The sequence below is a fragment of the Burkholderia pulmonis genome, assembly GCF_984667975.1.
On record NZ_OZ480188.1, the window covers coordinates 569122 to 684464 of the forward strand.

A 115343-nucleotide genomic window follows, 5' to 3' on the forward strand; every position below is an offset into this window, starting at 1 on the left:
CTTCGCGAGCCCCAGCATGTTGATCGCGCCCATCACGCTGGTCTTGGTGGTCTGCACGGGATCGAATTGATAGTGGATCGGCGACGCCGGACAGGCGAGGTTGTAGATCTCGTCCACCTCCACGTACAGCGGAAAGGTCACGTCGTGGCGCAGCGCCTCGAAGCTCGGATTGCCGAGCAGCGCCGCCACGTTCTGCTTGGTGCCGGTGAAATAGTTGTCGACGCACAAGACGTCATGACCGAGCTCGACCAGACGCTCGCACAGATGCGAACCGAGGAAACCCGCGCCACCGGTTACGAGGATCCGCTTTCGATTACGTTGCACAATTGCACTCCAGGTTTGACGCGTAGGTAAGTGGCGATCTGCCTGCGGGCAGGTTGGACCGGCCCTCGGCTCCGGCCTGACGGCCGACACCGCGCGAGGCGTTTTGCTGCAACGATCGCGGCCCGGGCCGGCACGCTGATCGCGCGATGCCGATCCGGCCGCGTGCGCAGCACGTCATGCCTGCAGGGCGTCCGGCGAAACGTGATTCGCCTGCCGCAGGCGCGTCGCGATGATGCCGGCCATCGCCCGCATTTCGCTCCGGATGAAGAAGTGATCGCCTTCGATCACGTGAAAATCGCAGCGCCCGGTTGTCGCGGCATCCCAGCCTGAAACGGAATCGGCCGGCACCTGTTCATCGGCCAGGCCCGCGAACGCGGTGATGTCGACGGCCAGCCTGCGTCCGGGCGCGGCCCGGTAGTTTTCGATCAGCGTGAAATCCGCACGCAGCGCCGGCATCAGCAACGCCATCATTTCGCGGTTGTCCAGCACCGGCATCGGCGTGCCGCCCATTTCGCGCAGCGCGTCGATGAAGGCGCCGTCTTCCAGCGCGTGCATCCGGCGAACGGGGCGTTCCTTGCCCGGTGCGGCGCGCGCGCTCACAAACAGATGCCGGAGATTCGGTTGCGCGTGGGCGGGGAGCCGCAGCGCCAGTTCGACGGCAATCGCCGCGCCCATGCTGTGGCCGAGCATCGCGAAGGGGCGATCGAAGCAATGGCCCAGGTCGTCCAGCAACGCGTCGATCAGCGTCGGCATGTCCCGCTCGGCAGGCTCCGACAGGCGGCTGCCCCGGCCCGCCAGCTCATGACGGTGCACCTCGATCCCGGGCAACAGCGGTTGCAGGCCGCGATAGACGGCGGCCGAGCCGCCTGCATAAGGGAAGCAGATCAGACGCATGCGAACGGGCACTCGAACGGCTCATTGGCGGCCGGGCTACCGGAGATCGCGCTGCAAGCATTCGCGGGTTCGGCGATGTTCACTGTCAAGGGTCCGGTCGTTGAGTTGATGGCGATGCGTCGGCATCTGCAGCCGGATCGAATCGGGTTCGAGCGACTGGCGCGACGTCGCGATGCGCCCGTTTGCATTGCCGATGCGTGATCGCGGTACAAAGGCCGTGCGGCCGCGAGCGGGAAGTCGCGGAAGCGTCGACTCGCCTCATGGAATCTCACGGTGCCGAACGGAATCGAAATGCACCCGATCCGGCAGGGCATGAGTTAAACATGAGGCCGCGTGGATGTATGTCGTAGAAAAACGGGACGTGGGGCGGGACGGGGATGCGTTCGGTTCGCGCATCGTCGTGCGCGCTTCGCGGGAACGCTGAGGGAGTTGACGCGAGTCCTGGCGACGCCGCGCTCAGTGACCGCTTCGATGCATGACGTGCAATCTCGCGAATTCCCGAAGATTCCGCATTTCCGCGGCTCGCGTGTCGTCTTCGTCGGTCGGGAATCGACGAACCGGTGATCCACCTTCAACACTTTGCTGAAATGGACGATGAACGCGGGCGGAGTCTGCCCGCGCCATTCTGAGACAGCGTCTTCAAGCACGCGTCCGTGACGAGCGCGTCGTCAGCTTGGGCAAGAGCGCCCTGCGTGACTGCCGTATTGCTCAGCCTGCAGTGGCGAGACCAAGCAGCCGGACGAGCCGGTCATCGTCGAAATCCGGAACGGCAACCGCCCCGCGCGTGGTCAGGACGTCCGCCTTGGGCGGCGTGCCGATACCGATGAACTCGAGCCCGAGCGTGTCGGCGACTTCAAGATCCCAAAGCCCGTCGCCGATGGAAACAGTCCGGCAAGACGGCTCGACGCCATAGTATTTCCGGGCACGTTCGACGGCGGCGGCAACGAGATCCGTCCGTGACGGGTACACCGACGACGTCACCAGCAGATCGTCGTCGAACGGGATGCCGACGGCCTGCAGTTTCCGCTCGCTGACGCGCCGTACGCCGCCGGTCGCAAAGACAATGCCCCAGCCCGATGCCGTCGCCTCCCGCAAGAACCTGCCGGCGCCCGGGATCTCCTTCAGCCCCTGGCGGGCAAGCGCCGCCACGAAATGACGATCGATGTCCTGTTCGAAGGCCGCCACAGCCGATGCATTCATCGGGCTCAAGCCGTTGGACGACAGCGCGTGCGCCAGGATGCCCGTGTCGGTGTGATGCGGATAGCGTCCCCAGTTCGTATCGAGCTCGGGCAGCTTCAACGCAAGCATCGCGGCCAGGAACGCGGACTGATGCAGGGCGACCGAATCGGTCAGTGTGCCGTCGATATCCAGTACGAGTATGTGTTCGGTTTTCATGGGGTGACGTGGCGAAAAGGGCGGCGCGCCGGATTTCTTGCACCGGCGAGCCGATTCGATCGGTGGGCAGGCGAGCCGCTATCATAAGCATCCGGGGCGCTGAATGCCAACGCTGCCCTCACGACAAGGAACTCAGGTCGCGCATCGAATCGCGCGGCTCGGGATATTGACGGACGAGCGGATCCGCGCATACGAGGTCGAACCGGATGACGACAGCGGAATGCGGTGGCGGCAGCGTGCCTACGTAGCCGCGACGCGATACGCTCGCCGCAGCAGCGCACGGGCGCGCGCGACGAGCACGCGGGGATCGAGCGGTTTCGCGAGGTAGTCGTCCGCACCCGCATCGAAAGCGGCGACCTGATCACCGACATCGGCACGCGCGGTCAGGACGATCACGGGTACGTTCGAGAACGTGCGGATCTGCCGGCATACTTCCATGCCGTCGGGGTTCGGCAGCATCAGATCGAGCATCACGAGCGCGGGCAGATGCTCGCGCACGGCCGCGACGGCGAGGTCGCCGCGGTGAACGACCGTCACCGCGAACCCGTACCGGTCCAGATATTCGCGCGTCAGCCGCGCGAACCGTTCGTCGTCTTCGATCAGCAGGACACGGTTTGTGCGCGCGCCTTCATTCATTCGGCATGCTCCTGAATGACGGGCCGCCGGCGCGATGCACCTGATTGCCGCCGGCCGCGTCGCGGTGCGCAATGCGCAGAATGCGCCGCCCGTTCGTGTGCCCGCCCGGCGACGCAGGCGGGCCGGCCTTCCTTCGGTCGACGACGAACGAGCCCGTGCGAGGCCGGTGCGTGTCCGTCGTCGACTGCCACGAAGCCGGATCCCCGGTCAGGAAAGCGAACCATCGCTCATTCCCTCGATATATTCACCGTGACGCGGCCACGCGCCCGTGACGGAGGCCGGCAAATCCGGCGACGCTTTTCCGTATGTTGCGCCCGCGCCGAGCGCAGCAGCAACGATCGGCCCGATCTCGGCGAGCGCCGACGCGCTCATCATCGTTTCATGCAGGCATGCGATGTCGTGCACGTCGATTTTCCCTCGCACATACGGTTGCCATGCCCGGACGTCGCGAGGCTCATAAGCCTCCGGCCGGTCGAGTGTCGCCCTGAAGAAGACCACGTCGCCGTGGAATACGTCGGGCGCAAACATGCTGGCCTGCGCAGGCGCCACCTGGAATTGCCGCACGATCGATTCGAAGGTCCGCGCGTTGAACGTGCTGAACATCGGATTGTGTTCGGCAAGGCGCGTCCTGAGCGTGTCGATCGTCAGCGAGCATGCGCTGGCCGGCTGAGGCGCGTCCACGAATGCGCGTATCAGCACGTCGATGACTTCAGTCTCCGTCGGTGCGGGGTATGCGTCGCGTCGCGCTTCCGGATAACCGTCGAGCATCGCGAGCAATGCCACTTTTTCACCGGCGCATTGCAGCTGGGTGGCGATGGCGTGCGCGATATGACACCCCAGCGACCAGCCGAGCAGGTGATAGGGGCCGGTGGGCTGTACGCTGCGAATCTGCCGGACGTAGTCCTGCGCCATCTCCTCGATCGACTGCTCGTCGGTGTCGGCTTCGGTGAGCGCGCGCGCCTGCAGACCGTAGAGCGGCCGGTCCCGCAGATGATGCGTCAGGCTCGCGTACGGCCAGCTGAAGCCGCCGGCCGGATGAATGCAGAAGAGCGGCAGGTGCGTCCCTTGCGGCTGGATCGGCAGCAGGACGGCCAGCGCGTCCGACGCGCCCGTTTCGTGTATCCGGGGCGCCAGCTGTGCAACGGTAGGCGCTTCGAACAGCGTGCGAATCGAGACCTCGTGCCCGAACGTCTCGCGGATGTGCGCGAGCAGGCGGGCAGCGATCAGCGAATGTCCGCCGAGCGCAAAGAAGTTGTCGTGCCGGCCGATGCGCTCGACGCCGAGCAGATCGGACCACAGCGCCGCAACGGTGCGCTCGATCTCGCCTTGCGGGGCCTCGTACTGTGCCTGGGCGAACGCGTCGTCGTCCGGCTCCGGCAACGCGCGGCGGTCGAGCTTGCCGTTCGCGGTCAGCGGCAACGTGTCGAGCACGACGAACGCAGCCGGCACCATGTAGTCGGGCAACCGGGCGGCAAGGTGCTCGCGCAACTGCCGGACAAGTTCGGCACGCGGTGCGGCATCGTCCACCGACACGTACGCCAGCAGACGGGCGTTGCCCGCGGCATCGGGGCGTGCCAGCACGACGGCTTCGCGCACGGCATCGTGCGACGCAAGCTGCGCCTCGATTTCGCCCGGCTCGATGCGGAAGCCCCGGATCTTGACCTGATCGTCGTTGCGCCCGAGGAATACGATGTTGCCGTCCGGCAAGTAGCGCGCAAGGTCACCCGTGCGGTACATGCGTGCATCAGGCTCACCGGCCGCGCGGGCAAACGGATCGGGCAGGAAGCGCTGCGCGGTCAGATCCGGTCGGTTCAGGTAGCCACGCGCGACACCGGCACCGCCGATGTACAGCTCGCCCACGACGCCCAGCGGCACCGGTGCTTGCGACTCGTCGAGCAGGTAGATGCGTGTATTGGCGATCGGCTTGCCGATCGAATGGACTGTCTCGCCGGAGGACGGCACGAGTTCGCCGGAGGTGGCAACCACCGTGGTTTCGGTCGGGCCGTAGTTGTTGACGATGCGCAGCGACGACGGCAGCCCGGCGGGCAGTGTCGTGACGCGATCGCCGCCGATCAGCAGCGACTTCAGCCCCTGCGGCAGGCCCGACTGCATCGCCAGCAACGCCAGCGGCGTGACGAGGAACGCGCAATCCATCGATTGCGGGCGCCACCACGCCAGCAACGCTGCGGCATCGGACGCCAGCCCTGCCGGCGGCAGCAGCAGCGCGGCGCCGGCGCAGAGCGCGGGCCAGATTTCCCATACGCTGGCGTCGAACGCCGGACTGGCGGTGGCCGGTACGCGCGAGCCGGCGTGCAGATCGAAGCGTGAGATATGCCACGTCACGAGATTGGCGAGCTGCCGATGCTCGACCATGACTCCCTTGGGCGTGCCGGTGGAGCCGGACGTGTAAATGACATAAGCAAGATGGCGCGACGTCAATCCGCGTTCGAGCGTGGGGAGGTTGTCCGGCGAGTATGCGGCCCACGGCGGCGACGCGACACTGATATCAATGAGTGTGGTCGCATGCACGTCGGCAAGCGCCCGACGCCCGACCGGATCGACGAGTACGACCGCCGGCTTGGCGTCGTCGAGGATATGGGCCAACCGCGCACCGGAATAGGCGGGATCGATTGGCAGGTACGCCCCGCCGGCCTTGAACACCGCGAGCAGCGCGATGACCATCGCGACGCTGCGCTCGGCGCACACGGCAACGGGTGTATCGGGCCCGACACCGCATTCGACGAGGTAATGCGCGAGCCGGTTGGCACGGGCATTGAGAGCGGCATAGGAGAGCTGCTCGTGATCCGCGACGATTGAGACGGCCTCGGGCGTTTGAAGGACCTGCGCCTCGACGAGTTCGTGAATGCACCGGTGTGCGGGGTAGTCAGCCGCCGTCGCATTCCACGTGTGCAGCTGCTGCTGCCGCTCGTCGGTATCGAGCAGGCCGATCTGTCGGACCGGCTGCGTGTCGTCCCGGGTCATCGCGCGCAACACGGCGATCAGGTACGCGCCATGCCGCGCGATCGAGGTCTCGTCGAACAATGCGGTCGCGTAGCGCAACGCACCGGCCACCGCGCGGCCATCGTCGACCAGATCGAGTTCGAGATCGAACTTCGCCCGGTCGAACGCGCTGGCAACCGGGCTGACATCCAGGTCCGGCAACTCGATCGTCCGCACGTCGGTGTTCTGCCACGAAATCATCACCTGGAAGATCGACGTATGACCGAGCCGTCGAGGCGGCTTCACGATTTCCACGACCTGTTCGAACGGGAGATCCTGGTGATCCTGTGCGGCAACGACCGCCCCCTGGACGCGGTCGAGCAGTTGTGCGACCGACGGTACGCCCGACAGGTCGATGCGCAGCGCCAGCGTGTTCACGAACAGGCCCACGATGGATTCGAACTCGGGCCCGGAGCGATTGGCGACCGGGGTGCCGATCACGACGTCATCCTGGCCGGCGAGGCGCCCCAGCACCGCGGCCCAGGCCGCGGTGACGACCGCGAAGACCGTGACGCCGCGCTGCGCGGCGAGCCGTCTCAGGTCCCGTGCGAGCACCGCGTCGAGTTCGAGCGGCAGCCGCGCCGCGTCGAACTGCTGATGCGCGGGCCGCGGACGATCGGTCGGCAGCGTCAGCAGCGTCGGGATGCCCGCCAGTGTCTTCTTCCAGAAGCCTGCCTCGCGTTCGAGCCGTTCCGCGCCCAGCCATTGCCGCTGCCATGCAACGTAGTCGGGGTACTGGAGCGCCAGCGTCGCCAGCGGGTTCGGGCGTCCTTCCGTGAAGGCCCCGTAAAGCGCGCACAGCTCCTTGACGAGCACGGACAGCGACCAACCGTCGCAGACGATGTGGTGCAGCGTGAGCATGAAGACGTGCGTGTTCTCCGACAGCCTGACGAGGCGTGCGCGCACGAGCGGCCCGCGCGCGAGTTCGAACGGGCGCACGGCCTCTTCCTCGCCCACGCGCAGCCAGTTTTCCGGCGCACCGGGTTTCGACGACAGATCGTCTTCGCGCCAGGGCATGCCGTCGCCGGCCGGAAGCAGCGCCGCACGGGCATCGCCGCTTGCGCCAGCAGTCTCGGGAAACACGGTGCGCAACGCCTCGTGGCGCGCCCACAGCACATCCAGCGCGAGATGCCAGGCATCGGCGTCCAGCCTGCCGTCGAGCCGCAGCACGAGCGGGACGTGATAGATCGTGCCTGCGCCTTCGAATCCGCTCAGGAACATCATGCGCTGCTGCGCGAACGACAACGGCAGCGGGGCGTTGCGATCGACGCGGGCGATCGCCGGCGCATCGTCCCGGTTTCGGGCACCGACCACCTGCGCGACCGCACACACGGTCGGATGATCGAACAGCGACGAAAGCGACAGCCTGACCTCGTGCGTGGCGCTCAGGCGATTCAGCATCCGTACGGCAAGCAGCGAGTGCCCGCCAAGCGCAAAGAAGTTGTCGTGCCGGCCGATGCGTTCGATACCGAGCAGTTCAGCCCACAACGCGGCGATGGCGCATTCGATTTCGCCTTGCGGGGCTTCGTACTGCGCCTGGACGAAGGCGTCGTCGTCCGGCTCCGGCAGCGCACGGCGGTCGAGCTTGCCGTTCGGCGTAAGCGGCAACGTATCGAGCACGACGAACGCCGCCGGCACCATGTACTCGGGCAACCGGGTGGCAAGGTGCTCGCGCAACTGCCGGACGAGTTCTGCACGCGACGCCGTATCGTCCAGCGTCACGTATGCGAGCAGGCGGGTGTTGCCTGCAGTGTCGGGACGCGCCAGCACGATGGCTTCGCGTACGGCATCGTGCAACGCAAGCTGCGCTTCGATTTCGCCCAGTTCGATACGGAAACCCCGGATCTTGACCTGATCGTCGTTGCGCCCGAGGAAGACGATATTGCCGTCTGGCAGGTAGCGCGCCAGATCGCCCGTGCGGTACATGCGGGCATCGGGCTCGCCGGCCGCTCGGGCGAACGGATCGGGCAGGAACCGCTGCGCGGTCAACTCCTCACGGTTGAGGTAGCCACGCGCAACGCCGACACCGCCGATGTACAGCTCGCCCACGGCACCCAGCGGCACCGGCGCCTGCGACGCATCGAGCAGGTAAATCCGCGTATTGGCGATCGGCTTGCCGATCGGCACGGACTGGGCGTCGAAATCCGCCGGGCACGTAAAGGCCGTCACGTCGATGGCGGCTTCGGTCGGACCATACAGATTGTGCAACTGCGCATGGGGCAGACGCTCCAGGCAGCGCCGCGCGGTGGCCACCGGCAACGCCTCGCCGCTGCAGACGATCCGCGAGAGCGTCGTGCAGCGCGCGAGGCCCGGTGCCTCGAGGAAGCCGCCGAGCATCGACGGCACGAAGTGCAGAGTGGTGACCGCGTATTGCTCAATGGCTTCGGTCAGATAGTCGGCGTCACGGTGCGCGCCGGGCGCGGCCATGACGAGCGTGGCCCCGTTGGCCAGCGGCCAGAAGAATTCCCAGACCGATACGTCGAAGCTGAACGGCGTCTTCTGCAACACGACATCCCGGGCGTCCAGACGATAGGCGGACTGCATCCAGGTCAGGCGGTTGATCAGCGCATCGTGTTCGTTCTGCACGCCCTTGGGCAAACCGGTCGAGCCCGACGTGTAAATGACGTAGGCGAGATGACGCGGGGTCAACCCGAGCGCGTGCGGCGACAGATCGTCCGCAGACAGTCCCTCCCACGGCGGCGACGCGACACTCACGTCCACCAGCGCGTGCTTTGCCAGATGCACATCGCCGAGCGCATCGGCCAGCGCCTGACGCCCGACCGGATCAACGAGCACGACGCCCGGTGCGGCATCGGACAGGATATGCGCGAGGCGTGCACCGGGATACGCGGGATCGAGCGGCACATAGGCGCCGCCGGCCTTGAGGATGCCGAGCAATGCGACGACCATCGGCGTACCGCGATCGAGGCAGACAGCAACCGGCGTATCGGGAGCGATGCCGGATTCGACCAGGTAATGCGCGAGCCGATTGGCGCGTGCATTGAGTTCGGCGTAGGAGAGGCGCTCGTCGCCGGAGATCAGCGCGGTGGCCGCGGGCGTGCGCCGGACCTGTGCCTCGAACAGCCCGTGCAGATACTGGTGCCGGTCATAAGGCGCGTCCGTCGCATTCAGCGTGTCGATCAGCAGCGCCTTTTCGTCGCTCGACACGAGATCGATCGCCCATGCCGCCACGCTGTCATCCTCGCACGCGCGCTCGATGAATTCGAGAAGGCGAGCCGCATGGTGCGAGACGGCTACCGGATCGAACACGTTGCGGTTGTACCGGAGTTCGACGTCGATCGGCGCGTTTCTCCCGAATTGCGTAAACAGGAACGACAGGCCGTTCTCCGGCCCGTGCAGCCATTGGACGTGCGTGGGCTGACCGGCCACTTCGACGGGATGCCGCAAAAACAGCGTATTGACGCTCACGTCGATCTGGCGGGGATCGATCCCGTAACGCCTGACCATGTCGCCCAACGGGAATCGTCCGTGGCGCATCACGCCCCGGAACGCGTCGCCGATCTCGCCCAGGACCGCCGACACCGGGGCATCGTCCTGCTCGAGCGACACCGGAAGCGGAACGACCTTGGCGAATTGTCCGGGGATATCGAGCGCTTCGCGCGTCCGGTTCAGGAACGACACGCCGACGACCGAGCGCCGCTGGCCCGCAATACGCATCAGATAGATGCCGGTCAGCGCGGTCAGGCATTCCGACGGCGACAGCGCATGCTTTTGCGCGGTGTGCGCGAGTCGCGCCTGCAAGGCCGGCGAGAACGTCCTGCGCGTCGACGCAACGACGCCGCGCGCATCGACGGGATGAGCATGATCGGCCACCAGCGTCACCAATGCAGGACCGTCCATCTTCGTGCACGCCGACTGCCAGAATGCCGCGTCCCGCTCGTACGTCGACGAGTCGAGATAGCGATCGTCGAGCGCAAGCGTATCGAGAACGATCCGGTCCATGGCGAACGGATGGGCCGGATCCTTTTCGAGCGCGGCATAGTTCCTGCCGATGCGCTCGAACAATCGAATCGCGGCCCAGCCGTCGGTCTGCACATGATGCGAGCGCAACGCGACCAGTACGCTTCCGGGTGATTCGAAGACCGCGACCGCATTGGTCTCGTCGTCGAGACTGTCGTTAAGCTTCTCGTGCCAGTCGACGACCGCCTGTCGCATCTCGGCGTCCGTCCTTGTCGCGTGATCGACGACATGCTCGAAGCGCGCGGTCGGCCTCGGCCCTTCGCATTGCAGGCCGGCGTCGGAGAATTGAAGCCAGAATGTCTGATTCTGCGCAATGAGCGCGCGCGATGCGATGACGAGCCGCGCGCGATCGATTTCCGGCGCGCAGCGCATCGCCGCAATCGCAAAGAACGAGGTTCCGGGCCGCGACGCCTGCTCCTGGAGCCAGATCGCCTGCTGCGCGGGCGACAGCGCGTACCAGGTTCCGGACGGGCTCGCCGGCGCGTCGATCAGCCGCGCGATGTCCGGGCCCGCTGCATCAGCTCGCGTGCGTGCGACACCGGCATCCCAGAGGTCGGTGACCGATGCATCCGGCCGCTGCACGCTTTCCGTCACGAACGCGAGGAACAGCGCGATGATCGCGTCGATGCTCGCCGGATCGAACAGGTCGGCACTGTACGAGACGTCGGCGCTGACGGCTTCGCCCGTATCCAGGAACACGAAGGCGAGATCGGCGCCGCGCCCGACGCGTGCACGCGGCACGGCCTCGAGCGTCAGGCCGGAGATCGTCTCGCGCGCCGCTCCCGGGCCTTGCTGGAATTGGCAGAAGACCTGGAAGATCGGGTCGTACGATGCGCTGCGCGGCGGATTGACGGCCGCGACCACCTCGGCAAAAGGCAGCTCGCCCGCTTCGAGTGCGGACAGGAGCTCCCGCGACGCCGCGAGCAAATGGCTGGCGACGGAAGCGGATCGATCCAGCCGGTGGCGCAGCGGCAGCGTGTTCACGAAGAGGCCGACCATCGCTTCGGTCGCCGCGTGCGTTCTGCCTTCGGTCACCGTACCGATCACGATGTCGCGGCTGCGCGCGAGTTGCGCGCACGTGATGGCGAGTGCCGTTTCGAGCACGACGAACGGCGTGACGTGGTAGACGGCCGCGACTTGCCGGATCTGCTGCACGAGATCCGGCGGGAGCATGCGTTCGATACGCCCCGCGCGATCCGACAACCTCACCGGCCGCGGCCGGTCGGACGGCAGATCCAGACACGCGGGCGCACCGGCGAGGCGTTCCCGCCAGACCTGCCGCAATCGATCGAGGTGCGCGACATCGACGTGCCGCTTCGACCACGCCGCGTAATCCCGGTATTGCAGCGCGAGCGGCGTGAGTGCCGGTGGCTCGTCGGCGGCCAGCGCCGCATACGCGTGCCGGAAGTCGCGCCAGACCGTCGTCCACGACGTGGCGTCCATCGCGATGTGGTGAATCGAGATCATCAGGATCGAGCGCTGCGGCGACTCGACGAACAGCGTCGCGCCGAAGACAGGGCCGCTGAAGCAATCGAGCAGCTTCGCAGCCTCCGATTGCGCGAGTGACATCGCATCTTCCCCGGCCACATCGCGGCGTGCCAGCCGGAAGCTTTCGGCGTGCTCGACGACAGGGACGAACGCGCCGGTGGCGGCATCGCTCGCATAGTGCGTGCGCAGGATTTCGTGACGGTCGACGACCGCGCGCAGCGCGCGATCCAGTCCATCCTCGCAGACATGGCCGGACAGGATGAAGAGGCGCGAGGAATTGAACATCGTGCCGCGTGCCGCGCCCGCTTCGATCGCGAGAATCCGCTCTTCGGCGAAGGACAGCGGCATCGGCGCTTTGCGGTCGATGCGGACGATGTCATGACCGCTTCCGCGCGGCGTGGCATCTGCCAGTGCAAGAGCCAGTTCCGCGACGGTCGGTACTTCGAATACCTTGCGCAGCGGCACGACCTTCCCGGTTTCGCTGGCGATGCGCGAGACCATGCGAATGGCGACAAGCGAATGTCCGCCGAGTGCGAAGAAGTTGTCGTGCCGGCCGATGCGTTCGATACCGAGCAGTTCAGCCCACAACGCGGCGATGGCGCATTCGATTTCGCCTTGCGGGGCTTCGTACTGCGCCTGGACGAAGGCGTCGTCGTCCGGCTCCGGCAGCGCACGGCGGTCGAGCTTGCCGTTCGGCGTAAGCGGCAACGTATCGAGCACGACGAACGCCGCCGGCACCATGTACTCGGGCAACCGGGTGGCAAGGTGCTCGCGCAACTGCCGGACGAGTTCTGCACGCGACGCCGTATCGTCCAGCGTCACGTATGCGAGCAGGCGGGTGTTGCCTGCAGTGTCGGGACGCGCCAGCACGATGGCTTCGCGTACGGCATCGTGCAACGCAAGCTGCGCTTCGATTTCGCCCAGTTCGATACGGAAACCCCGGATCTTGACCTGATCGTCGTTGCGCCCGAGGAAGACGATATTGCCGTCTGGCAGGTAGCGCGCCAGATCGCCCGTGCGGTACATGCGGGCATCGGGCTCGCCGGCCGCTCGGGCGAACGGATCGGGCAGGAACCGCTGCGCGGTCAACTCCTCACGGTTGAGGTAGCCACGCGCAACGCCGACACCGCCGATGTACAGCTCGCCCACGGCACCCAGCGGCACCGGCGCCTGCGACGCATCGAGCAGGTAAATCCGCGTATTGGCGATCGGCTTGCCGATCGGCACGGACTGGGCGTCGAAATCCGCCGGGCACGTAAAGGCCGTCACGTCGATGGCGGCTTCGGTCGGACCATACAGATTGTGCAACTGCGCATGGGGCAGACGCTCCAGGCAGCGCCGCGCGGTGGCCACCGGCAACGCCTCGCCGCTGCAGACGATCCGCGAGAGCGTCGTGCAGCGCGCGAGGCCCGGTGCCTCGAGGAAGCCGCCGAGCATCGACGGCACGAAGTGCAGAGTGGTGACCGCGTATTGCTCAATGGCTTCGGTCAGATAGTCGGCGTCACGGTGCGCGCCGGGCGCGGCCATGACGAGCGTGGCCCCGTTGGCCAGCGGCCAGAAGAATTCCCAGACCGATACGTCGAAGCTGAACGGCGTCTTCTGCAACACGACATCCCGGGCGTCCAGACGATAGGCGGACTGCATCCAGGTCAGGCGGTTGATCAGCGCATCGTGTTCGTTCTGCACGCCCTTGGGCAAACCGGTCGAGCCCGACGTGTAAATGACGTAGGCGAGATGACGCGGGGTCAACCCGAGCGCGTGCGGCGACAGATCGTCCGCAGACAGTCCCTCCCACGGCGGCGACGCGACACTCACGTCCACCAGCGCGTGCTTTGCCAGATGCACATCGCCGAGCGCATCGGCCAGCGCCTGACGCCCGACCGGATCAACGAGCACGACGCCCGGTGCGGCATCGGACAGGATATGCGCAAGGCGTGCACCGGGATACGCGGGATCGAGCGGCACATAGGCGCCGCCGGCCTTGAGGATGCCGAGCAATGCGACGACCATCGGCGTACCGCGATCGAGGCAGACGGCAACCGGCGTATCGGGAACGATGCCGGATTCGACCAGGTAATGCGCGAGCCGGTTGGCGCGTGCATTGAGTTCGGCGTAGGAGAGGCGCTCGTCGCCTGAGATCAGCGCGGTGGCTGCGGGCGTGCGCCGGACCTGTGCCTCGAACAGCCCATGCAGATACTGGTGCCGGTCATACGGCGCGTCCGTCGCGTTCAGCGTGTCGATCAACAGCGCCTGCTCGTCGTCGGGCACGATCCGCAGGTGCTCGAGCGAACCGGATCCCGCCTCGAGCGCGTCCGCAAGCTGCTCCAGCGCACACTGCATGTATGCGCATATCCGTTCCGGCAGCGCCGGCGAGACGACCTGCGCGACGAGCTCGAGCGCATCGCCGTCATCCTCGACGGACAGCGTCACCGGGTAATTGGTCCGCTCGTGCGCAGACAGCAGCTCGACATCGGCCGGCCACTGCGCACGGCCATCGGTGTGGACGTTGTGGCGGTAATTCAGCAGCGCGCTGAAAAGCGGCGCGTTCGCTCCGATGCCGCTGCATCGTTGCGCCAGTGCGAGCGATGCATGCTCATGGGCAAGCAGGCCTGCGAGCCGTATCTGCGTGTCGCGGACTGCCGTGCGTACCTCGGTCGCGTCGATGTCGATGCGCAGCGGCAGCGTATTGATGTAGAGACCCATCGTGCGGTCCGAGCCCGCGCCGGCCGCCATGCGGCCGAACAGGACCGTTCCGAACACGACCTGCCGTTGACCGCTCGTGCGGGCGAGGACGAGCGCCCACGCCAGATGGCACAACGTCGCGAGGCTCACGCCGACCGTTCTCGACAGCGTACGCAGTCGTGCGTCGAGCGTGCCCGGCATCGTTCGACGCGCGTCGTACAGCGGCGCCATGTCGTCGTGCTGGAGCGTGAGGCCGAACGGCAGCGTCGGCGCATCGACGTCATTCAGCATCTCGCTGAAGAACGCTTCGTGTGCACTCGCGGGCATCCCGAGACGCGCATGCGCGACGAGGTTGCGGTAGGGCTGCGGCGCGGGAAGGCGGTGCAGCTGTCCGTCGAGCATCGCCTGGACTTCTTCGTTCAGGATCGCGAGGGTGGAATGGTCGCCGACGAGGTGATGGAGCAACATCATCGCGTGCCAGCGTCCTTCCGTCGCTTCGGCGATCACGAAGCGCAGGAGCGGGGCCTGTGTCAGGTCCATCCTGTAACGCCCCGGATGGACGTGATCCGGCAATTGCGCGGCGGCGCACTCGCCGGGGGCGTCGAGGGTCAGCTCGGTCACGTCGATGTTCGCGCGCCGCAGCACGACCTGCACCGGTGAACCCAGACCTTCCCACAGCACGGCCGTGCGGAGGATGTCGTGCCGCTCGACGAGGCAATCCATCGCCTGCAGATAGCGGTCGAGCGCGGCGCGATCGGCGAAGGCCAGATGCGCGCTCAGCAGATAGGGGTCTCCGTGCGTGCTGAGTACGTGATGGAACAGGATGCCGTCCTGCAGCGGTGAAAGGGCATAGATATCCTGAATGTTCGCGATGCCCCCGGGCACCTGCGTGACGAGGCGATCGATGTCGGCTTGCGACAGATCGGCGAGCGGCAGGAGATCGGGCGTGATGGCCTGCGTACCGGGCCCGAGCCGGTTTTCCGGCACGACCGCTTCGCGCAACTGACCGAGGGTGGCACAGAGTGCGGCGAGGGCCGGCTGCTCGAACAGATCCCGGATCGCAAGCGTCAGGCCGATCCGGCGCAAGCGCTCGATCAGCTGGACGGCGATCAGTGAATGCCCGCCGAGTGCAAAGAAGTTGTCGTGCCGGCCGACGCGCTCGACGCCGAGCAGGTCGGACCACAACGCGGCAACGGTGCGTTCGATCTCGCCTTGCGGGGCTTCGTACTGCGCCTGGACGAACGCGTCGTCGTCCGGCTCCGGCAACGCGCGGCGGTCGAGCTTGCCGTTCGCGGTCAGCGGCAACGTGTCGAGCACGACGAACGCCGCCGGCACCATGTAGTCGGGCAACCGGGCGCCAAGGTGCTCGCGCAACTGCCGGACAAGTTCGGCACGCGGCGCGGCATCGTCCACCGACACGTACGCCAGCAGACGCGCGTTGCCCGCGGCATCGGGGCGTGCCAGCACGACGGCTTCGCGGACGGCATCGTGCGACGCAAGCTGCGCCTCGATTTCGCCCGGCTCGATGCGGAAGCCCCGGATCTTGACCTGATCGTCGTTGCGCCCGAGGAATACGATGTTGCCGTCCGGCAGATAACGCGCCAGATCGCCCGTGCGGTACATGCGTGCATCAGGCTCACCTGCTGCGCGGGCAAACGGATCGGGCAGGAAGCGCTGCGCGGTCAGATCCTCACGGTTGAGATAGCCACGCGCGACACCGGCACCGCCGATGTACAGCTCGCCCACGGTGCCCAGCGGCACCGGTGCCTGCGACTCGTCCAGCAGATAGATGCGTGTATTGGCGATCGGCTTGCCGATCGCATGGACCGTCTCGCCGGAGGACGGCACGAGTTCGCCGGAGGTGGCGACCACCGTGGCTTCGGTCGGGCCATAGTTGTTGACGATGCGCAGCGACGACGGCAGCCCGGCGGGCAGTGTCGTGACCCGATCGCCGCCGATCAGCAGCGATTTCAGCCCCTGCGGCAGGCCCGACTGCATCGCCAGCAGCGCCAGCGGCGTGACGAGGAACGCGCAATCCATCGATTGCCGGCGCCACCATGCCAGCAACGCTGCGGCATCGGACGCCAGCCCTGCCGGAGGCAGCAGCAACGCAGCGCCGGCGCAGAGCGCGGGCCAGATTTCCCATACGCTGGCATCGAACGCCGGACTGGCGGTGGCCGGCACGCGCGAGCCGGCGTGCAGATCGAAGCGTGAGATATGCCACGTCACGAGATTGGCGAGCTGCCGATGCTCGACCATGACTCCCTTGGGCGTGCCGGTGGAGCCGGACGTATAGATGACATAGGCGAGATGATGCGACGTCAGTCCGCGCGCGAGCGGCGCAATGTTCTCCGCCGAGTGCGCGGCCCAGGGCGGCAACGCGACGCCGATGTCGACGAGCGTGGGCGTGAGCGTGGCCAAAGGCACGTCGGCAAGCGCCCGACGCCCGACCGGATCGACGAGTACGACCGCCGGCTTGGCGTCGTCGAGGATATGGGCCAGCCGCGATCCGGAGTATCCGGGATCGATCGGCAAGTAAGCACCGCCGGCCTTGAACACCGCGAGCAGCGCGACGACCATCGCGACGCTTCGCTCAGCGCACACGGCAACGGGTGTATCGGGCCCGACACCGCACTCGACGAGATAATGCGCGAGCCGGTTGGCGCGGGCGTTGAGGGCCGCATAGGAGAGCTGCTCGTGATCCGCGACGATTGCGACGGCCTCGGGCGTTTGAAGGGCCTGCGCCTCGACGAGTTCGTGAATGCACTGGTGTGCGGGGAAGTCAGCCGCCGTCGCATTCCACGTGTGCAGCAGCTGCTGCCGCTCGTCGGCATCGAGCAGGTCGATCTGCCCGATCGGCTGCTCGGGATTGGCGAGCGCCGTCTCGATAAAGTGAAGCAGCCGCTTTCGATGCGCCAGCACACTTGCGTCGTCGTAAAGCTCGGCATTCGCGTCCACGTGCAACGTACACCCGGGATCGCGCGGATCTCCGGTCATGGTCACGGCGAAATCGTTGACGAGCCCATTGGCGAGCGCATGCAGGGTCGCGCGACGCTCGCCGAATTCCCACCGGTTGCCGTATGGAACGATATTGATGCGCGGACCGAACACAGGTGCGGTGACCGCACCGCGCATCTGCTTGATCTCCTTCACGCGAAACTGCTGGTGCTTCATGTGCGAGAAGACTTCGGTACTCACGTGCCGCGTCAGTTCCACCAGCGACACGTGCGGCGCAAGGGGCAGCCGCATCGGCAGGATATTGGCGAACATCCCCGGCAGCGTGCGCGTGTCCTTCGTGCGGGCCGATACCGGGAAGTCGAACACGGTAATCCGGCCGTTGCTCGTTCGGTACAGGTAGGCCGCCACGATGGCCGTGAGAACGAGCGGCCACTTCCCGATCTGCGTCTCGATCCGGTCGAGCTGCCCGGCAAACGCAGCGGGAAGCGGTGCGGATTCCCGTCTGAAAAAGCCGCTCGCGCGCGGCGGCGTACCGACGAGGGTCTCCGGGGCAGGCAGGGTATCGACGTAGTCTTGCCAATACAGGCGATCGTTCACGTAGCGCGACGACGACCGGTACGAACGGTCGCCGTTCGTCATCAGGTCGATCGCCCCGAAGTCTGCGTCGGCGATCGGCTGCTGCCGCGTCAATGCCGTGTAGATCTGGGCCACCCGGTGTGTCACGAGCGGGATGCTCGCGCCATCCATCACGATATGGTGATAGCGCTGGTACCAGATATGGCGCTCGTCGCCGAGCTTGAACAGCATCTGGCTGAACAGCTTGCCGGAGAGCAGGTCGTAGGCGCTGTTCGACTCGAGCTGCATGACGTTCCAGCAAGCGGAACACGGGTCGGCTTCCTTCGACACGTCGATGAAATCCAGCCTGAACGAATCCGGTTCGCATTCAAACTGCTGCGGCCCCGTCGGTGTGTCGACAAAGCGAAAATTCAGGCTCCGGGCGTCCTGGATAACGCGCCTCAATGCCGCCTCGAAGGCAGGGCGATCTATCGCGCCGCCGATATCCACATAACCACGGCTGTCGAACAACGGGTTATCGGGTTCGAGTTTCTGCGAAAACCACATTTCCATCTGCGCAGCAGTCAGCTCCGCGAATTCCTGAGGGTCTTTTGTATTCAAAATTATCCTCGTCATTGTTCAATGCACGCAACTTGATGGCGGAGGGCGCGAATGATGAGCAGTCACGCATCGCGCGTTTCAATAACCTGAAAAATCAAACCCACTCTTGACGGTTGTTCACCGGCAGCCCGCGAGCAGGGTCGCTTTCGCGGTCAAGCAGCCGAAACGGGGAGGTATTGCCTGATTGGATTGGTGAACTGGTGACTCAAAGTATTCGTGCCACATGAATATTTGAAGTGCACTGTAGCATGCTGATTATGAAAATCAGCTTATCAAATACCGGTTATTTTTATTTCGAGCATGATCCGCAACAAATTAATAATTCGTTTCGATCCGATTGATTTAGATTATTTATTAACCCGACCCAATTCAACGAATAATCCATTCATAAAATTGTCGAACGATGACGACGGCCGTGCCGGCGCCTTCTGGACGCGAAACGCCGGGATCGATCATTCACGATCGTCAAACACAAAAAGCCCCGTTACGTCGTGGCTGACGAACGAAGCACCCGGCAAAAGGTTTGTCCGCTGCCGCGAACCGGGAGATATCGACCCGCGTTGCGACGGTTTTGTGTGCGCTCGTCGCGACTGGCCGGTCGAAAGGGTCGATGTTTGGCTCGTGCATCGCGCGGCCGAGCGGCGTCACGCGATTTCCAGCCCTGCGTGGCTTCGTGACGCGGAACACGCGGGCTGTGTCGCTGCGGAACGCCCTCGGCTTATGTCATCTTTCTTGTCGCGAGAGTCGATTTCGTGTCCAGACTGTCCCGCTCGAAAACGCGTCGGGCGCCGATCACGAGAAAGCGCCGACGGCCTGTCGACACCGGAGCAGGGGGCTGAATCGTCGCAACCGGTGTGCACGGTCGACGGGCCGTGCACACCACTGCGTCCTCGACAGCGCTTTTATCGGACTCGATGCATCCGGTGCGGCGCGCGTCACGCTCGCGCCGGTTCGCTCTCGCGCCAGCGTGCCATCAGCGTGTTCGACGGCAGCGTTTCGTCGCGCAGCTTGCGTGCGACGTCGACGCCGGAGACCGGCAATCCTTGTGGATCGAGCAGCCCGAGCTGCACGAGCACGCTCGCCTGATCCCAGTAGATATGTTCGTTGTATAGCCTGGGCCCGCGAAACTCGACGATGACGACCATCGGAATCTCCACGCGCTTGCCGGTCGGCGCGACGCCGGGCAGCAGCCAGTCGATCTCCCGGTCGTGCGTAAACGTCAGGATGAATTCGTCCACCATCCGATCGACGCCGACCACGCGCGAGATCGGCGCCATCGCCATGTCGGCCGGATTGCTGTGGATGAAGTGATGCGTGTAGAAGCGCCTGAGTTCCGTGTACCCGGTGCCACCCGTCATGGTCGGCACGTGGTTCACGTACGGCTCGGACACCATCGTCCGCATCGTCTCGTCGGGATCGCGCGCGGCGAACTCCAGATGGAAGTGATGATCGGCGAGCGCGCCCAGGTCGTAGTCGGGGCCGAGCACCTTGCGAAACACGGCGAGACTGCGCGTATGCGCGGACATCGCGGCTGCTTTGACGAAGGTCGGGCCGCTGCGGCTGAATGCATGACCGGCGCCGTCGTATTCGTAGAGCTTCACGTTCGGCTTGCCGCCCAGCGCCGCGCGTATCGACGCCACGGTTCCGGGCGGATTGAGCGGATCGTCGACGCCGAAATGCAGTGCGAGCGGGCACGTGACGCGCTCGGCCAGATCGAGCGACTGCTCGATGCCGACGCCGTAGTAGCCGACCGCGCAGTCGACGCCGCACTGCGCCGCGGCGAGCCAGGCGAGCTTGCCGCCGAGGCAGAAGCCGAGCACGCCGACCTTGCCGTTCGATTCGGGCAGCGTGCGCGCACGGGCGACCGTCGCGCGGATATCGTCGACGGCGCCGGCCACATCGAGACGCCCGTAATAGTCGAAGGCCTTTGCATGGTCGGCTTCGCCGTAACCGAGCTCGATGTTCGGGCCAAACGGGTGGAACAGGTCCGGCGCGATGACGACATAGCCCTCGGCCGCATAAAGATCCGCCACTTCGCGCATCTCGGCGTTCACGCCGAAAATCTCCTGCAGCAACACGATGACCGGGCCGCTGCCGGCTTCCGGCAGCGCGAGATAGGCGTCGAACGCTGCGTCGCCCCGTTCGATTCTGATTTGCTTCGTCATGGATGAACTCCCGATGGAGTAGGGGGAAAGAATGCGGGCCGCACGGTTCGCTACCGCGATGCCTGCCGCTCGAACCATTCGCGCGGCGAGCGGCCCTGGTCCGGCCCGAGGATCGAAAAACCGCCGTCGACGGGCACGTCGATACCGGTGATCCACGACGCATCGTCCGAACAGAGAAACGCGACGACTCGCCCGATCTCGTCGCCGCGGCCGACCCGGCCGAGCGCATGCAGCGGCCGGCCCACGCTGTCGGCGACCTCGACCGAGCCGCCCGCGAGCCGCTCCAGCGACGGTGACCAGGTCCAGGCCGGCGACACACTGACCGCCCGCAGGTCGCGCGGCGCGAGATCCACGGCAAGGTTGCGCGTGAGCTGCAGCAGCGCGGCCTTCGACGCCGGATACAGCGCGCGTCCCGCCGCACCGAACTTGCCGCCGACGCTGCCGAGGTTGACGATCACGCCGCGTGGCCGCAGATGCGGCGCGGCTTTCTGCGCGAGGATCGCCGCGGAGACGAGATTGACGTCGAGCAGGCGCGACCACTGTTCGCGCGTCGAGGCCAGGCCCGCGTCGTCGTAGCTGCACGCATTGTTCACGACGATGTCGAGGCCGCCGAAGGCCGCAATACCCGCCGCGATCGCGCGGTCGAGCTGCGCGTCGTCGGTGACGTCGGTCGGTACGGAGCGTGCCGCGGCGCCGATCGAAGCGGCCAGCGCATGGCCGGCCTCGACGTCGAGCCCCGCGATCAGCACGCACGCGCCCTCGTTCGCGAGGGTGCGCGCGATGTCGGCGCCGAGCCCTTGCGTCGCACCGGTGACGATCGCGACCTTGCCCGCAAGGCGCGCGCTCGCGCTCTCCGGGCGCGCCTGCAGAGCCGATTCGGAAGGGCGCGAGACGTTCATGCACCCTCCGTATTCGACACAGGGCCGAACAGCTCGGCCACGCTGGAAATCGCCGCAATCAACCGCATCGACTCGAGCGAGGCGTCATGCTGGCGACGATCCGCGCATGCGCATGCATCGGCCGCGACGGTCACGCGATAGCCGAGATCGGCGGCATGGCGGGCCGTCATCTCCACGGTCGAGTGCGTCGCGACGCCCGCGACGATCAGGTGACGTACGTCGAGCGCCGTGAGGATCCGTTCCAGCGGCGTCCCGATGAAACCGCTCGTGCACTGGTGATGCACGACGTGGTCGAGCGCGCGCGCCGGATCGGGTTCGAGCGTCGGGTAGAACTGCGCGCCCCAGCTGCCGTCGCGCAGCGCGCCGAGCTCGGCGGTACGTACGAAGACCGGTGCGTTGCGCGGCAGATCCGCATAGTCTTCGCGGAAGACGATACGGACATGCACGAGCGGCAAACCGCGCGAGCGTGCACCGGCCAGCAGCGCGCCTGCCGCGTCGAGCACCGCCGCGCGCCCGGGCTGGTCGGTGTTGAAGCCGACGCGGATCTTGCCGCGCGGATCGAGCACGTCGTTCTGGTAATGCAGCGCGATCACGGCCGTGCGCGCCAACGGCGTCGAAAGCGATTCGGCGTTCACACGAATACCTCCAGGTTCGCGAGCGCGTCCGTCGAGTTGATGAGATCGACTCGCTTCAGGTAGATCTTCCACTCCGGACCACGTGTATCGAGCTTGTGCGTGACGAGCCCCGCGAGCGTGCGCTGCCCGATCCGCCATTCGTTGACGATCTGCGTCGAGTGAACGACCAGCCGGCCGGCTGCGTCGCGGCCGTCGACGATCACGTTGCCGACCAGGCGCACCGTACGCGTCGCCGGCTGCTGCGACCAGTTGCGTCGGTTCGTCACGCGGGCCGCGCGCACTTCGCGCAGCGTCGCGTCCTCCCAGAACAGCGAGATATGGTCGCGCGGGCTGGCCTGGCTCGGCTCGTGCGGCAGCCAGTACATGCCGTCCGGTGTCCACAGGTCGAGCCACCCGTCGAACGCGCGCGTATCGAGCAGCCGCGCCTCGCGAAACAGGAACTGTGCCGCCTGCGCCTGCAGCGCGGCGTCGGAGGCAAGGGCAGGGGCGTCGACCGCGACGGTCGACAGATCGAAAGCCGGATCGTGCAGCATCAGGCGTCTCCTTCGCGCGTGCGCGCGGGTTGGCCGGCCTCGTCGACCATGAAACGCTTCCACGCGGCGAACTGGTTGCGCATCGGCAATTCGCTGGTGCCGTTGATCGACACGAAGCCGTCGTCCGTCGCGCGATCCGTGCCGGCGTAGCGATGCATGCTCACCCATTCGCCGCCGCGCGTCCGGTTGCCCTCCTGGCAGCGCGCGTAGACTTCGACGTCGTCGGGCATCACGTTCGACGACGGGGAATTGATCACGTTCGCGTAGGTCAACGCGCGCTCGAACACCTCGTCGGGCGCACCTTTCAGGCGAAACAGCTGGATTTCGACCAGCGTCTGGTCCACCGCAACCGGGCGGATCACGCGAAACTGCTGAAATACCGTGTGCGGGGAACCGCTGGCGTAGATCACCGTGTTGTGGCGGTTCATGCCGAGAATCCCGCGCGCGCGCTCGTCGCCGTAGGCCTGCGCAAGCACCGCGAAATGCGCGCTCGACACGGCATCGCGCTCGGCGGCCGCCGGATCGAAAATGCCTTCCATGTAACCGTGGCCGTACGTGTACGCGCGCAGCTCCAGTTTTTCCCAGAATTCGTACGGTTCGCCATTGCCGTCCATGACAAGCAGCTCGAACGGCATCGCCCCCAGTTCCGCGGCCCGCGAGCGGGCCGACACCACCGACGACTCGTGCGTGACCGGCGCGTGCATCGTGTCGTGCAGGTTCTCGTAGAACACTTTCCAGTTCGAACGCTGCAGGACACGGAATACCCCGCCCGTCACCTCGACCTCGCCGACCGGCGAGCGGTCGCACAGATTGTCGATCGACGAGACGACGCCATTCAGGAACGTCCGCAGATCCGGGCCCTCGGCGCTCTGGCTGGCGAACACGAAGCCGCGATAGCTGTCCACGCGCGCCACGCGGCGCATCGAGAAATCCGGATGCTGCGGGTCGAAGCAGGTGTTCTGCAGGCCGTTGCGCAGCGGCGCCGACAGGTGCGTGCCGTCGTGCCTGAAGGTCCACGCGTGATAGGGACACCGGAAGAATTTTCCGACCGAGCCGTCGCCGTCGGGTACGATTTTCGCGCCCTTGTGCGGGCACCGGTTGTAGATCACGTGAATCGCGCCGTCCGATGCACGCACCATCACGACTTCCTGGTCGCCCAGACGCGTCGTGTGATAGTCGCCGGCCGCCTTGACCTGGCTTTCGTGGCCGACGTAGATCCACGCACGGCCGTAGATCCGCTCCATTTCCAGCGCGAAGATCGCCGGGTCGGTGTAGAGGCGTTTGTGCACGCTGTCGGGGCGCACCAGACCCGCGAGGGTCTCGTTGGTAAGGCTCATCGGGTTTCCTCGAAAGGGAGGGTCAAAGGTCCAGGACCAGGTGCGCGCCGTTCGCGCGCGACACGCACGGACAGAACGCGCCGCGCGCGCGATCGTCGTCGGCGAGGCAGATGTCGCGGTGATCGGGATCGCCGTCCAGCAGGCGGACCGCGCACACGCCGCAATCGCCGCGCCGGCAGTCGTAGAGCGGATCGAGGCCGGCTTCGATCATCGCGTCGAGAATCGACGTGCCGGGCGGCACGTGCAGCGTGCGCCCGGACCCCGCGAGGCGGACTTCGACCGCCGCATCCGAGCCGGGCGCGACCGGCGCGGCAAAGCGCTCGCAATGCAGTGCATCGTCGTGCCAGCCGAGACGCCGGGCGACCGCGAGTGTCGCTTCGATGAGGCCGGCGGGGCCGCAAACGTACAGATGCTTGCCGCTTTCAGGCGCGCCGATCGTTTCGGCCAGCGGCATGCCGCGCGACGGTTCGCCGTGGTCGAACCAGCATGTCGCGCCGGGCAACGCGGCGACCTCGTCGCGATAGGCCATCGAGGCGGCATCACGCGCCGCGTAGTGCAGGGCGAACGGGCGTCCGGCATGCGTCAATTCGCGGGCCATCGAGAGAATCGGCGTGATGCCGATGCCGCCCGCCACCAGCAGGTGCCGGTGCGCGTTTGCGGCGAGCGGGAAATCGTTTCTGGGTGGATCGATGTCGAATGCATCGCCGGGCGTGCACGCGTGCATCCACTGCGAACCGCCGCTTCCCGCGGGTTCGCGCAACACCGCGATTTCGTAATGGTCGACCGGTCCGGCACTGTCGCCGGCGTTCACGAGGGAATACGCGCGCCGTTGGGTGCGAGGGGAAAGCGGCACGTGCACGCCGATATGCGCGCCGGCCGCGAACCCCGGCAGCGGGCCGCCGTCTGCGGCGACGAGATGCAATCGGCGGATTACGGGCGTCAGGGCGTCGATACGCTCGACGCGGATTCTGAGCGGGGACATCCAGCGGCTCCGTTGAATTCAGAGGAGCCCACTGTATGCGGGCGATTGAGCCGCGAATATCCGTCGAGCGCAGCGCCTGTCCGGCGCGCGCAGAATTCCGGCTCAGCTGGCGGACTGGCGGGCGCGGCGCAACGTATCCGACGGCGATTCGCCGAACGTTTCACGGTACAGGGCAGCGAAGCGGCCCAGATTCGCGAAGCCGCAACAGAGCGCCACGTCGGCCACGCGGTCGGTCTCGCGGGCCTGCAGCAGCCGGTCGCGCGCATGTTCGAGACGCCGTTCGCGGACCATCTGCATCGGGCTGCCGCGCGAAAAGCGCTGAAAGCTGTCGAGCAGCGTACGCACGGGCACGCCGGCGTCCAGCGCGATGTCGGCCAGCGTGATCGGCCCGCACGCGTGTTCGGCGATATAGGCTTCCGCACGCTTGACCGTGCGCGGCACGAGCGCCGTGCCGCCGGGCCTCGTCCGGCAGTGATGGGGTTGGCCGGCGAGCAGGAGCGAGATCACGAGCCGTTCGAATTCGAGCGCGATGCGGCGGTCGCGCTGCGCGAGCGCGACGGTCTCCGGCGACGAGGCCATCACGCGCAACTGCGCGAGCCACGGCAGGAGTTCGGGGCGGGAGAGGTCGAGCACCGGCTCGATCTGCAGATGCTCGTAACCCGTGTGCGCGAGGATCGCGTGCTTGTCGACGCGCACGAAGAACTGCTCGCAGTCGCGGGAGAACGTGCCGCCGAAACGGGTGGCCGGGCCGACGATGACACCCTGGGCCGGCCCGACGATCACGCGCCGGCCGCCGACGCTCACGTCCGCATAGCCGCCCAGGCTGAGGATGGCGAGATAGTAGTCTTCGATTTCGCCGGCATCGACGCCCATCGCGACGTCGTAACCGATCGTGCCGAACCCGACGCTGTCGATCCGCACGTAGTCCATGTACGCCGAATAGCCGCCGCGCGCGCTGCCCGGCGTGAGTCGATGCTGCTGCAACACCGCGGCGATCCGCTCGCGCGTGTCGTCGATATCGACCGATTCGAAATAGCGGTATCGACGGAGCAGGGTCGGCTCGATCGGCAAGGAAGCATTGGACATGGCGAATCTTCTTTGCGTATGCGGGGAAACCCGGGGTGCGAAATCGATCGATCGCGGTCGTGTTCCGGGGGGTACGCCCACTCTACACGTTTGCGACACCGTCAATAAAACGCGAAAGAACGGCTTCCGGATACTTGCGCGAATCGGACACGCGACCGAATGCGATTGCGTTTACCGGCTAGATCGCGATCGTCGGCCGGCGCCATACTCGTCGACGTCGCCGCGCGCGCAGGCGATCGAAGCCGCGGCAGGCGCGCTGGACGATGCCGGCGGCACTCCCCACGCTCGCCTGGAAATCGATGATCTCCTCACCCCGCGCCCTCGCGGTATCGCCCGCTCACGACGGCTTCGACGCGCGCGACGTCGCCGCGTTGCTCGAGCTTGCGCGCGGCGGCACGCTTGCACAGATCAGCGGCCGCTGCCTGGCCTGCCTCATGACCGGGTTCGATGCATGTGCGGGCGGCTTCTATTTGCTCGCTCCGGATACGCGCCCGATTGCCTGCGAAACCGACGGCGTGCCGATCGACTTTCTCGACGAATACGAAGCCGCCATACGCGAGCGCGATCCGGTGCTGCACGTCGTGTTGCGCTCGCGTCACGCGATGACGGGGGGGGCCCTGCCGGCGGCCGTATGGGGGCATTCGCTGGCATCGCGGCACCTGCGGCGCTGGGGCTTCGGTCCCAATCTCCAGGGGCCGCTCGAAGCGGGCGGCAAGATCGTCGGCACGCTGAACCTTGCACGCGGGGCAGGCGACGAACCGTTCGATGCGCGCGACATCGCGCGGTTCGCCTGGGTATGCCGGGCGGTATCGGTTGCCGTCGGCCAGCCGGGCGCACTGCACGCGGGCGCGTGCTCGCCGCGCTTCACCGATCCGTGCGATCCGCTGCCGCCGCGCGCCGCCGCCGTCGGCCGCCTCGTGCGCGACGGGACGCCGAACAAGGCGATCGCGCGCACGCTCGGCATTTCGGAACACACCGTCAAGGAGCATGTTCGCGCGTTGTGCGGGCGCTTCGGCGCCGCCAACCGTACCGCGCTGAGCGCGATGCTGGCGTTGCGGTCAACCCCCTCGTCCGGCGGGATTGAGACCGCGTGCGCACGTCGCTAGATTGTGCGTTCGCGACCAGCCGGTCGCTTCATCCGGGAGCACGACAACCATGACTCACCCCACGACGAGCGACGCCGTCGGCTCAGCCGACCCGCGGCAACCCGCCCATTGCCGCCTGAACGACGGCGGATTCATCACGCGCTCGAAGCTGATTCCGTGGACGCGGCTCGACAAGCCCGGCCTCGAAGGCATTCAGTACAAGATCCTCAATTTCGATGAAAACCGCGGTTACATGGTCGTGCTGAACACCTTCGATCCCGGTTCGCGATTCGCCCCGCACAAACACATGGGCGCCGTCGAGATCTTCATGCTCTCGGGTTCGTTCTTCTACGACAACGGCCAGGTATTCGCCGACGATTTCATGCTCGAGGCAGGCGGCGTCACGCACGCACCGGGCTCCGACGACGGTGCGTTGATGCTCGCGATATTTCACGGGCCGCTTCAGATCCTGGATCAGGACGGCAGCGTCCTCGTGACAGTCGGCATCGACGAAATGTACGCACTCGCGAAGCGGAATGGCGCCGTCGCCCATCTGAACAAGACCGAGCATCGCGTGGCGCTGACGTCGGGGGCCTGAGCGGGTTGCAATCGTGCGGGACGACCAGTCGCTGGATCTGGCGGCGGCTGGTGTCGAGCGGGTTGGCGGAGCGGAGCGCCGTGACGTGACGTGCGAGACGGCTCGGATACGCCCAATCGACTCGCGAAAATTCAATCCATGGCGCGGCTATGAACGCGGCATCGAACAAGCGAAGCAGGGGATCGATACCGATTGGCAGGTCGGTGCTCAAAGGCCGCGGCGCCTGGCGCGCTGCGCGAGGCCGGCACCTGATCGCTTTCGACGCCAGTGCGGACGGGTTTGAAGCGCTTACCTTCGACTGGATTGTTGAGGAGGCGCATCCCCGTGGCGGGCTGGATTCAACGTGCAGGGGAAACAGGGCGAATGCGTCTCGGCGCGCACTCGAGATCCACGACAGCTACCCCTGATTTAACGACTGCGCAGCGCGATTCAGTCCGACGCGCGGTTCCAACCCGAGGCATGTATGTCCGAAAGCGTGCGCCGGATAGTCGGCCCCGGCTCCAGAACAGGCGTAACGCTCCCGTCGACTGTCGTTCCGACCACCTTTTATGCGTCTTTCAGCCAGGGCATTTCCACGGGCGACACGACCAGCTGCCGGAATTCGCGTTTCAGATCGAAGATGAACCCGACCAGGATCATGGAGTCGGCGTAAGGAATCGGAAAGACATGCGGATTTTCCGGGGTACGCAGGGGGCGCTCAGGCGTGTCCGCTGTCGCCGCGGCGTTCTCGCGAACGCTTTCCAGTTCGTCGGCCATGCCGAGTTCACCGGTTTTCAGTACGCGGCTGCGCAGGTCGCTGAAGGGCTCGATGCGCGCAGCGTCTTCGTGGTATTCGGGCACTTCGTAAATGAACCAGGACATTTTCGTCTCCTGTGAGAAGGGGCGATATTCTAACGCTGCGCGAAGATTCACCGAAAATCGGCCATGCTCGGTCGCAGCAACGCAGGCCCGCCGCGAGTTGCTTCGACGCGGCGGATCGCACCGCGGTCTGGCAGGTCGATCATTGCCGAGTACGTGGGAAATGACGCAGGATCGCGAACGAGACGAGCGATTCGGGTAAGGGGCCACGGGAGCAGCATCGGCATCTTCGCCGGCGAAGGCGAAATCGAAGGCAACACGCTGGTGCGCTTTGGCGTGCGTACGGAGATCACGCCACGCTCGACCGCCCCCGCCGGGTAAGACAGCGTGGCAATGGTGGCCCCATCGGATGGCAGGAGCGACGCAGGCGAGCGAACGACCGGCCGTCATCGCCGCCTGAGCCGGCCAATTCGTCAAGTCACCGGCGGCGCATGCCCGTGATCCCCCAAACCCCGGGCGTCGTCGTATTCCCGCGAAATATCCTTGTTCGTATAGTCCCCGAGCTGCGACGCGGCAAACACGCTCAGCACCGCACACACCAGCACGTACGCCGCGATCGCATACCCCGAGTGGTAGTACGCAAACAGCGCCGTTGCAATCAGCGGTGCCGGCCCCCCTGCAATGACCGAAGCAAGCTGATAACCCATCGACGCGCCGCTATACCGCAACCGCCCGGTGAACGACTCGGCAATCAACGCAGCCTGCGGTCCATACATCATCGAATGCGGAACCAGCGACAACACGATGGCCGCGAAGATCCATACCGGATTCCGGCTATCGACCATCGCGAAGTAGACGAATCCGAACACACCGACGGCAACCGCACCGATCACGTACATCCGCCGCCGCCCGATCAGGTCCGACACGTGCCCGAACAGCGGAATGGTGAAGAACTCGACCACGGATGCGACCAGCACCGCCGCCAGCAGCAGTTCGCGCGTGACGCCCAGCGCCGTGATCCCGTAAGTGAACACGAACGCCGTGTAGATATAGAACGGCGCCTGTTCGGCCATCCGTGCAAACGCCGACAGCACGATGTCCTTCGGGTGCTTGCGCAGCACATCGAGCATCGGCGTCTTCTCGATCCGGCGCTCGGCCAGGAGCTTCGCGAAGATCGGCGTCTCGAGAATGTTCAGGCGGATATAGAGCCCGATCGCAACCAGTACGATGCTGAGGAAAAACGGCACGCGCCAGCCCCACGTGACGAAAGCGCTGCCGGAAATCCAGCTCATGGCCAGCACGGCAAGGTTGGCGAGGAACAATCCCGCCGGCACGCCGAACTGCGGCCACGACGCGACGAAACCGCGATGCGCATTGGTGCGCGCCCACTCCATCGACATCAGGACCGAGCCGCCCCATTCGCCACCGACGCCGACGCCCTGGATGAAGCGCAGCACCGTGAGGATCACGGCGCCCCAGATGCCGATCGCGGCGTAGGTCGGAACGAAGGCCACGGCGAACGTGGCGAGCCCCATCAGCAACAGGGTCACGATCAGCGTGGCCTTGCGTCCGATGCGGTCGCCGTAATGGCCGAAGATCGCCGCGCCGACCGGCCGTGCGACAAAACCGACGGCATAGATCAGGAACGCCTGAAGCGTGCCGACGAGGGGGTGGGATTGCGGGAAATACAGCTTTGCGAAGACCAGGCCGGTGACCGTGCTGTAGAGGAAGAAGTCATACCATTCGATCGTGGTGCCAATCGTGCTGGCGATGACGGCGCGGCGCAACTGGCGCCGGGCTTCCTCGTCGGAGAGGGGCGTGGCCGCGGATTGCATGGCAGCCATTTTGATATCTCCCGGGAAAAGGGCGATAGAGAAATAAACCATACGCCCGGCGACAGGTTCCGGCAATCGGGAACTGCCGCGCGCGAACCTTTCATTCAGCCATCCTTATATATCATCATATGATATAAATGGTCATTCTCCGGCGTATCAATCAGGTTGGTGTGAAATGTGATCTGAGCGCACGCTGATGCCGAACCGCGTATCGCAGCACGTTCGGCGGCCGCATCTGACGCCGTTACGGCTCGCGCCGTGCGACCGTCCGAGCACGATGTCGAACCGGCTGATCTGCGTGTGCGACACGACCTTCAGACGACCCAGCTCCCGCATGCTCATGGTGAGCAGTCCGGGTTGGCACACGATGCGCTCCGGCAGTTCGAACCGCCAAAGCGTGTGCCGAAGCCATCGAGCTACGACATTTTCGCTCTACGCGAGCCGCGGCTACCGCCGATCGCCACGAACATCCGTTGGTACACAAATCATCCCATGCAGATGGGTCTTCTGCATGGGATGGGCTTCGTCGAGCTACCTATCGCCCCGCATGAAACGGACATTGCCTGCCCGGATCCGCTTTCACCTCCTCCGGCAAGGAAACGGGACGCCGCCGATGTTGCTCCTGTATCACCGGAAACACCGATGTGAAGAAGTTCGTCCAGCCGCCGGTGCGAACGCGAAGCAAATCGTATTTCTCAGGCGAGCCGGTTGCATCGGCGAAGGTGTCCGGGTTCGCCACGGTCACGGTCAAAATGTTGGATGCCTTTCCTTGCGCAAATTGACGCAGAACTTGCTTCAATTTCTCGGCCGGGAAATCCTCGGCGATATTGAAGTCGCTCGGTGCGCCATCGGACATCAGGCTCGAGCCGCTCCCTTCAAAGCCTGCCAATGCTTCGGCGAAGCCGGCGTACTGATGCTCGACCGGCAAATCCGCCGGACTCGGCGCCGCGCTCATGTCGGAGGCGACCGTCGTGCCCGTTCGTCTGCCGTCCGCGCTGGCGCCGTTCCAGGCTCCCATCTCCACATGGTTTTCGAATGTGCCGACGCCGGGCTGAATCTGAATTCCGAACGGATGATCGGCCGTCCCGTATTTGCTCGCGAAGCTCTGCAGGGTGTCGCGCAGCTGCGGCCAAGGCTGGGTAAACGTCTCGATCGAAATCTGCGCCACCAGCTCGACGATGGTATTGCCGAAGGCGTCGATTTCCGCATGGCCGCGGCCGTAGCGGGGCAGTGACAACGCCACTTCGCGCAAGCGCTTGAAACGGTCGGCGCGCGCCGTGATCCGGCTTTCCCCTGCGAGCTTGCTGATGAAGGGCTCCGTCATCTTGTAGCCCCAATCGCAGCACAGGCATTCCAGCAACTCGGGCAAGGTGGTGACGGCGGTCTCGTCGTCGAACACCAGGCGCTTGATCGCGTACAGGGAGTTGATCGTGGAGCTCAGCGCAATATAGCAAGGGCCATAGATGTTGTACTTGGCCCCACCGCTGTAGAAATCCAGGCCTTTGGCCAGGCAGTCGTCCATCAACGCATTCAGGATCGGAGACGGGCAATACTGGGTATTGTTGCCGTAGCTCATCAACTGGCCGTTGAACGCCTTGCGGTTGAGCCATTCGAAATGCTGCCGATACAACGCCAGCAACGCGTCGAAGCTTTCGATCTGCTCGGCCGGCCTCGTGGTCAGCGATACCGTTTGGCCGAACAGATAGCTTTGGCCCGCGCTGGAATAGGTCCTGCCTTGATTGAGCGCGCACTCCAGCGGCTGCAACGTGGAAAAGCCGCCTAGCGAGAACCAGTTTTCGCCGGGGAACTGGGGCTCGTAGCAGCCGTCGCACGCATAGTTCTGCGCCGATTTCATCTCCACGGCCGACCGCCACGCCTTGTTGCCTTGCAGCGGCTCGCCGCCGACGTCGTCGCCGCTGCGCCACAGGCCCTCGATGAGCGTCTCGTCGTTCAGCAGGATAGGATGAGCGCCGCCCGACAGTATCGCGTGCGCGGCTTCTTCCAGGATCTCGTCCGGGATGTCCTTGCGGGTGCGCAGCGACAGGCAGGGCGCATTGAGCGGCAAGCGGCCGGATGCGCGGAGGAACAGGCGGGTTACGTCGTTGTAGGCCGGCTTGGTCTTCGCCATATCGGTCTCGCCGTCCGCCACGGTCCCGCCGACGGTGATCTGCTGGATCCATTGACCGAGCGAAGCGCCCTGCGGATAAGGTCCGGAGCTGCCGCCCATCGCCAGATTGCCGAACGGCTGATGGTCTTCCATGAAGATGCGGTTCTGTTGGATCTTTTCGTCGAGCTTGATGTAGAAGGCGTCGATGATCTCTTGCGCTTCCTCGAGCGTGATGGCGTCCCGATCGAGATAGGGTTGCAGCAGTTGGTCCATGCGGCCGAATGCCGTCGGCTCGCCGTTCAAGTGCAGGCAGGTGTGCAACGTGAAAATGAATTGCACCGCTTCGACGAAGCTGCCGGGTTTTTCCGTCGCGAGCTTGCGCATGCGCCGTTCGATGGCCGTCAGATTCTGCTGCTCCCACGCCTGGCCCGGCTGCATGTCCTGCGCCATCTGCTTGGCCAGATCGGCGTAGTTCATGAAGTACTCGGAAATGCCTTGCAGCGCCAATGCCGTCGATTGATAGAGCTCCCGCTGCTGCTGGGTGGCGGCCTTCCTTTCGTATTGCGCGACCTCGTTCAACAGCCCGCCAAGACCAAGGTCGAGGGCTTTCCGGTAATCGGGAATGACGTGGCCGACGCCGGAGGCTTCGCTCAAGTTGGCAAGGAACCCGTTCAAGCGCTCGGCTTCGCTCAGGTATTTCATCACGTAGCGGCCTTCGCCCAGCGTCAGGTTGGGCATGGCGCCGACGATGATTTCCTCGGGGAAGATGCGGAAGGTGTCGGAGCCGTACACCACGGTCCCTTCTTCTTCCTTCGCTGCGGAATACGGGATCAGGCGGCCGTCGCTCAAGCGGATGCGCCGGCCGCGGAAACCGTATTCCGGCGACGTGAACAGGTGAAGGCTCAGGCGGATCGCCCAGCCCTTGCGCAACATGATGGATTCCCGCATGACGTCGGCCGGCTTGCCGGGCAAGTCGAACTGCGCCATGTAATACGCGATGTCGTGCTCGATTTCTTCCTGCTTGCGGTTGAAGTACCAGTTGTCCTGCCACAGCGAGAAAGTATTCTCGAGCAGGCTCAGTATCCGGTTCGACGGCGCCTCGAAATAGTCGCTGCGTTTATTCAGCTTGGTCGCCATGTTGAACAGGTAGTTGCTGTGGTTGTAGTACATCAACCCGTTCTCGGAGGCGACCGTGAAGTGGCGGTCCAGCCTCGACCAGTCGACGCCCGGAAATTTGTCCCACGTGCCGCGATTCAGCGCATCGAAGTTATTGGCATAGGCGTCGTCGTCCAGCAGCCCGAGATCCTGCAGGCTGGGAACGTAGAAGAATCCTCCCAGGTCCGAGCGCAGATGATTGAACAGACGGTCGTTCATGAAGCCATGAACGGCGCCGATCTGGTTTTGCATGACATCCTCGAGGATGCCGATCTCCTTGGCAAAGCCGGCGAAATAGATGCCTTCCTCATCGGCGGCGGTCACGGACTTCGGGTTGCGAAAGGTCGTGCCGGTTTGCGCGTTGCCGAAAGGCAGGCCCAGGCGCAGCACCGGCGTGGTGTTGCCGAACTCGTCCTGCACGCGCGACGCCTTGATGTGCGAGCGGGTATCGCGGTCGGGGATGATGGTGTCGTCCGTTTTTCTGCCAATCAGATCTTCGATTTGATCTTCCGACATCATGTTGATTTGATCCCAGTTGATCAGGAATCGCTGCGACAGAACGAACGACGCGCCGAAGTGCTCGACATCGTCCACGCCGACAATCGAATGTTTCGCGAGCGAGATCGGATCGGACGGATTGTTCAGGTTCTCGGCAAAGCGGCAACCGAGCACTCTGCCGCCGTTCGGCTTGTCGCTGCCGCCCGATTTGCTGGCCGCGCTTTGATGAAACGAATCACGGGTGTTTTCGCGCAGCCAGTTCTCGGTCAATTCCAGCACGATGTCGCACGCTTTAGCGTCGTCGCTCTTGATGTGGAACCAGAGGGTTGCCTCCGAATCCCTGAAGTTGCCGTTGGACGCGTCGAAGACCTTCGAGCGGAGGGGATGATCGTCCTGCGGGTAGCGCAGCCGCATCCCTTTGGGCAGGGGCATCTTCTCCTGCTCGCAAATCAGGGCCCAGTTTTCGAAGGACACGCCGGCAACCAGCGTAGTGTTCTTGCTGCCGAGCCGCGGGTCGGTGTTGATCTTGCGCCGGACCTCCTGCATCAGGATCGCAAGCTCGCTTCGGGTAATCGGATTCTTGAGCCAGAAACTCGAAAAAATCGCGAAAGGCGCGGGGTAAACCAGGCCGCGTTGCGTATGTTTCCAGACCTCGGTGAAACGCTCATTGAATGTCAGTTCGCTCATGATCGTATTTCCTGATTGACGGGAATGCTTGTGGGAACCGTTAGGAGTTGCTGCCGCGCCTGAGACAATGGGTTTTGTCGCTCGGGGCGAGCACGGTCGATATGAGAAGGAATGCATTACGAACGCAGCGGGTAAAACAGTTCAGCGGAAGTTTGTTGGGCGCCATTTTTTTTTCATTTGCCCTTTTCCGAAGAGGAACGAACAACGTGGTTGCACCGAGATCCCAGCACGGGGCTCTTGAAGTATGGAAGAAATATTCCGTTCTGAAACTGGTAGAGATGACAGGCTCAAAGAGGGATGGCCGGGATTCGTGAATACCTGAAGCTTCAGGTATTCACGAATCCCGGCCATCCCTCGGCTGCGGCGTCTCGCCGAACCGGCGGGCGTCGCGGTTGACGGCAGCGCGTCGGAGAATCGGGACGTCGGCACACGGTGCGTTCGATTCGATCGGGAGCGTGCGATCCGGGTGAATGTGCGGCGCATGAAGATGCCGCCCTGCAACTTGTCGCAGGATGGCACCGCGCGCCGGGCGCGGCGCAACGAGCATGTGGTCGGCCCGGAGGATCGTCGTCGCTCGATGCGGATACGGCCGCGTACGCGTCATGCTCCAACGCGTGGGCCGAGCGGCCTCGCGGTTGCATCGGCACCGGCCGTTGCAAGGGGCCGGTTTCGCGCGGCGTTTTGCGCGCGCCACGGAGCATGCGGACGTGCTTGTGAAAGCGCAATCGCGACAGCGCGCCTTCGATACGCGTCAATGCATGTCAGTCGTGTCGCGTTCCCGGACCCTGATCTCGATGCCGGCGTCGAGCAAGTCGATGGCAGCCAGCGAATCCGCTTCAACGGTTCGCCGGCGAACGACCGGGTTCACCATTCGTCCGGAAGGGCGACCGCCGCGGTGCTCTGCGCGTGCGGCAGTCAGGCACTCGCTTGCCGCAGCGCGGCTTCATCGCTCGCAAGCGTCGTCGCGCACCCGCGGAACGTTTCGAAGGATCGAGCCGACGTGCGCGTCAATGCTCGCATGACGACGGGCTCAGATCGATGTCCGGCCAAACCATTCGCGTACGTGTCGGGATCGGGGAGGGCGCGATGGTGCGGCGTCGGCCTCGACCCGGGATCCGACGAGGAGGAAGCCGAGCAGATGGACCGATGGATCGAAATCAAGCGCGTTTCGAAGGTCCGGGTCGTATGCATGGGAGCCGGTTGCCCAGACGCCGCCATAACCCAGCGCATGGATCGCATTCAGCAGGTTCATCGCCGCGGCGCCGAGCGACAGCAGTTGCTCGATTTCCGGTACGTGGGAGCCGGGCACGACTGCAGCGCCGAGCGCGATGATGACCGGCGCAGCATACGCAGCCTGGCTGCGCTGTTCGTGAACTGCGCGGGGCGTATCAGGGTCGCGCGCGACGGCGATGTCGAACAGCACCTGCGCCAGCTCCGCACGCGCTTCGTTGCGGATGACGACGAAACGCCACGGGCGCAGGCCGCCATGATCCGGCGCGCGCAACGCAGCGTCGAACATCAGGTCGAGTTCCGCGTCGCCGGGCCCGGGCGCGGCCAGAGACCAATGCGACTGTCGCGAAAGCAATGTTTCGAAGAACGCTTCTGCAGAAATGTTTGCTGCGGTATCCATGTGCATGGTCCGTGTGAGGGTGACCAGAACATGATGTCCAAAAATCCAATCAGATGCAAATGCTTCTCATTACGTCTCGATTGAGATTGCGGATCACCCTGCACGTGAGCTTCGTGCGCTGCATTCGATGCGTAATGGAATTGAAATATATCTGGAGAACCGCGACAACGTGTGAGCCACGACTCGGTTCATTGCGGCGAGCGCCGGCGTTTGCCGCGACGGCGCCGCCCGGTTGCAGGCGCATGGTCCGCGCTGTCGGCGCCGGTTTCATCTGCGTCAGCTTTGCGTCGCTGCCATTTCAACCTGAGATCCCGCCACGTTTCGCTCGGGTGAAAAATCAGGCCCGCGATCCAGCTCGTCAGGATGAACACAACCGGCGCACACAGACATAGCCCCGCCAGCACGCCGAATGTCGTACCCAGTGTCGGAATGAACCGCGACGGCGAGCTCAAGCGCGGTACGACGAGCTCGATTGCGAAATGCCGGTCGATATAGTTGCCGACGAACCAGGTGGGGATCAGAATCGCAACGCAGAACCCTGCAAGGTTCTTGAAAACGAAGAACCAGCCCAGCCACGGCCGCTTGCCGACGATAGGCCGGTTGACGTCGGTCACGATCGACAGCAGGTAGAAAATGCCGATGCCGCCGCCGAAACCTCCGATAACGAATCCGCCAATAAAGTCGATCATAGGTATCCGTCAAAGGTAGCGGATGTTTCGACACGGGTGCACGGCGCCCGGGAATACTGCCTTCGTCGCCAATCCTGAACAACCCGCTTCGGTGCCGGCGGTTGTCGATGCTCATTTGCGGCACTATCGCGAAAAACGGGAATCATGGTCCATGACAGCCGGTCAAGCTGGCAGCATGTTAGCCGCTGGTGCCGATTCGTCAACCTGGCGAGCGTCGGGCAGGGATCTTTGCGTCACGTTCCAGCCATGCTGTCGTATTGACGGATGAGGGTGATCCGCCGGAGGGGCTGCCGCGTATGTCGCACGGCCGTCATGATCCGTCCATTCAGGCGGGCGCCGGCCATCCGGGAATCCGCGTCGCGAGATATCGCTTCGACGGCGAAAGACGCCGCGCCTATCATCAAGTCAGTTCGACCTTCGATGCGAGCGGCGAACTGCATGATCCATTGCCGGGGTGGCGGTTCATCTCACACCAGTGCGCCGAGGATGACGGAATCGCATGCCGCCTCGGTGTCGCGTGAAATCGAAAGCCGACGGACAGCTCCGCCGCAGGCTATCGGTTGGCTGAACAGGGAGCAGGAAGGAGGCTGCATGAATCGTAGGCGTCCAGCGCGTCTTGCGCACATTGCCGGCATCGGCGTCGACCGGATGGGCTCGTTGGCCGATCGCGCGGATCTCGACCTGTTGCGCCTCGAAAATCTTGACACCGACATCCCGCCCGTGGCCCAAGCGCTCGACATGACGCGAGCGGCCGTTGCGCGTGATTCGGCCAATTCCTATCTGCCGTTCGTCGGCCAGGATCGCTTGCGCGCGACCGCCGCCGCGCACGTCTCGGCCCTCTCGGGCGTGCGTTATACCGCCGACAACGTCGTCATCTCCGCCGGTGGCTTGTCCGGCATCCTGAACGTGCTGCTTGCCACCATCGAAGCCGGGGACGAAGTCATCGTAACCGACCCGACCTATGTCGGACTGTTGAACCGGATTCGGCTCGTGGGCGGGCTGCCGCGACAGGTTCCGTTCGACTTCAATCCGGCGTGCGAATGGAAGCTGAACCGCGACGCGTTGCGGGCAGCCGTCGGGCCTCGAACGCGTGCGATGTTGATGATGTCGCCCTCGATGCCCTCCGGGGGCGTGCTGGACGCGGAAGACTGGACGCTCGTCGCCGAGCTGTGCAGGCGCTACGACCTGTTGCTGATCGTCGATAGCGCGATGGAACGGCTGCTTTTCGATGGCCGCACATTGATCCATCCGGCAAGCCTTCCAGAGATGGAAGCGCGCACGGTGGTGGTCGGCGCCGCGTCGAAAGAACTGAGAATGATCGGCTGGCGCGTCGGCTGGATCGTGGCGCCGGATTGGCTGATGCCCGACCTGATTGCCGTATCGCTCGCGAATGTCGTCGTGCCGGTCGGGATCGCGCAGGAAGCGACGGCGGTCGCACTGGAGCACTCCAGCATGGATTTGCCCGCTTATGTTGGCGAGCTCGAGCGTCGACGCGACGCGGTTGCCGGCGCGCTGACGGGCTTGCCTTTCGGCATGCCGGCGGGAGGCTGGTCGATGTTGTTGCGCGTGTCGGATTACGGCCTGACCGGCGAACAAATGGCGCAGCGCCTCTTTGCTCGCGGCGTCTGCGCGACCGGCATGACGGGATGGGGAAGCGCGCACGGCGAAGACTACATTCGCTTCGTGTTTGCCAACGAGCCGGTCGAACGCTTGCGCAATCTCGGCGACCGCGTTCGCCTCGCGCTTGACGCGGAGCAAGTCGACGGAAAGCGTTGAGGAGGGCGCACACGGCAGCATTCACCAGTCAGTCAGGGAGATTCGCGTCGCCTGACAACTCAAACCGGCCGGAACCCCGTGTTGAGGAATAGACTGGACGCCCCGCAGTCTACTTGTCCGTTACCCGTTAGAGGAGAAGGGGTCCATGAGTTCGTTCGATCCTGTCGATTACGACAATGCCGTACCCGACGTGAAGGCCGTTTACGATGACATCAAGGAGACGCGCGGCGTGCCCGACGTCAACAACTTCTGGAAGGCCATCGCGCATCATCCGCCGACGCTCGCGCGCACGTGGGCGAGCCTGAAGGAAGTGATGGCGCCTGGCGCGCTGGATCCGTTCGTCAAGGAACTGATCTACATCGCGGTGAGCGTGACGAACAATTGCGGGTACTGCGTCGCGAGCCATACGGCCGCCGCGCGGCGGGCCGGGATGACCGACGAGGCATTTGGCGAACTGCTCGCCGTCGTCGGGATGGCGAACGAGACGAACCGGCTCGCCGTCGGCTATCGCGTGCCGATCGATCCGGCGTTCGAATAGGAACAGGCGCTCGGCAGGCCCCGGACGCCTGTCCAGACATTGTCTGGGATGACTTTCGGGGCTTGTGATCCGAACTCGCTCACGTGATCCCGTGACATGAGGCACGGCTGCAGTCAGGCATCGGCATGCGTGACGAGAAACGCCATGCTGCCGGCTTGCTCTGTTTCTCACGCATAGACCAGGAGCCGAAACTCATCCATGTGTACCGGAAGAAAAACAATCAGCACCATGTTGGCAACGCCCATTTAAAGAAATGGCAGGTCATCGCACCGCACGTGCGAACGCTGGGGTAGCACGGGTGGGGCACCGGCGGCAAGCGATCAACGGAAGGCGTGCGTGACGGCTACGCGGCATCGCGCGGCAGCGTGAGAACCGCATCGAGCCCACCGCCGGTGCGATTGCACAGGATCAGCGTGCCGCCGTGCAGCGTCGCGATGCTGCGCGCGATCGTGAGCCCGAGCCCAGTGCCGCCGTCGTCTCGGTTCGCATGCGCGCCGCGCCGGTATGGCTCGAACACGCGTTCGAGCCAGTCGTCCGGCAGGCCGGGGCCGGTATCGCCGACGACAATGCGCACGGCGTCCTTGCCGTCGCGTATGTCGATCGTCACCGGTGCGCCGCGGCTGTAATGCGCGGCGTTGTCGACGAGGTTCTGCAGGCAGCGTTTCAGGTTGCCCGCGAAGCCCGACACCGGCGCCGACGCGTGCCCGCGTATCGTGACCGCCTGGCCCGTATCGCGCGCATCCTCGGCCAGCCCTTCGAGCATCGAGTCGAGATCGATCCCGCAGCGCGGCTCGGTCACTTCCACGCCGCGCACCGCGTCGAGCGCGCCGCGGACCATCGATTCCATTTCGTCGAGATCGCCGCGCAGCCGGTCGCGCCATTCGGGATCGGGAAGCATCTCGGTGCGCAGCCGCAGGCGCGTGAGCGGCGTGCGCAGGTCGTGCGATATCGCGCCGAGAAAGCGCGCGCGTCCGGCAAAGCTGTCGATCAACTGCCGTTGCATCGCGTTGAACGACCCGGCCGCGCGGCGCACCTCCGACGGCCCGTCGACCGCCAGCGGCGGCCGGTGGATGTCCCGGCCGAGCGCCTCGGCAGCACGCGCGAGCTGCGTGAGCGGTTTCAGTGCGAAGCGCACCGCGACGAACGCGACGGCACACACGGCGACGAAGCGGATCAGGTAGAGCCGCAGCAGGTAGTCGACCACGAGCGACGCGGGCATCGCATGCATGCCCGCCTGGCCTTCGTCGGCCTGGATGTCGAGCCAGCCGCCGGACGGCAGGCCGACCTGGACGTGGAATTCGCCCGTCGGCATCCGTGAATCGAACAGGCTCAGCGGGCCTGCATGGCGGCCCGTGTCGTCGTGCAGTTCGGCGTCGACGAGGCGAAACGGCGGATCGGCGCCGAGCCGCTTCGACAGGACGCCGGTGATCAGCCCGGCCGTCGCGTGCTGCGCGAAGGTCAGCGTGCCGACGGGCGAGGGCGGATCGACATGGCGCAGCCGGTAGCGGTCATCGCCGAGCGCGGCGATGACCGCGTCGCGCGCGGCCGCATCCGGCGCGGCGTCGACGAGCCGCAGCGTATCGGCAAGCCGGCTCGCGAACAGGCGCGCCGGAATTTCCAGCATGCGGTTGTCGTGCGTGTCGAACCAGATCGTGCCGGTCAGCATCTGGCCGGCGAACATCCCGGCCGCCAGGATCGCGACGAGCCGCCCGAACAGCGAGTCGGGCCAGAGGCGCAGCGCCAGGCGCCGCGAGCCCATCACGCTTCGTGCACGACCTCCGCAACGAGCATGTAACCCTCGTTGCGGACCGTGCGGATCAGGGCCGCGTTGCGCGCGGCGTCTTTCAGGTGGTGGCGCAGCCGGCTCACGCACACGTCGATCGAGCGGTCGAGCGGCGCCAGCTCCTTGCCGAACACGCGATCGAGCAGGAACTCGCGCGACAGCGGGCGGTTCGGGTGATCGAGCAGCGCACGCAGCGTGCGGTAGTCGGAACCGCCGAGCGACACGATCACGCCGTCGGGCGACATCATCTGCTTCATCCGCGTATCGAGGTGCCAGCCGGCGAAGCTGACGCGCGACGACGCTTCCGTGCGCCGCGCGCCCGGAACCGCACGCGTGCGCCGCAACACCACCTTGATCTTCGCGACGAGCTCGCGCGGATCGAACGGCTTCGGCAGGTAGTCGTCCGCCCCCATCTCGAGGCCGAGGATCCGGTCGAGCAGGCCGCCGCGCGCGCTCAGGATCACGATCGGCACGTCGTGGCGCTGGCGCAGGTCGCGCGTGAGGTCGAGGCCGTCCTCGCCGTCGAGCATCAGGTCGAGCACGACGAGATCGACGGTCGCCGTACCGAGCGCCTGCCTGAGCTGCAAGCCGTTCTCGGCCAGCGTGACGCGGTAGTTCATCGCGCGCAGGTAGTCGCCGAGCAGCGTACGGATGTTCGGATCGTCGTCGACGACAAGGATGTGGTCCATCGGGAGGTGCTTCCGGATCAATCGAAATGAATCTGAAAGGAATGCGGCGCCAACACATTCCATTACAAAAGGCCGCGCTTCCAACACATCGGCATTACACGCGGTGATTACAGTGTCGCCCTTCAAATGGCAATGATTCTCATTCAGAGGCGACATTATGGCAATTTTCAGACAACCGTGGGTGCGGCATGCGGGCTCCGCCGCGATCGCGCTGGCGATCGGCGCGGCTGCCGCACACGCAACGGCAGCGACCACCGAGCCGGTTTCCGCGATGTCGCCCGCGCCGGCGACCGTAACCGACCTCGCGGGCCGCACGGTTCGCGTCCCGGCACAGGCGCCGCGCCGGATCCTGCTTGGCGAGAGCCGGCTGCTGTCGGCCGTCGCACTGCTCGACGGCAAGCAGCCGCTCGCGCGCATCGTCGGCTGGCAGGGCGACCTGCCGCTGATGGACCCGCAAACCTTCGACGCGTACGCCCGGGCATTCCCGCAGATTCGCCGCATTCCGCTGATCGGCCAGGCGACCGAGGACAGCATCAGTGCCGAGAAGGCGCTGAGCCTGAAGCCCGATCTCGCGATCTTCAGCCTCGGTGGGCACGGGCCGAGTCGTTACAACGCGCTCGTGAAGCAGCTCGAGGCGACCGGCACGACGGTCGTGTTCGTCGACTTCCGGCTGCATCCGCTGCAGAACACGCTGCCGAGCATCGCGCTGCTCGGCGCGGTCATGCACCGTACGGAGCAGGCGAGCGCGTATGCGGCGTTCTACCGCGCGCATCTCGCGCACGTCGAGGCGGTCGTGAACCGGATCCCCGATGCACAGCGGCCGAAAGTATTCGTCGACCTGCTCGCGGGCGTATGGGACGCCGGCTGCTGCCACACCGCCGGCAACGGCAACTTCGGCGAGTTCGTGACGGCCGCGGGCGGCCGCAACATCGCGGCGGGCCTGCTGCCCGGCGTGCTCGGCGACATCAGCATGGAGCAGGCGATCGCCGCGCAGCCCGACGTATACATCGCAACCGGCAGCCGCACGAAGCCGGGGCTCGCGTCGCTGCGGGTCGGCGCACGGACGAGTGCGCGCGACGCGGCGGCCAGCCTCGCGCAGCTTGCCGCGCGGCCGGGATTCGATGCGATCAAGGCGATCCGCGACGGCAGCGTGCACGGCATCTCGCACAACTATTACGACTCGCCGTACAACATCCTCGCGATCGAGGCGTTCGCGAAGTGGTTCTATCCGCAGCAGTTCAAGGATCTCGACGTGAAGGCGACGCAGGCCGAACTGCATCGCCGCTTCCTCGCGATCGCGCCGCAGGGCGCCGAGTGGGTCGACGCGCCGCTGCCGGCCGCTTCGTCGCAGGCCGCACGATGAGCGACGCCATGCTTCGGGACGCCGCACCCGGCCACGCAGCCGGACGCGTGCATGCGGCGAGCCTGCGCGACTACCTCCGGCTCACGCGGCGGCGGGCGGCCGCGCTTGTCGTCGTCGCGCTGTTGATCGTCGTGTCGGTGCTGTTCGACCTGTCGTCCGGGCCGTCGGGCATGCCCGTCGCGACGCTGCTGCGCACGCTCGTCGAGCGCGCGGGCGCCGATCCGGCCGTGCGCGTGATCGTCTGGCAGATCCGTCTGCCGTATGCGGCGATGGCCGTGCTCGTCGGCGCGGCGCTCGGCCTGTCCGGCGCCGAGATGCAGACGATCCTCGCCAATCCGCTCGCGAGCCCGTACACGCTCGGCGTGTCGGCCGCTGCCGCATTCGGCGCGTCGCTCGCGATCGTGCTCGACGTGACGATTCCGGGTATCGCACAGACCTGGGTCGTATCGGCGAACGCGTTCGTCTTCGCGTTCCTGTCCGCGCTGCTGCTCGACGCGGTCGCGCGCTGGCGCGGGATGAATACCACGGGCGTCGTGCTGATGGGCATCGCGCTGGTGTTCGCGTTCCATGCGCTCGTGTCGCTGATGCAGTTCATCGCGTCGGCCGACGCGCTGCAGGGGCTCGTGTTCTGGACGCTCGGTTCGCTCGCACGCGCCGACTGGCCGAAACTCGCGGTGCTCGCCGCGGCGCTGGCCATTGCGCTGCCGCTGTCGATGCGCAACGCGTGGACGCTTACCGCGCTGAGGCTCGGCGAAGATCGCGCGGCCAGCTTCGGCATCGACGTGAAGCGCGTGCGGCTCGCGACGCTGCTGCGCGTGTCGGTGCTGTCGGCGCTCGCGGTGTCGTTCGTCGGCACGATCGGCTTCGTCGGGCTGATCGCACCGCATCTTGCCCGCACGCTGTTCGGCGAGGACCACCGGTTCTATCTGCCCGGCAGCCTGCTGCTCGGCGCGCTGATGCTGTCGCTCGCGTCGATCGCATCGAAGCTGATCGTGCCGGGCGTGCTGATCCCGGTCGGGATCGTCACCGCGCTCGTCGGCATTCCGCTGTTCCTCGGCATCGTCGTGCGTTCGCAGGGAGGTCACGCATGAGCGGGCTGACGATCGACGGACTGACCGTGCATTACGGGCGGCGCAACGTGCTCGTGTCCCTGGCCGCGGGACCGCTGCCGCGCGGTTGCATCACCGCGCTGCTCGGCCCGAACGGCAGCGGCAAGTCGACGCTGTTGCGCACGCTGGCGGGGCTGACGCGTGCGGCATCGGGCTCGCTTGCGCTCGACGGCGCGGCGTTCGTGCCGGGGCTGCGCGATGCGCGCTCGCACGGTGTCGTGTACCTGCCGCAGGCGTTGCCGGCCGGCGTGCGCCTGCAGGTGCTCGAATCGGTCGTCGTCGCGCGCCGCGCGACGCGACACGGGTTCATGCCGGTCGCCCGCCACGCGGGCGGTGACGATGACGGCACGGCGGCGCTCGCGGTGCTCGCCCGGCTCGGCATCGAGGCGCTCGCGCCACGCACGCTCGACGAACTGTCCGGCGGACAGCGTCAGCTTGTTGGCCTCGCCCAGGCGCTCGCCCGCGATCCGCAGGTGCTGCTGCTCGACGAGCCGCTGTCCGCGCTCGACCTCAATCACCAGCACCAGGTGATGGCCGCGCTGCGCGACATCACGCACGAGCGACAGCTCGTGACGGTCGTCGTGCTGCACGACATTAGCGCCGCATTGCGCGGTTGCGACCGCGCGATGCTGCTGCACCGTGGCCGCATCGTGCGCTTCGGGGTGCCGGAAGACGTCGTGACGCCCGTCAGCCTTGCCGACGTGTTCGACGTCGCCGCGCGCATCGAACGCTGCTCGCGCGGCCAGCTCCAGGTGCTGATCGACGGGCTTGCATCGAACGATCCGCTGGCCGCCGCAACGCGCTGACCCAACGCTTCATCACTCTCATCACCGGAAGGATTCATGTCGTCGTCTCTTCAACGGGCCGGCCGATCGCCGTCGGCCCTGCTGTCGAACCTGATGGGCGCCACGCTCGGGCTGGCCATGCTGTCGGCCGCGCATGCGCAGTCGAACGTATCGGCCGCCGCGCCGGACGCGTCGTCGTCGCCGGGCGCCACGCTGCCCGCGATCGACATCCACGCGCATTCGTCGCCGTACCGCACCGAATTCCTGCAATCGGACCAGTTCACCGCGCCGCTGCTGGACATCGCGCAGAGTGTCGCGGTCATCCCGAAGAAAGTGCTCGACGAGCAGCAGGCCCAGAGCCTGCAGGACATCCTGAAGAACGTGCCCGGCATCACGTTCACGTCGGGCGAGGGCAACCTCGGCTGGGGTGACATGTTTACGATCCGCGGCTTTTCGGGCGAGCAGAGCATCACCGTCGACGGCATACGCGACGCGGGCCTCGCCGGGCGCACGGATACGTTCAATGTCGAGCGCGTCGAGGTGTTCAAGGGCACCGGCACGATCGAGTCCGGCGTTGCCGCGCCCGGCGGCAGCGTGAACCTCGTCAGCAAGGAGGCGCATGCCGGCGACGCGTACCACTTGTCGACGACGCTCGGCACCGCCAGCTACCGCCGCGTGACCGCCGACCTCAACAAGCAGCTGACGCCGACGTCGGCGTTCCGGCTCAACCTGATGCGTCACTACAACGCGGTCGACGGTCGCGCGGTGACCGACTACGACCGCTGGGGCGTGGCCGGCTCGCTGGCGCTCGGCCTCGGCACGCAGACGCGAGTGACAATCGACTATCTGCACCAGAACGACGTGAACACGCCCGACACCGGCGTGCCGATCGCGCGCGGCACCGGCGGCGCGCGGATGCCGGGCGTGCCGCGCAACGGCTGGTACGGCGACCCGAACCTGTTCACCGATCGCGAAGTGACGGACCGCGCGACGGTCAAGATCGAGCACGACTTCAACGACAACGTGAGGATTTCCAACCTCAGCCGCTTCGAGCAGACCGACCGCATCACGGTGCTGTCGCCCGCGCGCTTCAACTCGACCGGCGGCACGTCGTACGGCTATGGCGGTACCGGGCCGCTCGTCACGAGCGGTGCGGGGGTAGCGTCGTACAGCGGCTATGCGCCGATCGCGAACGCGTCGCCGCTGGCGGTGCTGCGCGGTAGCAACTTCGGCACGTCGAAGCGCTACGACATCGTGGCGAACGAAACCAACCTGAATCTCTCGTTCGACACGGGCGGCCTGCATCACGACGTCGTCACGGGGGCGGAGGTGTATCACGAGCGCTACGGCGATCTCGCGCGCACGATTCTCGCGCCGTCGGCGAATCCGGTGATGAACCTGACGAACGCCTACGGCACGAACATGGGCGGCATGCCGACGCTCGAAGGCGGCGCGGGCGACTATGCGTCGCTCACCGATGCGGGTGTGTACCTGCGCGACACCGTGACCGTCACGCCGCAATGGCTCGTCGAAGGCGCGGTGCGCTACGACCGCTTCTCGTTGAAGCAGGTCAACGGCGCGGCGAACGCGCACACGGTCGCGCGCAGCAACGACGGCGCGTTGAGCGGCCGGATCGGCATCACGTACAAGCCGGTGCCGTTCGGCAGCCTCTATGCGACCTACAGCCGGGCCGCGCAACCGTCCGCGGTGGGCGCGACGACCAACAACGTGATCTACGGCAACACGTCGAGCCAGGATCTGCAGGCGGCCGTCGCGCAGACGTGGGAAGTGGGCTCGAAATGGGATCTGTTCGATCACCGGCTGTCGGTGACGGGTGCGTTGTTTCGTACCGAGCTGTCCGATTCGTGGGATTACGGCGACGGCACGACGACGGTCGTGCGTGCGCTGCCGCCGCGCCGGGTGGACGGCCTCGAGCTCGGCGTGTCCGGCAACCTGACGGACCGGTGGTCCGCATTCGCGGGATTCGCCGCGATGCGCGGCCGCATCACGAAGGGCGCGAATGCCGGGCTGCGGCCTGCCAACGTGCCCAACGCGACGTTCAACCTGTGGACGACGTATGCCGTCACGCCGAAGCTGTCGGTCAGCTACGGCGCCCAGTACGTCGGCACGCGGCGCTACACCGACAACGGCTACGTCGGCGGCCAGAACAACAACAGCAGCACCGTGAACGGCGCGAACGGCAAGCATCCCGTGTACGTAGCGGACAACGAAAAGGCGCCTTCGTTCTGGCTGCATTCGATCGCTGCGCGCTACGAGGTCGACAAGCACCTGACGGTGGGACTCAACGTGCAGAACCTGTTCGACACGTTCTATTACTCGGCGATCGGCGCGTCGCTCGACGGTTTCCAGTTGTACGGCGTGCCGGGAGCAGGGCGCACCGTGATGGCGACTGCCGATATCCGATTCTGACGCGCACCGGCGCACCGTATCCGCTTCAAAGGAAACCACACAATGATGATCGAGATTCCGGGCGTGTTCAGCCCGGCAGAGGCGGCCCGGCTCGTCGAGCAGCTGCGCGCCGCGCAATGGGTCGACGGCCGCGCGACGGCCGGCGCGCAATCTCGGCGCGTGAAGGAGAACCGGCAGCTCGACGGCGACGATCCGCTCGCGCGCGAGATCGGCGATGAGATCATTCGCCGTCTTGCACAGAATGCTGTGTTCATGTCGGCGGCGCTGCCCAAGCGGATTTATCCGCCGCTGTTCAATCGCTACGCGGGCGGGGAGTCGTTCGGGTATCACATCGACAACGCGGTGCGCGGCGTTCGTGCGTCGCGCGAACGTGTGCGCACGGACCTGTCGGCGACGCTGTTCCTGAACGATCCGGCGAGCTATGACGGCGGAGAGCTCGTCGTGCGCGACACGTACGGCGAGCACCGCGCGAAACTCGCGGCCGGCAGCATGATCCTGTATCCCGGATCGAGCGTGCACAAGGTCGAGGCCGTGACGCGCGGCGAGCGGCTGGCGTCGTTTTTCTGGATCGAGAGCCTCGTGCGCGACGATGCGCAGCGCAGCTTGTTGCTGGACATGGATGTCGCGATCCAGCGCTTGACGCAGCAGGACGCGGATGGCGAATCGTTGTTGCAGCTGACCGGCGCGTATCACAACCTGTTGAGGATGTGGGCGGATGTTTGAACCGGGTGCGGCCGGATGAAATCCCGGGGCCGGTACTCGCCGGGACCGGACTCCATTCCACCGGGACGGTGTGGAGGCGAAGTCAAAGAAGGCGAGCACGGTGCATGTCGGTTCATGAGAACCCACCCCGTCTCCAGGCACGCCGGATCCTTCTCCACTGGTCCAATCCGCTTGACGCGTTCGATCCGCTAACAGGTCGTTGAATTGCTGTTCTGCCCGGCGCAACTTGCCCTCTACCGTTCGCGGCAATCGCCGCGAAGCGTTCAATTTCGGCTCACTCGCCCGATTTCAATGCGAAGGGGAAAACGTCGCGGGCTTCCTGGTGCCCACTCCGGTACCTCGGGTGCTCCGCGGACGCAACGCGGCCAGTGATCTCAACCGAGTCAGTTGTGGGCTGCCATCGTCAGCGTCAGCAGTTAGGAATGCCGTCGACGTCGTCACGATCGGCCTGATTCGCGAGGAATCCCCTGATCCGGGCGCTCGTTGAGGGCGGACGAACAGTACAGTCGTGTCGGCTGTGTCACGGCACAGACATGCATTCATCCAGCAGGGGCAACTCGTGTCATTCAGGTGTCGTAGTATATGAGCAAATATAACGTGTTGAGGAAGGTCATGTTGCGCAAGCTGATGATGTGCTGCCTGCTGCTGGCGGGTCTATCGATCGCGGGCCCCGGCCATGCCGATGAGGGCACGGTCGATGTGCTTTACGCGGGATCGCTCGTCAACCTGATGGAGCGCAGCGTCGGTCCCGCGTTCGAACAGGAAACCGGCCTGCGATTTCGCGGCTACGCAGCCGGGTCGAACAAGATCGCCAACGAGATCAAGGGCAGGCTGCGGCGCGGGGACGTGTTCATCAGCGCTAGCCCGAAGGTCAACGAGGCGCTGATGGGGCCGGCCAACGGCGATCATGTCGCGTGGTACGTCAGCTTCGCGGAGTCGCCGCTGCTAATCGGCTATAGCCCGCGCAGTCGTTTCGCGCAAGCGTTCAGGACGCAGCGGTGGGAGCAGGTCCTGCAGGCGCCGGGAATCCGCATCGGCCGCACCGATCCGAAGCTCGACCCGAAGGGTGCGTTCACCGTCGACATGATGCAGAAGGCCGCAACGCTCTACCATCAGCCCGATCTCGTCGAGAAGACGCTCGGCGCGCCGGAGAATCCCGACCAGGTGCTGCCGGAGGAGACGCTGGTCGGCCGGCTGCAGTCGGGCCAGCTCGATGCGGGATTCTTTTATTCGACGGAGACCACCGACCTGAAGATTCCGGCGGTGCGGCCGGCGCCTGAACTGCAGGCCAAGGCGGGCTACACGCTGACGATTCTCGGTGATGCGCCCGATCCGGCCGGCGCGTCGAAGTTCGTCGCGTTCCTGCTGGGCGCGAAGGGGCGTGCGCTGCTCGAGCAGCACGGCGTCGACGTAATCAAGCCGAAAGTTTTCGGCAATTCCCAGGCCGTGCCCGCGGCATTGCAGGGCGTGATCGACAACGCGCGATGAAGCGCGCTTCAGCGCGGCCGGTGGTCGCGCTTGCCGTCCTGCTGGCCGTCTATCTGTGCGCGCCGTTCGTCGCCAGCGTTCCGCAGATCGGGCAGGGCGACTGGGCGGGCGTCGACTGGCGTGCGACCGGGTCGGCCGTTGCCGTGTCGGCCGGCAGTGCCAGCGTCGCCACGCTGCTGATCCTCGCGTGCGGCGTGCCGCTGGGCTACTGGCTCGCGCGCTCGTCGTCGCGCGTGATGGCGCTGCTCGCCTTCGTCGTGCAGTTGCCGCTGGCGTTACCGCCGCTGACCAGCGGCGTGCTGCTGCTGTTCCTGTTCGGCCCGTATAGCGGGTTCGGCCGGTTGACGGGCGGCGCGCTGACCGATTCGTTCGCGGGCATTGTGCTGGCGGAGACGTTCGTGGCCGCGCCGTTCTTGATCGTCGCCGCACGTTCAGCCTTCGCGTCGGTCGACCCGGTGCTCGAGGATGTCGCCGCGACCCTTGGCTATCCGGCGCGCGACCGGTTCTTTCGGGTCGCGCTGCCCGCTGCGTGGCCCGGAATCCGGGCCGGTCTCGCACTCGCGTGGTTGCGCGCGTTCGGCGAGTTCGGCGCAACCGTGATGGTCGCCTATCACCCGTATTCGCTGCCGGTCTACACCTATGTCGTGTTCGGCGGGCAGGGGTTGCCGGCGATGATGCCGTTGTTGCTGCCCACGCTCGCGATCGCGGTGACGTGCGCGATGCTGTCCGTGTACGGCCGGGGCGCGCGGCACGAGGCGGTGGCGATGCCGGCGGAGAACGTGGACGAACTGCCGCTGCCGCCGTCGCATCCGGCCGCGGCGGCGACGGCCCGGAATCCGCGTCTTGCCGTGCGGTTGACGAAGCGCCTGGGCACCTTCAGCCTCGATGTTCGCTGGGAGCCCACCACCCGTCGGCTCGCGATCATCGGGCCGTCCGGCTCGGGCAAGTCGCTCGCGCTGCGGCTGATCGCCGGGCTCGAGCAAAACGAGTCGGGCACGGTGACGCTCGGTGCGCTGGATCTCGGCGCGCTGCCGCCCGAACGGCGGCAGATCGGTTATACGCCGCAGGATTATGGCCTGTTCCCGCACATGACGGTGGCGCGGCAACTGGCCTTTCCGGTCGACGCAGACGGGCCAGCTGCGCGTTACTGGGTCGATCAGCTCGGCCTCGGCACGCTCCTGGGCCGGCTGCCGCACCAGCTGTCGCTGGGGCAGCGGCAACGCGTTGCGGTCGCGCGAGCGCTGACCCGTCATAGCCACCTGCTGCTGTTCGACGAGCCGTTCTCCGCACTCGATACGCCGCGTCGCCGCGCGCTGCAGCGCTCGCTCAAGGCCATGCAGCGCGAGATTTCCGCCGTGACCCTGATCGTCACGCACGATCCGGACGAGGCGGCGCTGCTCGCCGACGAGGTACTCGTTATCGATCAAGGGCGCGCGCTTCAGTCGGGCACGATCGACCACGTGTTCGAACGACCGGTGAACCTGCGCGTCGCGGCATTGCTCGGGCTGAGAAACGTCGGCGCCGGCGTGATCGATGCGCCAGGCGTCGTCGGCGTGAACGACGCGCTGTCGATCGCCACATCGGACCAGTCGTTCGACGCAGGACGGCGGGTCATGTGGCGCGTGGCCGCGCGCGCGCTGCGCATCGCACCCGCGACCGGCGCGTTCGAAGGGCGAGTCGATGTCGTCGAGCGACGCGACGGCGAGCGATTCGCCCGGGTCGAGATCGCGGGGGCGCACTTCGATTTCGCGATCGGCGACTTCGATCTGGTCGAGCGCGACACCTGCCGGTTCGACATCGCGCCGGACGGGGTATCCGTCTGGGCGGCCGAATCTGTCCCGGCTTGAACGGCCCGCATCCGACAGATCGTCCAGTAAGCCTGCACGATGACGGTTCTCGTCGCGACACTCGGCATCTGCATCTATGTTCGGCAGTTCGAACCGCCTCCAGCTACGACATTTCAACTTTGCTTTTACAAAAAACATCGATCATACATATTATGTAAAATTTAATATCAGATAACCGATTGATAATGGCTACGCGATTTTCATAGAAATCTTAGTCGCTTAACAAGACACGGGACGCTGCCTTTATTTAGCCACCTGCTCAGCGGGAGGGTCGCCGACCGACTTGACTGTTTCGATCTCTGCCCGTTGAGCCTCGCTCAGCTTGTACCCACACTTGATGTCACGGGCGAGACTCCGAGCGGCTTTAGACGTTCGCGAGATCATGGGCGTCTTCGGCCGGGATCCTCCCTTGAGTGTCGGCGATCTTCTGATCGAGCCGGCGATCCACCCAGTTCAGAATGTCTGCCTGAAACGTCTTGAGGGGTAATCGTCCTTTTCGTGCAAAATCTGGCGGCGTATCTAAAAATACGTAGAAAAATCATAAACCTATGAAGCCATCGATTTCGCGGAATTGCGTCCTTCAGGTGCAAAATCTGGCGCTTTAACATGGCGCTCCGTGGCCTGCCGCTCATTTCCGCACGGCAAACGCCTGATCGAACTGCCGAGCCCGCTGCACTTCATCGCTGTGTAGATAGGTCGACGTCGTCGAGATCGATGCGTGCCGCAGGTTGTCGCGTACCATGATCAGTTCGGCGCCCCGCGCCAACGCATGTGACGCGTGCGTATGGCGCATCCAGTGCGGACTCGCGCGGCGCAGCTTCTCCGCCGTCGCGGGCCGCTCGTCCTGGATCGCATCGGCGACCAGCACGAAGAAGCGCCTCAGCACACGCCAAAGCCGCGTGCTTTCGATGCGTGCGCCGTCCTCCCCGAGACTCGGGACGAGCGACGTTGCTGGGTTCCAGCGCGCGGGCGTGACAGGCAGCCGCCGCTGCACGAGATACTGGTCGAGCGCCGTCCGGGCCAGCGCCGGCAACGTCACCTTCCCACGTTTTCCGCCCTTACCGAGCACGTGCAGCCAGTGATCGCCGTGTTCGTCCCGGCGAACGTCGGCGAGCGTCGCCCCGACCAGTTCGCTCGCACGCAAGCCGGTTGCATAACCGAAATCCAGCAGGAACCGTAAGCGCTGAGCGGCCGGCACACTCCAGCCATAGGACCATTCCAGGCCGTCGGCCAGCGTGCGGATCAGCAACCACTCGCCCTCGGAGAAGCCGCGCGAAACGTCCAATCCGGCGCGCGGCGCATGGCTCTTGACCTTCACTCCCGCGAACGGATTCGCGAGCACGTAGCGCTGCTCGATCAGCCAGCGAAACAGCGCCGACAGCACGTTCAATGCGTAGGCCGCCGATCGGGGCGCGAGCGCGCCGGTGAACGGTCGCCATTCGACACTGTGCCGCGGCCGTGACGGCCCGACCCAACGCTCGCGCGGTGTCGGTCGCCGCAGGAATGCCCGGTACGCGATCGCGTCGTCGGTGGTGAGCGACGACAGCGCGCGGCCGCGCTCGACGATTGCCCACAGGATCAGGCGTTCCGCTTCCTTGCGGTAGGCGCGCTGCGTAGCAGCCGACTCATGCAGCGACAGCCAGGACTGGATCGCCTCGTAGTCGTTGGACGCATTCAGCAGACAGGCGGCCAGCGGTGCGCGGAACTGTCCATGCGAGCCGTCGACGTCGTGCGGCACGCGCAGTTGTTCCCACGGCACGATGTCCCCGGCCGGCGCCTCGACGAGCAATGCCCGCGCCCGTTCGGTCAATGCTGAATGGGCGGCAAAAAACGCCTCCACGCGACGCGCGCCGGCGGCACCGAGTCCGTCGATTGCAATCCACCAGCGGCGCCGGCGCGGAATTCGCACGGTCAGATCGGCCAGCGTCCGGATGCCATGCTTCTGCAGAGCGGCCATCACCCGCGGCGGCAGCCACTGGTCGATCGTGTCGGCAATGTGTGGCACCGGGGCTGGCAGGTTGCGCAACAACTCGATCGCGCGCGCCACGGTGTCGGCCGATGCCGAGGACCGCTCGCCGAATGCCTCCGCCAGATCGTCCCGGTGGCGGCTTGCCGCGTATGCGATCAGGGTCCGCCGGATGCGGCCGAGCACACCGCGCGCGGATGCGCCTGGCGCCTTGCGGTCGCCCAGATAGCGCGCGACGCTTGCGCGAGCGTCGAGCCCGGCGGACCACGCACGCAGCGCGGCCAGTTCGGCGTCGTCGGGGAAGGTGATGGGTTCAGTCTGACGCGTTTTCATGATTGCCAGTTTAAATCGAAAATAGTCATGGACTGATAATGCGGTTTATCGGTCCATCTTCAATCTACCCAGTATCGGGATCCACTTGATTCTCGTGCGTTTTATCGGTGTTGCACGCGCTAGGCCTGACAAGGGCCTGCGGCCTGGCCCGAAAATAATGCTCAACTCATTCAAAGGCTTCCTGACTGGTCGTTTCGTCGATTCGTCACGGGCTCCCTGCATCTGCGCTGTAAGCCTTCCCACCTTCTCGCCTCCAGTTGCGGCAAGTCGTGGGCGGCTTTTTCACTCGCCCCTCAAGCTGGAAGGATTGATCCGCCCACACGCGTTTGGGCCGAAGGCGGGGCCGGAAATACTGCCCTTTGACGAACGACTCACGGTGGAGATTCTGACGCCGTTCGGACGCGCCAGAAGTGTTCGACCGATACGACAGCAATAACGCCATCTTCACCAGACTGCTCTCTCGCGATGTCGATGATTGCCTTCGCCAGGCCAGCGACATTGTCGGCCGTTGTGAAAATTTCAATCTTGATGTGTTCGGTGGTCGGGTCGTTGGCGTAGGGATTCGGGTGTACGCCAAATCCCATGACGTTGGTCACCGTCAACCCGTGGATATGTAGCGCGGCCAGTCGCCTTTCGAGCGCAGTCAATACTTCGGGACGCACCACCGCGATTACACACTTCAGTTCCATAGCATCCTCCTTTGCCGGGATAGCGACGGCACTCGCTCATCCCTTGGGGGCCCATTTCGCGTCGACGGCCGCCTGAATCTTGCTCGCATCATGAATCCCGGCTTGCGTCATCCGATAGGCGATCTCGGCGGTTCCCTGGCAGACGGGACACGACACCGCCATCTGGTCCTCGAAGCATTGAAGGTTCGAGCGGTGTTCGCCCCGGTTCTCACAACCGCACCAGCAGTAAAGCTTGTTGAGCGTCGCGGGGATCTGAGTTGCCACCCAGTACGCGTGCTGTACCGCCTTGTCGTGGAACTGCTTCGGGGCAAGCACATGCGACGCGTCGTTTCGACCGGTCGGCATGATGCGCAGGCCGTCTGGTAGCAGCATGCCGACTCTCCACCCGGGAATCTGCTGAATCGGATTCGATGCGTCGATGGCAACCGCGGTTGAGCCCGTCAGTCGATGGACAAGCGAGGGCCCCCAAACCAACACCGTGGGTATCGCAATGACCAGAGCCAGCAGGAACAACAGATGCCACATTGGTTTGCCAGACGGTCCAGAACGCTTGGTCGCAGGCGAGCCGCGCGTACCTTGAGACGTATCTCGTTTCACTTCGACTCTCCAACGCTTGAGGTCTAAATTCCGCGGGACAGGTGCATGGCGTTACCGCACGACCACGTCCCATGCATCATTCCCGCGTGCATTGCCACCATCGCGACCGCGCCCAGCACGACGATCAGACCGATTACGGCAAGCAGACCGATGATGAAATTGACTATTGGTTTTCCAGTAAACATCGTTCTCTCCGCGTCGCGCGAGGAACCGGTGCGGTCGCAACTGCACCGGGCTCGCGCGACTCCATTCAGACTCTGTTGGCGTTACGGCTTCGTTTCGTCCGCTGTCCGAGTCGCCGTGTCGTCACGGTTCACGCGCGCAGGCATGTTGCGCATCATGAGCATCATTGCCAGCGGACAGACGAACGCGCTCGCGACGATAGCGATCGTCGAAATCGCGCCGCGCAACTGGGGCAGCGCCCAGTATCCGAGAGCGATCACGACGGCCAACGTGAGTGCGATGGGTACCATCACTTTCAAGCTGCATTTCATGGTCGCGTTTTCCTTTCAGGCTGTATGAGGTACGAGTTGTCGGTTTGGACTCCATTACTTTGATGGAGCCGATCCAGCCTGGTCGGAATACTTGAGCATGATGTCGCTCATGGCCCGCATCATTTCCGCATGCATTCGCATTGCGGTTTTCGGGTCCATGCCGGCGCTTGCGCCCATCATCGGGCAACTGCCCATCATTCCACCCATACCCATCATCATCGAGCCTTGACCCTGTTGTGGGTCTTGCTTGGAATGGCCTGGGTTGGACCCCGCGGCCGCGAAACTCACAGCGCTAGCGGTGACGAGCAATGCGGAAACGACGACGGTCCGTACGAGACTTGCGTTCATGTGACTCTCCATGTTCGATTCAACGATTCAAGCGAGAAATGCGAGACCATTCGAGTCGCGTACATCGGCCGCGAGCATGCGCGATCCGTGGCGCGAGACCACTCGAAAGGTGTCAACGAGGGGAGTTACAGCGAACGCGGCGGAGGCGCCGGAAGCTCAGGGATGAACTGCTCGCCAAAGGTGGGAGTGATGGCCCGATAGATAGGGGCAGCAGGAACGAAGGCGGTGAGGTGCGAGACGGGTATGGCCGGCATGCCGCATGCAGCGCTGGCCATATTTCCATGACAAGCGGGCGACTGGGCGCTGGCAGCATCATGCTTGGCGACCGTCATGCATCCCATCGGCCTCGACGACTCTTCAGCTTTCACGTGATGCAGCTGGACAGACATCGTAGACATCTCGGGACACACCACCGCCTGCGCCGGGTACCCGAGCATCGGTAGCCACGCGATCAGGAAACAGGCGATGATTCTGACCCAGAATTTCATGATTTCCAGTATAGGCGTCGCTCAGCCCGACTGCTACCGACGACACATGAACGATTGCGTCGCGTCACGTTATTGTCCCCACCGCTGCAAGTGAGCCAGGAACCCGTCGGCGCCGATGAAGCCCGCCAGCTGCGCGTCGGGCTGCTGCCGGCCACTTCTGTCGTAGAAAATCAGCGCAGGCGGTCCGAACAGGCCGAATCGTCGCAACATGGCGGTATCCTCGGCAGTGTTGTGTGTCACGTCGATGCGCAGCAATTTCCACCGAGTAAGCTCATTCGCGACCCGCGGGTCACTGAACGTGAAGCGCTCGAGTTCCTTGCAGGTGATGCACCAGTCCGCATAAAAATCCACCATCACAGGCTGGCCGTTCGCCGAAGCCAGCGCTTCGTCCAACTCGGCATTGGAGTGCACCGGCTGGAACCGGACAGCGGATTCGCTTCGTTTGGTCGACGATGTCTGCATGACGCCGCCAAGTGGCGCGATCACGTCGAAGTTCCCCGACGCGATGCCGATGAACTCCGCGACGCCAGCGACCAGCAGCAAGATGCCGACCGCCTTCCCGACGCGCGAAATGCCGGGCGCGTCATGAGGCAGCGGGTCGATGGCCCGAAGCATCATCCCACAGCTGGCCAGCAGCAGGCCGACGAGAACCATTAGCAGCCAGGTTGGCATCAGCGAGTAGACGAACCACAAGGCGGCGATGAGCAGCATGACGCCGAGCCCATTGCGCACCGCAAGCATCCAGCGCCCCGACTTCGGCAGCACGTGCGCGCCGAAGGTCCCCACTGCCAGCAGCGGCAGGCCGATGCCGAATCCCATCACATACAGCGCCAGTGCGCCGCCGACGATATCCTGGCTGTTTGCGATGTAGAGGAGCGCGCCCGCCAGGACCGGTGTCGAGCACGGGCCAACAATCAGTGCCGAGAGTGCGCCCATCGCGAAAACAGGCCCGACGCGGCCGCCGGGCAGCCGATTGCTCCAGGTCGCGACATGGCTTTGCCACCAAGTCGGCAGTTGCAGGCGGAATAGACCGAACATGCCGAACGCCATTAGAACCAGAAGCAAGCCGAACGCCGCGAGCACCCAAGGCCGCTGCGTCAGTGCGACCAGCGGAATGCCGGCCAGTGCGGCGAGCGTTCCCGCTGCCGCGTAGGTCAGCGCCAGGCCCTGGACGTAGGCAAATGACAATGCGAACCCGCGCCACAGCGTGGTCGCCTGCCGGCCGCTGATGACGCTCGTGACGATCGGTATCAACGGGTACATGCATACCGTGCCCGCCATGAGCAATCCGGCAAGCAGAAATCCGCCGAGCTCGAGCCAGGAAATTCCGTTTGCGGGCCGCAGTGGCATGCCGAACACCGTAGGCTCCGACACGTTCCCGGTATCCGCGATGCCGGTTTCCGCCTTCGGCGCCTTGTCGCCGGCCGAAACGGGCGTAATGACGCCATTCGCGGTGATCCGAAAGTGCCTTGTCTGCGGTGGGTAGCAGACGCCAACGTCCGCGCAACCCTGCGATGTCACGGAAAGAACGATGCTTGTGGTGATAGTGTGCGGTAGCGCAATCGGAATGCTGACCGGCTGATGATAGACCGTCACCTTGCCAAACGTCGGATCGTCTTTCAATTCGCCGGGCGGCATCTGGCGAGGCTTGACCGGCACACCGTCGACAGCAAAATCGAAGCGGTCTCGATAGAGGTAATAGCCGGGATGCGTCTTGAATTCGAGGTCGACTCGCTGTGGGGCGCCGAGCGATACAGCCAGCGGAAAAGCGCGCTCAGGCGGCAGCAGGTCCGCGTCGACAACTGCATGTGCCGCAAGTGAAATCAGGGCGAACAAGAAGGCAACGGTACCACGCAGCACATGCTGGAGTACGTCGGCAATTCGTCCCACGCGTGCCGAAGGCTGGCGTCTTGTGGTTCGCATCGTTGTCCTCCTTTGCTCCGATCGCGCAGGTCGCCCAGGAGGGTGAGCCCGCGCGCGTTTCATTACATCGTCAGGATTGCTTCACCAGCTTCACGATCGTTAGCGTGCCGTTGACGTCCTCGACGCGCACCTTCACCTTGTCACCTTCGTGAGCCTGCTTGACCATCGCTGCATCCTTGGCCTTGTAGGCCATCGTCATCGCGGCCATGCCGATATTGGCGAATTCGCCGTGCTTGAGCGTGATCATCCCCGTGGCGGGATCGACTTTCTTCACTTCCGCGGCGGTCAGTGCCGCATTCGACGACGTAGCGGACGGTTTCATCGACATGCTCTTGCCGGACATGTCGTCGCCGGCGAAAGCCGGGGCGGCAAATGCGCCGATTGCACAGACAGCGATAGTGGTAACAAACAGCTTCTTCATTGCGTTTCTCCAGGTTGGGTAGAAGGCACTTGCATGCCGCATGGAACTGCATGGTAGGTCCGAGACAGGTCCAGCTGTCGCGCGCGACGGCGCTGCAGCAGAAACCAGGCCGCGGGAATAACGAACATCGAAAGCAACGGTGCGGTGATCATGCCGCCCACCATCGGCGCGGCAATGCGTTGCATGACTTCGGAGCCGGCGCCATGCCCGACCATGATGGGAATGAGGCCCGCGAGCACGACGGCAACTGTCATTGCCTTGGGCCGCACGCGCAGCACGGCGCCCTCGCGAATCGCATCGAACAGCAATGCCTCGGTCAATGGCTCGCCGGCCTCCAGCCGGCGGTTCAACGCACCTTTCAGGTACAGCAGCATCACGACGCCGAATTCGGCCGCCACGCCGGCGAGTGCGATGAAGCCGACCGACGTCGCGACGGAAACCGCGTGCCCCAGCACCCAGATGAGCCAGAACCCGCCGACGAGCGCGAACGGCACGGTCGACATCAGCAGCAGCGCGTCCGCTGCGGAATTGAACGTCAGGAACAACAGCACGAAGATGACGACGAGCGTGACCGGAATGACCGTGCGCAGCTTGGCCGCAGCCCGCTCCAGGTACTCGAACTGTCCCGACCAGGCAATCGAATAACCGGGCGGCAGCGTGACCTGTTGCGCAACGGCCTTCTTCATCGCCTGAACGGCCGACTGAAGATCCGTATTGCGGATATCGACGTACACATAGCCTGACAGCCGTGCGTTCTCGCTGCGGATCATCGGCGGCCCGTCGGCGATCGTCACATGCGCGACGTCGCCGAGCTGGATTTGCGCGCCGCGATCCGTGACGACCGGCAACTGCCGCAGCTTCTCGAGCGAATCGCGAACTTCGCGCGGATATCGGATGTTGATCGGGAAGCGCTCGCGCCCCGCGATGACCTCGCCGACATTCTCTCCGCCAACGGCTGACGACACGACGGACTGAATGTCCGCGACCGACAGGCCGTATCGCGCAGCCGCGAGCCGGTCGATGTCGACGTCGATGTACCGGCCGCCGTTCAGACGCTCCGCCAGTGCGGAGGTCACGCCCGGAACAGGCTTCACGGCGGCTTCGACCTGCGTCGCGATCGTGTCGATCTGCATCAGGTCCGGGCCGGAGATCTTGACCCCGACCGGCGTCTTGATGCCGGTGGACAGCATGTCGAGCCGGTTGCGGATCGGCGGCACCCACACATTCGACAGGCCCGGCACCTTGACAGTCCGGTCCAGCTCGTCGACCAGCTTCTCCGGCGTCATGCCGGGCCGCCACTGGCTGCGGGGCTTGAACTGGATCGTCGTCTCGAACATCTCCAGCGGCGCCGGGTCGGTGGCCGTGTCGGCGCGGCCGGACTTGCCGAATACGGTTGCCACCTCGGGCACCGTCTTGATGAGACGGTCGGTCTGCTGCAGCAGCTCGGAAGCCTTTTGAGCCGAAATGCCCGGTAGTGCAGTCGGCATGTACAGCAAATCGCCTTCGTCGAGCGGCGGCATGAATTCGCCACCAAGACGCGAAACCGGGATCGCGGTCAACAGCAGTGCCACGGCTGCCAGGCCAATGGCGAGCCAGGGGCGTCTCAGTGTTCCGTCGAGTAGCGGCCGGTACAGCCGGATCAGCACGCGGTTGATGGGATTCGCGTTCTCATGCGGAATGCGTCCGCGGATCAGGTACCCCATCAGCACCGGCACCAGCGTCACCGACAGCCCCGCAGCAGCGGCAATCGTGTAGGTTTTCGTGAAGGCGAGCGGCGAGAACAGCTTGCCCTCTTGGCCCTCGAGCGAGAACACTGGAATGAACGACAGCGTGATGATCAGCAGCGAGAAGAACAGCGCCGGCCCGACTTCCGCCGCGGACGTCGCGATGAGTTCCCAGCGGGGCGCGGCCGAGATCGGCATGCCGGGATGCGCGTGCTCATATGCCTCCAGGTGCTTGTGCGCGTTCTCGATCATCACGATGGCCGCGTCGATCATCGCGCCGATGGCGATCGCGATCCCGCCCAGCGACATCAGGTTCGCGTTCACGCCCTGGTAGCGCATCACGATGAATGCGGCCAGCACCCCGAGCGGCAGCGACAGGATCGCAACGAACGCGCTGCGCAGATGGAACAGGAACACCGCGCAGACGAGCCCGACGATGATGAATTCCTCGATCAGCTTGTCCTTCAGGTTGTCCACGGCGCGTTCAATGAGCTGCGAGCGGTCGTAAGTCGTGACGACTTCGACGCCAGGCGGCAACGAGCGTTTCAGGTCCGCAAGTTTGGCTTTGACCGCGTCGATGGTCGTCAACGCGTTCTTGCCCGAGCGCATGACGATGACGCCCCCCGCGACTTCTCCCTCGCCATTGAGTTCGGCAATGCCGCGCCGCATCTCCGGGCCGATCTGGATACGTGCGACGTCGCTGAGCAGCACCGGGGTGCCCGCGTCGTTCGTGCGCAGCACGACGTTGCGGAAGTCGTCGAGCGTGCGCAGGTAGCCGGACGAGCGCACCATGTATTCCGACTCGGCGAGTTCGACCACCGAGCCGCCCGACGCCTGATTGGCCTTGCCGAGCGCATCGGCCACCATCGCCTGTGTTATGCCGTACGCGCGCAGCTTGTCCGGATCCAGCACCACTTGATACTGACGCACCATCCCGCCGATGCTGGCAACCTCGGACACATCCGGCACGGCCTTGAGCTCGAACTTCAGGAACCAGTCGTTGAGCGCGCGCAACTGCCCAAGATCATGCTGTCCGGTGCGATCGACGAGCGCATACTCGTACACCCAGCCGACACCGGTCGCATCCGGGCCGAGCGACACGGTCGCTCCCTGCGGGAGGCCGCTTTGCACCTGATTCAAGTACTCCAGCACGCGCGAGCGCGCCCAATATTGATCGGTCTTGTCATCGAACAGCACGTAGACGAACGCGTCACCGAACGACGAGTACGCGCGGATGGTCTTCGCGCCCGGTACGCCGAGCAAGGTCGTCGTGAGCGGATACGTGACCTGATCCTCGATCACCTGCGGTGCCTTGCCCGGATACGACGCCTTGATGATCACCTGCGTGTCCGACAGGTCGGGCAACGCATCGAGTGGCGTCTCCTTGAGCGAGTAGACGCCCCACGCCGCAACGAGCAGCGTCGCGAGCAACACCATGAACCGGTTGCGAATAGACCAGCGTATGAGGTGCGCGATCATTGGGTACCCCCGGCCGGGTCAACCTGGGTCAACTGGTAGCCGTCATCCGTCTGCTTGAAGACGAAATGCACGGTCTGTCCGGCCTTTACGTCCGGAAAGGCATTCGGCGTCGGCTTGTTGAACGTCATCGTCATCGCGCCCCAGCCAAGTGCGGGCACGGGCTGGTGCGAGAACGTGATGTCCGCCGCGGTCACCTTTTCGACCTTGCCGTTGGTCTCGTAGGTTCGCGTAGCCGCGGCAGGCGCGGACGCCGATGCGGCCGCAGTCACTCCGCTGCCGTCTTGCAGGCGTGGTAGCACGGACTTCAGGCTGGCCTCGGAATCGATCAGGAACTGGCCGGACGCGACGACGGTATCGCCGTCGTTCAGACCGCTCAGCACTTCGGTCTCGTTGCCGATGTCGTTGCCGACCGTTACCGATGCGGGCTGCAGGCGACCGTCGCCGTTCTTCACGATGACGATCGAGCGCTTGCCGGTCGTGATGACCGCTTCGGACGGCACGAGCAGCCGCGACACGGCCTTCTGACCGCCGACGCGCACGCGCATCAGCATGCCCGGCGTCAGCCTGAGCGCACTGTTGTCGATTTCCAGGCGCGCCTGGAGTGTACGGCTGCTGGTGCTGATGCCCGGCAGGATCTCGCGAATGCGCCCGGTGAAATGCTGCGTCGGGTCGCCCGAGAACGTCGCGTCGACCGTCATGCCGGCCTGCACGCTCGTTGCGAGCGCTTCCGGGATTTCGACGATGAGCCAGAGCTTCGACAAGCCGGAGACTTTCGCGAGCGTCTGCCCCGGCGCCACCATCGCGCCGTCCCTGACGTTCAGCTCACTCACGACGCCCGTTTCGGGGGACGTCAGTACAACATGCGTCTGCGCTTTGCCGGTCCGGTCGAGGCTGGCGATCAAGCCGTTGGGAATCGACAGCGCACGCATGCGCGCACGTGACGCGTCGAGCAGGCTGCCGTCCATTCCGCCGCGTTTGAGCGCGAGGTACTCCTCTTGCGGCGCGAGCCAGTCCGGCACGAACAGCGACGCGATCGGCGCGCCCCTGGCGATGCGCTGCATCGGTGCGCCGGCATACAGGCGGTCGATATAGCCGGTCACGCGAGATTGAACGACGTCCGAGCGCGACTCGTCGAACTGCGTCGTGCCGACGGCGTCGAATCCGCCCGTCGTGTCCTGCCGGCGAACGGTCGCGTAGCGGATACCGAAGTTCTGCTGCAGACCCGGGTCGATCCTGATGCCGGACGAACCGCCACCGTCATCCGCGTAAACCGGTTCGAGCTGCATGTCCATGAAGGGCGATTTGCCCGGCTTGTCGAAATGCTGGTTCGGCACCATCGGGTCGTGCCAGTACAGCACCTTCCTGCCGGTCTTCGGGTCGATCTTGTCGCCGGTCGCGGCGGTGGCCGTGGGTGCAGCCACGGCGCCGCTCGACGCGTGGCGTGTGCCGATGACGTAGCCTGCCCCGAGCAGGGCGGCGCCGGCGAACACGATCAGAACGGCGCGCACCAGTGGTTTGTTGGTCATGTTGTTCTTCCTCACTGAGCAGCGGCCATCGTGGACGGCACGACTTGATATTCGAGTTGAGCCCACGTTTGCGAGACCTCGCGTTTGAGGTCGAGCACCTGCAATTGCGCCTCCAGCTGCGCGCGCCGGGCGGCGAACGTGTCCGCGAGCGACCCCGTGCCTGCGCGATAGGCTGCGTTCGCGAGCCCGACGCGTTGATCGGCCGCCGGCAGCAGCGATTGACTCAGGCCGGCAATGCGTTCACGGCCGCTGGCCAGGATGGCGGACTGGCTGCGAATGTCGGCCTGCACCTGTCGCAGCGTGTCCTCGTACGTCAGGCGCGCTTTGGTTGCGAGTTCGGCTTTTTCGGCGACGTCGCGGTTCTGGCGGTTCTTGCGGTTCAGCGGCAACGGGATGCTCACACCCACTGACGCCATGTTAGAGTTGCCACCGCCGCGTTGCTGGTATGCGACCTCCCATGTCCAGTTTGGTCTGCGGTCGCTGCTGGCGACTGCGGCATCCGCTTCTGCGACCGCGATATCATCGGCTGCGGCCACTAGCGCCGGCTGGGAAAGACGCAGTTCGTCCGGCGGCAACGACGACACGAATGATTCCGGTGCTGGCGGCGCACCCGTCACGTCGGAAGCAGGCACTGCCGTCCAGCGAGACAGGCCGATCAGTGCAATCCGATAGGTCTGCTGCGCCTTCAATACTTGGTCCCGGGTCTGCGCCAGCATGGCTTGGGCTTGAATCACGTCAGCCGCGCTCGCCTTCGCGCCACGGTAGGACGCCTTCGTGGCCGACAGTTCGTGCGTCATGTGGTCCAGCAATTCCTGCTGAAGCGCGATCGCTTGCTTTGCGTAGACAGCGCTCAGCCACGCCGTCGCGGTTTGCTGCCGGACATTTGCGAGCTGGATCAGATAGCTGGCATGCTCACGACCGACCATTTCGCTCGCGAGTGTCGAGCGCAGCCGCCGCTTGTCGCCGGACACCCATTCCTGTTCGATGCCGATGCGCCGCATCGTCATGAAATCCTGTCCGATGGTGAAGCGCTGGGCACCGTTAATCGGCAGGTTGTCGATGCCGACCTTGAGCATCGGGTCGGGCAACTGGCCGGCTTTGACGGCCGCTTCCGAGCTGGCGCGCACGGACGCCTGCGCCGCCTGCATCGAGGCGGAATGATCGCTCGCCGATTGCAATGCAGCGTCGAGCGTGAAAGGTGTTTGCTGGGCGTGAGCAACGCCCGTAATTAGCAGCGCGGCAAAAAGCGTATGCGCGCGCCAAGGAACACGCCGACCCAGCGGCGTGCCGAAAATGAATGGCATGTTCTAACCCCAACGGCGAAATCCCATAGGGATTCCACGTCCTGGCATAGGACGAACCTCACCGCGCGTGCGGTGAACCTGTCAGCTTGGGATTAGACGAGACGCGGAGGTCGCCACAACCCATTCGGGTCGCGAACCTGAAGAGAATCTGCGTAGTGGAAGGTAACCGGACGGACGAGCGCTGCCGGGCGGGTGACATCGGCGCGAGCGGCCGGATGGTACAGGCTCCCGAACTGGCATTGGGCGGTGATCTTGCAGAACATGCCCTTGGCCTTGGCTTTGCCGGTCGACGTCAACTGCATTGAGTCACAGCCGGGCATGTCCGCGGACATGCTCGAGTCTGTGTTCATTGACATGGTTTGCTGCATCGGACACTCGCCAGTCAAGCCGCTGGCTGCCAGCCCACTGATGGGCAGCACCGCGCAGAGCAGCAAGAGGATGACGGTCCGAAGCAGTTTCATGGCGTGAATTATAGCGTGGCAATCTCCAGACGATGGGCTGCTTCCAACTGGGATTTTTACGTAGGCTTGCGCGCGCCTCTTTCAGGTTTTCACATCTGGCGTCGACATGAGGTGGAACACCGTCGCGTGGTGAGCCATTCTCCGTCGCCTCGCTCGTACCACGTCCGTCCGGGCGCAATAGTGCCTCCACCGCCTGAGTGTGTGAGTCAAGGCGTCCACGTCGAGCAGTCGGGCCGCGATCTTGGCCCGGCTCGCGCGCACCACCACCTTCCCTCCTCGGGCGCATTCAGCACGCGCAGCGTGCGGAGCAATACGATTTGGCGGAAGTGGGTACCGCTGGCCGGCGTCGGCAAGGCATCGCAAGGATGGTGGAGCGGAACCGTTTGACTGACTCGACGACAGGACGGGACGCTTGTATCGAGGCAAGCTTTGCGAATTATTCTATGCATTTCAAACCTTATAAAACCGCATTTGCTATGGCTGAAAATTTGCAATCGAAGATAATTTAAATTATCGAGACAACACGGGCTGCTGAAGACCGGTGAGTGCGCGAGACCGCCGGTCGTGGCTCGACAAAGAAGTGTTGAGGAAGAAATAAGACCCGTCAGGAAGTGACTGACCTGATTAAATATTGTTTGGGGGGCGGAGCGCTAGCCGTTGTCGTGGCTAGCCCCGTCTATGCCGGTAAAACGTAGCGATAGAGGCCCCCAACTATCCGAATAGTTGGATCCCGGGGAGCGTTGCCACGCTCATCTCCCGCATCAGCTCAATGAATTCGGCGATGAAAGGCGTTCTATCGTGACGCGGGAGCGTCGCCGACCAGAGCTCGGCCGTCAGCCCCGTAGCTGTAATCGGCCGAGCAGTAACGTACTGCCTGTCGAGATAGGTGCTGACCGCCCATCGCGGTAGAACGGCTATCCCCCGTCGCGTTGCGACAAGCATCAGGATGGCTACCGTCAATTCTGTTGTTCGACGCGACGGGTAGATGCCGGCCGGCTTCAGCAATTGTTGGAAGATGTCCAGCACGTCATCCGCCAGCGGATACGTAATTAACGTCTCGTTCCGGAAGTCCTCGGCATCGAGATACGCCTTCTTTGCGAGCGGGTGCTCGTTGGCCACGAGCGCGACCAACGGAAAGCGGAAAAGCGGATGGTAGCGAACGGACTCCTCGGCTTCGTTGCACGAGACGATCGCCAGATCTGCCTTGTCCTGGTGCAGCAATCCGATCGGATCAGACTGGTAGCCTGACACCAGATCAAGATCGATCTCAGGCCATCGGACCCGGAACGCATCGAGTGCCGGCATAAGCCAATCGAAGCACGTGTGACATTCGATCGCGATCCTTAATGTACCGACCGCGCCCGATGCCATCCGATGCAGATCTCTCGTGGTCTGATTCAGGATCGGGACGACCTGATCAGCCGCCTCGAGCAATCGCTTGCCCGCTGGGGTAAAGACGACGGGCGATGATTTACGCACAAACAGCGGGACACCGTAAAAATCCTCCAGCGCCTTGATCTGGTGCGATAGCGCGCCTTGCGTCAGGCGCAACGACACTGCTGCGCGCGACACGCTACCACTGTCGCGCAGCGCCATCAGCGTCTGCAAATGCCGGACATCGATTGGAATGCGATCCATTATAAAAATTCAAGTTTGATGAGAACGGCGTCGATTGATTAATAGAGTATAGCTGGTGATATTGCAATCACCGCTGCTCGCCTCCCTCCCTTCCGCGCAAGACTTGCCCCGCTACGCTCAGCCACATGCGTCACAAAGCGCGAACGGCGGGAAGGAAGTACCGACACACGGGCGCACAACGCACCGCGTCTATTAAAAATACTGTCGCTTACACGAAAATTATTCGTTCGATTAATGATCAAGCGATCCTCATACTTCCCCGCAACCCTCGCCCATGCCGTCGGACCAGCAGAGCCGACACGAGTGCCGGCTCCCGCCCGGCGCCGCTGGGTGCTCATTGCACGAACACTCTCCAAAGGATGGCCGATGACCGGCAGACCCATGCACCGTCAGGTGTTTCTTCTCGCGACTGCACAGGCGCTGTTTCAAACGGCGTCGGTCCTCGTCATGACGGTCGGTGGCCTGGCCGGCAGCCAGATCGCGGGACGTCCCGAGTTGGCGACCACGCCGATCGCGGCCATGTTCCTCGGAACGGCGACCGCCATGTTCCCTGCTTCCGCGTGGATGGCGAAGGTCGGACGCCGCGCGGGCTTCGTACTTGGCGCCATCCTTGGCATCGCGGGTGGGCTGGTCGCTGCATTCGGCGTCTGGCTGGCGTCTCTTCCGGTGCTGGCGCTCGGGACCTTTCTCGTCGGGTCGTATCAGGCATTCGCGCAGTTCTACCGCTTCGCCGCCAGCGAGGTCGCCGACGATGCCTTCCGGCCTCGCGCGATCTCACTGGTGCTCGGCGGCGGCATCGTTGCGGCCCTGCTCGGACCGTCACTCGGCCGCTTTGGTGGACCATTGCTGCAGCCGCTCTATGTCGGCTCTTTCCTGATCCTGTCGCTGGTGTCCTTGATCGCCGCCGGCGTGTTGCTTTGCCTGCGCATGCCCGATGCGCGCACGGATCATGTCGATATCAGAGAAGGTCGCCGCTGGCGGCACATCGTCTCCCAACCCGCCTACCTGGTCGCACTGTTCGGCGCGGCGACCGGCTACGGCGTGATGATCCTGGCGATGACGGCCACGCCGATCGCGATGGTTCACCACCATCACGCGTTGTCTACGGCCGCGACCGTCATCCAGTTTCACGTCCTCGGCATGTTCCTGCCGTCCTTCGTTACCGGATCGCTGATCGCGCGTTTTGGTGCGCTGCGCATCATGTTCATGGGTGTTGTGCTGTTGACGGGCCATGTACTGATGACGTGGACCGGAACGGGCTTCAGTTCGTTCGCGAGCGCACTCGTCTTGCTGGGCGTCGGCTGGAATTTTCTTTTCATCGGCGGCACGGCGCTGCTCACGACAACCTACAGCGCGGCCGAAAAAAGCCGCGCCCAGGCGACGAACGACATGACGATCTTCGCGGTCGGCCTTGCCTGTTCGTTCAGCGCCGGCGGCCTGCTGCAGACGTTCGGATGGCAAACGCTCAATGGATTGCTGTTGCCATGGCTCGGGATCGCCGCGCTCGCGCTGGTGTGGTTCGGCATTCAGTCCCGGCGCCGCAATCGTGAAGTCGAAACCCTCGAAAGGACGTCGACGTGACAGGCGATACGAATGCAGAGCCGTTGGCCCACGTCGCGCGGGGCCGGCTATTCAACCGCTTTGCCGAACTGGGAATCGACGCGCCCACTGTTCCCTATCCTGCACACCGAACGGTCGAGGAAGGCAAGGCGTTGCGAGGTGCCATGGCCGGCACGTTCACCAAGAACCTGCTGCTCAAGGACAAGAAAAGCCGCCACTTCCTGCTTTCGATTCACGAAGATCGCGCCATCGATCTCAAGACGCTTCACAAGCGGCTGGGTGCCCGGGGGCAACTCGGTTTCGCGTCGAGCGAACGCGTGATCGAATACCTGGGCGTAATGCCCGGTGCGCTGACGCCGCTCGGCCTCATCAACGATGTGGCGCAAGCCGTCACCGCAGTAATCGACGCGTCACTGCTGGGTGCCGACCTCGTCAATTTTCACCCGCTCGTCAACACGGAGAGCACGGGGTTGCGCCCCGATCATCTCATGCGCTTTATTCGCTCGTGCGGTCACGAGCCGATCGTCGTCGACTTCGACCTGGCCGCGTCCGCCTGAACGCGGCTTCTGCACTTACGTCACGTCGTCCGCGGCAGCATCGCCTTCAAGCCAACCGCGCAATCCACCGCTCAGCGCGGCCGCATTGCCAAAGCCGAGGTCACGCAGTTGCTCGGCCGCGCGGCAGGATCGTGAGCCGCCCAGATTGCAGGCGGTCACGATGTTCGCGTCGGACGGAAAGTCGCCGGCTAGAGCCGACAGTTGATCCTCAGGGATGTTGATGGCGCCCTCGACGTGCGCTGCTGCGAACTCTTCCGGCGACCGGACGTCGACGATGACAATCGCCTCGCCGCTGCTGACGCGATCGCGCAGCGCCTGCGGATCGATTGCCGGCGTGTGTTGCTTCGATTCAGCCATGATTTTCCGTTCCCCGTCTATCAACAGGTGCTCAGGCGCGGGCCCCGGCCTCGACCGTGAGCCCTGCGGCTTTCCATTCGGGAAATCCATCTTCGAGGCGCACTGCCCTGAAGCCTCTTGAGCGCAACGCGGCGACCGCCTCGAACGCCAGTACGCAATACGGACCGCGGCAATACGCGACGATTTCCGTACCGGCGGGTAATTCGCTCAGACGCGCTTCCAGTTCGGCCAGTGGAATATTGAGTGCGCCCGGCAGATGCCCCTGCGCAAACTCGTCCTCCGGCCGAACATCCAGCACCGTTACGAGATCGGCCGCGATCCGCTCCGCCAATTCACCTCGTGTCACGGCCTCCATCGAATCCCTGGCGTGGAAATAGTCGCCAAACACGCGATTGATCTCGGCGACGTTGCGCTCGCCCACTCGACCGAGCGCCTTCATCAACCCCACCACCTCGTTGTTGCCGGCAAGGCGATACACGACATGTTTGCCTCGCCGCTCCGCGTCGACCAGGCGTGCTCGCCGAAGAATCTGAAGGTGCCGCGAGGTGTTCGCGAAGTTCATGCCCGACAACGCAGTCAGTTCCTCGACAAATCGTTCGCGTTGCGCCAGATGCTCCAGCAACTCGAGCCGGTTCGGATGGCCGATCGCCTGCGCCACGGCGGCGAGGCTTTCATAGATTGCTTGCTTCGGTCCCGGACTTGACATGACGCTCTCTTCGGTAAATCATTCTCGACATTGATTGAATGTTATCACCCACATCCATCTGGAGCAATCCGATGATCCTTCGCCAATTCCTTCATTCCGACCCGGTCGGCATTTCGTACTTGCTGGGCTGCGTCGGCCATGCCGCGGGTGCCGTGGTCGATCCTGTCGCCGGGCCCGACACCTATCTGCACGCTGCCGAAGCGTCCGGAATGAAAATCCGGTACGTGATCGACACCCACTTGCATGCGGATCATCTGTCCACCGGCCGCGCACTTGCTGACGCAGCCGGCGCCGAATACGTGTTGTTCGCCGGAGCTGATGTCTTGCTGCCCTTCAAGGGCGTCGAGGATGGCGACGAACTCCGGCTCGGCAATGTCGTGATCGAGGTACTTCATACGCCCGGTCATACGCCGGAGCACATCTGCCTGTTGGTGACGGATCGCACACGCGCCGATGAGCCGTGGCTCCTTCTGTCCGGGCATACGCTGATGATCGGCGACCTCGGGCGAACCGAATTGGCCGCGAACGCCGAAGATGGTGCGAAAGACCTGTACCGCAGCGTGCAGAAGCTGAGGGCGCTCCCCGACTACCTGGAAATTTTGCCCGGCGCTTATGCCGGCTCGGCGTGCGGACGCAGCCTCAGCGCGAATCCGGTTTCGACGCTCGGCTTCGAGAAGCGTCACAACAAGGCGTTTCGCATCGGGAGCGAGGATGAATTCGTTCGCTTCATGCTGAGCGACGTACCGACTGCTCTGCCCGACGCTGGACGCCTGCGTATGACTAATGCCGGTCGCGATACCACGGGAGCCTGATTGCATGACCGGCACAATCATTTCGCCGGCCGGCTCCTCGATCCGGCTCGGCCTCAAGGCAAACTGGCGGCAGTTCTCGCTGCTCGTGCTGATCAACGCGTTTGTCGGCGGTATGGTCGGCATCGAGCGAACCGTGGTGCCGTTGATCGGCTCTGAAACATTCCACATCGCATCCACGACGACAATTACATCGTTCATCGTCAGCTTCGGGCTGGTCAAGGCCCTCGCCAACCTCGTTTCCGGACAACTGGCCGACACATGGGGCCGCAAGCGGGTTCTCGTCATCGGCTGGCTGCTGGCGCTGCCGGTCCCCTTCATGATCATTGCCGCACCCGGTTGGGAATGGGTGGTTGCCGCCAACGTACTGCTTGGCGTCAGTCAAGGCTTTGCGTGGTCAATGACCGTACTGATGAAAGTGGATCTCGTGGGACCGAAGGGACGCGGACTCGCGGTTGGCCTCAATGAATTCGTCGGCTATTTTGCAGTCGGGTTGACCGCGTTCCTGACTGGCTACCTCGCAAGCCGCTACGGCTTGCGGCCCGTGCCGATCTACCTCGGCGTGTTCTATGCAATTGCCGGCCTGATCCTGTCGATCCTCGTCGTGCGCGACACGCGCGAGCACGTTCGCCTGGAAGCGGGCGGCAAGGCAAAGGCAACGTCACCGCTGTCGTTCCGCGAGATTTTTTTGCTGACGTCCTTGAAGGATCGCAATCTGTTCGCTGCATCCCAGGCAGGGCTTGTCAACAACCTGAACGACGGCATGAGCTGGGGCATCCTTCCGCTGTTTTTCACCGGGCTTGGTCTCGGTATCGAGAGGATCGGCATCCTGAAAGCTGTGTATCCGATCGTATGGGGTGTCTTTCAAGTCGTGACCGGACCGTTGAGCGACCGATGGGGGCGCAAGGGCTTGATCGTCGCCGGCATGTGGGTGCAGGCTGTCGGCCTGTTTGTGACCGCGTCGACCGGGCAGTTCGGCTGGTGGCTGACGGCAAGCGTGCTGCTCGGGATCGGCACCGCGATGGTTTATCCAAGTTTGATTGCGGCGGTTTCGGATGCATCCGAGCCGGCCTGGCGAGCTCGATCACTGAGCGTTTACCGCTTCTGGCGCGATCTCGGCTATGCGATCGGTGCGCTGTCGGCCGGCCTCATCGCCGATCGCTTCGGCTTTGCCGATGCGATCCTCTCGATCGCGATCGTCACGTTTGCGTCGGGTATCGTCGTCGCGGTCGTCATGCGGGAACGCCACTGACTTTCCGTGCATTGCTGTCGTGGTAGCAAGTAAAACATCGCGGCCCTGACGCATACGCAGCATCGATCCGGTCGAATTTGAAGCCCTCCTTCGATCGGCGACCGGATCGGACGGTTCACATAACAGCCGCCGCTGATGCCGCAGTATCGGCGCCTTGCCTGACACCGCGCCGATACAAAACCTGCATTGCCACCTACGCCATGTTGGCCAGATTCAGCGCTCGCGCCGCAGCATCAAGGGATGCCGACACTACAGCTTCGAAACCTCGACGAGCAGTTCATCCGCACGATCGCGGAGCTTCAGGTGGTTGTAACGTTCGGCCCGAACGCGAATCGACTGAAGTCTCGCACGCCAATATGCGGGGTCGCCAATGACCGCCCCGAGCGGAAACTCCTCGCGTTTCTTAGAAAGCGTTTGAAGGGCACTTTTTACATGTGCCAGTTCTTGTTCAATCGTAACGTAGCGATCATCCATGCTCACCCCTGACAATTTCTTGTTGATGGTGCAGGGACACATCGATAAGACTGTTGGTTCGGCTCAACAGCCAGGTTGCTGTTCCACGTAGCGTTGCTCGGTATCAGGTGACCAGCGCAAATCCAAGACGATCTGATGCCCGACTGCGTACCAGATCAATGCAGCGTCACTTTGTCGTTCACGGTGATCAGGTTACCGCGATCCGTCGTATCGATCTATCCTCTCGCCTCTCACACAACCGACTTCCGGCGTGGCAGCACTAAACTTGCAAAAAGTACTCGAGTCTCAGCCTTCATGAGCAGCCAAGAAACTATTGATGTACCCGTCAAAGAACGCGCAACGGTTGTGTGCCTCCAAGGTCCACGAGTCTTGCTCGTCGCCCGAGCTGCGTCACGATGGGCGTTGCCCGGCGGCACAATCAAGGCTGGAGAAACGCCCCTGGAAGCAGCGCACCGCGAGCTTTGGGAAGAAACGGGGTTGGTCGATCTGGACCTTACGTACGCGATGCACTTTGGCGGCCTCTCAAAGTTGCATCACGTATTTATTGGTGAACTCGGAGCCGACCTGAAACCGCAAGCGAGTAACGAGATTGCCCGATGCAAATTGTTCCGTCACGACGCCATCGCCAAACTGCGGGCGAGTATTCCTACGAAGAAAATCATCGAGTTGGCCTATAGCGGAGAGTGGTCCGCATAGGCAAGATTCATCTCGCACTTCGGGGACGCGTGGCTATACTTCCGCGTGCAAACTTTCGGACGTTGCCCCACTCGCAGCGAGGCGAACATGACCAACGCGTACACCTACCGTGGATATACGATCGACGTTCGCTGCGAACACAAAGTCAACGCAGCTGGAATTGATGTGGCGATCGACGAAGCCTCACCTGGGTTCGTCGCCATTGTCCAGATTCGCGCAACGAATGTGCCTTCGTTCTTCCTGGCACCGATTCGCCTGGCTGACGACCACGGCAAGCTGTTTGCCGATGGACTCGACGCCTTGCGAGCCGGTCGCTCCGCGGGCGAGATAATCGTTGACGATCTTCTTGTAGACACCTGCAGCGACCGCTCGTCCGTTCAGCGATGACGGTTCCGGCGTAGTTCGTGGATTGCGTAGACGACGAGGAAAATCCCTATCATCGTTACGCCGGACGCGACGAACTCATTCAGCACACCAGTGCTATGGAGAAGCTTGGGAAAGAAGCCCATGCTCGATCCAACGATGGCCAGAATTAGACCGGCTGCTACGCCCCATGCCGGCCCTGCCTTATCGTAGCTTCCATTTTTCATACATCCCCCGCCCGATGTTATTTTCTCCGAGGCATTTCCAATATAGCCGATCAATATCATGGCATCGCCAACGTTGCTTTGACCGACGCGCCCTTCATGCAAAAAAGCCCCGCCCTCGGGGGAAAAGTGAGGACGGGGAAGTGAAGCGGACACCTCTGGCACGAGGCAGGTCCAAATGGGTTATCGGCTGCATTGTGGGGAACCTGAGACAGCGCTCTCAGAAAGATGCCCGCGGGCGGCGGTTCTTACCATCGACGGTCTTCATGTTGACGCCTTCGAGCCGCTTGGAAATTCTGTCGACCGACGCGACCTTCCAGGCCGCATCAACGCTCAATCAGCACGGAACTACGACTACTTGAGGCCACCGCTTTCCGTATTGTTTTGCTTCAATCCGCTTCCGATACGTATCAACACTGACCCGCTGCGGGTTTCGCCGAACGACCATTGAGAAAAGATCGTCCAGCCCATGCGGCGCAATAACGTCGACCGAATCATCGTCGCGAAGCACAACGCCGACTGAGGTCGCGAATTCCGGCCATGAAGCGACTGCGTCTTCCAGGGAATCGAGCGGCGCGACTGCATGGCCGAAGGTCTGCTCGAACCAGACGTGCACGGCCGCTTGATTAGTGACCTCCCATTGCATACCAGGGAGCATATCGGTCAAACGGTGCTGAAGGATCGTGTCGCGCGTGGCCGAGAAATCAGTCGAGTCAAAGTGGGCAACGTCGATGTCCGACAGTGCAGATGGCGTCTGATATTCGTGCAGTGCATCCCACACGAGGTTGCGTATCGCCCCGGCTCCGATACACCAAGAAGGTAGATTCAAGCTACGGGCAGCAATGAGTGCGGGCCAAAACCACGTCGATTGACGTGCGATGCTTACAAGACGGGCTTCCAAATCGGCGGCTGGCATAGTCGGATACCGTGGTCACTAACGATACGTCGGATTGAATAGCGAACATGGGCGGTCAACCTCCCAGTTCCCTTCCCGAAAGATTGTCGCCCCTTGCACACAACACCGTCGATCCTTGAGGTTCGACTCTCGTTGGGCCGCTATTCGTCGTCACAAAGCCAAATAGTCAGACAAATAGCTCTTGATCGCGCGTTTGCAAATTTCCATATTTCAACTATCATGGAAATATGGAAACGAATACTGTCGTCCGCGCACTCGGCGCCTTGGCCCAGGAATCCCGCTTGGCCGTCTTCCGACTTCTCGTGCAAGCCGGTCCCGACGGGTTGCCTGCCGGCCAGATTGCCGAGCACTTGGGCATTGCGCCTTCGTCGCTGTCCTTTCACATGAAAGAACTCACCTACGCGAATCTCGTCACGGTCGAGCAGCGAGGTCGCTTCATGATCTATTCAGCCAATTACCCGGCGATGAACGACCTGTTGGGTTTTCTGACCGAGAACTGTTGTGGCGGAAATCCTTGCACACCCGTAGGTGCCGGCACTTGCAAGTCTCCACAGGAGAACGAATCGTGAAGCGTATGCACATCCACTTGGCCGTCCAAGATCTCACGGCCAGTATCCGGTTTTATTCGGCGCTCTTCGCGAGCGAACCCTCCGTTGAGAAGGCCGATTACGCGAAATGGATGCTCGACGATCCTCGCGTCAATTTCGCCATCTCGCAGCGTGGCACAGCGCCGGGGCTCGATCATCTCGGCGTCCAGGTCGAGAACGAGGCCGAGCTCGCCGAAATGCACGCGCGTCTGAGCGACGCTGCACTGCCCGTCGACGAGCAAATCGGCGCGGCCTGCTGCTATGCGCGCTCCGACAAATACTGGACGGTCGATCCACAAGGCATCGCCTGGGAAACGTACCAAACGCTCGGCGACATCCCGACGTTCGGTGAATCGCGCAACGTACCGGCGGCAGATTCAAGCGCCAACGCTTCAGTCAACTGTTCCCCTGCGCGCGGCAAGCCGGTCGGTGTGCCGGTGAAATCTACCTGCTGCTGAGACATGACCACGAACGTACTGATCCTCTGCACCCATAACTCAGCACGTAGCGTGCTGTCGGAAGGGATGCTCAATCACTTGGCCACGAAGCTGGGCAAGGACGTGCGCGCCTACAGCGCTGGTAGTGCGCCGAGCGGTCGCCTCAATCCGTTCGCACTGGAAGCACTGACGAAGGCCGGTGTCGACGTCGACGGATACCACAGCAAGAGCTGGGACAAGTTCGTTGGCAACGGTGCGCCTGAAATGCGTGTCGTCATCACGGTGTGCGATAGCGCAGCGTCTGAGACGTGCCCGTACTGGCCCGGCAGCCCCGTCAAAGTCCATTGGGGCTACGCCGATCCGTCGAACGCGACCGGCAGTGACGAGGGCAAACGCCTCGCGTTCGAGCTGACGCGCCAGGCGATCGGCTATCGCATGCTGCAGTTGCTGGCACTGCCCCTCGATCGCATGAGCAATGCCGAACTACAAACGGCGTTGATCGATATCGCGCAGAACTGATCATTCGCATGGTGGCTTGTCAAAACGAGCGGCCGCCAACGAACTCAATGCTGAACCCTGTCCAATGAATACGTCCAACGTCGCCCCGCCGAGAAAGGCTGTTGCAAAGCCTCCCATCAATTTCTTCGAGCGCTACCTTACCGTCTGGGTCGCACTCTGTATCGTCGCCGGCATCGCGCTCGGCCAGACGCTGCCCGGCCTGTTCCAGCAGATCGGTCGAATGGAATACGCTCAGGTGAATCTTCCGGTCGGGTTGTTGATCTGGGTGATGATCATCCCGATGCTCGTCAAGGTCGACTTCGGCGCGTTGCATGAAGTACGTCAACACGTTAAAGGCATCGGTGTCACGCTCGTCGTGAACTGGCTCGTCAAGCCGTTCTCGATGGCATTCCTCGGCTGGCTGTTCATCCGCCACCTGTTCGCGCCAATGCTTCCGGCAGACCAGCTCGACAGTTACATCGCCGGCCTGATCCTGCTGGCTGCGGCGCCGTGCACGGCGATGGTGTTTGTATGGAGTCGCCTGACAGGCGGCGATCCGCTGTTCACGCTGTCGCAGGTGGCGCTGAACGACAGCATCATGGTGATTGCCTTCGCGCCGCTGGTTGGCCTGCTGCTCGGCATGTCCGCGATCACGGTGCCGTGGGCGACATTGCTCACGTCGGTCGTGCTGTACATCGTCATCCCGGTGATCATCGCGCAGATCTTGCGTAAGCGGCTGCTTGCCAACGGTCAGGCTGCATTCGACGCTGCAATGGCGAAGATCGGTCCGTGGTCGATCACCGCTCTGCTGGCGACGCTCGTGCTGCTGTTCGCCTTCCAGGGCGAAGCGATTCTCAAGCAACCTCTGGTGATCGCGCTGCTCGCGGTGCCGATCCTCATTCAGGTCTTCTTCAATTCGGCGCTCGCGTACTGGCTCAACCGAGTGGTGGGTGAGAAACACAATATCGCTTGCCCCTCGGCACTGATCGGGGCATCGAATTTCTTCGAGCTGGCAGTCGCGGCCGCAATCAGCCTCTTCGGGTTCCATTCCGGCGCAGCGTTGGCAACGGTCGTGGGCGTGTTGATCGAAGTGCCGGTCATGTTGCTGGTGGTACGCATCGTGAATCAATCGAAAGACTGGTACGAATGCGCTTGAGCAATGACAGGAATCTCGCCATGACCGATATCACGATCTATCACAACCCGAATTGCGGGACGTCGCGCAACACGCTGGCATGATCCGTAACTCGGGAGTCGAGCCGCGCGTCGTGCACTATCTGGAAACGCCGCCGAGCCGGGAGGAACTGGTCGGCCTGATTGCGGCGATGAAGTGTCTCGTGCGCGATGTTCTGCGCCGCAAAGGAACGCCTTACGATGAACTGGATCTCGACAACGCGAAATGGAACGCCGGAGCTGCCGATGCCGTTGACGCGTTACTTCGTGGCCACGTATGGTCGTTTCACAATCGAATTTCGATATAGTCACGACGCTACAACGATCCATTCATGGATGATCGAGACCTCTACGCAGGACTCATCCGACTGCACGTGCTTCATCATGCAGCCGAAGAGCCCGTCTATGGGCTTGCCATGATCGAAGAACTGGACAAGATGAGTGCGGGCACGCTTTACCCGATCCTGCACGGTCTGGAGAAGAAGGGATATCTGAAGTCGACACTCGAACGGTCGGGGCGTAGCGGCAGGCGAGTCTATCGAGCGACTGCGGCCGGACGACGAGCCCTCGCCTCGGCCAAACACAAAGTGCGCGAACTCTTCGGTGAACTCTTCGAAGAAGACTGGCGTGCGCCGTTTCTGACACCACGCTTACTCCTCGCGAGATTGAAGGCTTTATGGAAGCAAGTATGTCGACGTCACGCCCGAACCGCACCGGTTCCGCGTTCGAGGTTCTATTGGCATTCCTGAAGCTCGGGATGACGTCGTTCGGCGGGCCCATCGCCCACATCGGATACTTTCGCCGTGAATTCGTGGAGCGCCGTGGCTGGCTCGACGACGAAACATTTACCGATCTGGTTGGGCTATGCCAGTTCCTTCCGGGACCGGCAAGCAGCCAGGTAGGATTTTCGATCGGCCTCCTGCGGGCAGGAGGACCAGGCGCACTGGCAGCGTGGTGCGGATTCACGCTGCCGTCCGTGTTGCTGATGCTCGCCTTTGCAATCGTTGCGCCGAGCCTCGGCGGCCCGATCGGCGAAGGTGTGATCCATGGATTGAAGCTCGTCGCCGTCGCTGTCGTTGCGCAGGCCGTGTGGGATATGGCGCGACGTTTGTGCCCTGACCATCGACGTGCGGCAATCGCACTCATTGCGATTGCCGTGCTTGGCATACTGACGACCGTCTATTCCCAGCTCATTGTGATCGGTTTGGGTGCAGTCCTCGGGCTAGCGCTATGTCGATCGAATGCGGCACCGGACGCTAATCGCGCGCTGCAACCCAGTCACGAATTCCGCGTGTCTCGCATGACGGGCGCTGTCGCGTTGATTCTATTCTGCGTGCTGCTGTTCGGGCTTCCGGCGTTCACCGGCCTTCATGACAATCAGACAGTCAAGGTATTCGATGCGTTCTATCGGTCCGGCGCGCTCGTTTTCGGTGGCGGACACGTGATGTTGCCGCTGTTGCAACAGCAAACCGTCGCGACCGGATGGGTCACGCCGAATGATTTTCTTGCAGGTTATGGCGCCGCACAGGCGATTCCGGGGCCGCTTTCCACGTTCGCGGCCTATCTCGGCTGGATGATGCACGACGCCCCGAATCACTGGGTCGGCGCAACACTGGCCACGGCGGGCATCTTCCTGCCCGGATTGCTGCTGGTGCTCGCTGCGATGCCGTATTGGCAAGCGCTGCGTGCCCGCCCCTCGATGACGGCCGTCCTGGCTGGCGTGAACGCTGCAGTTGTCGGCTTGCTGGCGATGGCGTTGTACTCGCCGGTATGGACGAGCGCGGTTCACTCCGAGCTCGACTTTGGCATCGCCGTCATCGGGTTCTTCCTGTTGACCCGCTGGAAACTCCCGCCACTTCCGGTAGTAGTGCTCTGCGCATTGGCCGGTGTTGCCGAATCGCTGCTTCGCTGAGATACGCTCTTGCGTGTTGAGCCGACTCGAGTCCCGAATGGGCTGAGTGTGTCACCGAGTTCGCTCTGGCACGCTGGCACGACCGGCCAATCGTGAAGATGCATAAGATCTCGCTCCAACATGCTCTGCATCCCGCTGAAGAGCGGTATATCGATGCCGCCTCGCACCTGCACGAGTTCGGTCCCCGCGTCCCCAAGGTCGACTATGCGCGGTGTCCATTCTGTCGGCTTCACAAGATGCAGATGTCCTCCACGAGCGATTCCGTGCCGATTTTCCATCACTGCCGGCAGGTGTCACCGGTTCCTTGTGCCATTCCACGCAGAGCGAAGTGCAACCTCGTTCTGCCGCACCGCAAGCTCCGAAATTGCGAGGCCGAGCGGCGCCAGGCAAAGCCATCCCTTGAAGATCAATGCGGTCAGTTTGTTTCAGAAGCGTCTCAGGACGCTGTCTCGCGTTGCCAAGGCGGAGCCTCCAACAGGACATCGCCATATCGGTCGATCGGAAAGCTCAACGTGCCCCTGAAGTTCACGTGCGCAAAATGTGCAGGTCCCATCCGGCGTAACCACTCGTCGTCGACTTGCCGGCCCTTGTGGCGCCAGTCGTCAACCGTCGCTTGCATGCGCTGGGTATTCCAGGCGATAACGAGGTTCGTCAAAAGCGTCAACGAACCAGAGATGGCGACCATTTCATCGCGACGCCGGCCACGCTCGGGGGCTACCCGGCCCGTGTAGATCGCACGCTGAAGCTGATGTACCGACTCCCCCCGATTCAACAGCGTATGCAGTTCCCTGCGGAACGCCGTGTTGCTGAAGTAATCGCACAGGAAAAGCGTGCGCAGCAACTTGCCGAGTTGATCGGCGGCCCGATGCACCGGGTCGCCCTGTGCGGCACTGCCGAACCGCTGCAGCGCGACCACCGCGCTAACACGGCCCGATTGGATCGAGGCAACGAGCCGAAGCAGTTCATCCCAGCCGTCGCGAATCGACTTGAGCGAAACGTCGTGGGCCACGGCTGGCACCAGACCTTCAGAGGTGGCAAAGCGGCGCGGCAGGTACAACTTGCGTTCAGCCAGATTGCGTAGGCCTGGACATAGGTCGAAGCCGAGCAACTTCGACACGGCCATCCCGACGCTCGTGTACCCGTGGGTATCGACCGAGAGCCGAAGCAGTCCACCGTCGTCGCGGTTTTCGTTATGCCGCAATACGCCTTCGATGGCTACGCCCGCCTGCCGTTCATTCAGCACGATCGGCTGGTTATAGACGATGCCATGCTGATCCAGCACGTGCGTATAGATACCGACCGCGTGGGTTCGGCGCCGCGGATCGACCCGGGCGTAAAAGAGATGCGGCGACGTGTCCAGACTCATGGAATCGCTGGATGCGTGTCGCCCGGTGCCCCACAGTTCGGTAATAGGATGTGTGCGCTGGAACTCGACCACACGCTCGTTCGCACGCAACAGGCGGCTAGGCATTTCGAGTGCCCGCATCGCCGTCGCAATCGGCGCCAAGTCGAGTTGCGGGACCATCGCCACGACGCTCTTCGCATCGAGATCTGTGCCGTGTGCAATCAGCGCCGCGTACAAAGAGACCAGTTCGTTCGCATTGCGCGCGCGTCGGGCGAGCAGCGTTTCGCTGAAGCCAGTATGGACATCCATCTCGATGAGCAGATCGGCCAGCTGCGTGGTGCCGATTTCTTTGAACATCAAGTCGCGCGTGCGCCTCGGGATGCCGTCGGTAGGCGTCGCCTCGAGCGCCGACAGATGCAATGCACCGTCGGTCCCGACCGCGACACGCCCAGCCTGACGTGCCTCCTCGAGTGCCGCGAGCCCTGCCTTCAGGAGGCTTGACACGCCCGCCAGGAACGGCTCAGCCTTGTGGGGGAGGCCAAGCGACGAGAGATGCCGGTCGCGCTCGCGATCCCACTGCGCCGGCGGAATCAGCAGTTGATCACGAGCGCGGAATGAAAGACTATGGCCGATCCAAACCGATCCGCGTCGCAAACCCTTCCGTAACCCCATGATCGCCGACGCTTGAAGCGCCCGCATCGCGCGTACGCGATCCTCACCCTCGACAAGGTCGCGCCAGCTTGCGCTCACCGGCACCTCGCAGTCGGCGGGCAGTTCGGTCGCGCCACGGTCATGCAGCATACCAAGGACTGCGAGCTGCCGTAGGCTCGGCTCAGCGTCCCGGCCGGACAGATCCAGTTCGCGTAACGGTACCAGCAGGTTTCGGATGCGATGATGATCATCGGTCAGCGTTTCGCGGACGCTGGCAGCGTGACTCGTCGGCGGCTTGTCCGACAGATCTTCGAGCAGTTTGCCGATCTTGGTGAGCCGTTCCTCTGCGGAACGGCTCGTATCGTCGGCGAGCGCCTTGATCGTGATCAGTTGCTGCCGGTACTCGACAGCGGACCGCGCCTGTTTGACCGTCGTCCGATCGTAGGCGTGCCGGACGAGATCGGAGACACGGCGTCCCGTTTGGTACAACAGCGCGTCGGTCAGCTCCAACAACGAAACGTGCATGAAGAAAATCAGCTCGATCGTGCGCGTCGACGCCTTGAGTTCACGAACCTTGGCAGGCCGCCGAGCCTGAATTCGCAGCGCATAGGCGCGCTGTTTTTCGATCGGTACCGCGTTCAGGTTCCACGTGTGTGCGCCGAGCGACTTAAGGAAGCGGACCTTCGCTAGGGTCTCAGTAATGGTGGACGGGCTGTGTCGCGCAGGTGGCGTCTTTAGCCACTCGAGCACGGTCATCCCTGACGTACCATGTTGCGTAGACAAGACCGAATCGGCTTGCACCAGTTGGGCCTCGCTGACGGTCGCCTGGATCCTCGCGAGCAGGCCGCGTTCTGTTTCCGACCAGATTGCTCGCCCCAAGTCTCGTAACGTTCGCTCGGCAGGAATCAAAAGCCGTCGCTCGTACAGCCAGTGACGCGCGTGCTGCACCAGCTCGTCGAGGGTGAGTGATTCAGCGGCATCCTGCCGCATCCACGCTCCGAGTCCGGCCCAGTGGTCGACACCCATCGACGTGAGGCCAAGGTATTTGCACGCCCACACCTGGTGCTCGTATTGCGTTTTATAGCGCTGGTACAGCGTGCGCAGCGACGCGATCGACGGCGTTGGCACGCCGAGGCGCTCACCGACATATCGCAACAGGTGCCGTGGCAGGGTCCCGACATGATCCAGCGTATGGCCGCTGGCCCGCAGAAAAACGAGTTGGATGGCGACGCCTGCGCGGCGATCGCGCCGGAAACGCTCGTTGATCGCGGCCAGGTCGCTGTCGTTCAGCGCGAAGTAGCGTTCGAGGTCGAACTCCGACAGTCGCGCCGGCAAGCGATCTTGCCCCACATACCGAAATTCCAGGCCCGGCATCAGGTGCCTCCTGTCACGGTCGCAATGGGAAATTGCGGGCAGGTAGCTTACCGCAGATCACGGTCGGAACTGTCGACGATAGTCGGAATCTGCCGTGAAACCTCGCTACACAAAGCTTTCAGGCGAAACCGCCAGATTTTGCACGAAAAGGACGATTACCCCCTTGAGGGCGATCCAGAGAAAGCTGTGAATGGTCGAAACGTGGAAGAGTGGATCGTTCCCGACGTCGCCCCATATCTCGCCGACAGCAACCTCAGTATAGGTGATGCAGGCAATCTTCTTTGCTCGTCGGCGAAGGTACAGTCAGCTGTCCCGGCAGCAACGTCGCTACCCTCCCGTTCTTAGCCCCCTACTGTATCGATTTCTTGGGGGTTCAAGCCGCCCGCAAGAAAGTCATGCGTAAAGCGCACTCACAGTTCGATGGGTTGCTCGAGGTCATCGCATCGGTCCAAGAAATCCTGCTGCCCCGACAGCGACACCGGCGGCCGCCACACTTCAACAGCTGTGCCGATCAGATGAATCGCATACATGACGCCGAGCATGCTTGTTCGCACGTGGAATCGGCGAATTTGACCGATGCATATTCTCTCCGGTAGCTGCCTAGCCGCGTGCGCTCAATCGATCATCTTTGACAAGCGCTGCCTGACAATCTGCTCGGCCTCGCTCATCACCCGACGGATTAGTTCGGCAACGCTTGGAACGTCCCGGATGAGACCTGCGACCATGCCGCAGGACCACGCACCAGCATCGATGTCGCCGTCTCGCATGACACGTGGATACACGCCCGCTACTTCATCCACAATGTCCTCGAAGCGGATCTCGGCGCCCAGTTGCCGCTCTTTTTCCAGCAGTCGATCGACGCCCGCATTGCGGAGCACACGCTCGGTATTTCGCAGCGGCCGCATGACCAGACGCGTGTCCAATTCACTGGCTTGGACGATCGCTTCCTTCACGCGCGAATGCACGGGCGCTTCCCGGGTTGCCACGAAGCGCGTACCCATATTGATGCCGGCGGCGCCGAGCGCCAGGGCGGCGACCAGCGAGCGACCATCCGCCATGCCTCCGGATGCCAAAAACGGAATGCGCAGTTCGTCGGCTGCACGCGGCAGCAAGATGAAATTGGGCACGTCGTCTTCGCCGGGATGACCGCCACATTCGAAACCATCCACGCTGACCGCATCGCAGCCAAGTGCCTCGGCCTTGAGCGCGTGGCGCACCGAGGTGCATTTATGAATGACCTTGACGCCGGCCTTGTGCAACTCCGGTAACCATTTCTGAGGATTGTTCCCCGCTGTCTCCACGACCTTGACGCCGCCATCTATGATCGCTTTCACATATCCGGCGTAGTCCGGCGGCGTACGCACTGGAAGAAAGGTAAGGTTCACGCCGAATGGCTTCTCAGTCAGATCTCGGCAGCGACGGATCTCATCAGCGAGCGCCTGCGCCGTGGGCTGCGTCAGCGCTGTGAGGATGCCAAGCCCTCCCGCATTAGAAACCGCAGCGGCCAGTTCGGCCAAGCCGACAAAATGCATGCCGCCCTGAACGATGGGGTGTTCGATGCCGAGGAGTTCGGTGATTTGCGTCTTCATAGTTCGCTTAGATCGTGTTTACACTGTTTGCTCGAGGCGATGCTTCGAATACGGATCAGCCACCGTATTCCGCCGACGGCATTCCCATCGCCCGCGCGCGCCTCGGCATACCCGGGTTGCTCCGCTATGTGTGCAGAGCGCGCAACGATATGCAGCATTCACATGGCTTCCGTGAGCATGCTGCCTTTGAGAAATCATGCTTTTTTGCTGTACGCACTACTCCAACCCTTGGCCGCAACTTGCCTGCCGCCGAAAATTGGGCATGGCGCAAACGGATCATTCGGTTTCCCCTGGTATAGCGTGCAATTTCGACAGTCCTCGCCCGCCACGTACTTCGAATACTTCGCTTTGTTCAGCCGGGTCGCGTCGGTCAAGTAGCCGAGTGCGACCGCCGTCGCATCGGTTTCCGACACCTTGGCTGCATCTGCAAACGCAACGCGTGACAGTGCCAATCCCGAAGCAATACCTGCGGACGTGATCACAAAATTGCGGCGGGACTTGATCATGCAAAAACTCCTTTGTTGTGAAATGGCGTGTCATCCTGACACCGATATATCCGTAAAATCCAGACGATTCCAAATCTGTATTAACCCGGGACAGACACAAAAAGCCTTCGAGGCGGATAACTTTCCATGTCGTGGTCGCATCGGGTCAGGCTGTACACGAGCATCTTCAACTCGTCGAGATGAGCGGAGTAAAGACCACGTGGCGACGTACCATGCTTCGTGCAAAGATGCGCAGCCGCCGCCACTGCGATCCCGTGTTGCGCCCCGTTCCCCATCAGCTTGATTGCCGAAGCAGCCACATGAGTCACGCTGATATGCTTGCCCGCCATCAGCAGGTTTTCGATATCGGCAGAGTAAAGGCACCGGAATGGCACACTGTAGGACTGCTTGTCACGCTGATCGAAAATCCAGTCCTTGAGGCGGAAGTCGTATTTTCCTTCGCCCGGGCCCCATGCGCAGTGGATGCAGAACGCGCCGTCGTTGGCAATCAGGGCATCGTCGAAATGCGTATGGTTCCGAATGTCGTTTTCGGTCAGCACATAGTCGCCCCGGTATCGACGGAATTCGCCCTGGGCCGCGACATGGGCCATCCATTCAAATTCGAGGTTCGCGTATTTTTCTGCGTCCAGCCGTTTGACGTTGGCAAACGTGCCGTACAGCGCGCGCATCAGATAGTCGCGAACCTGCTCGCCGGAAGTGTACGGATCCAGCCACTGGCCGTACTCCCAGAAATGCGTGGCGGGAAATACGTCGGCCTTGCTGCCAAACCTGAATTCCGGTGTCGCCGGATTCGGTCCTGCCGACGGACCCGGCCCGTTTTCGTGACCGACCGCTGAGAGTTGGCCGCTCAGGTTCGCATAGTCCTTTGCCACTTCCGTTGCCCACGGAACGTCCGGAAACGGCACGGGATGGTCGGCCATCCGCGTCCGGAAAAAGAGGGTGTTGCCATGGTGCATCTCATCGGCAACCTCCGGCGCATACGGCTCGTCATATTCCGACCTTGCTTCTCGACCAAACAGCGTCGCCCCCCCCGCAAGCATGCCGAGAATGGCAACGCCGGACGCATCAATGAACATCCCCGCACGAATGCGGCGCTCGTACCCGCCACGTGCGCTCACCGTGTCGACGGACACGATGCGGGAACCTTCGCGCGCGACGGCTACGACCCGGTGCTCGAGGTAAACGGTAGCCGTTGCTTCCGCCTCCAGCAGTCGAATCGCAGCCAGATCGCCGTCAGCGCTGCGTTCGGATAGTTCCTTGAGCAGAGCTCCCTGGGCGCCACGCGGCATCAGCCCGATCTCCCTGCTGGCGTTCCCCCCCAAGACCGGCCGATCGTGGATGAGCGCGACGCGCAAACCTAACCGCGCTGCGGTCAAGCCGGCGGCGCACCCGGAGATGCCGCCGCCGACCACGACAACGTCGTAAAAGCCCCCATCCAGCGGCTCCGCGGGAATCCCCCGCAGGGCCTTGCGCCACGCTTTGAATTCCGGGCCTACCTCGTCAGGCGGAACCGTGTCGTCATCGGCAAAGTAGATCGCATCACATCGGCCGTCAAAACCCGTCAAATCGTGCAGGGCTATCCGGTTCTCTCCCTGCTGCAGGAAGACCCGGCCTGCCGCCTGCCATGACCAGTCACGACCGTTCTCGCCGAGTACCGTCTCGAGCCGCTCGCCATTGATCGAAATCTGGAAACGGCCCGGATGATGGGATGGAACCCAGTCCTTCGCACGCACCCAGACGGTACGTTCACCCGCCGCCTGTACGCTGATGGACGTGGTGGCATCTGCCACGGGTCGGCCCAGACCATGCGCGAGCAGGTATGGGGCGCCCATGCGGGTTTCGAACTGTGAATCGAGAACCCAACCGCCATGGTTCTCGAAGTCCTCGCACTGAAGGAGCAACCCCGGGGGCCTGGTATCCGGGAAGGAAGCTTCGGAGGCTGCTGTTGAATGGTGTGCAAGCGTCATGGATGTCTCCATTTGAATGGGTTGCGGCATTCCAGCCCTGCGCGCCGATCGCGAATACGCGCGCGAGTCGCATCAGGCGATCGCGCCAGCACCTTGCACGCGTGCCGGTGCTTTTCGTGCGCGACGAAGCAACTGCAAGCCGAACCACACCATCCACAACGGCAGCAGGAGGACGACGACGATCTCGCTCGCCCCCGTCACGGCTTCGAACTCCGGAAAGAATCCGGACACGAAAATGATCGCGAAAAACCATGCGGTTATCTTGAGCAGGAACGACCCGTGCCATCCGGCCTCTTTCAGCTGGTTGGCGACGATCGGCGCCCAGAAGAAAACCAGCGGGCCTTCGGACCACCACAACCCGCTTTGCGTGCCGTTGGCGACCGTCGTCCATGCTGCCGCCGCGGCGGCCCGCGCAGTGTCGTCTCCGCCCGCATACATTTGCGCCAGCGGGTTGAGCACCGACAACTGGAGTGCGGCGCCCGTGATACCGAGTACCGCGTACGCCCCGATCCCGAACGCGATCATGTAACCCAGCGCGCCGAGTTCATCCTTGAAGGTATGCAGAAAGTACCCGCCGATCACGAGCACCGCGAGATAGAAGCCGAACACGTCGGCCAGCATCGACAAGCGAAACAGATCACGCGTGCCGGACGGCAAGCTCAGCATCGTCGCACCGTGCAGCAACATCCCGGCATCCGTACCGGCCACCGTCGACACCAGCCCGACGTTCGCGTAGGCCAGCAGGCCGCCGATGATCGCACTCCATGCCGTGAAACGCATGACCTTGTGTGAATCGTTCCTCATTCTCTTTCTCCGTACACCATGTGCGGCTCCCGCGTCGGGAACCATTCGATAACAGTGACCGCCCCGATCGGACGACGTCTCAAACCGGGCTGCCCGATCTCTAGTTCATTACAACAATGATAGGTCGAAATGACAAACATAAAGTCGACACGACGCACGAGAGAATTCCCTCATGTCCGCTTCATCCAAATCGACGCTTGACGCATCGCGCGACAATCAAACCATTGCGTTTCTCTGAGCGGCCGCCGCCTCTTCCCTTTCCTGCAGTTCCCGCCACATGATCTTTCCGGATCCGGATTTCGGCAGCGACTCGACGAATTCGACGATGCGTGGAACTTTGTAGGACGCCATATGCTCGCGCGCCCATGCAATCACGTCGTCGGGAGTCACACCGTCGGGATACGTCGGGTCCAGCACGACGCATGCCTTGACGGTCTCGCCTCGATGTACGCTACGCGCGCCGATCACGCACACCTCCCTGATCGCCGGATGGCGATACATCATCGTCTCGACTTCGGCCGGCCACACCTTGTAGCCCGACGCGTTGATCATCCGTTTCAGCCGGTCGGCCATGAAGAAGTAGCCGTCCGCGTCGGTACGGGCGAGATCGCCGGTGCGCAGGAAGCGCTTGCCGTCGATCTCGACGAACGCGTCTCGCGTGGCATCCGGATTGCGCCAGTACCCTTGCATCAGTTGCGGCGCATGCATGACGATCTCGCCTACCTCCCCTTGTGGCACCGGCTGGAACGTGACTGGATCGACGATCCGGGCATCGACGTCAAATACGGGAATGCCGAGGCACTGCGGCTTGGGGTGTGCCGGCGGATTGATGTGTGTCGCGGCGATCGTTTCCGACATCCCGTAGCCTTCGATGTAATCGAGCCCGACCGCGTACTTGAGCTTCCGGGCGATAGCGTCCGGCATCGCCGCGCCGCCACCGCGCAACGAGCGCAGGCTCGACAGGTCGTATTCGTGCAGGTTCGGGTTCGACAGAAAATCCACCATCATCGTCGAGATCGACTGCCACACGGATACGCGGTTGCGACCGATCGCGCGGCCCGCGGCATCGCGGTCCCAACGCGGCAGCACGACGACGGTCGACCCACGGTACAGCGGACCGTTCAGCCCCCCTTGCATGCCGGTGACATGAAACAGCGGCAGCACCGCCAGATGGATCGCGTCTTTGGGATCGTCGAACCAGTCGACGAAGCCGGCGGCCGTGCACATGACGCTTCGATGCGTATGCATGCATCCTTTCGGTTTGCCTGTCGTGCCGGACGTGTAGGGCATCAGGCAGATGTCGTCAGGGCCCGCCGTCAGTTCTCCCGGCGCCAGCGCCGCAGCGAGCGCATCGCGCCAGTGGACCACGCCGGGCCCGTCGACGTGACGCGGCGCGGCCACGAAATCGGGCAACGCGACGGCTGAAGGTTGTGCCACGTAGTCGCCATACGTCGCCACGACGACGTTCGCGAGGCCACGCGTGCCGCCCACGAGCGGCGCGATGCGCGAATACAGGTCCTGCGCGACGAACGCCGTGCTCGCGCCGCTGTCCTCGATGTAATGCGCCAGCTCGTCGGCCATGTTCATCGGATTGACCGGAACGACCACCGCGTTCGCACGCAGGATGCCGTAGTACGCGATCATCCATTGCGGGCTGTTCTGCATGTACAGGAGTACGCGGTCACCCGCCCTCACCCCGCACCGTTGCTGCAGGAAGCCCGCCACGTGCTCGGCTTCGTCCTGGAAGCGCGCGAACGAGACGGGCGTGTCGTAGAACAGGATGAACGGCTTGTCGGGATGACGCGCCGCCGCGGCCTCCACGTGACGAAACAGGTTGGTCGCGGGTGGCAGCTGATGCGTGGCCAGGTGCGCGGGCCAGAATGGCGATCGGATGGCAGACATGGTTCGGCAACGCTTCGTCAAAACTGCGGGTGATAAATGGCATTGACGGGACCCGTCGTCCCGACCCTGCATGCACGCATTCGCTTGGCCAGGTGAAAGTCCAATGCTGACGACAATTGGACGTCCACCCTATCGCCCGGTCTCGATGCCCGACGTCGCGAACCACTGCGTTTCCGCGGTTGTCGCGCGCGCCGTGGACGCCACGCGGCTCACGCCGCGCATCATGTCGACCGCCTTCTCCGCGATCATGATGGTGGGCGCATTGGTGTTGCCGCCGATCAGTGTCGGCATCACCGATGCATCGACGATGCGCAGCCCGTCGAGGCCATGCACGCGCAACTGCGGATCGACCACCGCCATCGCGTCCTGCCCCATGCGGCACGTGCCGACCGGGTGATAGACGGTATCCGTGCGCGCGCGCAGCACCGCCCGGATCTCGTCATCGCTGTGCACGTCGCGCGTGAACATGTCCCGCGTGATCCACTCCGCGAGCGCTGGCGCGTTCATGAGGCCACGCGTGATCTTGAAGCCCGCCACCATGTCCTCCAGGTCGCGCGGATCGTCGAGGAACGCGGGATCGATCAGCGGCGCGGCCGACGGGTCGCGGCTGCGCAGCGTGACCGATCCGCGGCTGTGCGGGCGCAGCAGGCACACGTGGCAGGACAGCCCGTGGCCCAGGTGCATGCGCCGCGCGTGGTCATCGACCAGCGCAACCAGGAAATGCAGCTGGATATCGGGCGCGTCGAGGCCCGGTTGCGTCTTCAGGAACGCGCCGCCTTCGGCGAAATTCGACGTCAGCATGCCGCGCCGCTCACGGCGAAAGCGCATGATCTCGCGCAGCATCCGCGCACTGCCGCCCAGCGAGATGCCCATCGTATCGAGGCTGCGCGTACGGTAGCTGAAGATGAAGTCGGGGTGATCCTGCAGGTTGCGGCCCACGCCCGGCAGATGATGCAGCGTCTCGATGCCGGCGCGCGCGAGCTCGCCCGTCGGGCCGATACCGGACAGCATCAGCAACTGCGGCGTCTGCAGCGCCCCCGCTGCCAGCACCACCTCACACCGGGCGCGGAATGTCTTCAGCGTGCCTTTCTGCAACACTTCCACGCCCACTGCGCGCTTGCCCTCGAACAGGATGCACCGGACTTGCGCATGCGTTTCGACGGCCAGATTGGCGCGTTTGCCGAGGTGCGGAAACAGATAGCCGCGTGCCGCGCTCCACCGCTCGCCCTGCTTCTGCGTGACCTGGTAGATGCCGACGCCTTCCTGCTGTGCGCCGTTGAAGTCGTCCGTCAGCGGCAGGCCGGCCTGGCGGGCCGCCGCGAGGAAGCGCTCCTGGAACGGGTTGTCGGAACGCAGGTCGCTGACCCACAGCGGGCCGTCCTGGCCGTGCCACGCGTCGTTGATGCGTTCGTTGTGCTCGCTCAGACGAAAGTAAGGGAGCACGTCTTCGTACGACCAACCGGGATTGCCGAGCGCGGCCCACATGTCGTAGTCGCTGCGGTGGCCGCGAATGTAGACCATCGCGTTGATCGCGGACGAACCGCCCAGTGCCTTGCCGCGCGGCTGATAGCCAACGCGCCCGCCAAGCCCGCGTTGCGGCACCGTATCGAACGCCCAGTTGTTGAGGCGGGTCGGCAGCATCGCGACCGTGCCCGCCGGGATGTTGATCGCCATGTCGTTGCCGCTGCCTCCCGCTTCCAGCAGGCAGACGGTGACGTTCGGGTCTTCGGTCAGGCGCCCTGCTACCACGCTGCCGCCTGAGCCGCCGCCCACGACGATGTAGTCGAACTGATGATTCATGGCATTTCTCTCGATACAGGATTCGGAAATCACGCGAGACGCGACAGCGTGCGCAGCAGCAAGTCGAAAACGCGACCGTACGGAGGATGGAACAGCACGGCGCCGTTCAAGCGGGTCTGGTGAAACACCGGCTTCAGTTTGCTGAAGGTGTCGAAGCCCCACTGCCCGTGATAGGCGCCCATGCCGCTCTGCCCGACGCCGCCGAACGGCTGGTTTTCCTGTACCAGGTGCCACAGGCAGTCGTTGATCGTGACGCCGCCGGACGCCGTCTCACGCAGCACGCGATCACGACGCGATGCGTCTTCGCCGAACCAGTACAACGCCAGCGGACGCGCGCGGCCCTGAACGTAGGCCAGCGCATCGTCGAGATTCGTGTATTCGACGATCGGCAGAACGGGACCGAAGATCTCTTCGTTCATCAGCCGCGTATCGGCCGGCGCACCGACCACGATCGTCGGCGCGAACTTGCGCGACGACGTGCCGAACGATTCGCCGGCCGGGTTGACTTCGAGGATGCGCGCGCCTGCTCGACGCGCTTCATCCACCATGTCGGCGAGGCGCGCGCGGTGGCGTTCGCTGATGATGGCTGTGTAGTCGGGATTGGCGGCGAGCGTCGGATACAGGCGAGCGACGGCGCGTGACAGCTGCGACGCGACGCTGTCAGCCGTTCCGGCCGGCACGAGCAGGTAATCGGGCGCGACACAGGTCTGGCCCGCGTTCAGCAGCTTGCCGAACGCGATGCGCTGCGCCGCAACCGCGACATTGCACGACGTATCGAGGATGGCCGGCGATTTGCCGCCGAGCTCGAGCGTCACGGACGTCAGGTTGGCCGCGGCCGCCTGTGCGACGACGCGCCCCACCTGGGTCGAACCGGTGAAGAACAGATGATCGAACGGCAGGTCGGCAAACGCCTTGCCGAGCTCGACGTCGCCCACCACGACATCCAGTTCGTCCGGCATGAAGGTCTCGTGCGCCATCGACACAAGCAGGTCGGACAGCGCGGGGGTGAGCTCGGACGGCTTGATCAAGACGCGATTGCCGGCGGCAAGTGCCGCGAGTGCCGGCCCGAGCGAAAGCTGCAGCGGGTAGTTCCACGGCGAGATGATGCCCGTCACGCCCAGCGGTTGCGGCATGAGCCGGTTGTAGCCGGGACGGAAATGCAGCGCGGTCGGCACGCGGCGCGCCCGCATCCAGTGCTTCAGGTGCCGGCGCGCATGCCGGATGCCGGCGCGCACGATGAACACCTCCGCCAGCCGTGTCTCGTGAGCCGAGCGGCCCTGAAAATCGGTGTCGATGGCGCGTACGATGTCGTACTCGTGCGCATCGAGCCACGCGGCGAGCCGCCCGAGGCGCGCCAGCCGGGTGGCCAGTGCCGGGTTCGGCTCCAGTGCGAAGGCGCGGCGCTGGCGCTCGAAGCGCGCCGCAAGGTCGGTCGGGTAGCCTTGATGCATAGTGTCTCCTCCGGCTTGTCGAACGTGCGATCGCGTCGCGTCACAACGACAAGCGGCTTGCCTAATGTTTCAGGTTGTCACGCGGCGATGCGCCGGTTCGATGGTCGGTGATTGCGCGTGCGCTGCGTCCTGACTTCACGCGCGGATCGCCTACCGCGGGCGAACCCGCTCACGCAATGTGCCTGCTGGCGCGCACGGGTTCCGCGGTAGCGCGTGCTGCACGGCGCCGGATATGGCCATCGATCAGGCTCGTCAGCAGCGGCACGACGCCATCGGGAATGTCATGCCCCATGCCGCGCACCGTGACCATGTCGGCACCCGCGATCGCGGCGGCGGTCGCGACGCCGCCGCTGGGCGCGACCAGCAGGTCGCGATCGCCGTGCACGACCAGCGTCGGCACCTGGATTCGCCGGAGTTCGTCGGTCCGGTCGCCTGAATTGATGATCGCGCCGATCTGGCGGGTCGTGCTCTCGTGGTCGCGCGCCTGCTGGCCGCGATCCCACGCCTGGGCCGCGTACGCGCGTCGTGCGACGTCATCCGCGGGATACCCCTGCGTGCCGATGTGGGCCATGACGCGACTGTATTGCTCCACCGCCGCTTCGCGCGTACGCGGCGGCGGCGCGGTCAGCATCAGCATGCTGGACACGGCCGGCTGGCCGACCTTGCGCGCGCCGGTCGTGGAGATGATGGAGGTCAGCGACAGCACGCGTTGCGGATAACGCGCGGCGAGCACCTGGCCGATCATGCCGCCCATCGACATGCCGACGACATGCGCGCGCGCCACCTGCAGGCTGTCGAGCAATCCGATCGTGTCCTGCGCCATGTCCTCCAGGTCGTAGCCGTCCTTGACGGGCCGGCGCAGGAATTGCTGGAGCACGCTCGGTCCCGGCCGCGGCGTGCGGGACGAGCGCCCGACATCGCGATTGTCGAACACGATCACGCGATACCCGCATTGAATCAGCGCGCCGATCAGCACAGGCGGCCAGAAGGTCAACTGCAGCGTCATGCCCGCGATCAGCAGCAACGGCTCGCCGTCGTCGGGCCCGTAGGTGCGATAGCAGAGGCGCACTCCGCTCCGCAGATCGCAGAACGCGTCCTGGATCGCTTCCATGGCGTGGATCGTCATGATCAGGCTCCGACAGCCCGACGGGCCTCGACGCGATCCGTGCCGCCTGCTGCCTGTGCAGACCGGAAGCGCAGGCACGGATCGTCGACCGGGCCGTGCCGCAAGATCTTGACGTCGACGTGATAGTCCATCGACATGATCCACGGCGTGCCGGGGCCCTGGCGCGGCAGGCCGCCGATTGCACGCTGTACGTAACCGGCACCGAAATCGAGCAACGGGCGCGTCGGCATGTCGCCGTCCGGCAATTCAGGCATGCAGACGGCGTAGCCACCGCGTTCCATATGCTTGAGCAAGCGGCAGAAGTGTTCGGCCAGCAGCCCGACCTTCATCGTCCACGACGAATTCGTATAGCCGATCGAGAACCCGAAATTCGGCACGCCGCTGAGCATCATGCCCTTGAACGCCACCTTGCTGTGGAGATCGACCGGGTCGCCGTCGACCGTCAGCTTGATCCCGCCGAAGAACCTGACGCTGAGCCCGGTCGCCGTGACGATGATATCGGCGGGCAATGTCTGCCCGGATTCCAGCACGATGCCCGTTTCCGTGAAGGTCCTGATGCGGTCCGTCACGACCGACGCGCGGCCATCGCGGATCGACTTGAAGAGATCGCCGTCCGGCACGGCGCACAGGCGCTGGTCCCACGGGTTGTACGGCGGGTTGAAGTGGACGTCGACCGGATAATCTTTCGGCAACTGGCGCTTGTTCAGGTAGCGGATCAGGCGTCGCGCCGCCTGCGGACGCGACCGGCAGAAGCGCCAGATGAAGCGGGAAATCGCGACGTTCTTCCGCCGCACGATCGCGTAGGCCCACGTGTGAGGCATCAGCTTGCGCAGCGTATTGGCAATGATGTCTTCCGACGGCAGGCTCACCACGTAGGTCGGCGTGCGCTGCAGCATCGTGATGTGCCCGGCCTTGCCGGCCATGGCCGGCAACAGCGTGACGGCAGTCGCGCCGCTGCCGATCACCACCACGCGCTTGCCGCTGTAGTCGAGATCTTCCGGCCAGTGCTGCGGGTGCACCACCGGGCCGCCGAAGTTCTCGATCCCGTCGAGTTTCGGCGTATAGCCTTCGTCGTGACGATAGAACCCTGCGGCACTGAAGAACCACTTGGCCAGGATCGTCTTGCGTTCGCCGGTATCGAGGCGCTCGACTTCGACATTCCACTGGGCCTGTGCACTCGACCAGCTTGCCTGGATCACCTTGTGATTCGTGCGGATGTGACGATCGATCCCGTATTCGGCCGCCGTCTCTCTCAGGTACGAAAGGATCGAATCCGCGCCGGCGATCGCCTTCTTGTCGGCCCACGGCTTGAAGCCGTAACCGTAGGTGTGCATGTCCGAATCGGAGCGAATGCCCGGATAGCGGAACAGGTCCCATGTGCCGCCGGTCGCGGCACGCGCTTCAAGAATGAGATACGACGTGCCGGGACGGTCCGTCTCGAGCTGACGAGCAACACCGATCCCGGAAAGGCCGGCGCCTACGATGAGCACATCCACATGCTCGGTGGACGGAAGGGGGTGTACGGTCACGGCTTGTCTCCAGATCGCGTCGAAGTGCGCTATATGACCGTATTGTTATTAACCGAAATGGGCCAAACAAGGTGTCGAACGCACCGTATGCGAATACAATTGGTGCAACTTGCACCTCATTGCTTCTATCGTGCTCCGCCATGTCCCAGAACCTTGCCTCCGTCACCCCGCCGCCCTGGCCGCTGCCATCGCCCCGCATCCGGGAATTGATGCGCCAGGGTGCAGAAATCACGCTGAATGTGCAGACGGAATGGCTGCAGGAACTGGACAAGGAGAACGTGGCGACCAGCCCGACGATGAGCGATCCGGTGCTGGCGGCGGCCGTGCGACGAATCAATCGCAACGGGCTCATTCACTGGGCAACGGCCAACCTTGAAAACCCTTGCGCGCCCGTGTCCCGCTTTCTTTCCGCCGACATGCTAAGCAGTGCGCAGGAACTGGTGCGGCGCGGCCTGACCGACCTCGTGTTCGTCGCTGCCCGCTCGTCGCAAAGTGTTCTGTGGCAACGCTGGATGGAGCTTGCATTTACGTTGACCCAGGACCCGGACGAATTGCGCGAGTTTCTGGCCGTGTCGTCGCGCTCGATCGCGTCCTTCATCGACACCAACATGGTGGGCATGGCGGAGTTCATGCGCGCCGAACGCGAAGCGCGATTACGCGGCACGCACGCCGACCGTCGCGAACTGGTCACGCAGATCGTCGAAGGCGCGTCCATCAGCGCGCAAGAGGCCAGCCGGCGCCTGGGCTACACGCTGGAGCAGCGCCATCACGCCGCGATCGTCTGGAGCGAGGAAGCGGATATCGAACTGGGGCTCCTGGAACGGGCGGCCGATGCGCTGGCCCAATGCGCGGGCACGCGCAATGCACTGGTCGTCGTCGCGAACACGGCGACGTTGTGGGTCTGGACGTATCACGACGGCAAACCGCTCGACATGCCCTGGCTGCAGCGTGCGATCAAGCCGCTGCCCGGCGTGCACATGGCCGTCGCGACTGCCGGCAGCGGCATGGAAGGATTTCGGCACGGTCACCTGGACGCACTGGCGACACAGCGGCTGCTCGGCAGGCTCCATGCCGGCGTCGGCGTGGTACATGCCGACAGCATGAGCCTGATCGCGCTGATGACCAACCATATGGAGTCGGTACAACAGTTCGTCACCAATACACTGGGCAACTTAGCCACCGCCGACAAGTCGCTGCGCGACGCGCTGCGCGTGTTTCTCGCGGAAGGCTGCAGCGTGACAGACGCGGCCGAGAAAATGCATGTACACCGCAATACGCTGTTGCGCCGGCTCGAGCGCGCCGAGTCGCTGCTGCCCCGTCCGCTCGCGCAGCAGCGCCTGCACGTCGCGGCCGCGCTGGAGGTGCTGTATTGGATCGGCAGTGATCAGGAATGATTGCGGCGACTTTATCGCGGCCATTCACACCCGAATGACGGGTGCAAACGCCCCTTGGCGCGCAACGGGAAGCTGCGGTCGACCTGTGCCGCTCGGGGTGTTGCCTCAGGGTCGCTTTTCATAGATGAGGCACCGGGCCGCCTCCATGAACCGTGCATCGAAGCCCTGCGTGTGGCGTGCCGCCCCAGACTGCAACGTCAGGCCATCGGCCATCGCAATCAACAGCGTGGCAACGTGTACGCTGTCGGCCGCATCGAACACGGGATTGACGATGCGCAACAGCTTCGCCATCTCGTGCGTCAGTGTGTCGTACCATCCGTCGAACAGCTTGAGGCATTCGGGATCCATGGTGGCGAAGGACAGGAAATGCCTGAACAGTGCACCATATTGAGAATCCTTTGCATCGCTCAGCGAGCGCGCCATCACGCGTTCGAGTACGTCATCCGGTGATGCATCGCTGTCGAGCACGCGCCTGAGTTCGATCAGGTACGCATCGATGACTGGCTCGATCACGGCCCGCAGCACGGCCAGACGGGTCGGGAAGTAGTACTGCAGATTGCTCACGCTGATTCCGGCCCCGGCGGCGACCGCGCGCTGCGAGAAGGTCAGCGGGCCGCCTTCCAGCAGCAGTTCCCGCGCGACACGGATGATCGTGTTGCGCGTGCGCAAGCCCTGGGCCCGCAAGCTATCGGGATCACTGCCTGACGAAGTGGCATTCGTCGGGCGCCGCCTTCTGCCACCGTGGTGCACTTTGGGTTCGGTCATCGTGTTCGGTTCGTCGTGACGATGTCGCGCGGCGCTATCTGCGATCCGCGCGGCGATTCAAGCGTTCGTCGAGGAGATTCGCAACGCCCAGCACTGCCTTGATCGAGCACCAACGCAGCGGCTCCGGCGGTAGCGCGGGCGTGCGGTGCGTGAGCGTCGTGAGCAGCGGCGACTCCGTGCCGAAAATCCCGTCGGCCAGCACCTGCCCGATCAGCGACTGCGTGCCGACGCCGTGCCCCGAGCATCCCGCCGTGTAGAACACGTTGCCGTGCGTGCCGGTCGCGCCGACCACCGGCAGCGCGTCGCTGGCGACCGAGATATAGCCGCTCCAGCATGCACGCACCGGCTGGTTGCCCAGTTGCGGAAAACGCGCGCGCAACGTCGCGAGCAGCGCGCGGTAGGCCGCTTCGTCCGGTATATTCGGCGTCCGCGAGCCATAGACGTAATCGAGCCGCTTGGTCGTCACCAACAGCGTATTCCGTGCGGTGAGCCGGTGGCTCTCCATCGTCAGGTGCGGTGTCACGATGCCCTCGCGGTTCGGCCAACCCAGTGCCGCCAGTTGCGCACCGGACAGCGGCTCGGTTTCGAGCGCGGACACGCGCAGCGGCAGCACCTTGTTGCCCAGCAAGCCGAGCTGCGGCGTATACGCATTGGTGGCGAGCACCACGACAGGTGCGCTTGCGCTGCCGCGCGCCGTCCGGACTCGCACGGTCTCGCCGGCGTCGAAGTCGATCAGCGCGGTGTTCTCGTAAAGCCTCACACCCGCGGCGAGCGCCGCGCGCCGCAAGCCCATCACGTACTTGCCGGGGTCGAGCGTGCCGCCGCCGGGGAAGTGGCAACCGAACAGGAACGCGGGCGGAATCCCGCGCGAACGCATCGCCGCACCATCGAGATACCGAGCGGGTGAGCCAAGCGCGATGCCAACCTCCATGTTCTCGCGCAAGCGTTTCTCCTGTGACGGATGCACACCGGCGCGAACAATGCCCGACGCGCGGTAGTCACAGTCGATTCCGTATTCGACGAGCTTGCGCTCGACGTAGGCGACGCCCTCGTCATAAAAGCCGACGATTCGTTTCGCCTGATCGCGCCCGACGCGTTTCAAGAACAGGTCGTATTCCAGCCCCTGCCCGCCCGCCAGATAGCCGGCATTGCGCCCGCTCGCGCCGAAGCCCGCGAACTCGCGCTCGATCACGACGACGCTGGCGCCGCGTGCGGTCAGTTCCAGTGCGGTGGACAGGCCCGCGAAGCCGGCGCCCACGACGACCACGTCCGCGCGAATATCGCCTTCCAGCTGGGACTGGATGTTGTCCGGCCGCTCGATCCACCCGCCGATGGGCCGGTACGTTCGCAACGCACGGTCTGCGTGCGACGCATCGAGCCGCATTGCATTGCCGGTTGAGTCATCCCGAATCCTGTACTGCGTAGCGCTCATGTATGCCTCCATTACTCAATGATTCCAACAAGACTCCCGTGCAGACCGGGCTGCAATCAGGGCGACGTCAACACGCCGTCCTGCGAGAACAGCATCGGCGTGCCGCCCTTGCCGGGCAGTGCGGCGGTCAGCGTCGCACGATCCGGGCGTTGCGCCACCTCGACCGTTGCTGCCCCCGCCTGCAGCTTCAACACCAGGCCATCGAGCCCGACGCCGATCAGGCCGTCGCCTGCAGCCGCCAGGTCGGTGATCGAACTCCGCGTGCGGCTGTCGACGGCCGTCCAGCTCGCGCCACCGTCGTGGCTCTCGAACAGGCTGCCGAGCAGCCCACCGACCACGATCCGGCCGTCGGGCATCGCCACCCCGGACCACAACGTGCCCTTGCCGCCCGTCGGCAGGTAAGTCCAACTCGCGCCACCATCGATCGACTTGAGCACCATCCCCTGTTCAGACACGATGTAGAGCGCGTGCGCGGCGTCGGAAAACACGTGATAGAGATTGCGGTCGGCTTTACCTCCGCCCGGCGGCTTCGGCAATGTCGTGCGCGTCCACGTCTTGCCGCCATCGTGCGTCTGCAGCATCAGCGACCACAGGCCGATCGCTATGCCATCCTGCGCACTCGTGAACAGCACCGAGAACAGAGGCTGGTCGACCGACGTATCGAGCTGTTGCGTGACCCACGTATCGCCACCGTCGTCGGTCGCGAGAATCGCGCCCCACTGGCCGACGGCCCACCCGTGCTTCGCATCCGCGAACGACACGGCCGACAGCGTCGCCGACACGGGCACACGCCGCGCCTGGCGCCAGGTCTTGCCCTCATCGTCGGACAGCAGCACGATGCCATGCTCACCGACGGCGACGATCCGCGACCCGGCGCGGGTGGCGTCCATCAGCATCATGTGCGTCGGCGCGGCCCACGCATGCGCGGGCTTCGCGGCCCAGGCCGCGACTGTTCCATCCTGCGGTTGCGCGAAGGCCGTCGCGGCAACGAAGACCGCAACAGAGGCAATTAACGTCTTGATCATGGTGAATCTCTATCGTGTATGCGGGCATCAGTGGTTGAAGAGCGCCGACCAGCCGGCATGCGCTTCGCCAAGCGCGACGACCGGCTGCAGGTCGCCCCCCTGCGCGGCCGGTGGCCGTCGTTCGGCTTTGCTGTCGCTCGACGACAACTCGACACCCGTTTCACCGGGTGCGGAGCGGCTCACATCGGTGCGAGTCGTGTCGGTCACGAACGCATGAGCCGGCGCGGGCCGGCCCGCGCCGGCTTCATGAAATCGTGGGAAGGCAACCGCCACGATGCAAAGTGCGACGCAGGTAGTCAGTGTCTTGACCATGGCTGAATCTCCGTCAGGATGTGTGTCGGTGTCAGTGGCTGAACAAACCCGGCGCGCGGGCCGGCTTGCGGCGCGGGAACCGGCGCTCCAGCACCGAGGCCAGCGCGGGCAGCGCCGTCATCGCCATCACGAGGTTCACGATGAACATGAACGCGAGCAGCTTGCCCATGTCGGCCTGGAACTTGAGCGCGGAGAAGCTCCACGTCGCCACGCCGATCGCCAGCGTGATCGCCGTGAAGATCGTCGCGACACCGACTTCGAGCATCGCGTGCTGCACCGCCTTCACGATCGTCTGCCCGCTCGCGAGATGCACCTGCAGGCGGTTGTAGATGTAGAACGCGTAATCGACGCCGATCCCCACCGCCAGCACCATCACCGGCAGCGTCGCGACCGTCAGCCCGATCTGCAACTCCTTCATGAACCAGTAGCCGATGAAGGTCGCAACCGACAGCGGCGCACAACAAGCGACCATCGCGCGCCAGTCGCGATATGCGAGGAACACGAGGATCAGGATCGCGCCGTAGACGTAAAGCATCATCGGCCGCTCGCTGCCCGCGACTTCCTCGTTGGTCGCCGCCAGCACGCCCGCGTTGCCGGCCGCGAGCCGCACGGTGATGCCGGGGAACGGATGCGACGCGCGATACTGCTTCACGTCGTCGAGGATCCGGTTGATCGTCGTGGCCTTGTGGTCGGTCAGGAACAGGTGCACGGCCGACATCGTGCAGTCGGCTTTCATGAAGCCCTTTACACGGCCGACGTCGACTGACACCGCCCCGTAGTTCTCGGGGTCGATCGGCACGACGTTCATCTTCGGATAGTCTTCGTTGTAGCCTTGGTTGTATGCGCGCAGCATGCCCGAGTACGATTGCACCGACACCACGCCCGGTTCCGTGCGCATCGCGGCCGAAAAGTCGTCTTCATACAGGCCAACAGCCGGGTTGTCGCACGCGTTGCCGGACGATTCGATCGCAACCGTCAGCCAGTCGAGGCCCATGTCGTAGTTGCCGGCGATCGCCGTCGCGTCGCGATTGAAGCGCGCATCCGCACGCAGTTCCGGTGCGCCCGGCTGCAACGTGCCGATCACGCGGTCGCGGCTTTGCCACGCGGCCAGCGCGAACACGACCAGCGTCAGTGCGACGGTTGCCCCCGCATACTTCGGCTGCGCGATACGCGCCAGCGGGCGCAGCCACGCCGCTCGCCGCTCGCCGCGCTTGAGCGCGCTGTCCGCATAGCGCTTCGTGAAGTCGAAGCACGACGCGGCCACGGGCAGCAGGATCAAGTTCGTGACGATCTTGTAGGCCACGCCGAGCGATGCGGTAATCGCGAGCTCACGCACCATCGGGATCGGGATCAGCAGCAGCGTGATGAACGACACGAACGCGGTGATCAGCGCCAGTACGCCTGGAATCAGTAGCCCGCTGAAGCTGCGCCGCGCAGCTTCGTACGAGCTGTGTCCGTGCGAGATCTCACGCACGATGAAGTTCACCTGCTGCACCCCGTGCGAAACACCGATCGCGAACACGAGGAACGGCACCAGCACCGCGAGCGGATCGAGGCCGAAGCCCAGCAGCTTCAGCGTGCCGAACTGCCAGACCAGCGACGTCAGCGAGCACGCGATCAGCAGCACCGTAAAGCGCAGCGAATGGCAATACCAGTACACCGCAAGTGCGGTCAGCAGCAGCGCGATCGCGCAGAAGCCGAGCACGGCCTTTGCTCCGTCGGCGATGTCACCGATCTGCTTCGCAAAGCCTATTATCTGCACCTCGTAGCCGGCATCCTCGAAGGGCTGCCGGATCCTCTGCTCAAGCACGTGATTGAACGCGACATAGTCGAGTACTTTGCCCGCACTATCGCGCTCGTTCAGCTCGGCCGTGATCATCGCGCTATCCTCGCCGTGCGACACGAGCGTGCCGACATAGCCGCCCAGCGTAGTCGCGCGATGGATCTTCTCGACGATTCCCGGCGTGAGCTGATCCGGCGTGATCGTGCCGGAAATGATCGGTTCCGCGCGGAAACCCTCGTCGGTCACTTCATTCACGAACGCGTTCGGCGTCCACAGCGAGCGCACGCCGATCCGGTCGACGTTCGGCAGGTAGGTCACCGCCTGCGTGACCTTGTACAGCCGCGTCAGGCCTTCCGGCGTCCAGATCGAGCCGTGCTTCGCGCGCACGACGACGGTGATCCGGTTCGCGCCGAGTAGATCGTTCCGGTATTTCTGGAACGTGCGAATGTACTCGTGGCCGATCGGCATCTGTTTCTCGAAGCCGGCATCCATGCGCAGTTGCATCGCGAACACGGCCATCACGACGGTAAACAGGACGATCGCCACGAGCACAATCGCGCGATGACCGAAGAAGAGCCTTTCAAGGCGGCTGACCAGACGATTAAGCACTGCATTACCCCTTCATGTTTTCAGGCGATGCCCGACGCGCGCGCTCGCTTCCGCTTCCACCCGTCAGAAATTCCGGGTAGCAAACACACCGACGAAATTGCGGTCCGAATACGGGTTCCCCACCGACTGATGGCCGCCGAAGAACGCCGCGAAGTTGATGCCCGCCTGCCACGTCGGCGGATTCTGGTTGAACAGCACGTAGACGTTGACCGATTTCGCGCCCTGCATGTAATTCGCGGTGAAGGTCGGTGTGTAACCGTAGAGGCCCGTGCTGAACGTCACGCCGGGCGTCACCTGCCAGCCGGGAATCAGCGAGCCGTCGTAGGTCCAGTTGAAATCGACCGTCGCCCCCACCGAACTCGACGTGCCCTGCCCTTGCGTGATCGGATAACCGAGCCCCGAGTTGTTGTTCAGCCACGGGAAATATCCGGTGGCCGGCACCTGCGTGACCGGCTGCCCGTCCACCGTGCGCGTCACGTCTGAACCGAGACCCGGGTAGTAGATCCAGGTGAGTTCCCACGTCAACGCGGCGGAATCCGCTGCGATCAGCTTCAGGAACGGATACTCGCTGCGAGTCAGTGCAAGGAGCCCGTTGACGTCCAGCTGGAACTTCTTCTTGTCGGCCCACTGCTGGCAGTTGACACCTTGCGCACCGTTCGTGACCAGGTCGGTCGGGCCGCCCGCGCCGTAGCAGCTCGACAGCGCGACCGCATCGCGCGGCCGGTACGACAGCTCGGTACCGATGGCCCACGGGCCGACCCCGAAGTTCGCGCTCGCGCCGAACAGTTGCCGGTTCTGGAGATACGACCATTGCGCGGTGCCGTTTGCCAGCGTCGACAGCACCGGCGACTTGTCCGTGTAGTTCAGGTAGTAGAACGCGAAGTTCGCATCGAACGAGCGCGGCGAGTAATTGAACTTCACGCCGAACTGCGGCCGGTACTTCGCCGGCAGTTGCGTCGCGATCGGAATGCCGAGGTCATTGAACGGCGGTCCTGAGAAGGTGCCGTTCACGAGCCCGTTCTTGATCGCGTTCAGCGTATCCTGGTTGCCCGCCGCAGCCCCGCCGCCGATCGCATTGGCGATCGTGCCGACGCCCGGGCCGGCCACGTTGGGGTTGTTCGCATTGATCGTGAACGGTTCGGCGCCGCGGCCGACGACGTTCGCCAGCGACCAGTACGAACCCACCGGCGGAAGGCGGTTGCCGTTCCACTGGAACTGGTAATACGCTTCGGTACTGAAGCCGTGGGACAGATCGGCGGCGAGGCTCAGCATCGGCGCCGGCAGCAACGCCTGCTTGAGCTGCGAACCCGGGATCAGCAGCTTCTGGACGTCGATCGAGTTGGTCGCGTTGATGCCGCTCTGCGCGTAGATGCTCTCGCCCCAGTTGATCACCTGGTTGCCGATCCGAACGTGCGCGTTGCGCCCGTCGATCGTGAAGTCCTTCTGTGCCCAGAGATCCAGCAACTGCGCGTTGTACACCACCTGCGCGGAGGCCGTACTCGACAACGGCGTCCGGGCCGTGTTTCCGGCGAGGAAGTCGTACATCCCCGTACCGCGCACCATAAATTTGAGCCCTTCGCTCGGCATCTTCAGCAACAGCTCGCTGGTCGCGCTCACGTAGGTGCTGAACGGCTGTCCCTTGCGGTAGTTCAGATCGCCTTCGTCGCCATAGCCCCACTGGTTCGTATTAGCTGCCGCACCGCAGCCGTATGCGTTCGGATCGCCGGTCAGCGAACAGCTCGGACTTTTGGTCCGGATCCCGCCGCCCGCCGTGAGATTACTCACCCACGAACCCTGGACCGCCCCGTCACCGAGCGTGAACTCGTACCCGTACGCAGTCGACGTTGCCGCACCCAGCATTGCAATCGACACTGTAGTACTCTTAACGATATGGCTTGCTTTCATCGCCCCACCCATCTCCAGACCGGATGCCGACGGCGCGAGTGCGCACGTCGGGCCTATTTTCTTTTTTTTGACTACCTCAATCAGCGTTCGCTGACCGATCTCAGCGATTCCGCCGAGTAAAAATCTGACTTGAAGCGCGGATCGTTGATCTCCTGATACCAGCGGATATCCTTGCCCTGGCCAATCGTCGACGAATCGAATACGTAACGCCCGCTCAGCAAGTCGTACTGCGCCATCGGTTCGTTGTCGCAGGCACCGCCCAGCTCCCAAACCGGAATCGGGTAGCTCTCACGCACCTTCCACAGCTTGCCCTGCGCGTCGTAGTCCTCGCCGACAAGCGCGAGCCAGCTGTCCTCGTCCAGGTAGAACACCTTCTTCGAAGCGACGTGCCGTGCACTCGGCTTGACGGTCGCCTCGACGACCCAGACGCGATGCATTTCGTAGCGCCGATTCGCCGAAGCGATACCGTCCGGTGTCGCGACGTCGTGCAGCTTGCCCTTGAACTTGTAGATGCCGAATGCGTTGTACGGAACGAGCATGTCGCGCTTGCCGACGAGCTTCCAGTTGAACCGGTCGATCGAGCCGTTGAACATGTTGGCTTCGTCGATCAGGTACTGGTTCTCGAAGCCGATCAGCGGCGCGTCGTGCGTATAGGCCGGCATGCGTCTCACGCGACGCTGGCCCGGAAAGTAGTAATAGGTTTCCGAGTCCTTGTTGAAATACTGGCGCTGCACGAATGCCTGCCCGGCCAGAGCGGCCGGCGACGTGGCCGAGAAATAGGCGGCCAGGCTGAGCTGGTCGACTTCCTTCGGTCCGCTCTTGCCCGTTTTTCCCGACGGGAAATAGAAGACCTGCGGGCCGATCCCATCGATCCAGTCGCCACCGCCCGGACGCGGCGAGATGGTCGTGACGACCTGCGGCCATTCGATGCCGACACCCCGATACCGGTTCTCGTAGTTCAGGATCGCTTCGGTGCCGTTTTTCGGCTGCGGAAACAGCACGCCAGGCAAGACGCCCGCCTCGACCGTTTCCCCATCCGACGCGAGTTTCGCGGCCGTGAGGTTGGCCTTCGTGTTCTGCTCGGCAAATTCCGGCAACTGGCACTCGCGGTGCGACGGATAGACATCCATCCGGTAGCCCTTGCGCTGCTTGATCAATGCGATCTGGCCAGGCGACAGATTGCTCGCGTATTTGTCGACGTTCGCGGCGTCGATCGAGTAAAGCGGCTTCTCGTTCCTGTGTTTCCAGAAATCGCCTCGCGTCTTGCCGTATTCCCAGCCCGACTGCGGCTCCTGCCTGCCTGCAAAGGCCGGGATGGTGCCGTCCTTGCTTGCGCCGCGTTCGGCTCCCACGGGAGTAAGGTCGTCGGCCGCAGCAACGCCGGCCATCATCAACAACGCCGTCGCGATTGCGGACACGGTTCCGATCGTGTGCTTCTTCATCATCTTCTCCTTCCGAGACTCAGCTTTCATTCACCGGTTATGCGGTTGACTGGCGACAGTCGAGCGTTCCGTTTCGAGCGGCTAACGCGCCGCTTCCTGGCGAGCTGTCGCGAGACTTCCACAACCGCGAAACGCACGACATTCATTGAATCGATGTGCTTCATTTCATAAGTAATACGAAATATTTTCGGTATTTTTCTACCGGAGACTACGGCGACTTCGAATCCTTCATTTCGCCGCTGCGCCGGCCCAACTGCCGAGCGACCTGCCGGCTCAGGCAGCTCCGGATCCGGCGACTGCCACCGCTCGCACTTCGACACACAGCTCCGGCAACGCAAGCTGCGTCACCCCGACCGCAGTCCACGACGGATAGCGATCCGGGAAGTATTCGTCCTTCACGGCGGAGAAGGCTTCGACCTCAGCCCGCAGATCGGTATGAAAAGTCGTCAGTTCCACCACGTCGGCAAGACTCGCTCCGGCCTCGACCAGAATCGCCTTCAGCGATTCGAACGCGATTCGCGCTTGCGCCTGCACGCCGTCGCCCGGCCGCATGTCCGCGCCGATTCCGACCTGGCCGGACACCCAGATCATGTCGCCCACCCGCGTTGCAGGCGCGAAATGGTAGGTGTCGTACCACGCCTTGAACCCGGGTGGAATGATCGGTTGACGCTTGCTGGTAGTTGCCATGGCTGGATTCCTCCGGATTCAGACGAGTTGACGGAAACACGGCGCGCGAAATGGATCGCCAGTCTTCAGGGACGCGATCTCGTCCACGAACAGCACGCCAGCCGGCGTGAAACCGGATGCGCTGTTTTCCGGCAGCGGGCTGAACGTGGCGTCGTCGCCGAAGAAGCGCAGCACGAGTGTGTGGCGATCCGGAAAGGCCGGATCCACCACGCCGCCGCCGTGCAGCACACCGGGGTGCAGCAACAGGACGTCGCCCGGTTTCGTGGCCCACGAAAGGATGTCGTACTTGCCAGGATCGGCGCGGCGCTCGGCTTCGATGTCCGGCATCCGCGGCCAGATACCACCGCCATGCAGCGGCTCGGTCGGATCCTCGATGTTCTGGAACGTGGTGCCGTCGTGGCGCACGCCACGATGCGATCCCCGTACGATCTCGAGCGCGTTTCGCTTCGGAACGGCCTCGAAGCTGATCCACGCATTGCCGAAGTGCATCCCTGCCCACGGCAGGTACGAGGTGTCCTGATGCCACAGCGAGCGCGCGCCCTTTCCGCCTTGCTTCAGGAAGAGCTCCTCGGCGAAAAACCACGCGTGCTTCGATCCCCACATGTCGGCAAACAGGCGGCCGAGCGGTAGCGTGCCGACCAGTTCGTCGAGCCGCTCCTTCGCATAGGGATTCGCGTTGTCGACGTGTGACCGGAGGTCGGTACCGTCGAGGAGACTCGACGCCATCGGCCCCGGATTTTCGATACCCCAGTCGAACGCGAGCCGGCATCGGGCCAGTTGTTCCTCGTTCAACAGACCTTCGATCAGAACCGCGCCGTCCTCTGCGAAAGCCTTGCGCTTGACATCGTCCATCGGTCACCTCCTGTTGGTTCGAACCCGCCCTGCTTGCGGGTGTCCTGTACGACCTTAAAAGTAGAACGGAACAACAATGTTAGGTAATGGTGACTAGTTTAGAAAAAAATAAAAAGAGAGGGTATTCCCGGTCCGGATTCAATTCGTGGAAAAAATGGAGCACCTTGAACGACGGCACCTCCCCCTGCCGGCCATGCAAAGTCGATCGCGGCCGAGCGCCCCTCTTTCATGTGGCGATTGCTCGACGGCCCTCCCGTGCCCCGGGATACCGTCTGTCACGCAAACTAGCGGCCGCAGTGAGCCCCGGCAGCCATTCAATCCTGCGCGGCCCGACGACACGACGGCCGTCTCCGGCGTGTGTCGTCGAACGACGCCAATGCGTCAGCTCGCGACGCCACGCACTTACGCGAGGCGTTGCCCCCCGTTCCGGGTCGATCGGAAACGGCTGGCGTCGTGCGTCTGACCTGCGCGCTCCAGCGCGCAATAGGCGTAATAGAGCACGACCGTCATGTATGACCACGTCACCAGCGCGAGCACATAGAAATTGAGCAAGACGTTGTGCTCGCCTCCCGGTATCGGATAGAAATCGTAGATGCACGCGATCGCCTGCGACGCCACCATCGCGACGGTCGTAGTCAACGCATGAAGCCGCTCGCCGGACGCCAGCAACTTCCGCACGAATCCGGTGAGATAGATCGTCAGGCATGCCCATGCCGCGACATAGAAATACGGCTGCACTTTCGCGATCAGGCCGGACACCAGCACGACTGTGCCGACGATGGAAATCCCGAACAGCACGGCATCCTGACGGCCCGATGGCCTGTAGCCGCGCGTCACGGCCATGAGGCCCGCGACGGCGACGAGCGGCATCCCGAAGCCGCGGGAAAACGCATCCAGGACATGCGAGATGAAGCCCGAGATCTCGAAGTGAGTCGCGAAATAGATCAGCGCATTGGTCGAGGAGACCGTCACGATGAGCCACTCGAACCCGAGAAGGAAATTGCGCTTCTTGAGAAACTTCCAGCCGTAAATGGCCGATGTGGTTGCCAGCAACGCACTGGCAAAACAAAGTACGAGCGATCTGCTGTCCATGATCAAATACTCCATTCCGATTGCATACGGTTCATCATTCCTTCTCCGGATTCAAACTCGCCAGGTACTGGGCGACGGCCTCGCGGTCTTTCGACGACAGTGCAGCGGCGACGCGCTGCATCGTGCCGGTCGCTTCCGTTCGCGTGCCGGCGGCAAACGCCTCCAGTTGCTTCAGGAGATAGTCGTGCCCCTGGCCCGCCAGCCGCGGGAACTGCGCCTGGCCCGTCAGGCGGGCGCCGTGACACGCGGCACATGTCCCCTTCTCGACCAGTTGCCTGCCTTGCGCCGCCAGTTGCGGGTCGGCTTTAAAGTAGCGGTTGCTTCGGGCTGGTTGCCGTGCGTAGTAGTCGGACAGCGACTTGATGTCGGTCTCGCTCAGGCTCATCGCCAGCGGCGCCATGTTCGGATTGGCGCGCTTGCCGCTCGCGAAGTCGTGAAGCTGGACCGCCAGGTAGGAAGCCGGTTGTCCCGCAAGACTCGGATAGTCCTGTGCGACCGACGTACCCTTGACACCGTGACAGCCAAGGCACGCGTCAGACAGGTGCGGCCACGGGCCGCCGTCGGCGCGGTACGCATCTTCCGACGTGGACACGAACTGTTGCAGACGGTACATACCCAGCACCGTCGGCCCGAATACGACGAGCAATACGGCAACGAGCCCAGCAACGGCGAGCAAAATGCATTTCTTCACGGTTGCTCTCCTATGCGCGGCGCAGGCCGTTCAGCGCCTGCAATGCGCCCTGGTGGCCCGACCGCACTGCGCCATCCATGTAGCCTGCCCAGATGTTCGCGGTTTCGGTCCCCGACCAGATCAGGTTGCCGCACGGCAAATGCAGTCCGTCACCATGCGCGCTCCAGAAACCCGGCGGAATCGCGGACACGCACGTGATCGTCCACGGATCGACGCGGCTCCAGTCGTGGTCGTGATACGACACGGGCGACAACGCGTCGTCGCCCCACGCCTGCGCATAGATTTCCGCAAGCATGCGTTGTGCGGCCTTCCGGTCTGACGGCACCAGCGCGTTCCGGACGAACGCATTGATGATTCCGATCTCACCGCCGGACGGGGAGTTGTCGTACGCCCAGATGATCGGCCCGCCTGCCTGAAAGATATGACCGTTCAGCCCTTTCTCCCGCCAGAACGGACGGCGATAGACCATCGCCGTCTTGCGCGCCGGCGAGTGAGCGGGCCACGCACGCTGCAACGACGCCCGCTTCTCGGGCAACGGCGGCTCGAACTGCACCTGGTTGCACAGGGCCGGGTGGATGGCCATGATCACCTTGCGCGCACGTACCTCTCCGCGATCGGTATGCAGCGTGACGATGTCGCGATCCCAGCCGGAGATCCGGCGCACCGGGGTCGACAGTCGTACCTTGTCGCTCAATTGCCCGGCCATCTTCATGCAAAGGATCTGCGAGCCACCGATGAAGCGCGTTTCCTGCGCGCTGTGCTTGATGGAATCGAGCTGCGTGTAGTCGCACGACGCCGAATTGATCATCGACAGGAAGTGCAACAGCCCCATCTTGACCGGCGGAACACCGCCGCTCAGCGAGACCGAGCCGTCCCAACCCAGCCGGTCTTCCGGCTTGATGTTCTGCGTCACCATCCAGTCGGCCACCGACATCTTGTCGAGCTCGCCAGCCCGAGGCGACGTCCACGGCGCGCCCGAAGGTACGTCGCGCGACAGCGTGCCGAGCTTTGACGATATGGCTTCATCGGTGCCGAACGTGCCTTTCAGGTCGACCGCCACACGGCCTTCACCACCCAGGATGACCGTCTTGCCTTCGTAGTAGCTCGGGAACGTCCCGACCTCCAGCTCGCGGGCGAGATCGGCGACGGCGGTCTGGCCTGGCCCTATCCATTGACCGCCGACCTCGGTGATGTATCCGCCTTCCACGTTGTAGTTAAGGGTCCGGCCACCCACGCGGTCGCGCGCCTCGAGCACCGCGAACGATTCGCAACCGGCCTGCCGCAAATCGCGGGCGGCGGTCAGTCCCGCCAGCCCCGCGCCGATGATGACCACGTCGAGCACGTCGTGCGGCATGCCGGACGTGCCGCCTTCGCCGGCGCTCGCCTGCCGTGCGCCGATCGCAAGCGTGCCCACGGCGGCGGCTGACGCGCCCGCATACTTGAGCCACTGTCTCCGGTGCAGATCGGCGGCTCCATTGGGGAAAGACTTCTTTGGCATTTTGTGTTGGCTACTGCAATAAAAGTCGCTCGGGAGCCGTCCATCAGGATAACGAACGATATACGGCCCGTTCGGCACGTCGTTCCGAATCGATCGGAATGCGGTCGCTGTCCCTGCCCCGCTCGTGGCGCAAGGAAAATCGGCCAACCACGCAATCCATTTGTAGGAATATGTGACAAACGTAGGTCATGATACATATAAACAAGATAAAGAAAAGACAGGGGATAACCCTGCCTTTGGCTAACCAGAAGACGCTCGTAGACGACGATGTTCGAAGCGAATCATTCATCGCACGAATACAGGCCGATTCACAAAATAAACTTCAGTGCGGCACATGCACTCGCTATGCTGGGGGTCACGAATTCACGCGAGAAAACGCATCGATCCGCCAGCGATGGCATCTCCGGATGGCTTGCCCGCACTCGATCACGGCAACCCTGTTCGGTCGATACCGCTTGCGCGCCGTGTGCTCGTACGGCTTAACTCGATGCGTCGCCTCGTCGACGTGGCATCGTTTCATGGGAACAGGAATGCAAGGCGCCTGCGCGGAAATACCCGTCGATATCTCGTCGCGATTCAACGTCCTCGGCTATCCGAACGGGGCTATCTCACCAGGCTGGCAGCCGAGACGCTAGCCGGCCGAAGCGCGCATCCCGACCTGCTGCCGATCAACGCGAGTTTTCTCGGCCCCCCGTTTCCGGCCCCGCAACGGCCCGCATCGTCGAACTGGGATCGACGAAGAGCCTTTCGCGCGCGACGTTGTCGCTGCTGCAGAGAGACGAGCTCAAGGCGTTCTATGTTGCGACGTTCACCGATTTCTCCCGGACAACCGGTGCTACCGCGTCGCATTGCGCGGGATCGCAATTGCCAGCCACGCCTTATCACGCCTGCGTGAGCATCGACACGCTGGCGATCCCCGATCCGATGCGGTCGTTCACGTCGCAGTTCAACCTGCGTCTCACATCCGGGATATTGCAGAACAGCGGGCCGGAACACACCGCAGTCATCGAGGGATGGATTTCTCTGGATGACGAAGCATCACCGACACTCGCGTCGCTGGTCCTCTTCGCCGATGCGTTCCCGCCACCGATCTACAACGTGATAGATCGCGGCGAGTGGGAATCGGTGCCGACGATCGACTATGCGGTACACCTCAAGGCCACTCCCGGCCCCGGACCCATCCACGCACGCTTCCTGACGAACGAGGTTCGCAATGGCCTGCTGGTCATCGATGTGAATTGCGGGATTCGAACGGGCAGTTCGTGGCGGAATCGCGTCAGCTCGCGAAATTCCGCGGCACGCTCGGCAACCCGTCTAGAGCAATCTGAAGGATCACCGTGCGTGTCGCCATCGCAAAACGGGGCGCCCGTCATGCGGGATCGTGCACAGCAGCAAAAGAAAAAGACAGGGGCATGCCCTGTCTTCCTGTGTCACCCTGGCCAGGCTGCGGCCGCTATCGGCTCTTGCCGCCGGACGCCTTGCCCTCCACCAGGCTGTACACCGTCGCCAGGAACCTCGCGTCGAGCCCCGCCGTCTGCCGCCCCATCGTGTACTGGAGCGCCAACCCGTCGGCCATCGCGACGAGCAGCATCGCCACGTGCTCGCCGTCGGCCCCCTTCAGGCTCGGATTCAGGGCACAGACAAGCGCAGCGATGGCTTGCGTCAGGGACGCATACCATTCGTCGATCAGCCGCGCGCATTCGGGATCGATCGACGCGAATGAAACGAAGTGGGCCCACAGGGCTGTGCCCTTGACGTCCTTCACATTCTCGAGCGCCATACCGAGCAATGCATCGAGCGTTTCACGCGGCGACGCGCCGCTTTCGAGCGCCCGCTTCAACTCGCTCAGGTATGCGTCGATCTCGGGCTCCACGACCGCCCGCAGCACGGCAAGCCGCGTTGGAAAGTAGTACTGGAGGTTGCTGACGCTGATGCCGGCACGCTGCGCGACCGCACGCTGGGAGAACTCCAGCGCACCGCTCTCGAGCAAGAGTTTCTTCGCCACGCGCACGATGAGTTTGCGCGTACGCACGCCTTGGGCCCTGAGGCCGTCAGGCTGCGCGCCGGTAGCTGCTGCACTCGATGTGCGCCGTTTCCTGGTCGGTTGCTCAATAGGCACTGTCATCGCTTCCGTCGTGATCTGGGCGTTTCCGCCTTCCTGATGTGATAGGACCGGCGTTTCGCCGGTCGCGAACGACTATACCCGATGCGGACACCAATTTCCATCCGGAGCGCCGCAGCCCCAGCCTGGCCGCTCCACCTCGGCGCGCCGGTCTACCCGCGTCGTCGCAACAAGCGCGCGGGGTCGATGTGCCTTCTCGGCGTTACCTGACGCCGCCGACGCGCTCGGAAGGCACGTTGGCCAGGTAGTACGCCACTGCATGGATGTCGTCGCCGGACAATCTGGCGACGGCGTCGTGCATCGCGCTGGCCGCATTGGCACGATCCCCGGTCTTGACGGCCGTGATCTCCTTCACCTGATCCGCCGATGCGGTCGAGGCTGCAGCGTGTGTCGGCGCGATACCCGCCAGATAATGCGCGACGGCCCGGATGTCTTCATCTGACAATGCGGCGGCCACACCATTCATCGCACCCGTCTCGTCATGCCGCTTGCCCGCCCGGAACGCGGCGAGCTGGCCCGCTAGATAGGCCTCGCCCTGTCCCGCGAGGCGAGGCGCGTGCTCGTTACCCATCAGGCCCGCGCCATGACATGCGACGCAACTCCTCGCCTGCACGACCGACAGGCCGCGCGCGGCGAGCGCCGCATCGACCCGGATCTGCTCGTTCTGGACCGGCGCCTGGCGCGCAAAATACTCGGCCAGCAGCTTCATCTGTTTCTCGTCCATGCCGCGCGCGAGCGGCCCCATGTACGGGTCCGGCCGGCGGTCGCTGGCAAACGCGCGAAGTTGGGCCTCGATGTAGGCAGACGGCTGACCGGACAGCGCAGGATATCCGCCGTTACCGGATTGCCCGCGCGGACCGTGACAGATGAAGCACGTCTCCTGCGGCTGAGGCCACGGGCCGGCATCGGCCTTGAGCGCGTCGACCTCGCCATCCAGCGCTTTCCCGAAGCGGTAATAGCCATATAGATCGCGCCCAAACAGTACGCCGGCCGCCGACACGGCCGCCACCACGACAACACCGATGATCAATGCGCGCTTCACTCAAACCTCCGTTGTCTGATGCGCGAGCGCAGCCAATACCTGCAGTGCGGCGCGATGCCCCGAACGCACAGCGCCATCCATTGCGCCGGCCCAGATGTCGGCAGTCTCCGTTCCGGACCAGATCAGCCGACCGGCCGGCGGGTGCAGGTACTCGCCCCATTTCGTCCAGAAGCCGGGCGGAATCGGATGAATGCAGGTCAGCGACCACGGATCCACCTTGCCCCAGTCGTAATCGTGGAACTGCGTCGGGCGCAGCGCCTGGTCGCCGAGCGCCTGCGCATAGATCGCGGAAAGCGTCTGTTCAGCCACCTTCGCGTCGCTCGCGAGCGCACCCGGTGCGATGAAGGCGTTGATGACGCCGATCGAGCCGTCCGGCGGTGAGTTGTCATAGGTCCACAACAGCGGACCGTTGACCGGGATGACCTGCCCGTTGTACCCGGCGTCCCGCCAGAACGGCCGGTCGTAGACGTGAACCGTCTTGCGCATCGGCGCGTAGGCTGGCCACAGGCGCTGTAATTGCACGCGACCGTCCGGTAGCGGCGGGTCGAATACGACCTGGTTGCACAGCGCCGGATTCAACGCGACGATCACGCGACGCGCGCGCACGACGCCCTGGTCGGTGAAGAGTTCGACCACCTCGCGATTCCAGCCGGAAATCTTGCGCACCGGGCAGGACAGCTTCACCCGTTCGCCCAGTTCGCTCGCCATCCTGATGCTCAGCACCTGCGAACCTCCGACGAAGCGCGATTCCTGCGCGCCCCCCTTGATCGACTCGAGCTGGTCGTAGTCGCTGTTCGCGCTGTTGATCGTCGCCAGGTAGTGCAGCAAACCGAGCTCCGCCGGCGCCGTACCGAGCGACAATCGGGCCGCCAGGGTGAACGAGAACTTCTCCTCGTTGGTCAGGCCTTGCCGCGCAAGCCACGCGCCCAGCGACAGTTTGTCGAGCGCCGCC

87 protein-coding genes and 3 pseudogenes (2 of these 90 only partly in view) are annotated in these 115343 nt (G+C 63.9%); 28 read left to right on the forward strand and 62 right to left on the reverse strand.

From position 1 onward, the window contains the following. From AC5LXK_RS34185 to andR, 12 genes and pseudogenes are all read right to left on the reverse strand, one after another. Nucleotides 1–324, reverse strand: partial view of a UDP-glucuronic acid decarboxylase family protein gene (locus AC5LXK_RS34185; protein WP_493395038.1) — the 5' portion only. 627 nt of this gene lie to the left of the window's left edge; 324 of the gene's 951 nt are visible here — the first part of the coding sequence; its start codon is at nucleotides 322–324; its stop codon lies off the left edge, out of view. A gap of 174 nt (nucleotides 325–498) precedes the next feature. Then, nucleotides 499–1218, reverse strand: a complete 720-nt coding sequence (locus tag AC5LXK_RS34190; protein ID WP_493395039.1) for a thioesterase II family protein — start codon at nucleotides 1216–1218, stop codon at nucleotides 499–501. A gap of 708 nt (nucleotides 1219–1926) precedes the next feature. Beyond that, nucleotides 1927–2613, reverse strand: a complete 687-nt coding sequence (locus AC5LXK_RS34195) for an HAD family hydrolase (protein WP_493395040.1) — start codon at nucleotides 2611–2613, stop codon at nucleotides 1927–1929. A gap of 261 nt (nucleotides 2614–2874) precedes the next feature. Beyond that, a pseudogene (locus tag AC5LXK_RS34200) lies at nucleotides 2875–3249 on the reverse strand (response regulator transcription factor); the annotation flags it as partial. A gap of 207 nt (nucleotides 3250–3456) precedes the next feature. After that, nucleotides 3457–18549, reverse strand: coding sequence for an amino acid adenylation domain-containing protein (locus tag AC5LXK_RS34205; RefSeq protein WP_493395041.1), 15093 nt, complete (start codon nucleotides 18547–18549; stop codon nucleotides 3457–3459). Nucleotides 18550–19469: 920 nt separating this feature from the next. Continuing rightward, complete coding sequence (locus AC5LXK_RS34210; protein WP_493395042.1) at nucleotides 19470–20699, reverse strand: dienelactone hydrolase family protein; 1230 nt, start codon at nucleotides 20697–20699, stop codon at nucleotides 19470–19472. A gap of 50 nt (nucleotides 20700–20749) precedes the next feature. Beyond that, the gene (locus AC5LXK_RS34215; protein WP_493395043.1) at nucleotides 20750–21598 is read right to left on the reverse strand and encodes an SDR family oxidoreductase; all 849 of its coding nucleotides are present in this window, start codon (nucleotides 21596–21598) and stop codon (nucleotides 20750–20752) included. Next, on the reverse strand, nucleotides 21595–22233 hold the full coding sequence (locus AC5LXK_RS34220; protein ID WP_493395044.1) for a cysteine hydrolase family protein: 639 nt from the start codon (nucleotides 22231–22233) through the stop codon (nucleotides 21595–21597). The genes AC5LXK_RS34215 and AC5LXK_RS34220 overlap by 4 nt, the downstream gene beginning before the upstream one ends. Then, a complete protein-coding gene (locus AC5LXK_RS34225; protein ID WP_493395045.1) occupies nucleotides 22230–22766 on the reverse strand; it encodes an aromatic-ring-hydroxylating dioxygenase subunit beta in 537 nt (178 codons plus the stop codon). Before AC5LXK_RS34225 ends, AC5LXK_RS34220 begins: the two co-directional genes overlap by 4 nt. After that, entirely contained in the window at nucleotides 22766–24103 is a 1338-nt protein-coding gene (locus tag AC5LXK_RS34230) for an aromatic ring-hydroxylating dioxygenase subunit alpha (protein WP_493395046.1), read from the reverse strand. The genes AC5LXK_RS34225 and AC5LXK_RS34230 overlap by 1 nt, the downstream gene beginning before the upstream one ends. Nucleotides 24104–24125: 22 nt before the next feature. Beyond that, complete coding sequence (locus tag AC5LXK_RS34235) at nucleotides 24126–25085, reverse strand: PDR/VanB family oxidoreductase (RefSeq protein ID WP_493395047.1); 960 nt, start codon at nucleotides 25083–25085, stop codon at nucleotides 24126–24128. A 102-nt stretch (nucleotides 25086–25187) separates the two neighbouring features. After that, on the reverse strand, nucleotides 25188–26171 hold the full coding sequence (gene andR, locus AC5LXK_RS34240) for an anthranilate 1,2-dioxygenase regulatory protein AndR (protein WP_493395048.1): 984 nt from the start codon (nucleotides 26169–26171) through the stop codon (nucleotides 25188–25190). A 299-nt stretch (nucleotides 26172–26470) separates the two neighbouring features. On the opposite strand from andR, the gene AC5LXK_RS34245 reads away from it, so the two are divergent. Beyond that, nucleotides 26471–27277, forward strand: coding sequence for a helix-turn-helix transcriptional regulator (locus AC5LXK_RS34245; RefSeq protein WP_493395049.1), 807 nt, complete (start codon nucleotides 26471–26473; stop codon nucleotides 27275–27277). Between the two features lie 49 nt (nucleotides 27278–27326). Then, nucleotides 27327–27854 (forward strand): cupin domain-containing protein, encoded by a 528-nt coding sequence (locus tag AC5LXK_RS34250; protein WP_493395050.1) that lies wholly within the window; start codon nucleotides 27327–27329, stop codon nucleotides 27852–27854. A gap of 546 nt (nucleotides 27855–28400) precedes the next feature. On the opposite strand, the gene AC5LXK_RS34255 is transcribed toward AC5LXK_RS34250, so the two are convergent. The 5 genes from AC5LXK_RS34255 to AC5LXK_RS34275 form a co-directional block, all read right to left on the reverse strand. Beyond that, nucleotides 28401–28715 carry a helicase gene (locus tag AC5LXK_RS34255; protein WP_493395051.1) on the reverse strand — a complete coding sequence of 105 codons (315 nt, stop codon included), beginning with the start codon at nucleotides 28713–28715 and terminating at the stop codon, nucleotides 28401–28403. Nucleotides 28716–29125: 410 nt separating this feature from the next. Then, nucleotides 29126–30496 (reverse strand): MFS transporter, encoded by a 1371-nt coding sequence (locus tag AC5LXK_RS34260; protein ID WP_493395052.1) that lies wholly within the window; start codon nucleotides 30494–30496, stop codon nucleotides 29126–29128. 526 nt (nucleotides 30497–31022) lie between these two features. Further along, nucleotides 31023–34934, reverse strand: coding sequence for a Dyp-type peroxidase (locus AC5LXK_RS34265; RefSeq protein WP_493395053.1), 3912 nt, complete (start codon nucleotides 34932–34934; stop codon nucleotides 31023–31025). A gap of 1030 nt (nucleotides 34935–35964) precedes the next feature. Then, complete coding sequence (locus tag AC5LXK_RS34270) at nucleotides 35965–36564, reverse strand: nitroreductase family protein (protein ID WP_493395054.1); 600 nt, start codon at nucleotides 36562–36564, stop codon at nucleotides 35965–35967. Nucleotides 36565–36752: 188 nt separating this feature from the next. Next, nucleotides 36753–37253, reverse strand: a complete 501-nt coding sequence (locus tag AC5LXK_RS34275; RefSeq protein WP_493395055.1) for a hypothetical protein — start codon at nucleotides 37251–37253, stop codon at nucleotides 36753–36755. Nucleotides 37254–37549: 296 nt separating this feature from the next. On the opposite strand from AC5LXK_RS34275, the gene AC5LXK_RS34280 reads away from it, so the two are divergent. From AC5LXK_RS34280 to AC5LXK_RS34290, 3 genes are all read left to right on the forward strand, one after another. Further along, nucleotides 37550–37774 carry a hypothetical protein gene (locus AC5LXK_RS34280; RefSeq protein WP_493395056.1) on the forward strand — a complete coding sequence of 75 codons (225 nt, stop codon included), beginning with the start codon at nucleotides 37550–37552 and terminating at the stop codon, nucleotides 37772–37774. A 70-nt stretch (nucleotides 37775–37844) separates the two neighbouring features. Then, nucleotides 37845–39029, forward strand: coding sequence for a pyridoxal phosphate-dependent aminotransferase (locus AC5LXK_RS34285; RefSeq protein WP_493395057.1), 1185 nt, complete (start codon nucleotides 37845–37847; stop codon nucleotides 39027–39029). 145 nt (nucleotides 39030–39174) lie between these two features. After that, nucleotides 39175–39567, forward strand: coding sequence for a carboxymuconolactone decarboxylase family protein (locus AC5LXK_RS34290; RefSeq protein WP_493395058.1), 393 nt, complete (start codon nucleotides 39175–39177; stop codon nucleotides 39565–39567). A gap of 343 nt (nucleotides 39568–39910) precedes the next feature. Here AC5LXK_RS34290 and AC5LXK_RS34295 read toward each other — a convergent pair whose 3' ends face one another. After that, nucleotides 39911–41326: a sensor histidine kinase gene (locus AC5LXK_RS34295; protein WP_493395059.1), complete on the reverse strand. Its 1416-nt coding sequence runs from the start codon at nucleotides 41324–41326 to the stop codon at nucleotides 39911–39913. Further along, nucleotides 41326–42039 (reverse strand): response regulator, encoded by a 714-nt coding sequence (locus AC5LXK_RS34300; protein ID WP_493395060.1) that lies wholly within the window; start codon nucleotides 42037–42039, stop codon nucleotides 41326–41328. Before AC5LXK_RS34300 ends, AC5LXK_RS34295 begins: the two co-directional genes overlap by 1 nt. A gap of 157 nt (nucleotides 42040–42196) precedes the next feature. On the opposite strand from AC5LXK_RS34300, the gene AC5LXK_RS34305 reads away from it, so the two are divergent. The 7 genes from AC5LXK_RS34305 to AC5LXK_RS34335 all read left to right on the forward strand — a co-directional run bounded on the left by AC5LXK_RS34305 (nucleotide 42197) and on the right by AC5LXK_RS34335 (nucleotide 51784). Continuing rightward, nucleotides 42197–43402 (forward strand): ABC transporter substrate-binding protein, encoded by a 1206-nt coding sequence (locus AC5LXK_RS34305; protein WP_493395061.1) that lies wholly within the window; start codon nucleotides 42197–42199, stop codon nucleotides 43400–43402. An 8-nt stretch (nucleotides 43403–43410) separates the two neighbouring features. Continuing rightward, the gene (locus tag AC5LXK_RS34310) at nucleotides 43411–44493 is read left to right on the forward strand and encodes a FecCD family ABC transporter permease (protein WP_493395062.1); all 1083 of its coding nucleotides are present in this window, start codon (nucleotides 43411–43413) and stop codon (nucleotides 44491–44493) included. Beyond that, nucleotides 44490–45317 (forward strand): ABC transporter ATP-binding protein, encoded by an 828-nt coding sequence (locus AC5LXK_RS34315; protein ID WP_493395063.1) that lies wholly within the window; start codon nucleotides 44490–44492, stop codon nucleotides 45315–45317. The genes AC5LXK_RS34310 and AC5LXK_RS34315 overlap by 4 nt, the downstream gene beginning before the upstream one ends. Before the next feature lie 36 nt (nucleotides 45318–45353). Further along, on the forward strand, nucleotides 45354–47726 hold the full coding sequence (locus AC5LXK_RS34320) for a TonB-dependent receptor (protein WP_493395064.1): 2373 nt from the start codon (nucleotides 45354–45356) through the stop codon (nucleotides 47724–47726). 42 nt (nucleotides 47727–47768) lie between these two features. Continuing rightward, on the forward strand, nucleotides 47769–48449 hold the full coding sequence (locus AC5LXK_RS34325; RefSeq protein ID WP_493395065.1) for a Fe2+-dependent dioxygenase: 681 nt from the start codon (nucleotides 47769–47771) through the stop codon (nucleotides 48447–48449). Nucleotides 48450–49061: 612 nt separating this feature from the next. Further along, nucleotides 49062–49937 (forward strand): extracellular solute-binding protein, encoded by an 876-nt coding sequence (locus AC5LXK_RS34330; protein WP_493395092.1) that lies wholly within the window; start codon nucleotides 49062–49064, stop codon nucleotides 49935–49937. Next, the gene (locus AC5LXK_RS34335) at nucleotides 49934–51784 is read left to right on the forward strand and encodes an ABC transporter ATP-binding protein/permease (protein ID WP_493395066.1); all 1851 of its coding nucleotides are present in this window, start codon (nucleotides 49934–49936) and stop codon (nucleotides 51782–51784) included. Before AC5LXK_RS34330 ends, AC5LXK_RS34335 begins: the two co-directional genes overlap by 4 nt. A gap of 628 nt (nucleotides 51785–52412) precedes the next feature. Here AC5LXK_RS34335 and AC5LXK_RS34340 read toward each other — a convergent pair. The 3 genes from AC5LXK_RS34340 to AC5LXK_RS34350 all read right to left on the reverse strand — a co-directional run bounded on the left by AC5LXK_RS34340 (nucleotide 52413) and on the right by AC5LXK_RS34350 (nucleotide 55144). Continuing rightward, nucleotides 52413–54083, reverse strand: coding sequence for a site-specific integrase (locus AC5LXK_RS34340; RefSeq protein WP_493395067.1), 1671 nt, complete (start codon nucleotides 54081–54083; stop codon nucleotides 52413–52415). Nucleotides 54084–54454: 371 nt separating this feature from the next. After that, a complete protein-coding gene (locus tag AC5LXK_RS34345; protein ID WP_493395068.1) occupies nucleotides 54455–54772 on the reverse strand; it encodes a P-II family nitrogen regulator in 318 nt (105 codons plus the stop codon). 36 nt (nucleotides 54773–54808) lie between these two features. Then, the gene (locus AC5LXK_RS34350; protein ID WP_493395069.1) at nucleotides 54809–55144 is read right to left on the reverse strand and encodes a PCYCGC motif-containing (lipo)protein; all 336 of its coding nucleotides are present in this window, start codon (nucleotides 55142–55144) and stop codon (nucleotides 54809–54811) included. 270 nt (nucleotides 55145–55414) lie between these two features. Between AC5LXK_RS34350 and AC5LXK_RS34355 the strand changes: the two genes are divergently transcribed. Further along, nucleotides 55415–55891: a hypothetical protein gene (locus AC5LXK_RS34355; protein WP_493395070.1), complete on the forward strand. Its 477-nt coding sequence runs from the start codon at nucleotides 55415–55417 to the stop codon at nucleotides 55889–55891. A 26-nt stretch (nucleotides 55892–55917) separates the two neighbouring features. Here AC5LXK_RS34355 and AC5LXK_RS34360 read toward each other — a convergent pair whose 3' ends face one another. From AC5LXK_RS34360 to AC5LXK_RS34400, 9 genes are all read right to left on the reverse strand, one after another. Beyond that, on the reverse strand, nucleotides 55918–56211 hold the full coding sequence (locus tag AC5LXK_RS34360; protein WP_493395071.1) for a hypothetical protein: 294 nt from the start codon (nucleotides 56209–56211) through the stop codon (nucleotides 55918–55920). A gap of 125 nt (nucleotides 56212–56336) precedes the next feature. Further along, nucleotides 56337–56699 carry a hypothetical protein gene (locus AC5LXK_RS34365; RefSeq protein ID WP_493395072.1) on the reverse strand — a complete coding sequence of 121 codons (363 nt, stop codon included), beginning with the start codon at nucleotides 56697–56699 and terminating at the stop codon, nucleotides 56337–56339. A gap of 69 nt (nucleotides 56700–56768) precedes the next feature. After that, nucleotides 56769–58622, reverse strand: a complete 1854-nt coding sequence (gene dsbD, locus AC5LXK_RS34370; protein ID WP_493395073.1) for a protein-disulfide reductase DsbD — start codon at nucleotides 58620–58622, stop codon at nucleotides 56769–56771. Nucleotides 58623–58692: 70 nt separating this feature from the next. Continuing rightward, nucleotides 58693–59043: a copper-binding protein gene (locus tag AC5LXK_RS34375; protein WP_493395074.1), complete on the reverse strand. Its 351-nt coding sequence runs from the start codon at nucleotides 59041–59043 to the stop codon at nucleotides 58693–58695. Next, the gene (locus AC5LXK_RS34380; RefSeq protein ID WP_493395075.1) at nucleotides 59040–62246 is read right to left on the reverse strand and encodes an efflux RND transporter permease subunit; all 3207 of its coding nucleotides are present in this window, start codon (nucleotides 62244–62246) and stop codon (nucleotides 59040–59042) included. Before AC5LXK_RS34380 ends, AC5LXK_RS34375 begins: the two co-directional genes overlap by 4 nt. Then, nucleotides 62243–63772 carry an efflux RND transporter periplasmic adaptor subunit gene (locus AC5LXK_RS34385; RefSeq protein ID WP_493395076.1) on the reverse strand — a complete coding sequence of 510 codons (1530 nt, stop codon included), beginning with the start codon at nucleotides 63770–63772 and terminating at the stop codon, nucleotides 62243–62245. Before AC5LXK_RS34385 ends, AC5LXK_RS34380 begins: the two co-directional genes overlap by 4 nt. A gap of 11 nt (nucleotides 63773–63783) precedes the next feature. Then, on the reverse strand, nucleotides 63784–65076 hold the full coding sequence (locus AC5LXK_RS34390; RefSeq protein WP_493395077.1) for a TolC family protein: 1293 nt from the start codon (nucleotides 65074–65076) through the stop codon (nucleotides 63784–63786). A 92-nt stretch (nucleotides 65077–65168) separates the two neighbouring features. After that, entirely contained in the window at nucleotides 65169–65537 is a 369-nt protein-coding gene (locus tag AC5LXK_RS34395) for a hypothetical protein (protein ID WP_493395078.1), read from the reverse strand. A 711-nt stretch (nucleotides 65538–66248) separates the two neighbouring features. Next, entirely contained in the window at nucleotides 66249–67175 is a 927-nt protein-coding gene (locus AC5LXK_RS34400) for a LysR family transcriptional regulator (protein WP_493395079.1), read from the reverse strand. A 366-nt stretch (nucleotides 67176–67541) separates the two neighbouring features. On the opposite strand from AC5LXK_RS34400, the gene AC5LXK_RS34405 reads away from it, so the two are divergent. Beyond that, a complete protein-coding gene (locus AC5LXK_RS34405) occupies nucleotides 67542–68756 on the forward strand; it encodes an MFS transporter (RefSeq protein ID WP_493394103.1) in 1215 nt (404 codons plus the stop codon). Beyond that, complete coding sequence (locus AC5LXK_RS34410) at nucleotides 68753–69292, forward strand: prolyl-tRNA synthetase associated domain-containing protein (RefSeq protein ID WP_493394104.1); 540 nt, start codon at nucleotides 68753–68755, stop codon at nucleotides 69290–69292. Before AC5LXK_RS34405 ends, AC5LXK_RS34410 begins: the two co-directional genes overlap by 4 nt. Before the next feature lie 15 nt (nucleotides 69293–69307). On the opposite strand, the gene AC5LXK_RS34415 is transcribed toward AC5LXK_RS34410, so the two are convergent. Next, nucleotides 69308–69649 (reverse strand): rhodanese-like domain-containing protein, encoded by a 342-nt coding sequence (locus tag AC5LXK_RS34415; RefSeq protein WP_493394105.1) that lies wholly within the window; start codon nucleotides 69647–69649, stop codon nucleotides 69308–69310. A 31-nt stretch (nucleotides 69650–69680) separates the two neighbouring features. Continuing rightward, nucleotides 69681–70355 (reverse strand): ArsR/SmtB family transcription factor, encoded by a 675-nt coding sequence (locus tag AC5LXK_RS34420; protein WP_493394106.1) that lies wholly within the window; start codon nucleotides 70353–70355, stop codon nucleotides 69681–69683. Between the two features lie 71 nt (nucleotides 70356–70426). Between AC5LXK_RS34420 and AC5LXK_RS34425 the strand changes: the two genes are divergently transcribed. Together AC5LXK_RS34425 and AC5LXK_RS34430 are read left to right on the forward strand one after the other, a co-directional pair. Further along, nucleotides 70427–71167: an MBL fold metallo-hydrolase gene (locus AC5LXK_RS34425; protein ID WP_493394107.1), complete on the forward strand. Its 741-nt coding sequence runs from the start codon at nucleotides 70427–70429 to the stop codon at nucleotides 71165–71167. 4 nt (nucleotides 71168–71171) lie between these two features. Then, the gene (locus AC5LXK_RS34430; RefSeq protein WP_493394108.1) at nucleotides 71172–72416 is read left to right on the forward strand and encodes an MFS transporter; all 1245 of its coding nucleotides are present in this window, start codon (nucleotides 71172–71174) and stop codon (nucleotides 72414–72416) included. A 249-nt stretch (nucleotides 72417–72665) separates the two neighbouring features. Here AC5LXK_RS34430 and AC5LXK_RS34435 read toward each other — a convergent pair whose 3' ends face one another. Continuing rightward, a complete protein-coding gene (locus AC5LXK_RS34435; protein WP_493394109.1) occupies nucleotides 72666–72890 on the reverse strand; it encodes a hypothetical protein in 225 nt (74 codons plus the stop codon). A gap of 294 nt (nucleotides 72891–73184) precedes the next feature. On the opposite strand from AC5LXK_RS34435, the gene AC5LXK_RS34440 reads away from it, so the two are divergent. Further along, entirely contained in the window at nucleotides 73185–73586 is a 402-nt protein-coding gene (locus AC5LXK_RS34440; protein WP_493394110.1) for an NUDIX hydrolase, read from the forward strand. 87 nt (nucleotides 73587–73673) lie between these two features. After that, the gene (locus tag AC5LXK_RS34445; protein ID WP_493394111.1) at nucleotides 73674–73973 is read left to right on the forward strand and encodes a hydrogenase maturation factor; all 300 of its coding nucleotides are present in this window, start codon (nucleotides 73674–73676) and stop codon (nucleotides 73971–73973) included. Here AC5LXK_RS34445 and AC5LXK_RS34450 read toward each other — a convergent pair. Together AC5LXK_RS34450 and AC5LXK_RS34455 are read right to left on the reverse strand one after the other, a co-directional pair. Further along, nucleotides 73964–74338, reverse strand: coding sequence for a hypothetical protein (locus AC5LXK_RS34450; protein ID WP_493394112.1), 375 nt, complete (start codon nucleotides 74336–74338; stop codon nucleotides 73964–73966). The genes AC5LXK_RS34445 and AC5LXK_RS34450 overlap by 10 nt on opposite strands. 172 nt (nucleotides 74339–74510) lie before the next feature. Further along, a complete protein-coding gene (locus tag AC5LXK_RS34455) occupies nucleotides 74511–75089 on the reverse strand; it encodes a nucleotidyltransferase family protein (RefSeq protein ID WP_493394113.1) in 579 nt (192 codons plus the stop codon). Between the two features lie 227 nt (nucleotides 75090–75316). Between AC5LXK_RS34455 and AC5LXK_RS34460 the strand changes: the two genes are divergently transcribed. The 7 genes and pseudogenes from AC5LXK_RS34460 (at nucleotide 75317) to chrA (ending at nucleotide 79696) form a co-directional block, all read left to right on the forward strand. Further along, nucleotides 75317–75658 (forward strand): ArsR/SmtB family transcription factor, encoded by a 342-nt coding sequence (locus AC5LXK_RS34460; RefSeq protein ID WP_493394114.1) that lies wholly within the window; start codon nucleotides 75317–75319, stop codon nucleotides 75656–75658. Further along, nucleotides 75655–76134: an ArsI/CadI family heavy metal resistance metalloenzyme gene (locus AC5LXK_RS34465; RefSeq protein ID WP_493394115.1), complete on the forward strand. Its 480-nt coding sequence runs from the start codon at nucleotides 75655–75657 to the stop codon at nucleotides 76132–76134. Before AC5LXK_RS34460 ends, AC5LXK_RS34465 begins: the two co-directional genes overlap by 4 nt. Before the next feature lie 3 nt (nucleotides 76135–76137). Further along, the gene (locus tag AC5LXK_RS34470; RefSeq protein ID WP_493394116.1) at nucleotides 76138–76632 is read left to right on the forward strand and encodes an arsenate reductase ArsC; all 495 of its coding nucleotides are present in this window, start codon (nucleotides 76138–76140) and stop codon (nucleotides 76630–76632) included. A gap of 64 nt (nucleotides 76633–76696) precedes the next feature. Continuing rightward, entirely contained in the window at nucleotides 76697–77767 is a 1071-nt protein-coding gene (gene arsB, locus AC5LXK_RS34475) for an ACR3 family arsenite efflux transporter (RefSeq protein ID WP_493394117.1), read from the forward strand. Between the two features lie 20 nt (nucleotides 77768–77787). Continuing rightward, nucleotides 77788–78017 (forward strand): annotated as a pseudogene (locus AC5LXK_RS34480) (ArsC/Spx/MgsR family protein); the annotation flags it as partial. A gap of 99 nt (nucleotides 78018–78116) precedes the next feature. Then, nucleotides 78117–78533 (forward strand): PadR family transcriptional regulator, encoded by a 417-nt coding sequence (locus tag AC5LXK_RS34485; RefSeq protein ID WP_493394118.1) that lies wholly within the window; start codon nucleotides 78117–78119, stop codon nucleotides 78531–78533. Beyond that, complete coding sequence (gene chrA / locus AC5LXK_RS34490) at nucleotides 78461–79696, forward strand: chromate efflux transporter (RefSeq protein WP_493394119.1); 1236 nt, start codon at nucleotides 78461–78463, stop codon at nucleotides 79694–79696. Before AC5LXK_RS34485 ends, chrA begins: the two co-directional genes overlap by 73 nt. A gap of 436 nt (nucleotides 79697–80132) precedes the next feature. On the opposite strand, the gene AC5LXK_RS34495 is transcribed toward chrA, so the two are convergent. The 11 genes from AC5LXK_RS34495 to AC5LXK_RS34545 form a co-directional block, all read right to left on the reverse strand. After that, a complete protein-coding gene (locus AC5LXK_RS34495; RefSeq protein ID WP_493394120.1) occupies nucleotides 80133–83066 on the reverse strand; it encodes a Tn3 family transposase in 2934 nt (977 codons plus the stop codon). A 410-nt stretch (nucleotides 83067–83476) separates the two neighbouring features. Then, nucleotides 83477–83608, reverse strand: coding sequence for a hypothetical protein (locus AC5LXK_RS34500; protein ID WP_493394121.1), 132 nt, complete (start codon nucleotides 83606–83608; stop codon nucleotides 83477–83479). Nucleotides 83609–83680: 72 nt separating this feature from the next. Then, entirely contained in the window at nucleotides 83681–84655 is a 975-nt protein-coding gene (locus AC5LXK_RS34505; RefSeq protein ID WP_493387071.1) for an NAD(P)H-dependent flavin oxidoreductase, read from the reverse strand. Nucleotides 84656–84849: 194 nt separating this feature from the next. Continuing rightward, the gene (locus tag AC5LXK_RS34510; RefSeq protein ID WP_493394122.1) at nucleotides 84850–85161 is read right to left on the reverse strand and encodes a high-potential iron-sulfur protein; all 312 of its coding nucleotides are present in this window, start codon (nucleotides 85159–85161) and stop codon (nucleotides 84850–84852) included. Nucleotides 85162–85241: 80 nt separating this feature from the next. Then, the gene (locus AC5LXK_RS34515) at nucleotides 85242–87128 is read right to left on the reverse strand and encodes an FAD-dependent oxidoreductase (protein ID WP_493394123.1); all 1887 of its coding nucleotides are present in this window, start codon (nucleotides 87126–87128) and stop codon (nucleotides 85242–85244) included. Nucleotides 87129–87200: 72 nt separating this feature from the next. Continuing rightward, the gene (locus tag AC5LXK_RS34520) at nucleotides 87201–87977 is read right to left on the reverse strand and encodes a hypothetical protein (protein WP_493394124.1); all 777 of its coding nucleotides are present in this window, start codon (nucleotides 87975–87977) and stop codon (nucleotides 87201–87203) included. 171 nt (nucleotides 87978–88148) lie between these two features. After that, a complete protein-coding gene (locus AC5LXK_RS34525) occupies nucleotides 88149–89834 on the reverse strand; it encodes a long-chain fatty acid--CoA ligase (protein WP_493394125.1) in 1686 nt (561 codons plus the stop codon). Nucleotides 89835–89963: 129 nt separating this feature from the next. Further along, entirely contained in the window at nucleotides 89964–91634 is a 1671-nt protein-coding gene (locus AC5LXK_RS34530; RefSeq protein WP_493394126.1) for a GMC family oxidoreductase, read from the reverse strand. A 29-nt stretch (nucleotides 91635–91663) separates the two neighbouring features. Then, the gene (locus AC5LXK_RS34535; protein WP_493394127.1) at nucleotides 91664–93085 is read right to left on the reverse strand and encodes a coniferyl aldehyde dehydrogenase; all 1422 of its coding nucleotides are present in this window, start codon (nucleotides 93083–93085) and stop codon (nucleotides 91664–91666) included. Between the two features lie 169 nt (nucleotides 93086–93254). Next, complete coding sequence (locus tag AC5LXK_RS34540) at nucleotides 93255–94211, reverse strand: alpha/beta fold hydrolase (protein ID WP_493394128.1); 957 nt, start codon at nucleotides 94209–94211, stop codon at nucleotides 93255–93257. Nucleotides 94212–94213: 2 nt separating this feature from the next. Further along, nucleotides 94214–95740, reverse strand: a complete 1527-nt coding sequence (locus AC5LXK_RS34545; RefSeq protein ID WP_493394129.1) for a flavin-containing monooxygenase — start codon at nucleotides 95738–95740, stop codon at nucleotides 94214–94216. A gap of 140 nt (nucleotides 95741–95880) precedes the next feature. Between AC5LXK_RS34545 and AC5LXK_RS34550 the strand changes: the two genes are divergently transcribed. Beyond that, complete coding sequence (locus AC5LXK_RS34550) at nucleotides 95881–97134, forward strand: PucR family transcriptional regulator (RefSeq protein ID WP_493394130.1); 1254 nt, start codon at nucleotides 95881–95883, stop codon at nucleotides 97132–97134. Between the two features lie 105 nt (nucleotides 97135–97239). On the opposite strand, the gene AC5LXK_RS34555 is transcribed toward AC5LXK_RS34550, so the two are convergent. From AC5LXK_RS34555 to AC5LXK_RS34610, 12 genes are all read right to left on the reverse strand, one after another. After that, nucleotides 97240–97899: a TetR/AcrR family transcriptional regulator gene (locus tag AC5LXK_RS34555; RefSeq protein ID WP_493394131.1), complete on the reverse strand. Its 660-nt coding sequence runs from the start codon at nucleotides 97897–97899 to the stop codon at nucleotides 97240–97242. 34 nt (nucleotides 97900–97933) lie between these two features. Beyond that, the gene (locus AC5LXK_RS34560) at nucleotides 97934–99283 is read right to left on the reverse strand and encodes an NAD(P)/FAD-dependent oxidoreductase (RefSeq protein ID WP_493395093.1); all 1350 of its coding nucleotides are present in this window, start codon (nucleotides 99281–99283) and stop codon (nucleotides 97934–97936) included. Between the two features lie 104 nt (nucleotides 99284–99387). After that, nucleotides 99388–100356, reverse strand: a complete 969-nt coding sequence (locus tag AC5LXK_RS34565; RefSeq protein ID WP_493394132.1) for a WD40/YVTN/BNR-like repeat-containing protein — start codon at nucleotides 100354–100356, stop codon at nucleotides 99388–99390. A gap of 27 nt (nucleotides 100357–100383) precedes the next feature. Further along, nucleotides 100384–100668, reverse strand: coding sequence for a hypothetical protein (locus AC5LXK_RS34570; protein WP_493394133.1), 285 nt, complete (start codon nucleotides 100666–100668; stop codon nucleotides 100384–100386). A gap of 31 nt (nucleotides 100669–100699) precedes the next feature. Beyond that, nucleotides 100700–103060 (reverse strand): efflux RND transporter permease subunit, encoded by a 2361-nt coding sequence (locus AC5LXK_RS34575; RefSeq protein WP_493394134.1) that lies wholly within the window; start codon nucleotides 103058–103060, stop codon nucleotides 100700–100702. Between the two features lie 63 nt (nucleotides 103061–103123). After that, the gene (locus AC5LXK_RS34580) at nucleotides 103124–104965 is read right to left on the reverse strand and encodes a DUF1302 domain-containing protein (RefSeq protein ID WP_493394135.1); all 1842 of its coding nucleotides are present in this window, start codon (nucleotides 104963–104965) and stop codon (nucleotides 103124–103126) included. Between the two features lie 80 nt (nucleotides 104966–105045). Further along, entirely contained in the window at nucleotides 105046–106410 is a 1365-nt protein-coding gene (locus AC5LXK_RS34585; RefSeq protein WP_493394136.1) for a DUF1329 domain-containing protein, read from the reverse strand. A 270-nt stretch (nucleotides 106411–106680) separates the two neighbouring features. Further along, entirely contained in the window at nucleotides 106681–107094 is a 414-nt protein-coding gene (locus tag AC5LXK_RS34590) for a RidA family protein (RefSeq protein WP_493394137.1), read from the reverse strand. Nucleotides 107095–107112: 18 nt separating this feature from the next. Next, a complete protein-coding gene (locus tag AC5LXK_RS34595; protein ID WP_493394138.1) occupies nucleotides 107113–107946 on the reverse strand; it encodes a phytanoyl-CoA dioxygenase family protein in 834 nt (277 codons plus the stop codon). A 402-nt stretch (nucleotides 107947–108348) separates the two neighbouring features. After that, nucleotides 108349–109038: a hypothetical protein gene (locus tag AC5LXK_RS34600; protein WP_493394139.1), complete on the reverse strand. Its 690-nt coding sequence runs from the start codon at nucleotides 109036–109038 to the stop codon at nucleotides 108349–108351. A 34-nt stretch (nucleotides 109039–109072) separates the two neighbouring features. Further along, complete coding sequence (locus AC5LXK_RS34605; protein WP_493394140.1) at nucleotides 109073–109729, reverse strand: c-type cytochrome; 657 nt, start codon at nucleotides 109727–109729, stop codon at nucleotides 109073–109075. 10 nt (nucleotides 109730–109739) lie between these two features. Continuing rightward, nucleotides 109740–111227 (reverse strand): flavin monoamine oxidase family protein, encoded by a 1488-nt coding sequence (locus AC5LXK_RS34610; protein WP_493395094.1) that lies wholly within the window; start codon nucleotides 111225–111227, stop codon nucleotides 109740–109742. A gap of 924 nt (nucleotides 111228–112151) precedes the next feature. Between AC5LXK_RS34610 and AC5LXK_RS34615 the strand changes: the two are divergent. Continuing rightward, a pseudogene (locus tag AC5LXK_RS34615) lies at nucleotides 112152–112454 on the forward strand (thioesterase family protein); the annotation flags it as partial. Between the two features lie 226 nt (nucleotides 112455–112680). Here AC5LXK_RS34615 and AC5LXK_RS34620 read toward each other — a convergent pair. The 3 genes from AC5LXK_RS34620 to AC5LXK_RS34630 form a co-directional block, all read right to left on the reverse strand. Further along, nucleotides 112681–113352, reverse strand: a complete 672-nt coding sequence (locus tag AC5LXK_RS34620) for a TetR/AcrR family transcriptional regulator (protein WP_493394141.1) — start codon at nucleotides 113350–113352, stop codon at nucleotides 112681–112683. A gap of 199 nt (nucleotides 113353–113551) precedes the next feature. Then, complete coding sequence (locus AC5LXK_RS34625) at nucleotides 113552–114391, reverse strand: c-type cytochrome (RefSeq protein WP_493394142.1); 840 nt, start codon at nucleotides 114389–114391, stop codon at nucleotides 113552–113554. Next, nucleotides 114392–115343 carry the 3' portion of a flavin monoamine oxidase family protein gene (locus AC5LXK_RS34630; protein ID WP_493394143.1) on the reverse strand. 527 nt of this gene lie beyond the right edge of the window, so the window shows 952 of its 1479 coding nt (coding positions 528–1479); its start codon lies beyond the right edge, outside the window; its stop codon occupies nucleotides 114392–114394.

Bases quoted from the DNA above. Each gene is read 5' to 3' on its own strand.
- AC5LXK_RS34585 (WP_493394136.1), bottom strand. From the start codon at position 106,410: ATGATGAAGAAGCACACGATCGGAACCGTGTCCGCAATCGCGACGGCG.
- AC5LXK_RS34535 (WP_493394127.1), bottom strand. From the start codon at position 93,085: ATGCATCAAGGCTACCCGACCGACCTTGCGGCGCGCTTCGAGCGCCAG.
- AC5LXK_RS34445 (WP_493394111.1), top strand. From the start codon at position 73,674: ATGACCAACGCGTACACCTACCGTGGATATACGATCGACGTTCGCTGC.
- AC5LXK_RS34365 (WP_493395072.1), bottom strand. From the start codon at position 56,699: ATGAAATTCTGGGTCAGAATCATCGCCTGTTTCCTGATCGCGTGGCTA.
- arsB (WP_493394117.1), top strand. From the start codon at position 76,697: ATGAATACGTCCAACGTCGCCCCGCCGAGAAAGGCTGTTGCAAAGCCT.
- AC5LXK_RS34295 (WP_493395059.1), bottom strand. From the start codon at position 41,326: ATGGGCTCGCGGCGCCTGGCGCTGCGCCTCTGGCCCGACTCGCTGTTC.
- AC5LXK_RS34275 (WP_493395055.1), bottom strand. From the start codon at position 37,253: ATGATCGACTTTATTGGCGGATTCGTTATCGGAGGTTTCGGCGGCGGC.
- AC5LXK_RS34360 (WP_493395071.1), bottom strand. From the start codon at position 56,211: ATGAACGCAAGTCTCGTACGGACCGTCGTCGTTTCCGCATTGCTCGTC.
- AC5LXK_RS34540 (WP_493394128.1), bottom strand. From the start codon at position 94,211: ATGACGATCCACGCCATGGAAGCGATCCAGGACGCGTTCTGCGATCTG.
- AC5LXK_RS34470 (WP_493394116.1), top strand. From the start codon at position 76,138: ATGACCACGAACGTACTGATCCTCTGCACCCATAACTCAGCACGTAGC.
- AC5LXK_RS34215 (WP_493395043.1), bottom strand. From the start codon at position 21,598: ATGAACGTCTCGCGCCCTTCCGAATCGGCTCTGCAGGCGCGCCCGGAG.
- AC5LXK_RS34435 (WP_493394109.1), bottom strand. From the start codon at position 72,890: ATGGATGATCGCTACGTTACGATTGAACAAGAACTGGCACATGTAAAA.
- AC5LXK_RS34505 (WP_493387071.1), bottom strand. From the start codon at position 84,655: ATGAAGACGCAAATCACCGAACTCCTCGGCATCGAACACCCCATCGTT.
- AC5LXK_RS34395 (WP_493395078.1), bottom strand. From the start codon at position 65,537: ATGAAACTGCTTCGGACCGTCATCCTCTTGCTGCTCTGCGCGGTGCTG.
- AC5LXK_RS34380 (WP_493395075.1), bottom strand. From the start codon at position 62,246: ATGATCGCGCACCTCATACGCTGGTCTATTCGCAACCGGTTCATGGTG.
- AC5LXK_RS34485 (WP_493394118.1), top strand. From the start codon at position 78,117: ATGGATGATCGAGACCTCTACGCAGGACTCATCCGACTGCACGTGCTT.
- AC5LXK_RS34280 (WP_493395056.1), top strand. From the start codon at position 37,550: ATGTCGCACGGCCGTCATGATCCGTCCATTCAGGCGGGCGCCGGCCAT.
- AC5LXK_RS34455 (WP_493394113.1), bottom strand. From the start codon at position 75,089: ATGCCAGCCGCCGATTTGGAAGCCCGTCTTGTAAGCATCGCACGTCAA.
- AC5LXK_RS34560 (WP_493395093.1), bottom strand. From the start codon at position 99,283: ATGCGGCTCGATGCGTCGCACGCAGACCGTGCGTTGCGAACGTACCGG.
- AC5LXK_RS34600 (WP_493394139.1), bottom strand. From the start codon at position 109,038: ATGGACAGCAGATCGCTCGTACTTTGTTTTGCCAGTGCGTTGCTGGCA.
- AC5LXK_RS34495 (WP_493394120.1), bottom strand. From the start codon at position 83,066: ATGCCGGGCCTGGAATTTCGGTATGTGGGGCAAGATCGCTTGCCGGCG.
- AC5LXK_RS34330 (WP_493395092.1), top strand. From the start codon at position 49,062: ATGTTGCGCAAGCTGATGATGTGCTGCCTGCTGCTGGCGGGTCTATCG.
- AC5LXK_RS34515 (WP_493394123.1), bottom strand. From the start codon at position 87,128: ATGACGCTTGCACACCATTCAACAGCAGCCTCCGAAGCTTCCTTCCCG.
- AC5LXK_RS34260 (WP_493395052.1), bottom strand. From the start codon at position 30,496: ATGGCTGCCATGCAATCCGCGGCCACGCCCCTCTCCGACGAGGAAGCC.
- AC5LXK_RS34305 (WP_493395061.1), top strand. From the start codon at position 42,197: ATGGCAATTTTCAGACAACCGTGGGTGCGGCATGCGGGCTCCGCCGCG.
- AC5LXK_RS34230 (WP_493395046.1), bottom strand. From the start codon at position 24,103: ATGAGCCTTACCAACGAGACCCTCGCGGGTCTGGTGCGCCCCGACAGC.
- AC5LXK_RS34590 (WP_493394137.1), bottom strand. From the start codon at position 107,094: ATGGCAACTACCAGCAAGCGTCAACCGATCATTCCACCCGGGTTCAAG.
- AC5LXK_RS34390 (WP_493395077.1), bottom strand. From the start codon at position 65,076: ATGCCATTCATTTTCGGCACGCCGCTGGGTCGGCGTGTTCCTTGGCGC.
- AC5LXK_RS34565 (WP_493394132.1), bottom strand. From the start codon at position 100,356: ATGATCAAGACGTTAATTGCCTCTGTTGCGGTCTTCGTTGCCGCGACG.
- AC5LXK_RS34225 (WP_493395045.1), bottom strand. From the start codon at position 22,766: ATGCTGCACGATCCGGCTTTCGATCTGTCGACCGTCGCGGTCGACGCC.
- AC5LXK_RS34430 (WP_493394108.1), top strand. From the start codon at position 71,172: ATGACCGGCACAATCATTTCGCCGGCCGGCTCCTCGATCCGGCTCGGC.
- AC5LXK_RS34190 (WP_493395039.1), bottom strand. From the start codon at position 1,218: ATGCGTCTGATCTGCTTCCCTTATGCAGGCGGCTCGGCCGCCGTCTAT.
- AC5LXK_RS34350 (WP_493395069.1), bottom strand. From the start codon at position 55,144: ATGCTGCTACCAGACGGCCTGCGCATCATGCCGACCGGTCGAAACGAC.
- AC5LXK_RS34245 (WP_493395049.1), top strand. From the start codon at position 26,471: ATGATCTCCTCACCCCGCGCCCTCGCGGTATCGCCCGCTCACGACGGC.
- AC5LXK_RS34375 (WP_493395074.1), bottom strand. From the start codon at position 59,043: ATGAAGAAGCTGTTTGTTACCACTATCGCTGTCTGTGCAATCGGCGCA.
- AC5LXK_RS34620 (WP_493394141.1), bottom strand. From the start codon at position 113,352: ATGACAGTGCCTATTGAGCAACCGACCAGGAAACGGCGCACATCGAGT.
- AC5LXK_RS34195 (WP_493395040.1), bottom strand. From the start codon at position 2,613: ATGAAAACCGAACACATACTCGTACTGGATATCGACGGCACACTGACC.
- AC5LXK_RS34265 (WP_493395053.1), bottom strand. From the start codon at position 34,934: ATGAGCGAACTGACATTCAATGAGCGTTTCACCGAGGTCTGGAAACAT.
- AC5LXK_RS34335 (WP_493395066.1), top strand. From the start codon at position 49,934: ATGAAGCGCGCTTCAGCGCGGCCGGTGGTCGCGCTTGCCGTCCTGCTG.
- AC5LXK_RS34300 (WP_493395060.1), bottom strand. From the start codon at position 42,039: ATGGACCACATCCTTGTCGTCGACGACGATCCGAACATCCGTACGCTG.
- AC5LXK_RS34525 (WP_493394125.1), bottom strand. From the start codon at position 89,834: ATGTCTGCCATCCGATCGCCATTCTGGCCCGCGCACCTGGCCACGCAT.
- AC5LXK_RS34555 (WP_493394131.1), bottom strand. From the start codon at position 97,899: ATGACCGAACCCAAAGTGCACCACGGTGGCAGAAGGCGGCGCCCGACG.
- AC5LXK_RS34205 (WP_493395041.1), bottom strand. From the start codon at position 18,549: ATGACGAGGATAATTTTGAATACAAAAGACCCTCAGGAATTCGCGGAG.
- AC5LXK_RS34570 (WP_493394133.1), bottom strand. From the start codon at position 100,668: ATGGTCAAGACACTGACTACCTGCGTCGCACTTTGCATCGTGGCGGTT.
- AC5LXK_RS34405 (WP_493394103.1), top strand. From the start codon at position 67,542: ATGACCGGCAGACCCATGCACCGTCAGGTGTTTCTTCTCGCGACTGCA.
- AC5LXK_RS34320 (WP_493395064.1), top strand. From the start codon at position 45,354: ATGTCGTCGTCTCTTCAACGGGCCGGCCGATCGCCGTCGGCCCTGCTG.
- AC5LXK_RS34285 (WP_493395057.1), top strand. From the start codon at position 37,845: ATGAATCGTAGGCGTCCAGCGCGTCTTGCGCACATTGCCGGCATCGGC.
- AC5LXK_RS34510 (WP_493394122.1), bottom strand. From the start codon at position 85,161: ATGATCAAGTCCCGCCGCAATTTTGTGATCACGTCCGCAGGTATTGCT.
- AC5LXK_RS34310 (WP_493395062.1), top strand. From the start codon at position 43,411: ATGCTTCGGGACGCCGCACCCGGCCACGCAGCCGGACGCGTGCATGCG.
- AC5LXK_RS34340 (WP_493395067.1), bottom strand. From the start codon at position 54,083: ATGAAAACGCGTCAGACTGAACCCATCACCTTCCCCGACGACGCCGAA.
- AC5LXK_RS34580 (WP_493394135.1), bottom strand. From the start codon at position 104,965: ATGAAAGCAAGCCATATCGTTAAGAGTACTACAGTGTCGATTGCAATG.
- AC5LXK_RS34610 (WP_493395094.1), bottom strand. From the start codon at position 111,227: ATGCCAAAGAAGTCTTTCCCCAATGGAGCCGCCGATCTGCACCGGAGA.
- AC5LXK_RS34595 (WP_493394138.1), bottom strand. From the start codon at position 107,946: ATGGACGATGTCAAGCGCAAGGCTTTCGCAGAGGACGGCGCGGTTCTG.
- AC5LXK_RS34460 (WP_493394114.1), top strand. From the start codon at position 75,317: ATGGAAACGAATACTGTCGTCCGCGCACTCGGCGCCTTGGCCCAGGAA.
- AC5LXK_RS34400 (WP_493395079.1), bottom strand. From the start codon at position 67,175: ATGGATCGCATTCCAATCGATGTCCGGCATTTGCAGACGCTGATGGCG.
- AC5LXK_RS34425 (WP_493394107.1), top strand. From the start codon at position 70,427: ATGATCCTTCGCCAATTCCTTCATTCCGACCCGGTCGGCATTTCGTAC.
- andR (WP_493395048.1), bottom strand. From the start codon at position 26,171: ATGTCCAATGCTTCCTTGCCGATCGAGCCGACCCTGCTCCGTCGATAC.
- AC5LXK_RS34355 (WP_493395070.1), top strand. From the start codon at position 55,415: ATGGCGTTACCGCACGACCACGTCCCATGCATCATTCCCGCGTGCATT.
- AC5LXK_RS34440 (WP_493394110.1), top strand. From the start codon at position 73,185: ATGAGCAGCCAAGAAACTATTGATGTACCCGTCAAAGAACGCGCAACG.
- chrA (WP_493394119.1), top strand. From the start codon at position 78,461: ATGGAAGCAAGTATGTCGACGTCACGCCCGAACCGCACCGGTTCCGCG.
- AC5LXK_RS34325 (WP_493395065.1), top strand. From the start codon at position 47,769: ATGATGATCGAGATTCCGGGCGTGTTCAGCCCGGCAGAGGCGGCCCGG.
- AC5LXK_RS34250 (WP_493395050.1), top strand. From the start codon at position 27,327: ATGACTCACCCCACGACGAGCGACGCCGTCGGCTCAGCCGACCCGCGG.
- AC5LXK_RS34550 (WP_493394130.1), top strand. From the start codon at position 95,881: ATGTCCCAGAACCTTGCCTCCGTCACCCCGCCGCCCTGGCCGCTGCCA.
- AC5LXK_RS34270 (WP_493395054.1), bottom strand. From the start codon at position 36,564: ATGGATACCGCAGCAAACATTTCTGCAGAAGCGTTCTTCGAAACATTG.
- dsbD (WP_493395073.1), bottom strand. From the start codon at position 58,622: ATGCGAACCACAAGACGCCAGCCTTCGGCACGCGTGGGACGAATTGCC.
- AC5LXK_RS34255 (WP_493395051.1), bottom strand. From the start codon at position 28,715: ATGTCCTGGTTCATTTACGAAGTGCCCGAATACCACGAAGACGCTGCG.
- AC5LXK_RS34290 (WP_493395058.1), top strand. From the start codon at position 39,175: ATGAGTTCGTTCGATCCTGTCGATTACGACAATGCCGTACCCGACGTG.
- AC5LXK_RS34500 (WP_493394121.1), bottom strand. From the start codon at position 83,608: ATGCTCGGCGTCATGTATGCGATTCATCTGATCGGCACAGCTGTTGAA.
- AC5LXK_RS34520 (WP_493394124.1), bottom strand. From the start codon at position 87,977: ATGGTTCCCGACGCGGGAGCCGCACATGGTGTACGGAGAAAGAGAATG.
- AC5LXK_RS34415 (WP_493394105.1), bottom strand. From the start codon at position 69,649: ATGGCTGAATCGAAGCAACACACGCCGGCAATCGATCCGCAGGCGCTG.
- AC5LXK_RS34345 (WP_493395068.1), bottom strand. From the start codon at position 54,772: ATGGAACTGAAGTGTGTAATCGCGGTGGTGCGTCCCGAAGTATTGACT.
- AC5LXK_RS34315 (WP_493395063.1), top strand. From the start codon at position 44,490: ATGAGCGGGCTGACGATCGACGGACTGACCGTGCATTACGGGCGGCGC.
- AC5LXK_RS34385 (WP_493395076.1), bottom strand. From the start codon at position 63,772: ATGACCAACAAACCACTGGTGCGCGCCGTTCTGATCGTGTTCGCCGGC.
- AC5LXK_RS34420 (WP_493394106.1), bottom strand. From the start codon at position 70,355: ATGTCAAGTCCGGGACCGAAGCAAGCAATCTATGAAAGCCTCGCCGCC.
- AC5LXK_RS34530 (WP_493394126.1), bottom strand. From the start codon at position 91,634: ATGAATCATCAGTTCGACTACATCGTCGTGGGCGGCGGCTCAGGCGGC.
- AC5LXK_RS34210 (WP_493395042.1), bottom strand. From the start codon at position 20,699: ATGACGAAGCAAATCAGAATCGAACGGGGCGACGCAGCGTTCGACGCC.
- AC5LXK_RS34235 (WP_493395047.1), bottom strand. From the start codon at position 25,085: ATGTCCCCGCTCAGAATCCGCGTCGAGCGTATCGACGCCCTGACGCCC.